Annotated in this window: 110 protein-coding genes (1 of these 110 only partly in view); 50 read left to right on the plus strand and 60 right to left on the minus strand. The window is 59.5% G+C overall.

Annotation, left to right across the window (positions count from 1 at the left end; all coding sequences use genetic code 11):
- Positions 1-418: 418 nt before the first annotated feature.
- Together ICA16_RS25520 and ICA16_RS25525 are read left to right on the plus strand one after the other, a co-directional pair.
- On the plus strand, positions 419-727 hold the full coding sequence (locus ICA16_RS25520; protein WP_150604572.1) for an RcnB family protein: 309 nt from the start codon (positions 419-421) through the stop codon (positions 725-727).
- A gap of 103 nt (positions 728-830) precedes the next feature.
- Positions 831-1,301 (plus strand): hypothetical protein, encoded by a 471-nt coding sequence (locus ICA16_RS25525; RefSeq protein WP_210555096.1) that lies wholly within the window; start codon positions 831-833, stop codon positions 1,299-1,301.
- Positions 1,302-1,376: 75 nt separating this feature from the next.
- Here the strand turns inward: ICA16_RS25525 and ICA16_RS25530 are convergent, their stop codons facing one another.
- Both ICA16_RS25530 and ICA16_RS25535 read right to left on the minus strand, forming a co-directional pair.
- Positions 1,377-1,688: a protealysin inhibitor emfourin gene (locus tag ICA16_RS25530; RefSeq protein ID WP_042559711.1), complete on the minus strand. Its 312-nt coding sequence runs from the start codon at positions 1,686-1,688 to the stop codon at positions 1,377-1,379.
- Positions 1,685-2,749 carry a M4 family metallopeptidase gene (locus ICA16_RS25535; RefSeq protein ID WP_150616454.1) on the minus strand — a complete coding sequence of 355 codons (1,065 nt, stop codon included), beginning with the start codon at positions 2,747-2,749 and terminating at the stop codon, positions 1,685-1,687. The genes ICA16_RS25530 and ICA16_RS25535 overlap by 4 nt, the downstream gene beginning before the upstream one ends.
- A gap of 143 nt (positions 2,750-2,892) precedes the next feature.
- On the opposite strand from ICA16_RS25535, the gene ICA16_RS25540 reads away from it, so the two are divergent.
- Entirely contained in the window at positions 2,893-3,231 is a 339-nt protein-coding gene (locus ICA16_RS25540) for an FKBP-type peptidyl-prolyl cis-trans isomerase (RefSeq protein ID WP_150604575.1), read from the plus strand.
- Positions 3,232-3,290: 59 nt separating this feature from the next.
- Here ICA16_RS25540 and ICA16_RS28310 read toward each other — a convergent pair whose 3' ends face one another.
- Both ICA16_RS28310 and ftrA read right to left on the minus strand, forming a co-directional pair.
- Positions 3,291-3,422 carry a hypothetical protein gene (locus tag ICA16_RS28310; RefSeq protein WP_263596710.1) on the minus strand — a complete coding sequence of 44 codons (132 nt, stop codon included), beginning with the start codon at positions 3,420-3,422 and terminating at the stop codon, positions 3,291-3,293.
- A gap of 139 nt (positions 3,423-3,561) precedes the next feature.
- Entirely contained in the window at positions 3,562-4,536 is a 975-nt protein-coding gene (gene ftrA / locus ICA16_RS25545) for a transcriptional regulator FtrA (protein ID WP_210701904.1), read from the minus strand.
- A gap of 102 nt (positions 4,537-4,638) precedes the next feature.
- Here ftrA and ICA16_RS25550 point away from each other — a divergent pair, with 102 nt between their 5' ends.
- Complete coding sequence (locus ICA16_RS25550; RefSeq protein WP_210555104.1) at positions 4,639-5,067, plus strand: rhodanese-like domain-containing protein; 429 nt, start codon at positions 4,639-4,641, stop codon at positions 5,065-5,067.
- Here ICA16_RS25550 and ICA16_RS25555 read toward each other — a convergent pair.
- Entirely contained in the window at positions 5,032-5,367 is a 336-nt protein-coding gene (locus ICA16_RS25555; protein WP_210701905.1) for a hypothetical protein, read from the minus strand. The genes ICA16_RS25550 and ICA16_RS25555 overlap by 36 nt on opposite strands.
- A gap of 28 nt (positions 5,368-5,395) precedes the next feature.
- On the opposite strand from ICA16_RS25555, the gene ICA16_RS25560 reads away from it, so the two are divergent.
- The 3 genes from ICA16_RS25560 (at position 5,396) to ICA16_RS25570 (ending at position 8,388) form a co-directional block, all read left to right on the plus strand.
- Positions 5,396-6,175, plus strand: coding sequence for an ABC transporter substrate-binding protein (locus ICA16_RS25560; RefSeq protein ID WP_115146805.1), 780 nt, complete (start codon positions 5,396-5,398; stop codon positions 6,173-6,175).
- A gap of 197 nt (positions 6,176-6,372) precedes the next feature.
- Positions 6,373-7,485 carry a succinylglutamate desuccinylase/aspartoacylase family protein gene (locus ICA16_RS25565; RefSeq protein ID WP_210701906.1) on the plus strand — a complete coding sequence of 371 codons (1,113 nt, stop codon included), beginning with the start codon at positions 6,373-6,375 and terminating at the stop codon, positions 7,483-7,485.
- A 186-nt stretch (positions 7,486-7,671) separates the two neighbouring features.
- Entirely contained in the window at positions 7,672-8,388 is a 717-nt protein-coding gene (locus tag ICA16_RS25570) for an alpha/beta hydrolase (RefSeq protein WP_210701907.1), read from the plus strand.
- Here ICA16_RS25570 and ICA16_RS25575 read toward each other — a convergent pair.
- Both ICA16_RS25575 and ICA16_RS25580 read right to left on the minus strand, forming a co-directional pair.
- Entirely contained in the window at positions 8,378-8,941 is a 564-nt protein-coding gene (locus tag ICA16_RS25575) for a DcrB/PsbP domain-containing protein (protein WP_150604581.1), read from the minus strand. The genes ICA16_RS25570 and ICA16_RS25575 overlap by 11 nt on opposite strands.
- 74 nt (positions 8,942-9,015) lie before the next feature.
- Positions 9,016-9,786 (minus strand): hypothetical protein, encoded by a 771-nt coding sequence (locus ICA16_RS25580; RefSeq protein WP_210701908.1) that lies wholly within the window; start codon positions 9,784-9,786, stop codon positions 9,016-9,018.
- Between the two features lie 148 nt (positions 9,787-9,934).
- On the opposite strand from ICA16_RS25580, the gene ICA16_RS25585 reads away from it, so the two are divergent.
- Positions 9,935-10,471 (plus strand): chalcone isomerase family protein, encoded by a 537-nt coding sequence (locus ICA16_RS25585; RefSeq protein ID WP_210555108.1) that lies wholly within the window; start codon positions 9,935-9,937, stop codon positions 10,469-10,471.
- Between the two features lie 137 nt (positions 10,472-10,608).
- Here ICA16_RS25585 and ICA16_RS25590 read toward each other — a convergent pair whose 3' ends face one another.
- Entirely contained in the window at positions 10,609-11,748 is a 1,140-nt protein-coding gene (locus ICA16_RS25590; protein ID WP_210555109.1) for a cytochrome P450, read from the minus strand.
- 79 nt (positions 11,749-11,827) lie between these two features.
- Here ICA16_RS25590 and ICA16_RS25595 point away from each other — a divergent pair, with 79 nt between their 5' ends.
- From ICA16_RS25595 to ICA16_RS25605, 3 genes are all read left to right on the plus strand, one after another.
- Positions 11,828-12,589 (plus strand): ArsR/SmtB family transcription factor, encoded by a 762-nt coding sequence (locus tag ICA16_RS25595; RefSeq protein WP_210555110.1) that lies wholly within the window; start codon positions 11,828-11,830, stop codon positions 12,587-12,589.
- A 96-nt stretch (positions 12,590-12,685) separates the two neighbouring features.
- Positions 12,686-13,906, plus strand: coding sequence for a putative DNA modification/repair radical SAM protein (locus ICA16_RS25600; RefSeq protein ID WP_150595510.1), 1,221 nt, complete (start codon positions 12,686-12,688; stop codon positions 13,904-13,906).
- Positions 13,903-14,724, plus strand: coding sequence for a TIGR03915 family putative DNA repair protein (locus ICA16_RS25605; RefSeq protein ID WP_210701909.1), 822 nt, complete (start codon positions 13,903-13,905; stop codon positions 14,722-14,724). The genes ICA16_RS25600 and ICA16_RS25605 overlap by 4 nt, the downstream gene beginning before the upstream one ends.
- Positions 14,725-14,915: 191 nt before the next feature.
- Here the strand turns inward: ICA16_RS25605 and ICA16_RS25610 are convergent, their stop codons facing one another.
- The 5 genes from ICA16_RS25610 to ICA16_RS25630 form a co-directional block, all read right to left on the minus strand.
- On the minus strand, positions 14,916-15,935 hold the full coding sequence (locus ICA16_RS25610; protein ID WP_150604587.1) for a branched-chain amino acid aminotransferase: 1,020 nt from the start codon (positions 15,933-15,935) through the stop codon (positions 14,916-14,918).
- A 239-nt stretch (positions 15,936-16,174) separates the two neighbouring features.
- Positions 16,175-17,548, minus strand: a complete 1,374-nt coding sequence (lpdA, locus tag ICA16_RS25615; protein ID WP_210701910.1) for a dihydrolipoyl dehydrogenase — start codon at positions 17,546-17,548, stop codon at positions 16,175-16,177.
- A 7-nt stretch (positions 17,549-17,555) separates the two neighbouring features.
- Positions 17,556-18,830, minus strand: coding sequence for a dihydrolipoamide acetyltransferase family protein (locus tag ICA16_RS25620; RefSeq protein ID WP_210555113.1), 1,275 nt, complete (start codon positions 18,828-18,830; stop codon positions 17,556-17,558).
- Positions 18,831-19,889, minus strand: coding sequence for an alpha-ketoacid dehydrogenase subunit beta (locus tag ICA16_RS25625; RefSeq protein WP_042559684.1), 1,059 nt, complete (start codon positions 19,887-19,889; stop codon positions 18,831-18,833). It abuts the gene before it with no gap.
- A gap of 1 nt (position 19,890) precedes the next feature.
- Positions 19,891-21,126 (minus strand): 3-methyl-2-oxobutanoate dehydrogenase (2-methylpropanoyl-transferring) subunit alpha, encoded by a 1,236-nt coding sequence (locus ICA16_RS25630; RefSeq protein WP_150604590.1) that lies wholly within the window; start codon positions 21,124-21,126, stop codon positions 19,891-19,893.
- A 185-nt stretch (positions 21,127-21,311) separates the two neighbouring features.
- Here ICA16_RS25630 and bkdR point away from each other — a divergent pair, with 185 nt between their 5' ends.
- Positions 21,312-21,800 carry a Bkd operon transcriptional regulator BkdR gene (bkdR, locus tag ICA16_RS25635; protein WP_103305884.1) on the plus strand — a complete coding sequence of 163 codons (489 nt, stop codon included), beginning with the start codon at positions 21,312-21,314 and terminating at the stop codon, positions 21,798-21,800.
- Here the strand turns inward: bkdR and ICA16_RS25640 are convergent.
- Complete coding sequence (locus ICA16_RS25640; protein WP_210701911.1) at positions 21,775-22,671, minus strand: tyrosinase family protein; 897 nt, start codon at positions 22,669-22,671, stop codon at positions 21,775-21,777. The genes bkdR and ICA16_RS25640 overlap by 26 nt on opposite strands.
- A 125-nt stretch (positions 22,672-22,796) precedes the next feature.
- Entirely contained in the window at positions 22,797-23,660 is an 864-nt protein-coding gene (locus tag ICA16_RS25645) for an MBL fold metallo-hydrolase (RefSeq protein WP_210701912.1), read from the minus strand.
- Between the two features lie 96 nt (positions 23,661-23,756).
- On the opposite strand from ICA16_RS25645, the gene ICA16_RS25650 reads away from it, so the two are divergent.
- The 3 genes from ICA16_RS25650 to ICA16_RS25660 all read left to right on the plus strand — a co-directional run bounded on the left by ICA16_RS25650 (position 23,757) and on the right by ICA16_RS25660 (position 26,320).
- Positions 23,757-24,098 carry an ArsR/SmtB family transcription factor gene (locus ICA16_RS25650; RefSeq protein ID WP_150595589.1) on the plus strand — a complete coding sequence of 114 codons (342 nt, stop codon included), beginning with the start codon at positions 23,757-23,759 and terminating at the stop codon, positions 24,096-24,098.
- 167 nt (positions 24,099-24,265) lie between these two features.
- Entirely contained in the window at positions 24,266-25,510 is a 1,245-nt protein-coding gene (locus tag ICA16_RS25655) for an NAD(P)/FAD-dependent oxidoreductase (protein ID WP_210701913.1), read from the plus strand.
- A gap of 9 nt (positions 25,511-25,519) precedes the next feature.
- Positions 25,520-26,320 carry a sulfite exporter TauE/SafE family protein gene (locus tag ICA16_RS25660; RefSeq protein WP_210701914.1) on the plus strand — a complete coding sequence of 267 codons (801 nt, stop codon included), beginning with the start codon at positions 25,520-25,522 and terminating at the stop codon, positions 26,318-26,320.
- Between the two features lie 88 nt (positions 26,321-26,408).
- Here the strand turns inward: ICA16_RS25660 and ICA16_RS25665 are convergent, their stop codons facing one another.
- From ICA16_RS25665 to ICA16_RS25690, 6 genes are all read right to left on the minus strand, one after another.
- Positions 26,409-27,689, minus strand: a complete 1,281-nt coding sequence (locus ICA16_RS25665; protein ID WP_150604594.1) for a TRAP transporter large permease — start codon at positions 27,687-27,689, stop codon at positions 26,409-26,411.
- A complete protein-coding gene (locus ICA16_RS25670; RefSeq protein ID WP_210701915.1) occupies positions 27,689-28,216 on the minus strand; it encodes a TRAP transporter small permease in 528 nt (175 codons plus the stop codon). Before ICA16_RS25670 ends, ICA16_RS25665 begins: the two co-directional genes overlap by 1 nt.
- Before the next feature lie 77 nt (positions 28,217-28,293).
- Positions 28,294-29,265, minus strand: coding sequence for a TRAP transporter substrate-binding protein (locus ICA16_RS25675; protein WP_150616433.1), 972 nt, complete (start codon positions 29,263-29,265; stop codon positions 28,294-28,296).
- Between the two features lie 60 nt (positions 29,266-29,325).
- Positions 29,326-30,219, minus strand: coding sequence for an SMP-30/gluconolactonase/LRE family protein (locus tag ICA16_RS25680; RefSeq protein WP_210702028.1), 894 nt, complete (start codon positions 30,217-30,219; stop codon positions 29,326-29,328).
- 44 nt (positions 30,220-30,263) lie between these two features.
- Positions 30,264-31,088, minus strand: a complete 825-nt coding sequence (locus tag ICA16_RS25685) for an NAD-dependent epimerase/dehydratase family protein (protein ID WP_210701916.1) — start codon at positions 31,086-31,088, stop codon at positions 30,264-30,266.
- Between the two features lie 398 nt (positions 31,089-31,486).
- The gene (locus ICA16_RS25690; protein ID WP_210701917.1) at positions 31,487-32,782 is read right to left on the minus strand and encodes an OprD family porin; all 1,296 of its coding nucleotides are present in this window, start codon (positions 32,780-32,782) and stop codon (positions 31,487-31,489) included.
- Positions 32,783-33,088: 306 nt separating this feature from the next.
- Between ICA16_RS25690 and ICA16_RS25695 the strand changes: the two genes are divergently transcribed.
- Genes ICA16_RS25695 through ICA16_RS25705 form a run of 3 tightly spaced genes read left to right on the plus strand, consistent with a single transcriptional unit; the run spans position 33,089 to position 36,551 of the window.
- Positions 33,089-34,753 carry an MFS transporter gene (locus ICA16_RS25695; RefSeq protein ID WP_210701918.1) on the plus strand — a complete coding sequence of 555 codons (1,665 nt, stop codon included), beginning with the start codon at positions 33,089-33,091 and terminating at the stop codon, positions 34,751-34,753.
- Positions 34,750-35,892 carry an HlyD family secretion protein gene (locus tag ICA16_RS25700; protein ID WP_150604600.1) on the plus strand — a complete coding sequence of 381 codons (1,143 nt, stop codon included), beginning with the start codon at positions 34,750-34,752 and terminating at the stop codon, positions 35,890-35,892. The genes ICA16_RS25695 and ICA16_RS25700 overlap by 4 nt, the downstream gene beginning before the upstream one ends.
- A 38-nt stretch (positions 35,893-35,930) precedes the next feature.
- Positions 35,931-36,551 (plus strand): TetR/AcrR family transcriptional regulator, encoded by a 621-nt coding sequence (locus tag ICA16_RS25705; protein ID WP_095190174.1) that lies wholly within the window; start codon positions 35,931-35,933, stop codon positions 36,549-36,551.
- A gap of 79 nt (positions 36,552-36,630) precedes the next feature.
- On the opposite strand, the gene preA is transcribed toward ICA16_RS25705, so the two are convergent.
- The 3 genes from preA to hydA form a co-directional block, all read right to left on the minus strand.
- Positions 36,631-37,905, minus strand: a complete 1,275-nt coding sequence (gene preA / locus ICA16_RS25710) for an NAD-dependent dihydropyrimidine dehydrogenase subunit PreA (RefSeq protein ID WP_210701919.1) — start codon at positions 37,903-37,905, stop codon at positions 36,631-36,633.
- Positions 37,906-39,273: an NAD(P)-dependent oxidoreductase gene (locus tag ICA16_RS25715; RefSeq protein WP_210701920.1), complete on the minus strand. Its 1,368-nt coding sequence runs from the start codon at positions 39,271-39,273 to the stop codon at positions 37,906-37,908.
- A 155-nt stretch (positions 39,274-39,428) separates the two neighbouring features.
- Entirely contained in the window at positions 39,429-40,868 is a 1,440-nt protein-coding gene (gene hydA / locus ICA16_RS25720) for a dihydropyrimidinase (RefSeq protein WP_210701921.1), read from the minus strand.
- Positions 40,869-41,492: 624 nt separating this feature from the next.
- On the opposite strand from hydA, the gene ICA16_RS25725 reads away from it, so the two are divergent.
- Positions 41,493-42,977: an NCS1 family nucleobase:cation symporter-1 gene (locus tag ICA16_RS25725; RefSeq protein ID WP_210701922.1), complete on the plus strand. Its 1,485-nt coding sequence runs from the start codon at positions 41,493-41,495 to the stop codon at positions 42,975-42,977.
- Positions 42,978-43,150: 173 nt separating this feature from the next.
- Positions 43,151-44,434 carry a Zn-dependent hydrolase gene (locus ICA16_RS25730; RefSeq protein WP_210701923.1) on the plus strand — a complete coding sequence of 428 codons (1,284 nt, stop codon included), beginning with the start codon at positions 43,151-43,153 and terminating at the stop codon, positions 44,432-44,434.
- 146 nt (positions 44,435-44,580) lie between these two features.
- On the opposite strand, the gene ICA16_RS25735 is transcribed toward ICA16_RS25730, so the two are convergent.
- Positions 44,581-45,447 (minus strand): CAP domain-containing protein, encoded by an 867-nt coding sequence (locus ICA16_RS25735; protein ID WP_210555127.1) that lies wholly within the window; start codon positions 45,445-45,447, stop codon positions 44,581-44,583.
- A gap of 231 nt (positions 45,448-45,678) precedes the next feature.
- On the minus strand, positions 45,679-46,449 hold the full coding sequence (locus tag ICA16_RS25740) for an alpha/beta hydrolase (RefSeq protein ID WP_210701924.1): 771 nt from the start codon (positions 46,447-46,449) through the stop codon (positions 45,679-45,681).
- 112 nt (positions 46,450-46,561) lie between these two features.
- Here ICA16_RS25740 and ICA16_RS25745 point away from each other — a divergent pair, with 112 nt between their 5' ends.
- Entirely contained in the window at positions 46,562-47,506 is a 945-nt protein-coding gene (locus ICA16_RS25745; protein ID WP_210701925.1) for an aldo/keto reductase, read from the plus strand.
- Here ICA16_RS25745 and ICA16_RS25750 read toward each other — a convergent pair.
- Positions 47,503-48,402, minus strand: coding sequence for a LysR family transcriptional regulator (locus tag ICA16_RS25750; RefSeq protein ID WP_150604608.1), 900 nt, complete (start codon positions 48,400-48,402; stop codon positions 47,503-47,505). The two genes, ICA16_RS25745 and ICA16_RS25750, sit on opposite strands and share 4 nt — an antisense overlap.
- Positions 48,403-48,616: 214 nt before the next feature.
- Between ICA16_RS25750 and ICA16_RS25755 the strand changes: the two genes are divergently transcribed.
- Positions 48,617-49,093, plus strand: coding sequence for a (R)-mandelonitrile lyase (locus ICA16_RS25755; RefSeq protein WP_150604609.1), 477 nt, complete (start codon positions 48,617-48,619; stop codon positions 49,091-49,093).
- 198 nt (positions 49,094-49,291) lie between these two features.
- Here ICA16_RS25755 and paoC read toward each other — a convergent pair whose 3' ends face one another.
- The 4 genes from paoC to ICA16_RS25775 form a co-directional block, all read right to left on the minus strand.
- Positions 49,292-51,490, minus strand: a complete 2,199-nt coding sequence (gene paoC, locus ICA16_RS25760) for an aldehyde oxidoreductase molybdenum-binding subunit PaoC (RefSeq protein ID WP_210701926.1) — start codon at positions 51,488-51,490, stop codon at positions 49,292-49,294.
- A complete protein-coding gene (locus ICA16_RS25765) occupies positions 51,487-52,440 on the minus strand; it encodes an FAD binding domain-containing protein (RefSeq protein WP_150618139.1) in 954 nt (317 codons plus the stop codon). Before ICA16_RS25765 ends, paoC begins: the two co-directional genes overlap by 4 nt.
- Positions 52,437-53,111, minus strand: coding sequence for an aldehyde dehydrogenase iron-sulfur subunit PaoA (paoA, locus tag ICA16_RS25770; protein ID WP_150605190.1), 675 nt, complete (start codon positions 53,109-53,111; stop codon positions 52,437-52,439). Before paoA ends, ICA16_RS25765 begins: the two co-directional genes overlap by 4 nt.
- Before the next feature lie 246 nt (positions 53,112-53,357).
- Positions 53,358-55,112 (minus strand): L-lactate permease, encoded by a 1,755-nt coding sequence (locus ICA16_RS25775; RefSeq protein WP_210555254.1) that lies wholly within the window; start codon positions 55,110-55,112, stop codon positions 53,358-53,360.
- A gap of 243 nt (positions 55,113-55,355) precedes the next feature.
- Between ICA16_RS25775 and ICA16_RS25780 the strand changes: the two genes are divergently transcribed.
- A complete protein-coding gene (locus ICA16_RS25780) occupies positions 55,356-55,562 on the plus strand; it encodes a hypothetical protein (RefSeq protein ID WP_210555132.1) in 207 nt (68 codons plus the stop codon).
- A 57-nt stretch (positions 55,563-55,619) separates the two neighbouring features.
- Here the strand turns inward: ICA16_RS25780 and ICA16_RS25785 are convergent, their stop codons facing one another.
- Positions 55,620-55,895 (minus strand): hypothetical protein, encoded by a 276-nt coding sequence (locus ICA16_RS25785; RefSeq protein WP_150618141.1) that lies wholly within the window; start codon positions 55,893-55,895, stop codon positions 55,620-55,622.
- A 300-nt stretch (positions 55,896-56,195) separates the two neighbouring features.
- Between ICA16_RS25785 and ICA16_RS25790 the strand changes: the two genes are divergently transcribed.
- Together ICA16_RS25790 and ICA16_RS25795 are read left to right on the plus strand one after the other, a co-directional pair.
- A complete protein-coding gene (locus ICA16_RS25790) occupies positions 56,196-57,278 on the plus strand; it encodes a hypothetical protein (RefSeq protein WP_210701927.1) in 1,083 nt (360 codons plus the stop codon).
- 2 nt (positions 57,279-57,280) lie between these two features.
- Positions 57,281-57,634, plus strand: coding sequence for a DUF1428 domain-containing protein (locus ICA16_RS25795; protein WP_042558747.1), 354 nt, complete (start codon positions 57,281-57,283; stop codon positions 57,632-57,634).
- Between the two features lie 166 nt (positions 57,635-57,800).
- Here the strand turns inward: ICA16_RS25795 and ICA16_RS25800 are convergent, their stop codons facing one another.
- Positions 57,801-57,995, minus strand: coding sequence for a hypothetical protein (locus tag ICA16_RS25800; protein WP_150605187.1), 195 nt, complete (start codon positions 57,993-57,995; stop codon positions 57,801-57,803).
- Positions 57,996-58,102: 107 nt separating this feature from the next.
- On the opposite strand from ICA16_RS25800, the gene thpR reads away from it, so the two are divergent.
- A complete protein-coding gene (gene thpR, locus ICA16_RS25805; protein WP_210701928.1) occupies positions 58,103-58,642 on the plus strand; it encodes an RNA 2',3'-cyclic phosphodiesterase in 540 nt (179 codons plus the stop codon).
- A 246-nt stretch (positions 58,643-58,888) separates the two neighbouring features.
- Here thpR and ICA16_RS25810 read toward each other — a convergent pair whose 3' ends face one another.
- The 5 genes from ICA16_RS25810 to ICA16_RS25830 all read right to left on the minus strand — a co-directional run bounded on the left by ICA16_RS25810 (position 58,889) and on the right by ICA16_RS25830 (position 64,181).
- Positions 58,889-59,986: a polyamine ABC transporter substrate-binding protein gene (locus ICA16_RS25810; RefSeq protein WP_210701929.1), complete on the minus strand. Its 1,098-nt coding sequence runs from the start codon at positions 59,984-59,986 to the stop codon at positions 58,889-58,891.
- A gap of 159 nt (positions 59,987-60,145) precedes the next feature.
- Positions 60,146-61,021: an ABC transporter permease subunit gene (locus ICA16_RS25815; protein ID WP_150618145.1), complete on the minus strand. Its 876-nt coding sequence runs from the start codon at positions 61,019-61,021 to the stop codon at positions 60,146-60,148.
- On the minus strand, positions 61,018-61,899 hold the full coding sequence (locus ICA16_RS25820; RefSeq protein WP_191626509.1) for an ABC transporter permease subunit: 882 nt from the start codon (positions 61,897-61,899) through the stop codon (positions 61,018-61,020). Before ICA16_RS25820 ends, ICA16_RS25815 begins: the two co-directional genes overlap by 4 nt.
- 29 nt (positions 61,900-61,928) lie before the next feature.
- Positions 61,929-63,071 (minus strand): ABC transporter ATP-binding protein, encoded by a 1,143-nt coding sequence (locus ICA16_RS25825; RefSeq protein ID WP_150605182.1) that lies wholly within the window; start codon positions 63,069-63,071, stop codon positions 61,929-61,931.
- Between the two features lie 348 nt (positions 63,072-63,419).
- Complete coding sequence (locus tag ICA16_RS25830) at positions 63,420-64,181, minus strand: gamma-glutamyl-gamma-aminobutyrate hydrolase family protein (protein ID WP_210701930.1); 762 nt, start codon at positions 64,179-64,181, stop codon at positions 63,420-63,422.
- 281 nt (positions 64,182-64,462) lie between these two features.
- Here ICA16_RS25830 and ICA16_RS25835 point away from each other — a divergent pair, with 281 nt between their 5' ends.
- The 5 genes from ICA16_RS25835 (at position 64,463) to ICA16_RS25855 (ending at position 70,575) form a co-directional block, all read left to right on the plus strand.
- On the plus strand, positions 64,463-65,839 hold the full coding sequence (locus ICA16_RS25835; RefSeq protein WP_150605179.1) for a glutamine synthetase family protein: 1,377 nt from the start codon (positions 64,463-64,465) through the stop codon (positions 65,837-65,839).
- Between the two features lie 174 nt (positions 65,840-66,013).
- A complete protein-coding gene (locus ICA16_RS25840) occupies positions 66,014-67,504 on the plus strand; it encodes an aldehyde dehydrogenase (protein ID WP_150618148.1) in 1,491 nt (496 codons plus the stop codon).
- Between the two features lie 52 nt (positions 67,505-67,556).
- Positions 67,557-68,840 carry an NAD(P)/FAD-dependent oxidoreductase gene (locus ICA16_RS25845; protein WP_150605177.1) on the plus strand — a complete coding sequence of 428 codons (1,284 nt, stop codon included), beginning with the start codon at positions 67,557-67,559 and terminating at the stop codon, positions 68,838-68,840.
- Between the two features lie 490 nt (positions 68,841-69,330).
- Positions 69,331-69,879 carry a cupin domain-containing protein gene (locus tag ICA16_RS25850; RefSeq protein WP_042558757.1) on the plus strand — a complete coding sequence of 183 codons (549 nt, stop codon included), beginning with the start codon at positions 69,331-69,333 and terminating at the stop codon, positions 69,877-69,879.
- A 264-nt stretch (positions 69,880-70,143) separates the two neighbouring features.
- On the plus strand, positions 70,144-70,575 hold the full coding sequence (locus ICA16_RS25855; RefSeq protein ID WP_210701931.1) for a hypothetical protein: 432 nt from the start codon (positions 70,144-70,146) through the stop codon (positions 70,573-70,575).
- A gap of 16 nt (positions 70,576-70,591) precedes the next feature.
- Here ICA16_RS25855 and ICA16_RS25860 read toward each other — a convergent pair whose 3' ends face one another.
- Together ICA16_RS25860 and ICA16_RS25865 are read right to left on the minus strand one after the other, a co-directional pair.
- Positions 70,592-71,275 (minus strand): DUF4225 domain-containing protein, encoded by a 684-nt coding sequence (locus ICA16_RS25860; RefSeq protein ID WP_210701932.1) that lies wholly within the window; start codon positions 71,273-71,275, stop codon positions 70,592-70,594.
- A complete protein-coding gene (locus tag ICA16_RS25865) occupies positions 71,268-71,768 on the minus strand; it encodes an Hcp family type VI secretion system effector (RefSeq protein WP_210555142.1) in 501 nt (166 codons plus the stop codon). The genes ICA16_RS25860 and ICA16_RS25865 overlap by 8 nt, the downstream gene beginning before the upstream one ends.
- A gap of 853 nt (positions 71,769-72,621) precedes the next feature.
- Here ICA16_RS25865 and ICA16_RS28260 point away from each other — a divergent pair.
- Positions 72,622-73,044 carry a hypothetical protein gene (locus ICA16_RS28260; RefSeq protein WP_228734222.1) on the plus strand — a complete coding sequence of 141 codons (423 nt, stop codon included), beginning with the start codon at positions 72,622-72,624 and terminating at the stop codon, positions 73,042-73,044.
- A 99-nt stretch (positions 73,045-73,143) separates the two neighbouring features.
- Here ICA16_RS28260 and ICA16_RS25880 read toward each other — a convergent pair whose 3' ends face one another.
- Complete coding sequence (locus tag ICA16_RS25880) at positions 73,144-73,575, minus strand: hypothetical protein (RefSeq protein ID WP_210555145.1); 432 nt, start codon at positions 73,573-73,575, stop codon at positions 73,144-73,146.
- A gap of 222 nt (positions 73,576-73,797) precedes the next feature.
- Here ICA16_RS25880 and ICA16_RS25885 point away from each other — a divergent pair, with 222 nt between their 5' ends.
- On the plus strand, positions 73,798-74,220 hold the full coding sequence (locus tag ICA16_RS25885) for an HD domain-containing protein (protein WP_150605172.1): 423 nt from the start codon (positions 73,798-73,800) through the stop codon (positions 74,218-74,220).
- 129 nt (positions 74,221-74,349) lie between these two features.
- On the plus strand, positions 74,350-75,369 hold the full coding sequence (locus ICA16_RS25890) for an AbrB family transcriptional regulator (protein WP_210555146.1): 1,020 nt from the start codon (positions 74,350-74,352) through the stop codon (positions 75,367-75,369).
- A 5-nt stretch (positions 75,370-75,374) separates the two neighbouring features.
- Here the strand turns inward: ICA16_RS25890 and ICA16_RS25895 are convergent, their stop codons facing one another.
- Positions 75,375-75,995, minus strand: coding sequence for a hypothetical protein (locus tag ICA16_RS25895; protein ID WP_210701934.1), 621 nt, complete (start codon positions 75,993-75,995; stop codon positions 75,375-75,377).
- A 164-nt stretch (positions 75,996-76,159) separates the two neighbouring features.
- On the opposite strand from ICA16_RS25895, the gene ICA16_RS25900 reads away from it, so the two are divergent.
- Entirely contained in the window at positions 76,160-76,606 is a 447-nt protein-coding gene (locus ICA16_RS25900; protein WP_210555148.1) for a YMGG-like glycine zipper-containing protein, read from the plus strand.
- Here the strand turns inward: ICA16_RS25900 and ICA16_RS25905 are convergent.
- From ICA16_RS25905 to ICA16_RS25915, 3 genes are read right to left on the minus strand one after another with little or no spacing between them, the layout of a single operon-like run.
- Positions 76,591-77,616, minus strand: coding sequence for a DUF2955 domain-containing protein (locus ICA16_RS25905; protein WP_210555149.1), 1,026 nt, complete (start codon positions 77,614-77,616; stop codon positions 76,591-76,593). The genes ICA16_RS25900 and ICA16_RS25905 overlap by 16 nt on opposite strands.
- Complete coding sequence (locus tag ICA16_RS25910; protein ID WP_150708753.1) at positions 77,606-78,736, minus strand: HlyD family secretion protein; 1,131 nt, start codon at positions 78,734-78,736, stop codon at positions 77,606-77,608. The genes ICA16_RS25905 and ICA16_RS25910 overlap by 11 nt, the downstream gene beginning before the upstream one ends.
- On the minus strand, positions 78,729-80,282 hold the full coding sequence (locus ICA16_RS25915; RefSeq protein WP_210701935.1) for a TolC family protein: 1,554 nt from the start codon (positions 80,280-80,282) through the stop codon (positions 78,729-78,731). The genes ICA16_RS25910 and ICA16_RS25915 overlap by 8 nt, the downstream gene beginning before the upstream one ends.
- A 119-nt stretch (positions 80,283-80,401) precedes the next feature.
- On the opposite strand from ICA16_RS25915, the gene ICA16_RS25920 reads away from it, so the two are divergent.
- Positions 80,402-80,920, plus strand: a complete 519-nt coding sequence (locus tag ICA16_RS25920) for a transporter suffix domain-containing protein (RefSeq protein ID WP_150605166.1) — start codon at positions 80,402-80,404, stop codon at positions 80,918-80,920.
- Positions 80,921-80,983: 63 nt separating this feature from the next.
- On the opposite strand, the gene ICA16_RS25925 is transcribed toward ICA16_RS25920, so the two are convergent.
- Entirely contained in the window at positions 80,984-81,760 is a 777-nt protein-coding gene (locus ICA16_RS25925; RefSeq protein ID WP_210701936.1) for an NAD(P)H-dependent oxidoreductase, read from the minus strand.
- 84 nt (positions 81,761-81,844) lie between these two features.
- Between ICA16_RS25925 and ICA16_RS25930 the strand changes: the two genes are divergently transcribed.
- Together ICA16_RS25930 and ICA16_RS25935 are read left to right on the plus strand one after the other, a co-directional pair.
- On the plus strand, positions 81,845-82,738 hold the full coding sequence (locus tag ICA16_RS25930) for a LysR family transcriptional regulator (protein WP_210701937.1): 894 nt from the start codon (positions 81,845-81,847) through the stop codon (positions 82,736-82,738).
- A gap of 250 nt (positions 82,739-82,988) precedes the next feature.
- Positions 82,989-83,774 carry a DeoR/GlpR family DNA-binding transcription regulator gene (locus ICA16_RS25935; protein WP_210701938.1) on the plus strand — a complete coding sequence of 262 codons (786 nt, stop codon included), beginning with the start codon at positions 82,989-82,991 and terminating at the stop codon, positions 83,772-83,774.
- 186 nt (positions 83,775-83,960) lie between these two features.
- Here the strand turns inward: ICA16_RS25935 and ICA16_RS25940 are convergent, their stop codons facing one another.
- From ICA16_RS25940 to ICA16_RS25955, 4 genes are all read right to left on the minus strand, one after another.
- Positions 83,961-85,244, minus strand: a complete 1,284-nt coding sequence (locus ICA16_RS25940; protein WP_210701939.1) for an NAD(P)/FAD-dependent oxidoreductase — start codon at positions 85,242-85,244, stop codon at positions 83,961-83,963.
- 147 nt (positions 85,245-85,391) lie between these two features.
- Positions 85,392-86,756 (minus strand): glutamine synthetase family protein, encoded by a 1,365-nt coding sequence (locus ICA16_RS25945; RefSeq protein ID WP_210701940.1) that lies wholly within the window; start codon positions 86,754-86,756, stop codon positions 85,392-85,394.
- Positions 86,757-87,318: 562 nt separating this feature from the next.
- On the minus strand, positions 87,319-88,317 hold the full coding sequence (gene moaA, locus ICA16_RS25950) for a GTP 3',8-cyclase MoaA (RefSeq protein ID WP_210701941.1): 999 nt from the start codon (positions 88,315-88,317) through the stop codon (positions 87,319-87,321).
- 677 nt (positions 88,318-88,994) lie between these two features.
- A complete protein-coding gene (locus ICA16_RS25955; protein ID WP_150605160.1) occupies positions 88,995-89,846 on the minus strand; it encodes a CAP domain-containing protein in 852 nt (283 codons plus the stop codon).
- 199 nt (positions 89,847-90,045) lie between these two features.
- Here ICA16_RS25955 and ICA16_RS25960 point away from each other — a divergent pair, with 199 nt between their 5' ends.
- The gene (locus ICA16_RS25960; RefSeq protein ID WP_210701942.1) at positions 90,046-90,666 is read left to right on the plus strand and encodes a cell wall hydrolase; all 621 of its coding nucleotides are present in this window, start codon (positions 90,046-90,048) and stop codon (positions 90,664-90,666) included.
- Here the strand turns inward: ICA16_RS25960 and ICA16_RS25965 are convergent.
- A complete protein-coding gene (locus ICA16_RS25965; RefSeq protein ID WP_210701943.1) occupies positions 90,663-91,550 on the minus strand; it encodes a LysR family transcriptional regulator in 888 nt (295 codons plus the stop codon). The two genes, ICA16_RS25960 and ICA16_RS25965, sit on opposite strands and share 4 nt — an antisense overlap.
- Positions 91,551-91,653: 103 nt before the next feature.
- Here ICA16_RS25965 and ICA16_RS25970 point away from each other — a divergent pair, with 103 nt between their 5' ends.
- On the plus strand, positions 91,654-93,066 hold the full coding sequence (locus ICA16_RS25970) for an MFS transporter (protein ID WP_210701944.1): 1,413 nt from the start codon (positions 91,654-91,656) through the stop codon (positions 93,064-93,066).
- Between the two features lie 151 nt (positions 93,067-93,217).
- On the opposite strand, the gene ICA16_RS25975 is transcribed toward ICA16_RS25970, so the two are convergent.
- Entirely contained in the window at positions 93,218-93,931 is a 714-nt protein-coding gene (locus ICA16_RS25975; protein ID WP_150618168.1) for a murein L,D-transpeptidase catalytic domain family protein, read from the minus strand.
- A 151-nt stretch (positions 93,932-94,082) separates the two neighbouring features.
- On the opposite strand from ICA16_RS25975, the gene ICA16_RS25980 reads away from it, so the two are divergent.
- Positions 94,083-95,699: a L,D-transpeptidase family protein gene (locus ICA16_RS25980; RefSeq protein WP_210701945.1), complete on the plus strand. Its 1,617-nt coding sequence runs from the start codon at positions 94,083-94,085 to the stop codon at positions 95,697-95,699.
- Between the two features lie 3 nt (positions 95,700-95,702).
- Here ICA16_RS25980 and ICA16_RS25985 read toward each other — a convergent pair whose 3' ends face one another.
- The 4 genes from ICA16_RS25985 to ICA16_RS26000 all read right to left on the minus strand — a co-directional run bounded on the left by ICA16_RS25985 (position 95,703) and on the right by ICA16_RS26000 (position 99,140).
- Positions 95,703-96,218 carry an HvfX family Cu-binding RiPP maturation protein gene (locus tag ICA16_RS25985; RefSeq protein ID WP_210701946.1) on the minus strand — a complete coding sequence of 172 codons (516 nt, stop codon included), beginning with the start codon at positions 96,216-96,218 and terminating at the stop codon, positions 95,703-95,705.
- A gap of 389 nt (positions 96,219-96,607) precedes the next feature.
- Positions 96,608-97,225, minus strand: a complete 618-nt coding sequence (locus tag ICA16_RS25990) for a DNA-3-methyladenine glycosylase family protein (protein WP_210701947.1) — start codon at positions 97,223-97,225, stop codon at positions 96,608-96,610.
- Between the two features lies 1 nt (position 97,226).
- Positions 97,227-98,024: an isocitrate lyase/PEP mutase family protein gene (locus ICA16_RS25995; RefSeq protein WP_210701948.1), complete on the minus strand. Its 798-nt coding sequence runs from the start codon at positions 98,022-98,024 to the stop codon at positions 97,227-97,229.
- Positions 98,025-98,057: 33 nt separating this feature from the next.
- The gene (locus tag ICA16_RS26000) at positions 98,058-99,140 is read right to left on the minus strand and encodes a bifunctional transcriptional activator/DNA repair enzyme AdaA (RefSeq protein ID WP_210701949.1); all 1,083 of its coding nucleotides are present in this window, start codon (positions 99,138-99,140) and stop codon (positions 98,058-98,060) included.
- Between the two features lie 179 nt (positions 99,141-99,319).
- Between ICA16_RS26000 and ICA16_RS26005 the strand changes: the two genes are divergently transcribed.
- The 4 genes from ICA16_RS26005 (at position 99,320) to ICA16_RS26020 (ending at position 103,610) form a co-directional block, all read left to right on the plus strand.
- On the plus strand, positions 99,320-99,733 hold the full coding sequence (locus ICA16_RS26005; protein WP_210555162.1) for a VOC family protein: 414 nt from the start codon (positions 99,320-99,322) through the stop codon (positions 99,731-99,733).
- Between the two features lie 232 nt (positions 99,734-99,965).
- Positions 99,966-100,580 (plus strand): biliverdin-producing heme oxygenase, encoded by a 615-nt coding sequence (locus ICA16_RS26010; RefSeq protein WP_210701950.1) that lies wholly within the window; start codon positions 99,966-99,968, stop codon positions 100,578-100,580.
- A complete protein-coding gene (locus tag ICA16_RS26015) occupies positions 100,577-102,814 on the plus strand; it encodes an ATP-binding protein (protein ID WP_210701951.1) in 2,238 nt (745 codons plus the stop codon). Before ICA16_RS26010 ends, ICA16_RS26015 begins: the two co-directional genes overlap by 4 nt.
- 208 nt (positions 102,815-103,022) lie before the next feature.
- Positions 103,023-103,610, plus strand: coding sequence for a LysE family translocator (locus ICA16_RS26020; protein ID WP_150618175.1), 588 nt, complete (start codon positions 103,023-103,025; stop codon positions 103,608-103,610).
- 99 nt (positions 103,611-103,709) lie between these two features.
- Here ICA16_RS26020 and ICA16_RS26025 read toward each other — a convergent pair whose 3' ends face one another.
- Together ICA16_RS26025 and ICA16_RS26030 are read right to left on the minus strand one after the other, a co-directional pair.
- On the minus strand, positions 103,710-104,543 hold the full coding sequence (locus ICA16_RS26025; protein WP_210702029.1) for an AraC family transcriptional regulator: 834 nt from the start codon (positions 104,541-104,543) through the stop codon (positions 103,710-103,712).
- A 35-nt stretch (positions 104,544-104,578) separates the two neighbouring features.
- Positions 104,579-105,082: a VOC family protein gene (locus ICA16_RS26030; protein ID WP_150618176.1), complete on the minus strand. Its 504-nt coding sequence runs from the start codon at positions 105,080-105,082 to the stop codon at positions 104,579-104,581.
- A 144-nt stretch (positions 105,083-105,226) separates the two neighbouring features.
- On the opposite strand from ICA16_RS26030, the gene ICA16_RS26035 reads away from it, so the two are divergent.
- Positions 105,227-105,619: a GFA family protein gene (locus ICA16_RS26035; protein WP_210701952.1), complete on the plus strand. Its 393-nt coding sequence runs from the start codon at positions 105,227-105,229 to the stop codon at positions 105,617-105,619.
- Between the two features lie 569 nt (positions 105,620-106,188).
- Here the strand turns inward: ICA16_RS26035 and ICA16_RS26040 are convergent.
- A complete protein-coding gene (locus tag ICA16_RS26040) occupies positions 106,189-107,019 on the minus strand; it encodes an alpha/beta fold hydrolase (protein ID WP_210701953.1) in 831 nt (276 codons plus the stop codon).
- A 262-nt stretch (positions 107,020-107,281) separates the two neighbouring features.
- Between ICA16_RS26040 and ICA16_RS26045 the strand changes: the two genes are divergently transcribed.
- The 4 genes from ICA16_RS26045 (at position 107,282) to ICA16_RS26060 (ending at position 111,528) form a co-directional block, all read left to right on the plus strand.
- Positions 107,282-107,737, plus strand: coding sequence for a (2Fe-2S)-binding protein (locus ICA16_RS26045; RefSeq protein WP_007965305.1), 456 nt, complete (start codon positions 107,282-107,284; stop codon positions 107,735-107,737).
- Positions 107,738-107,757: 20 nt separating this feature from the next.
- Positions 107,758-109,920, plus strand: coding sequence for a xanthine dehydrogenase family protein molybdopterin-binding subunit (locus ICA16_RS26050; RefSeq protein WP_210555167.1), 2,163 nt, complete (start codon positions 107,758-107,760; stop codon positions 109,918-109,920).
- 1 nt (position 109,921) lies between these two features.
- Complete coding sequence (locus ICA16_RS26055) at positions 109,922-110,500, plus strand: hypothetical protein (protein WP_210701954.1); 579 nt, start codon at positions 109,922-109,924, stop codon at positions 110,498-110,500.
- 62 nt (positions 110,501-110,562) lie between these two features.
- Positions 110,563-111,528 carry a GGDEF domain-containing protein gene (locus ICA16_RS26060; protein ID WP_210555169.1) on the plus strand — a complete coding sequence of 322 codons (966 nt, stop codon included), beginning with the start codon at positions 110,563-110,565 and terminating at the stop codon, positions 111,526-111,528.
- A 29-nt stretch (positions 111,529-111,557) separates the two neighbouring features.
- Here ICA16_RS26060 and ICA16_RS26065 read toward each other — a convergent pair whose 3' ends face one another.
- A protein-coding gene (locus ICA16_RS26065; protein ID WP_210701955.1) for a CgnE/CgnB domain-containing protein crosses the window boundary here: on the minus strand, positions 111,558-112,455 show its 3' portion. The gene runs 50 nt beyond the window's last position; 898 of the gene's 948 nt are visible here — the last part of the coding sequence; its start codon lies off the right edge, out of view; it ends in the stop codon at positions 111,558-111,560.

Raw genomic sequence — 112,455 nt, forward strand, 5'->3', positions numbered from 1 at the left:
CTCGCTAGAGCTCGGGGTTCCTTCGCTCCGGAATCCATCCGGGGCATCGATTCCGGTTTGCTTCGCTGCACCTCCTTTCGATGTTCTCCCCGGATGAATCCCTGCACTCAGCCTCCCGACGGGCCTTCCAGATCAAGAGCTGCACTCGAGCTAACGCTCATTGTGTTGAGTGGTGAGAAGCGAGGGCGGTGGGGGTTGTGTTTTTGTTTTTCTGTGGGAGCTAGCCTGCTGGCGATGGTGGCCTGTCAGCCGACCTGTGTCTGTCAGGTGTACTCAAATCCCTGTGGGAGCTGGCTTGCCAGCGATGACGACCTGTGTAACGAAAGAAATCCCCCAGCCAGTCCAAACAAAAAACAAGGAATGATTTCGCCGCCGCGCAGTCGGAGTTCAGGTAGTACATATCTCTGGAGGTTCACCGATGAACAGCAAAACCCTAATCGCCAGCCTGGCCCTGGTCGCCGGCATTGCCGGGATCAGCCCGATTGTTCAAGCGGCGCAAACCTCGAACGACCCCTCCGTCCAGTCCCCCGTCAGCGATCGTGAACTAAAGATCAACGACCGCGCGCCAGACGTTTATCAACGCAGCGACAAAGCCTTGAAAAACTGGAAAGCGAAAGGTTTGAAAGCACCGGTTGAGCAAGCGCAGTGGGTGCAGATCAATGATCAGTACGTGATGGTGATGATCACCAACGGGACGATTGTCGAGATGCAGCCGGTAGAGCGTTAAGCCATTCGGTAACAATTGGCCAAGGAAGGCAGATTGCAATCGAGCACCGTTCGGGTAAAAAACCTGGGGGTGTTTCGAGTGACTGGAAGTCAGGAGCAGTGAGTTGGACAAGAAACCTCTTTATCGGAAAGAAAACACCCGTACTTGGGGGGTGCGTCGCAATGCGTTAGTCGCTCAATACCGCGATCAGCGTAATACCAAGAGCGAAAATCGCAGCGACGCCGTACGTGGTTCGATGCATGCAGGCAAACGCTACGGCATGGATTACACACCCTTGTTTCGCTTTCTTTTGTCTCGTGTTGGCGGTAACTGGGACGAGATTTTCAGCGAAGCGGTGTCGCGTCTGGATCGACCGGAGCCCGTATTCTGGATGGTCGCCATCTATGAGGAGGATCGCGAGGAAGTCGTACGATTGGGCGAGTCGAGTTACTTCAATGGTTTGTACGTCGATCAGCAAAAGCGCCTTCAAATTGTCAATCCGGCATTGAAAGCTGAGGACATGGCGCCGCGCTGTCAGTGCTGTACGCACACCTTTAACGGTGTGGTTTTTGGCCGGCGATTTGGGACTGACTGATTTCGTCAGGTGTTGGAATCCGTTTGAAACCGCGATTGGACCCATATCCTTGCGCTGAACTTTGTAGAATCTTGCTTACAACAACTGCCCCTTGTCCCAAAGATGCACCAGATCCCCCGGTGCCTGATCCTCCGGCACTTTCAGCACCATTTCCCCTGACCGGTAGCGCACTTCTATCTGATAGAAGCGCTGGTCACCGCGTCCGGTTTCAACGCTATCGAACGGCAGACACCCCTCCAGCACCGAACAGATGCGGCTGCGTTCGCTTATGTCGCATTGCGCAAATTCGATTTCACGCGGGCGGCTCAGGCTATGAATGGCCGCCACGCCACCCTGGCGTGATACCCGCACCACGGAATCGTCACCCAACTCGGGCAGAATTTTCATACAACCTCCACGACCAATTCGATACCGACCTGAGCCCAGGCCTCACGCACCGCAGTCACCTCTCTGGCACCGAAACGCTTGCCAGCGTTTTCGACCGTCAACCCGGCGAACGCCTCAAACGTTGCGTCCTGACTCAAGCGTTTGTCGCACAACGTGTCGTACCAGATTCGTCCGGCCTTCTCCCAGGCGAAGCCGCCCAATGCCCGAGCCGCCAGATAGAACGCGCGGTTGGGAATCCCTGAGTTGATATGCACGCCACCATTGTCTTCAGTGGTAATGACGAACTTACGCATGTGATCCGGTTGCGGATCCTTGCCCAACAGCGGGTCGTCATACGCCGTGCCGGGATGCGACATCGAGCGCAGGCCCTGTCCGTGGATTTGCGGCATCAGCAGATCGGCGCCAATCAGCCAGTCAGCCTGCTCCGCTGTGTGGCTGAGCGAATATTGCTTGGTCAACACGCCGAACACATCCGACAGTGATTCGTTAAGTGCACCCGATTGGTTCGCGTAAATCAGACCGGCCTCGCTTTCCGTCACACCATGGGCCAGTTCGTGGGCGATGACGTCGAGCGAGCGGGTGAAACGCTGGAAAATTTCCCCATCACCGTCACCGAACACCATTTGAGCGCCATTCCAGAAGGCGTTTTCGTAGCCTTGGCCGTAATGCACGCTGCCGATCAGGGCAAACCCGTTGTTGTCGATCGAATCTCGACCTAACACCTTCCAGAAGAAATCATAGCTGGCGCCCAGCGCCTCATAAGCTTCATCGACCGCCGGATCGCCTGTCGCCGGCTGTCCTTCCACACGTACCTCAATCCCGGGCAGCAGCATTTTGTTTTGCGCATCATGCACACTGCGCTGAGCGATGCCGGGTTTGCTCGATGGAGCAAGAATGGCGCGAGTTTCCCGGCGCAAGGGCGCGCCGGGGTTGGGCAGCAGGCTGCGCACATGATTGAGGGTGAGCATCGCCGCGGTGCGCTGCGGCTGCGAACCATGAGCGATGATGCGGTTGAGGATGTACGGCGGAATAAAACTGCGCAGCAAGTGTGAGTCGGTCATCAGAGCTTCCCTGGCTGAATACGATGTCGATACTTATGTGAGCAGCGCCGCGTGTTTCGGTTCCATGCATTGCCATCGGCATCGAATTCTGCGAAAAACGCCGTCCGCGCCCCCAACGGGCCATCCTTTCTGAGTGAAGCGCCATGACCGACGAACTACAAATCATCGAGCTGCAACCGGGCGAGGGCAAAGCCGCCGTCAAAGGCGCGCTGATCACCACGCAATACACCGGCTGGCTGGAAGACGGCACCGAATTCGATTCTTCCTACAGCCGTGGCAAACCTTTCCAGTGCGTGATTGGCACTGGCCGCGTGATCAAGGGCTGGGATCAGGGCCTGATGGGCATGCAGGTGGGCGGTAAACGCAAACTGCAGGTGCCGGCGCATCTGGGGTATGGGGAACGGACCATGGGCAAAATTCCGCCGAATTCGAATCTGGTGTTCGAGATTGAGTTGTTGGAGGTTTTGACGCGGGAGGATTGAGGTTGTGGGCGCTGATTTGGGTGAGGTTCGTTACTTCATCCAAATACCATCTGTGTTGATCAGGTGAATACGTCTATATCGTCGAGCGTGTCTTCAATGATCCCTTGCAGTGAAGGATGCGTCCGCTTGACTGATTCGAGTGCAGCAAAAATTGTTTCAGTATTCAGGAAGCCGGGGTGATGTTCCTTCATGGTTTAAGTCTTCCTGAGGTATGGCTTTCGGATATCGTGAGCAGAAAGAACGCTATCGCGAGCAGGCTCACTCCCACATGGGGAATGCATTCCAAAATGTAGGAGCGAGCCTGCTCGCGATGGGGCCTTCAAGATTCACTCAAGAACTGACCTTCACCCCACCCCCAAACCGCTCCCGATACACCGACGGCGGCACGCCAACCACCCCGCGAAACGCCACCCGAAAACTCTCCACCGACCGATAACCGCAGCGCTCGGCAATCTGCTCGGTGTGTTGGTCTGTGCTCTCCAGCAACTCCCGCGCCCGCGCCAACCGCTCATGCTGCAACCACGCCTTGGGCGATTGCCCGCTGGCTTCGGTGAAACGCCGCAGGAATGTTCGCTCGCTCATCGCCGCTTCACTCGCCAGATCGCGCACCTCCAACGGCTCGTGCAAGCGCTCGCGCGCCCACTGCATCACGCGTGACAGATCGTTGCGCGGCGTCTGGCTGACGGGGGTTGGAATGAATTGCGCCTGGCCGCCGGTACGCTGCGGCGACATCACCAGTCGCCGTGCCACGGAATTGGCAACCTGAGTGCCAAAGTCGCGCGCCACCAGATGCAGGCAGGCATCGATGCCGGCCGCGCTGCCTGCCGAAGTGATCAACTGGCCGGCGTCGACGTAGAGCACATCCGGGTCGACTGCAATTGCTGGAAAGCGTTGCGCCAATTCCGCTGTGTAACGCCAATGGGTGGTGGCGCCGCGCCCATCGAGCAGGCCGCTGGCGGCCAGCACAAAAACGCCTGAGCAGATCGACAACAGCCGCGCACCCCGTGCGTGGGCCTGACGCAGCGCGTCAATCAATGCTGGAGGCACCGCAGCATTTCGGTCGCGCCAGCCGGGGATGATGATGGTTCGGGCCTCGGCCAGCAGCTCCAATCCGCCGTCAGCCAGCACCTGAATCCCGCCCATGGCGCGCATCGGGCCTTGATCGACCGCCGCAATCGCATGCTCGTACCACGGGAACTCAAACTCCGGCCGGGTCAGGCCGAAGATTTCTACGGCGATGCCGAACTCGAATGTGCAGAGGCCGTCGTAGGCCAGAATCGCGACCAAACCTGGTGAAGTAGGCATTTGGCGGAAAATTCCCGGTGAGTGTCTTATCCGCCACTGTAGCGATAAGCGTTGGCTGGATAAAGTCTGTTCACACCCACTCAGATGAAGGAGCAATACCTTATGCCCAGCCTGGTTTGCGAAATCCCTGCCGCCCCGTCGGCCATCGCCCTCATGCATTTCAGCAATCGTCTGACGTTTGAAACCGATTGTTCCGACGTGTTCAGCAGCCAGGAGGCCGGTGCGGTCGACTTTGTGCTGGTCGATGTTCGCGGGCCAGTGGCCTTCGAGCGCGGTCATGTACCAGGCGCGATCAATATCCCGAACCGGTTGCTGACGGCGGCGGAACTGGCCAGCTACCCGAAAACCACGTTGTTCGTGGTCTATTGCGCCGGCCCGCATTGCAACGGCGCGAACAAGGCTGCGGTGAAACTGGCGGCGCTGGGTTACCCGGTCAAAGAAATGATCGGTGGCGTGACCGGTTGGCTCGATGAAGGTTTTCAATTGAGCGTTAAGCTAGCCGCCAAAACCGCAATCGGCTGCGAATGCTGATCCCATTGTAGGAGCTGCCGCAGGCTGCGATCTTTTGATCTTGTTTCTAAAAAGCAAAGTCAAAAGATCGCAGCCTTCGGCAGCTCCTACACGAGATTTTTGGTATCGATTTAGGGCTTGTCCTACAGCCTTTGCACCACGACGGCGCACCTGTTGACCCCGGTCAATCAGTGCGCCGAACTTCTGTAAGTAATTGTCGCTTAAAAACAATTTGCCCTGTGCGCGCCGCCATAGACTGCCGACCACTTCGGTTTTTGCCGCTATATGGCCTTGACCGGACGCTGAATCGAAAGCTGCCAATAAAAGCCTCCGCACACAGGAGTAATAAATGAAGAAGCTAGTGATGTTCGGTGCCCTGGCACTGTCGATGTTGTCCCTGACCGCTGTGGCTGAAGACGCCAAGCCGATCCGCATCGGTATCGAAGCCGGTTACCCGCCATTCTCGATGAAAACCCCTGACGGCAAACTCACCGGTTTCGATGTGGACATCGGCGATGCGCTGTGTGAGCAGATGAAAGTCAAATGTACCTGGGTCGAGCAGGAATTTGATGGCCTGATCCCGGCGCTGAAAGTGAAGAAAATCGACGCGATCCTGTCCTCGATGACCATCACTGACGACCGCAAGAAAAACGTCGATTTCACCATCAAGTACTACCACACCCCGGCCCGTTTCGTGATGAAGGCCGGCTCCAATGTCACCGATCCGCTGACCCAGCTCAAAGGCAAGAAAGTCGGTGTACTGCGCGCCAGTACCCACGACCGTTTCGCCACCGAAGTGCTGGTACCGGCCGGGATCGATCTGGTGCGTTACGGTTCGCAGCAGGAAGCCAACCTCGACATGACGTCTGGCCGTCTGGACGCGATGCTGGCCGACTCGGTCAACCTCAGCGACGGTTTCCTGAAAACCGACGCGGGTAAAGGCTTCGAATTCGTCGGTCCGACCTACGAAGACGCCAAATACTTCGGCGGCGGCGCCGGGATTGCAGTGCGCAAGGGCGATGCGGCCCTGGCTGAGCAGTTCAACAAAGCCATCACCGAAATCCGCGCTAACGGCGAGTACAAGAAAGTGCAGGACAAGTACTTCGACTTTGACGTGTACGGCCATTAATACGCCGTAGAAAAAAGTGGCCCCGTTTACGCGGTGGCCACTTTTTTTGCACTCGAATAAAGATCAGAACCCTGTAGGAGTGAGCCTGCTCGCGATAGCGGTGTGTCAGCCAGAATATTCATTGAAGACAGACCGCTATCGCGAGCAGGCTCACTCCTACAGGGGATCTGTGTGATCCAGATATTGAGGAGTTACCCATGCAACGCATCGACCATCTTCTGCCCTGGAGCCACTTGGGCAGCGAACGTTCCCTCAGCGTGTTCCGTTACGGCGCGGGTGCCCGCAAGGTGTACATCCAGGCCAGCCTGCACGCCGATGAACTGCCGGGCATGCGCACTGCGTGGGAACTCAAGCAACGCCTGAACGCACTTGAAGCGCAGGGTCGTTTGCATGGCGTGATTGAACTGGTGCCGGTGGCCAACCCCATCGGGCTCGATCAGCATCTGCAAGGCAATCACATGGGCCGCTTCGAATTGGGCAGCGGCAAGAACTTCAACCGCGCGTTCGTCGAACTCAGTGCGCCGGTGGCAGCGTTGATTGGCGAGCGTCTGGGGGCTGACGCCGACGCCAACATTGCGTTGATTCGTCAGACCATGGGCCAGGTTTTCGATGATCTGCCGGCCCCGGCCTCGCAACTGGAAGCCCTGCATCGTTTGTTGCTGCGCCACGCCTGCGATGCCGATATCACCCTCGATCTGCACTGCGATTTCGACGCCGCGATTCACCTTTACGCGCTGCCCCAGCACTGGCCGCAGTGGCAATCGCTGGCGGCTCGCCTCAAGGCTGGCGTGGCGTTGTTGTGTGAAGATTCCGGTGGCAGTTCGTTCGATGAGTCCTGTTCGACGCCGTGGTTGCGCCTGGCAAAAGCCTTCCCGAACGCGGCGATTCCGCCCGCCAACCTTGCAACCACGCTGGAGCTGGGCAGCATGGGCGATACTCGGGTTGATCAGGCGCAGGCCAATTGCGAGGCGATCCTCGGGTTTCTCGCCGAGCAGGGTTTCATCAGCGGTGAATGGCCGGCGGCGCCGAGCGATTGCTGTGAAGGCATGCCGTTTGAAGGCACCGAATACCTCTTCGCGCCGCACCATGGTGTGGTGAGTTTTCTGCGCACGGCGGGCGAGTGGGTAGAGAAGGGGGATGCGTTGTTCGAGGTGGTGGATCCGTTGAAAGATCGAGTAACTACCGTGCGCGCCGGAACCAGCGGGGTGTTGTTTGCGATTGATCGCGGGCGTTACACCGAGCCGGGGATCTGGCAGGCGAAAGTGGCGGGGCGGGTGCCGTTTCGGACGGGGAAGCTGAATAACGACTGACGGATCTTCGGCGTGTTTGCGGGCCTCATCGCTGGCAAGCCAGCTCCCACATTGTTCTGGGGCGTTCACAAAACCTGTGGGAGCTGGCTTGCCAGCGATAGCGGTATCAGCGGCACCTCAATATTTGGATCCTTGCTTCAGGATGTTAGGCTCCCCCCGAACCCGACACCCTGTGAAGGAAGACTTATGTTGAAGGCGTTTGCTCTGTTGACCCTCCTGGCGTCCACCGCCGTTCATGCTCAAACCACGCTGCAATCCGATCTGCCGCTCAAGTACATCGAACAGGTTCACTCTGACGCCGATCCACGTCCGTTGGTGATTTTCCTGCACGGTTACGGCAGCAATGAAGCCGATCTGATCGGCATGAAATTTCAGCTGCCGGCGCAGTACAACTACCTCTCGGTGCAGGCACCGCTGGCGTTGGGCGAAGGGCGTTTCCAGTGGTTTCGCAAGAAGGGCGAAGGCGCCTACAACGGCGAGACCGATGATCTGAAGGTCAGCGGCCAGAAACTTCGGGATTTTGTCGCGCAAGCGGCGAAGAAATATCACGCTGCCCCGGACAAGGTTTACCTGATCGGTTTCAGCCAGGGCGCGATGATGACCTACGAGGTGGGCCTGCGATCACCCGTGGCGGTGGGCGGTATTGCGGCGTTGAGCGGGCGTTTATTGCCGGTGTTGAAAGCAGAGCTGAAGACCGGACAACAACCGCTGCCGCTGAACATCTTCATCGGTCACGGCACAGCCGATGATCCAGTGCCATATCACCACGGTACTGAGGCCAATGCATTACTCCAGAAACTGGATTACAAACCACAGTTTCACGCGTATCCCGGCGTCGGCCACAGCATCACTGCGGCCGAACTGCGCGACTTGAACGCCTGGTTGCAGCAGCTCAATCCTTGACGATGGTCTTCACCAGCGCATCATGACCTTTCTTGTCGCTGACCCGGGAGATCACCTGAACCAGCGCCATGCGTGTCCCGGAACCGGCCATCAACGTCGTGTTGAGGGTTTGGCCGCCGCCCTGGCTGGCGGTGCTGTCGACCTGACGCAGGCCCAGGCCAGTGCCTTTCTGGGTCAGGCTTTTTTCGCTGAGTTTGTTGAAGTCCGGTAGCGCTTTGCGCTGGGCTTCGATGAAATCGGACACGCTGCCGTCCAGAAACTCGCTGTCGTTGTCCTTGACGTTGTTGCCTTCGGGGATCTGGTTTTCTGCGGCGATCACCACGGTTTTGCTGGTCTGGTTGGTGTACATCGTGCCCTTGGCACCGGTCGGGCTGGCCGGCAACGGTTCAGCAACGAAGCCTTTGGGCAAGGTGAAAGTGAATTTGCCGCCCAACATCGAGACCTTCTCGGTGGCGGTTTTTTCCTTGGCCGTGGCCGCTTGAGCGTTGATGGCGCCGAGGCCGGCGACCGCCGCCAGCAACAGGACGACGGCTTTCTTGCTCAACAATGTCATTCGAATCTCCGGGAAGTGGTCATGCCAGGTGGGCGATCATCCCACGCAGCGCCGTGGCACTCCAGCCCGGCTCGTCAGGCTTGTGGTTGCGGTGCCGGTTTGGCCAGCAGTTTGCGCGTGACGCCAAGCATGGCCACCGACACAGCGACGCCCAAGGCGAATCCGCTGAAGCCCAGGCTTGGCAATGTCAGTGCTGACACCAGACAAAACGCCGAAAACGAGTACATCCCGGTCGCCGTGGCTCGCAACAACGCCGCCGTAAACTCGGGGCCGCGGGTCTGCTGGGAAAACACCGCCATGACACTGCCGAGCACCGGAAACACCGCGAGCAGTCCGCTCCAGCGCTCGCCGACGGTGCTGGCCAGCATCGTCACCAACAGCGTCAACGCCGCGCCGGCGATCATCCGCCAGATCAGTTTGTCCGACTTTGGCGCCGGGCGATTCAGCACCGGTTGTACCTTGGGAAACAGGTAGGGGGCTGCCAATAAAGCTACTGCGGCCGCCCCTATAGAAAACGGCAGCGACGCCGGGATCAGCGACAAGACCAACGCCAGCGCCGCCCAGACAGCCAGCGAAGCGCTCAGTGCCCACGGCCAGTGCGCCCGCTGCGCGACCTGCGCGTATGTGATGCAGAAGGCGATCATGGCAAACATCGCCGACAACGCGGCCACCGCTGACTGCGCGGCAAATTGTGGCCCCTGTTCGATGGCGAGGAAAAACAGAATCGGCCCGACCACTACCGGCAACCCCGACAGCCACCCGGCCACACTTGGCCCCCAACGCTTGCCGGCCAATGAGATCAGCAGCAGAAAACCGGGAATCAGTAGCAGTTTGAGGATCAGCACGCAGGTGTCTCCGTCTGTGAGAGACGGCCACGGTAGCATTGCCGGACGTACATTGCTGCAGATGTGTGCGGTTTTTGTATACAAGATTTTCGATGTGGTACTCGGCTATGCTTTGATTATCAGGGCCAATGCCGGAGTCGATGCTGCGATGAACAGAACACTGAGGTTATGGCGTGGATGCTGCGGCATTGGCCTTTGGGCATTGCTCGCCACGCCGGCCTGGGCCAATTGGCAGGATGCGGTGCCGGGCGCGCAAATCATTGGCCGCGGCGAATTCAGCGTGTTCGGCTTCGATGTGTACAACGCACGTTTATGGAGTGCCTCGCGTCCGTTGGCGGACGGCCAGCCGTTCGCTTTGGAGCTTATCTACCAGCGCAACATTTCCCGGGACGATCTGGTACAGGCCAGCGTCGATGAAATCAAACGTCTGGCCGGCAATACTATCAGTCCTGCACAACTTGCCGCGTGGCAGGTTCAGATGCGGCAATCGTTCGTCGATGTGCAGGCTGGCACGCGTATCACCGGGGTCTATCTGCCGGGGCAGGGCGCACGATTTTTTGTTGGCCAGCAGTTGCAGCACGAGATAAATGATCCCCGGTTTGCCCGGGCGTTTTTTGATATCTGGCTGGACCCGCGTACGCGCAACCCCGAGTTGCGCGAGCAGTTGCTGGGTGCGAGCCGGTAAAGATCAAAGGACGGCAGGCTTCGGCAGCTCCTGAATTGCAATGCGCCCCTGTAGGAGCTGCGGCACGCTGCGATCTTTTGATCCTGATTTTTGAAGACAAGATCAAAAGATCGCAGCCTCGTTTCACTCGACAGCTCCTACAGAGGATTTGTGCACGACGCAGACCCGGTGTGGTCTCTCAGGCTGAACAGTGGAATTCGCCCATTGAGCGAAGGCCGGTAGTGCCAGTTCAGGCGATTCAGTTCAATGCCGTGATTGAGAATCTCCCTCACGGTTGCACTGGCAATGCTCATCGCCAAGGCTTGTCCCGGACATTGATGCCGCCCGCTGCCAAAACTGAAACTGCGCCGATTCGGGCGATCCCAGAGAAACTGGTCCGGATCTTCATTGAACGCCGGATCACGATTGGCCGCAGCGAGCAGTACAAGAATCACCTCGCCAGCCTCCAGGCGCACACCGTCGATGTCGCAAGCGGCAGCGACAAAGCGCCGGGTGTTCTGCACCGACGGGTCGAAGCGCTGGACCTCCGCCAACAGCGCGTCCATTGGTGCTTCCCGTATTTCAGGTTGGCGCCGCAACGCCAGCAGCGCATTGCCGATCAGTCCGGCGCAGGCCTCGAATGTCTGCGAGCAGAGGCCGATCAGATTGGCGATGAGGATCTCCTTTTCGCCGTCAAAGCGCTGGCCGATCCCCGCGAGTAATGCGCTGTGCACATCAGGCTCTGCCAGCAACTCAGTGAAATGGCCGTGTAATTTTTGCGCCGCGACGTCGGCCGCCACCAGTTGCAATTCGTTGCTCAATGGCGACAGGCACGCCGCGAAATCGGCCGTCAGCGCACTGATTGTCCGTGCCTGTGCCGGGGTGAAACCAAGCAACGCCGCGACCACGCACACCGGGCCGCGGAACATGGCGCTGTATAGGCCATCGGCGTCTGTGGTTATCAACCGTGCGCTCACCCGGGCGCTGACGTCGTCCTGATCGATCAACCCCAGCGCCGGTTCAAACGCCGATCGTGGGCAGCGCTGGCGTTCGCCGTCGTTCATCCGCATCAGTTGGCCGAAGACCTTGCCGGCCATGCCTTGGGAGATCGCTTTGGGTATCGGCTCCAGCGCTGGGCGCACGTGGCAGTCCGGGTGAACCAAAACCGCGCAGACGGCGCGAGCGCTGCTGGCGACCCACAATTTCAGTTCGGGATCAAACGTCAGTCCACCCATGCCGCGTAGTGTTGCGTAGTAGGGATAGGGATCGGCATGAGTTGCAGCGATGATCGGGTCCATGGTTCGCAGCCTTGTCGATAGGGAAAGTGTTGCTACTATCTGCAGTCCGTAACGGCGATGATTCGTCCGGGAGCGAAATATGCACGCAGAACATCAAGACATCGGCGTCTCGCAGGTGGCCGCGGCCATCGCCGAGCCGGCGCGCACGAAAATCCTCTGCTCGCTGATGGACGGCCACGCCCGCACCAGCACCGAGCTGGCAGCCGTTGCTGAAGTCAGCGCCTCCACCGCCAGTGCGCACCTGGCCAAACTCAAGGATCTTGCGCTGGTGCGTCTGCATGTTCAGGGCCGCCATCGGTATTACAGCCTCGCCGACAAACGTGTCGCACAGGCGCTGGAAGCGTTGATGGTGATCGGCCAGAACGCCGCGCCAACCTTCAAGCCGCACACACCGGATCGCCTGCAATTTGCCCGCACTTGCTACGACCACATGGCCGGGACACTGGCGGTGATGCTGCACGACCGCTTGCTCGAAGCGGGGTGGTTGCTGGCGACCGACGAGCAGGCGTATCGCTTGAGCGACAGCGGTGAGGCGCTGTTTGCGGGGTTGGGCATTGAGGTCGAGGACTTGAATGCACTGCGGCGCAAATTTGCCTGCCCGTGCCTGGACTGGAGCATGCGCCGGCCGCATCTCGGTGGGGCACTGGGGGCGGCGTTGCTGCAAACGGCGTTGAAGCGCAAGTGGGTGACGCAGGATCTGGACAGTCGGGCGTTGGCGTTGACGGCGGTGGGGCGCAAGGAAATTCGTGCCAAGTTTGGTATCGAATTGACGATTGAGAACAGTCAGATCAACAGATCGCAGCCTTCGGCAGCTCCTACAAAGAGCGGTGATCACGTGTAGTGCGATCTTTTGATCTGCCGACGAAGGGCACGCTTACACCTTGAACCTGACAGGTCGACCCTATACTGTATATGCAACCAGTAAAGGGCCCGTGCCATGCAAATCATCGACAAGCTCAGTATTCTCGCCGACGCCGCCAAGTACGACGCCTCCTGCGCCAGCAGTGGCGCGCCCAAGCGCAGTTCCGAGGGCAAGAGTGGTCTGGGCTCGACCAATGGCATGGGCATTTGCCACAGTTATACGCCGGACGGGCGCTGCGTCTCGCTGCTGAAAATTCTGCTGACCAATTTCTGCCTCTACGATTGCCAATACTGCGTCAACCGCCGCTCCAGCGATGTACCTCGCGCGCGTTTCACGCCCGAGGAAGTCGTGGCGCTGACCATGGACTTCTACCGCCGTAACTGCGTCAGCGGGCTGTTTCTCAGTTCGGGGATTATCCGCTCGGCGGACTACACCATGGAGCAGCTGGTTCGAGTGGCCAAATTGCTCCGCGAAGAGCACGAGTTTCGCGGCTACATCCACCTCAAGACCATTCCCGAAGCCGATCCGGCATTGATCGCGGAGGCTGGACGTTATGCCGATCGCCTCAGCGTCAACATCGAGCTGCCGACCGATACCAGCCTGCAAATCCTCGCTCCGGAGAAAGACATCGGTTCGATCAAGCAGGCGATGCAAACCATCTACACCGGCGAGCAGACCGTACTCAACGAGCCACGAGCGCCAAAGTTCGCGCCGGCCGGACAAAGCACGCAGATGATTGTCGGCGCCGATGACACCGACGACAGCACCATCCTCCATGGCGCCCAGGCCTTGTACGGTAACTTCCGGCTGCGCCGGGTCTACTACTCGGCGTTCAGTCCGATCCCCGACAGCCCGAAAAGCGTGCCGCTGGCCGCGCCTCCGCTGATGCGCGAGCATCGCTTGTATCAGGCTGATTTTCTGTTGCGCAGCTACGGTTACAGCGCCGGCGAGTTGCTCAAGGGGCCGGGAAACCTGGCGTTGGATATCGACCCGAAACTGGCGTGGGCGCTGCAGAATCGCGAGGTATTCCCGCTGGACCTGAACAGCGCCGAACCCTCGTTGATCGCGCGCATTCCCGGGATTGGCCTGCGCACCACGGAACGCCTGGTGGAGTTGCGCCGGCAGCGGCGCATCCGTTACGAAGACGTGGCGCGCATGCGTTGTGTGCTGGCCAAGGCCAAGCCGTTCATCATCACCAGCGATTACCACCCGCAGCAGGCCGAGGTCACCAGCCAATTGCTGTATCAGCAATTGCGCGACCGGCCGATGCCGCAGCAGATGGGGTTGTGGGGATGATCAATCTCGATTGCGACGACCTGTTCGACACCTGGCGCCAGCAGGCACGCTGGCTGCTTAGCCATGAAGTCGACCCGAGTGTGGTGAGTTGGGCCAGCGAGGGCGTCAGTGATCTTTTCGCCAGTGATCATCAGGTACCCGAAGGGCAGGGGCCATTCCAGGCGCGGATCCCGCGAGCATTGCTCGATACGCTTGGGCAAGCTGCACAATATCGCGGCGACCAGCGCTGGAGTCTCTTGTACGAAGTTCTATGGCGGGTCAGCCACGGCGATCGCACGGCGATGATGGCTGGGGACAAGCTGGGCAGCGAATTACAGCGGCGGATCAAGCAAATACGCCGCGAAGCCCATCACCTGCATGCTTTTGTGCGCTTCATCGAGCGGCCGCAAGATTTGCCAGGTCCGCAATATGTGGCCTGGCATGAACCGGCCCACGACATCCTGCACAGCGCCAGCGAGCATTTCGTCGCGCGCATGGGCCGGCACCGTTGGCTGATCGCTACCCCGCGTGATGGCGTTTATTACGATGGTGAACAACTAATCCATGAGCGCCAATGCCCGGTGGAATGGCAGCAAATGGCACAGAATGTCGACGATCCGCACGGTGATCTGTGGCTGACCTACTACAGCCACATCTTCAACCCGGCACGGCTCAACCCGAAGGTGATGCAAGGTCATTTGCCGGTGCGGTTCTGGAAAAATCTGCCGGAGGGGGAGTTGATCCCCGGGTTGATCATGCAGGCGCGGATGGGCAAACAGCAGAATGGGCAGGCTAGCGGGATTGCCGGGCGTTCCGGGAAGCGGATTGCGCTTAAATAAAAGATCGCAGCCTTCGGCAGCTCCTACAGGGAAGCGTGAACACCCGATACACAAATGTCCCAAGCATACTGAGTCACTGTAGGAGCTGCCGAAGGCTCGGGCCGCGATCGGACGATCTTTTGATCTCGCTTTAAATAAAAAGCCCCCACCGGTTTCCCGGTGGGGGCTTTCGTACATCAGCAGCCGTCAGATCAAACCTTGACGATCCAGCCCGCTGGCGCTTCGATGTCGCCGGTTTGCACGCCAGTCAGCTCTTTGTAGAGCTTCTGGGTAACCGGGCCGACTTCGGTTTCGCTGTGGAACACATGCAGATGGTCGTTGTAGCTGATACCGCCGATCGGGGTGATCACCGCAGCAGTGCCGCAGGCGCCGGCTTCCTTGAAGTCAGCCAGTTTGTCGATCAGCACGTCGCCTTCAACCACTTCCAGACCCAGACGCGTTTTCGCCAGCTCGATCAGCGACAGACGGGTGATGCCCGGCAGTACCGATGGTGAGCTCGGGGTCACGAACTTGTTGTCGTGGGTGATCCCGAAGAAGTTGGCCGAGCCGACTTCTTCGATTTTGGTGTGGGTCATCGGGTCCAGGTAGATCGCGTCAGCGAAGTTGGCTTTCTTCGCTTTCGAGCCCGGCATCAGGCTGGCCGCGTAGTTGCCGCCGACCTTGGCTGCGCCGGTGCCTTGTGGGGCGGCGCGGTCGTAGCTGGAGATCTGGAAGTTGTGCGGGGTCAGGCCGCCCTTGAAGTAGGCGCCGACCGGGATGCAGAAGATCGAGAAGATGAACTCGGGCGCGGTGCGCACGCCGATGTTGTCACCCACGCCGATCACGAACGGACGCAGGTACAGCGCGCCGCCGGTGCCGTATGGCGGAATGAAACGCTCGTTGGCGCGAACCACTTCTTTGCAGGCTTCGATGAACTGCTCGGTTTCGACCATCGGCATCAGCAGACGCGCGCAGCTGCGTTGCATGCGCAGAGCGTTCTGGTCCGGGCGGAACAGGTTGATCGAACCGTCCTTGCAACGATAGGCCTTCATGCCTTCGAAGCACTGCTGACCATAGTGAAGGGCAGTCGAGCCTTCGCTGATGTGCAGCACGTTGTCAGAGGTTAAGGTGCCTTTGTCCCACTCGCCATCGCGAAAGTACGACAGATAGCGCTTGTCGGTCTTGATGTAGTCAAAACCCAGCTTGTCCCAATTGATGCTTTCGTTACCCATGACACCCTCTATCACTGAACAACCGCCGAAACGGTTCAAGGCTTCTGACGTTTTTTGGATGGGCACAACAATACTTCATTCTTGAGCGGTTTCGCAGCCCGGACTATCGGGAGATAGCAGATTTATAGCCTGCTTATGAAAATCCGCATCCACCATTAAAAGATCGCAGCCTGCGGCAGCTCCTACAAAAGCTCAGCGAACCCCTGTAGGAGCTGCCGAAGGCTGCGATCTTTTGATCTTTACAGATGCAACGCATGCCCCAACGCACGCAACGCCGCTTCCTGCACCGCTTCACCCAAGGTCGGATGCGCATGAATGGTGCCGCCGATGTCTTCCAGCCGCGCGCCCATTTCCAGGCTTTGCGCAAACGCCGTGGACAATTCCGAAACCCCGGCACCCACCGCTTGCCAGCCGACAATCAGATGATTGTCGCGACGCGCGACCACGCGCACGAAGCCGGTTTTCGATTCCAGCGTCATCGCCCGGCCATTGGCAGCGAACGGGAAACTGGAAACGATGCAGTCGAGCCCGGCAGTCTTGGCCTCGTCCGGCGTTTTGCCGACCACCACCAGTTCCGGGTCGGTGAAGCACACGGCAGCGATGGCGGTTGGATTGAATTCGCGGGTTTTGCCGCTGATCAGCTCGGCGACCATCTCGCCCTGGGCCATGGCGCGGTGGGCGAGCATCGGCTCGCCGCTCAGGTCGCCGATCGCGTAGACATTACGCATGCTGGTCTGGCAGCGGCCGTCGATCTTGATCGCCGAACCATTCATGTCCAGATTCAGCGCTTCAAGGTTCCAGCCTTGTGTATTCGGTTTGCGACCGACGGCCACCAGCACCTGATCGGTTTCCAGATTCAGGGTGTCGCCGTTTGGATCACGCACCTGCAACGTACCGTCGAAACCCTGCACGCTGTGGTTCAGATACAGTTTCACGCCCAGTTGCTTCAGCGCTTCATGCACCGGTTGCGTCAGCTCTGCGTCATAGGCCGGCAGAATGCGCTCCTGCGCCTCGACCACGCTGACTTCCGCGCCAAGCTTGCGATAGGCAATGCCCAACTCCAGACCGATATAACCACCGCCGACCACGACGAGGCGTTTCGGTACGTTTCTCGGCGCCAGCGCTTCGGTGGAGGAGATGATCGGCCCGCCAATCGGCAGGATCGGCAGATTGACGCTGGTCGAACCGGTGGCCAGCACCAGATGCTCGCACTGGATGCGCGTGTCGCCGACTTCCACGGTTTTGCCGTCGATGACTTTGGCCCAGCCGTTGATGACTTGAATCTTGTTCTTCTTCAGCAATGCGGCGACGCCAGTGGTCAGGCGATCAACAATGCCGTCCTTCCACTCGACGCTTTTGCTGATATCGAGGGTCGGCGCCGAAACGCTGATACCCAGTGCCGAATGCTGGTTGTGCTGCTGGGTCTGATGAAACTGCTCAGCCACATGGATAAGCGCTTTCGAGGGAATGCAGCCGATGTTCAAGCAAGTGCCGCCCAGCGATTGGCCTTCGACCAGAATGGTCTGAATGCCCAGTTGCCCGGCGCGAATCGCCGTCACATAACCGCCAGGACCGCCGCCGATGATCAGCAGCGTGGTGTTCAGAGATTGCATACGAGCCTTACTCCACAAACAAAGTGGCGGGTTGTTCGATCAAGCCACGAATGGCCTGGATGAAGAGCGCCGCGTCCATGCCATCGACCACGCGGTGATCGAAGGAGCTGGAGAGGTTCATCATCTTGCGGATCACTACCTGGCCTTTGACGACCATCGGGCGCTCGACGATTTTGTTGACGCCGACGATCGCCACTTCCGGCAGATTCAGCACCGGCGTACTGACGATGCCGCCCAACGCACCGAGGCTGGTCAGGGTGATGCTCGAGCCGGACAGTTCATCGCGGCTGGCCTTGCCATTGCGGGCGGCGTTGGCCAGGCGCGAGATTTCTGCAGCACTGTCCCACAGGCTGCGCGCTTCGGCGTGACGCACCACCGGCACCATCAAGCCGACATCGCTTTGCGTGGCGACCCCGACATGCACAGCGCCGAGGCGAGTGATTACCTGGGCTTCGTCGTCGTAACGGGCGTTCATCTGCGGGAAGTCGCGCAGGGCGACGACCAGTGCGCGGACGAGGAACGGCAGCAAGGTCAACTTGCCACGGCTGGCGCCGTGTTTTTCGTTCAAATGCGCGCGCAGTTCTTCAATCGCGGTGACGTCGATTTCTTCGACGTAACTGAAGTGCGCGGCACGCTGGGTGGCGTCCTGCATGCGCTGGGCGATCTTGCGGCGCATGCCGATCACTTGAATCTGTTCTTCGTCGTTGCGCTGGGCATAAGCCGCTGCCACTGGCGCTTGAGCGTTGGACTGACCTTGCGCCAGATAGGCGTCGAGGTCTTCGTGCAATACGCGACCGGCCGGGCCACTGCCACGCACGAGGCGCAATTGAATGCCCAGATCCAGCGCGTGTTTGCGCACGGCCGGAGAGGCCAGCGGACGTTCATCCGCCTCACGGGCAACCATCGGGCCCTGGCAAACGGCAGCCGAACGCGGTGCAGCGGCGGCGGGTTTGGTTTCTACGACAGCTTCGACTTTCGGTGCAGCAGGTTCCTTGGCAGCAACCGCAGCCGGCGCAGCCGATTCTTTCAGATTGCCCGCGCCTTCCACTTCAATGCTGATCAGCACGCTGCCAACCGCCATCACTTCACCCGGCTGACCGCCAAGCGCAATCACCTTGCCGTGCACCGGCGACGGAATATCGACCATCGCCTTGTCGGTCATGACATCCGCGAGTACCTGATCTTCAACCACCAGATCGCCAACCTTGACGTGCCACTGCGACAGTTCTACTTCTGCGATGCCTTCGCCAATGTCCGGCATCTTGATAACGTGCGTGCCCATTCAGACCTCCATAACCCGTTTCAAAGCCGCGCCCACACGGGACGGGCCAGGGAAATACGCCCACTCTTGCGCGTGCGGGTAGGGGGTGTCCCAACCGGTGACGCGTTCGATCGGCGCTTCCAGGTGATGGAAGCAATGCTCTTGCACCAGCGATACCAACTCGGCACCGAAACCGCAGGTGCGAGTGGCTTCGTGAACCACCACGCAGCGACCGGTTTTCTTCACCGATTTGACGATGGTTTCCAGGTCCAGCGGCCACAGGCTGCGCAGGTCGATGACTTCGGCATCGACGCCGCTTTCTTCAGCGGCCACTTGCGAGACATACACGGTGGTGCCGTAAGTCAGGACGGTGACGTCCTTGCCCGGACGGGTGATCGCGGCGACGTCCAGCGGCACGGTGTAGTAACCGTCCGGCACTTGCGCGGCAGGGTGTTTCGACCACGGGGTTACCGGGCGGTCGTGGTGGCCGTCGAACGGGCCGTTGTACAGGCGTTTTGGCTCGAGGAAGATCACCGGGTCATCGTTTTCAATGGAGGCGATCAGCAAACCTTTGGCGTCATACGGGTTGGACGGCATGACCGTGCGCAGGCCGCAGACTTGAGTGAACATCGCCTCGATGCTCTGGCTGTGGGTCTGGCCACCGTAGATGCCACCACCGCACGGCATGCGCAGGGTCATCGGTGCGGTGAACTCGCCAGCCGAGCGATAGCGCAGACGCGCCGCTTCGGAAATGATCTGGTCGGACGCCGGGTAGACGTAGTCGGCGAACTGGATCTCAGCCACCGGACGCAAACCGTAAGCGCCCATGCCGACGGCGACGCCGACGATGCCGCTTTCGGAGATCGGTGCGTCGAACACCCGCGATGAGCCGTATTTGGTCTGCAGGCCTTCGGTGCAGCGGAACACGCCGCCGAAGTAACCGACGTCCTGACCGAACACGACCACGTTATCGTCGCGCTCAAGCATCACATCCATGGCCGAGCGCAGGGCCTGGATCATGGTCATGGTGGTCGTGGTCATGGCGGTTTCCAGCTGAATATTGTTGTTGTGATCGTTCATCTCAGACCCCCAACTGCTGACGCTGGCGCTTCAAGTGCTCCGGCATCTCTTTGTAGACGTCTTCGAACATGGTCGCGGCGCTTGGAATCTGGCCACCGGCGAGGGTGCCGTACTGCTCGGCCTGTTTCTGCGCGGCAATCACTTCGGCTTCGAGTTCGGCGCTGACGGCGGCGTGCTCTTCATCGGACCAGTGGCCGATCTTGATCAGGTGCTGTTTGAGACGCGCGATCGGGTCGCCGAGCGGGAAGTGGCTCCAGTCATCGGCCGGACGATATTTGGACGGATCGTCGGAGGTCGAGTGCGGGCCGGCGCGGTAGGTGACCCATTCGATCATGGTCGGGCCGAGGTTGCGGCGGGCGCGCTCGGCAGCCCAGGCAGAAGCCGCGTAGACCGCGTAGAAGTCGTTACCATCAACACGCAGCGAGGCAATGCCGCAACCGACGCCGCGTCCGGCGAAGGTGGTGGCTTCACCGCCAGCGATGGCCTGGAAGGTCGAAATCGCCCACTGGTTGTTGACCACGTTGAGGATCACCGGCGCCCGATAGACGTGGGCGAAGGTGAGGGCGGTGTGGAAGTCCGATTCGGCGGTGGCGCCGTCGCCGATCCAGGCCGAGGCGATTTTGGTGTCGCCCTTGATCGCCGAGGCCATGCCCCAGCCCACGCCCTGAATGAACTGGGTGGCGAGGTTGCCGGAAATGGTGAAGAAGCCGAAGTCCTTCACCGAGTACATGATCGGCAGTTGACGGCCCTTGAGCGGATCGCGCTCGTTGGACAACAACTGGCAGATCAGGTCGACCAACGGCACGTCGCGCGCCATCAGAATGCTTTGCTGACGGTAGGTCGGAAAACACATGTCGTCGACGTTCAACGCCAGCGCCTGGGCGCTGCCAATGGCTTCTTCGCCAAGGCTCTGCATGTAGAACGACATTTTTTTCTGACGCTGGGCGACCACCATGCGGTTGTCGTAGATGCGCGTCTTGAGCATGGCGCGCATGCCTTTGCGCAGGATCTCGACCGGCACGTTTTCAGCCCATGGGCCGAGGGCGTTGCCCTGATCGTCGAGCACGCGAATCAGGCCTCGCGCCAAGTCGGCGGTGTCGGCAGGTTCTACGTCGATGGGAGGTTTGCGCACCGTACCGGCATCGGTCAGATGCAGGTAGGAAAAATCAGTTTTGCAGCCTGGACGGCCCGAGGGTTCAGGGACGTGCAGACGCAGCGGTTCGTACGCTTGGGTCATGGCTTCTACGCTCGATCTTGTGAATTTCTTGTAGTGAGCTGGCAGTCATTCTTCGGTAGAAGAAATCTTGTCCTACAACAATCATAGGCGCGGGCAAGAAGAATATTTCTCTCTGTTTCGTTGCGCTGGAGACGATTTGCAGATAAAAAATCTGCATAAACATAAAAAACAGGTGGTTTTGTCTCATGCGCAAACTGGACCGTACCGATATCGGCATTCTCAACAGCCTTCAGGAGAATGCGCGCATCACCAACGCCGACCTCGCACGCTCGGTAAATCTGTCGCCGACACCGTGCTTTAACCGGGTCAAGGCCATGGAAGAATTAGGCCTGATTCGCGAGCAAGTCACGCTGCTCGACGCCGATTTGCTGGGCCTGCATGTCAACGTGTTCATCCATGTCAGCCTGGAGAAGCAGGTCGAGGAGGCGCTGCAGCATTTCGAAGAGGCGATTTCTGATCGCCCTGAGGTAATGGAGTGCTACCTGATGGCCGGAGACCCGGATTACCTCATCCGGGTCCTGGTGCCGACGATTCAGTCGCTGGAACGCTTCATGATGGACTTCCTCACCAAGGTTCCCGGTGTGGCGAATATCCGATCGAGCTTTGCACTCAAACAGGTGCGCTACAAGACGGCGTTGCCGCTGCCGGTCAACGGTCTGATTCTGGGCGCCTGATTGCGGCGCCATCACTCAAGTCATACCGATAATCAAGTGCCTCCGTGTCGAGGACCTGTCCAACCTTCCAGGTTCTTTGCCAAGGTGCAGGCTCGATGTCCGGATGAAAGATCAGGGTGACATCGAGCATGTCCTGGGAGGCGTCATCGGCAAACGCGATGGCGGGTTCGGCAGGGTGCTGACGCTTCCACCGTTCCCACAGGTAATCGAGGTGGCAGTGGTGCAGAAAGAATATCGGGTCGTTCGGCGATGTGGCTGTACCCATGTTGCCGCCCACCCACGAATGCACATTGTTGTGCATCTGCTCAATAGTGTTTTCCCACCCTTCAGGTTCAGACCAGTAGGGTGTTCGCATCATGACCGACTCGATTTCTTGCGCGTCAGGCAGTGGCGAGCCGTCCGCGCCGAAGTCGCGCCTGAGTTCCGGAGCTCCTTCGTCACCATTCCAGACCCTGACGTCAAAGGCGCGACCTTTGAAAGCAAATGGCCCGAGGGTTACACGCTGGTTTGACTGGGGATCGCCATCCCTGCCCATGAAGTCATCATTGAAGGGATTGTCTGCGCCGCTCATGCTCCAGTTCCAGTAAGGCAGGGTAATGCCAGGGTCGTCAGCCACGACTTGCAGTTCCCACTCGAATTGGCGAATCAGGATCCGGTGCCAGGGAAAAAACAGCGGGTTGCGATGGGGGTTGGGGGTGATCGGATTGCCCAGCCCCATGGAGTTCTTGTGAATCTGTACAAAGTCATCGTAGCGACACTGCTCGCCGGGTCGCAGAATGCTGGGGGTATGATTCTTCAGAATCAGGATCGCCCTGATGAACGCGGCTTTCTGTGCCGCTGACATGTCACGGTGATTACGACGAATATCCATATTGCGAAAACTCCATTGAATGTTTGTTCAATGGAGTCTGCTCGCTGAGAGGATTTTCACCAGTTCATCACTATCGCCAGCGTTCGTAGGAAAAATAAGCTGGTGATGGTTCGAGTGACTGGTTCCTATAAAGAATTGAGCGGAATCTTCAGGTACACCACACCGTTGTCTTCCGCCGCCGGAAAATTCCCCGCGCGCACATTCACCTGAATCGCCGGCAGCAACAACGTCGGCATGCCGAGCCCGGCATCGCGCTGGGTGCGCATCTCGACGAACGCCGCTTCATCAATGCCGTCATGTACATGAATGTTGCTCTTACGCTGTTCACCGACGGTGGTCTGGCATTGGGCTTCGCGGCCTTCAGGCGGGTAGTCGTGGCAAACGTAGAGTTTCACGCTGGCAGGGAAGGCCAGCAGTTTGTGAATCGAGTTGAACAGTTGATGGGCATTGCCGCCGGGGAAGTCGCAGCGCGCCGTGCCGACATCCGGCATGAACAGCGTGTCACCGACCAGAATCTGCTCGCCGTCGATCAGGTAAGCCATGTCGGCCGGTGTATGCCCCGGCACATGCAGCGCCGTGGCTTTGAGGTTGCCGATGGTGAATGACTCGTTCGGCGCGAACAGGTGATCGAACTGCGAGCCATCGACACAGAATTCCGGCTCGAGATTGAACAGCGCCTTGAACACGTTCTGCACTTTGCTGATCGATTCGCCAATCGCGATTTTGCCGCCCAGTTCCCGGCGTAGATAGGGCGCGGCGGACAGGTGATCGGCGTGGGCGTGGGTTTCCAGTAGCCATTGCACTTGCAGGCTGTGTGCCCGCACAAAAGCGATGATCTTGTCGGCCTGAGCGGTGCAGGTGCGGCCGGCGGCGCCATCGTAGTCGAGCACCGGGTCGACGATTGCGCATTGTCCGCCATCGGCCTCGTAGACCACGTAGCTGTAGGTCGAGGAGGCGGGGTCAAGAAAGGCTTCAATCAACGCGGGCATGGACATGAACCTGTGCAAGGGTGGAAAAGTCAGTTGCAACACTTTATGTAAAAACATAATGTTCGCAGCTTAAGTGACGTTGAAGGCATCATGCAAATGCAATCCAGTCTGACCGAATGTGAAGTCGCCCAATTGCGCGCCTCGGCCTCCAAGGCCTGTTCGCTGCTCAAGGCCATGGCCAATGAAGATCGCCTGTTGATCCTCTGTCAACTGACGCAGGGCGAACGCAATGTCGGCGAACTGGAAAAGATGACCGGCGTGCGTCAACCGACGCTGTCCCAGCAATTGGGCATCCTGCGCGATGAGGGATTGGTCGGAACCCGTCGTGAAGGCAAGTACATCTTTTACGGCCTGGCCAGTCCTGAAGTGATTCAGGTGATGAAGACATTGTCCGGGCTCTACTGCGGCGCTGTGCTGAAAAGCCTGGGTCACCAATAAATATCCGCCCACACACAGAACCTGTAGGAGTGAGCCTGCTCGCGATAGCGGTGGGTCAGTCAATGAAGATTTCGGCTGAACTACCGCTATCGCGAGCAGGCTCACTCCTACAGTTTGTTTTGTGTGGTGGCTGAGAAATCCTTGCGTGCAGCTATAAGGAACAAGCAATGAACGATCAACACTGGGGCCCATCCATCAGTGCAGATATCGTGGTCATCGGCGGCGGCACTGCCGGTATCGCCTTCGTCGCCAGCCTGCTCAGGCGCGATCCGCACTTGAACATCACCGTCATCGAACCGAGTTCCCAGCATTACTACCAACCGGCGTGGACGCTGGTTGGTGGTGGCGCTTATGACGTGAAAGACACCGTTCGGCCGATGAGCAAAGTCATGCCGCGCCAGGCCACCTGGATTCAAGCGGCGGTTACCCAAATCGACGCGGACAACCGCCAACTCACCCTCAGCGATCAACGCAATATCAGCTATCAAAACCTGATCGTCTGCCCCGGCCTGCGTCTGGCCTGGGAGAAAATCGAAGGATTGCAGGACAGCCTCGGCCAGCACGGCGTCACCTCCAACTACAGCTATCAGCACGCGCAGTACACCTGGGATCAGGTGCAGAAACTACGCGGCGGCAAGGCACTGTTCACTCAGCCGGCAATGCCGATCAAATGCGCCGGTGCCCCGCAAAAAGCGCTGTACCTGTCCTGCGATCATTGGCTGAAAAGCGGCGTGCTGAACAATATCAATGTCGAATTCAATCTGGCGGGCGCCGCGCTGTTCGGCGTGGCCACGTTCGTGCCACCGTTGATGAAATACATCGAGAAGTACAACGCGCAACTGGCGTTCAACGCGAATCTGGTCAAGGTCGATGGTCCGGCGAAAACCGCGTGGTTTGAGGTCAAGGACGCCGACGGCAACGTCTCCCGCGAGGCGAAAACCTTCGATCTGCTGCACGTTGTGCCGCCGCAGGTCTCGCCGGACTTTATCGCGCAAAGTACATTGGCCGACGCCGCTGGCTGGTGCGAAGTCAATCCGCACAGCCTGCAGCATCCACGTTATCCCGAGGTGTTTGCACTGGGCGATATCTGTGGCACCAGCAATGCAAAAACCGCAGCGGCGGTGCGCAAGCAAGTTGTGGTGGTCGCACAGAACCTGCTGGCCCTGCGCAAGCAACAACCGTTGCCGCTTAAGTACGACGGCTACGGTTCCTGCCCGCTGACGGTGGAGAAGGGCAAAGTGATCCTCGCCGAGTTCGGTTATGCCGGTAAATTGCTGCCGACCTTTGCCCTGGACCCGACCGTGCCACGCCGTTCGGCATGGTGGTTGAAGGCAACGCTGCTGCCGTGGTTCTACTGGAACGGCATGCTCAAGGGTCGCGAATGGCTGACCAGCCTGTCCAAGGTTGATTGAGAAAACCCTATGTTGCTGGCAAGTCTGTTTGGCGTGGTGATGGGGTTGGTCCTCGGGTTGACCGGGGCCGGCGGCGGGATTCTCGCGGTGCCGGCGCTGGTGCTCGGGCTCGGCTGGACGATGACGCAAGCGGCGCCGGTGGCGTTGTTTGCCGTCGGCAGTGCGGCGGCGGTCGGCGCTATCGATGGCTTGCGTCATGGTCTGGTGCGTTACCGCGCGGCGCTGTTGATTGCCGCACTGGGCGCGGTGTTTTCGCCGCTGGGGATCTACTTCGCGCATCAGTTGCCGGAGAAGATCCTGATGATTCTGTTCAGTCTGCTGATGGTCATGGTTGCCTGGCGCATGCTGCGGCGCGAGCGTCAGCAAGCAGGGCCGAGTGATCATGGCCACGCCAGTTGGGGCCAAAAGAATTGCATGCTCGATGAAGAGACCGGACGCTTCGACTGGACGGCCAAATGCACTGCAACCCTGGCGGCATTGGGTGCGGTGACGGGCGTGGTTTCAGGATTGTTGGGCGTGGGTGGCGGCTTCTTGATCGTGCCGGCGTTCAAGCAACTGACCGACGTGCAGATGCGCGGCATCGTTGCCACGTCATTGATGGTGATCAGCCTGATTTCGGCGATAGGCGTGGTCGGCGCGTTTCATGCCGGGGTGCGGATCGACAGCCTTGGCGCGGCGTTCATTGTCGCCAGCGTTGTCGGCATGATCATCGGGCGCAAGCTTTGCGCGAGGGTGCCGGCCCGGGCGTTGCAGGTGGGGTTTGCGAGTGTATGTCTGGTGGTGGCGGGGTACATGTTGTTGCGGGCTTGAGCGCATGAAGGTCAAAAGATCGCAGCCTCGTTTCACTCGACAGCTCCTACAGGGGAATGTGCTTCCTGTAGGAGCTTCTTTTAGCGGTTTACAACACCAGATGCGGCAGCCACAGCGAAATAGCCGGTACGTACGTCACCAGCATCAACACCATGAACAGCACGGCATAGAACGGCAGCAGCGCTTTCACGGTGCTCTCGATGCTGACCTTGCCCACCGCCGAGCCGACAAACAGCACGGCGCCCACCGGCGGTGTTATCAATCCGATCCCGAGGTTGACCAGCATGATCATGCCGAACTGCACCGGGTCGACGCCAATGCCGAGAATCACCGGCATCAGGATTGGCGTGAGGATCAGGATCAGCGGCGCCATGTCCATCACCGTGCCGAGCAACAGCAGCATGACGTTGATGCACATCAGGATCACATAGCGGTTGTCCGACAGGGTCAGGAACAGCGTGGTGATCTTCGCCGGAATCTGCATCAGGGTCATGATGTAGCCGAAGCTCGCGGCAAAACCGATCAGGATCATCACGATCGAAATCGTCCGCACGGTGCGGTGCATCAGCTTGGGCAGTTCACTCCACTTGTAGTCGCGGTAGATGAACATGGTCACGAAGAACGACCACAGCACTGCGATGGCAGCCGATTCGGTGGCAGTGAAAATCCCTGACAGGATGCCGCCGAGGATGATCACCATCGCCATCAGACCCCACAGCGCTTCGCCGCAGATTTTCAGGGCCTGGCGCATCGGGATGACTTCGCCTTTGGGATAGTCGCGTTTACGCGCGAAAATCAGGCAGAGCACCATCAGGCACGCGCTCATCAACAGTCCGGGAACCACGCCGGCCATGAACAGCGATGCGATGGACACGGTACCGCCGGCGGCCAGCGAGTAGAGCACCGAGTTGTGGCTTGGCGGGGTCAACAGCGCTTGCACGGAACCGCTGACGGTCACCGCCGTGGAGAAATCACGCGGGTAGCCTTTGCGCTCCATTTCCGGGATCAGCACCGAGCCCACGGAAGCGGTGTCGGCTACCGACGAACCGGAAATGGCGCCGAAGAACGTCGAAGCCACGATGTTGACCAACGACAGGCCACCACGCACGAACCCGACGAGTACACCGGCAAATGCCACCAAGCGCCGGGACATGCCGCCCTCGGCCATGATCGCCCCGGCCAGCACAAAGAACGGAATCGCCAGCAGCGAGAATTTGTTCACCCCGCCCGCGACCTGAATCATCAAGGCCTGGAACGGAATGTCGATCCACCACGCGCCGATCAGTGCCGACAGCCCGAGGGCGTAGGCGACCGGCATGCCGATCAGGATCAGTGCGATAAAACTGCCCAGCAGAATCAATGCGTCCATCAGGCAGCCCCTTCGTTTTCTTCAACCAGATCGAACCGCACCACGCGGCGATTGCTCTGGTCACCCAGCAAGAGTTTTTCGATGACGAAAATCAGTGTCAGCGCGCCGCCAACCGGGATCGGCATGTAGGTAATGCCCACGCGCAACGTCGGCAGGGCGCTCATGAACTGGTTCCAGGTCGACATGCACAGCTTGGCGCCCCAGATGGTCATGAACAGGCAGATGATGCCCATCAACACCTGGGAAACAATGCTCATGGTTTTGCGCATGTTCGGGTTCAGGCGATCAGTGACCATGGCCACCGCCATGTGTGCACCCGCACGGTAACTGGCGGCGGCGCCGATGAAGGTGAACACCATCATCAGCAGAATGGCGGTGGGCTCCGGCCAGCTCGAACCGGTGCCAAGGATGTAACGGGCGAACACGCCCCAGGGGATGATCAGGGAAATGGTCAGCACCGACAGACCGGCGACCCAGATGCAGGCCATGTAGATCCGGTCATTGATGCTCAGCAGCAGATTCTTCATCGGGTTCCACCGTAACCGGGCAGGCGCTGACACCAAACGAGGTCAGCGCTGCCGGGCCTTTCATTGAGGACAGAGAGTTACTGAACGGCTTCGATGCGCTTGATCAGGTCGGCGTAAGGCGCGCCGTACTTCTCGCGGACCGAGGCGGTGGCCTCGTAGAACGGTTTTTTGTCGACGGTGATGAACTCGACGCCGGCAGCCTTGAGTTTCTCTTCACTGCTGGTGGACTTGGCGTCCCACAACGTGCGTTCCTCGGCCTGCGCGGCTTTGGCTGCTTTCTTGACCAGTACTTGTTGATCGGGAGTCAGTTTTTCCCAGGTGATTTTCGACATCACGATGGGCTCGGGCAGGATCAAGTGACCGGTCAGGCTGTAGAACTTGGCGTTCTGGAAATGGTTGTGTTCGAGCAGGGTAGGCGGGTTGTTTTCCGCCCCGTCGATCACGCCGGTTTGCAGGGCACTGAAAATCTCGCCAGTGTCCATCGCAATGCCGTTGCCGCCCATCGCATTGATGGTGTCGATGAACATCGGGTTGCCTTGCACGCGAATCTTCATACCCTTGAGGTCTTCGAGTTTGCGCACCGGTTTCTTGGTGTAGATGTTGCGCGTGCCGCCGTCCATCCAGGCCAGGGCTACCAGGCCGAATTCGGAATTGGTGATCTTGTCGAGAATCGCATCGCCGACTTCGCCGTCAATGACTGCGCGCATATGCGCCTGATCGCGGAAGATGAACGGCATGTTGAACACGTTCACATCCGGTACCACCGGACCGACGATGCCGAGACTGACGCGGGTCATCTGGATCGCGCCGACCTGCGCCTGTTCGATGACCTCTTTCTCCGAGCCGAGCACACCGCCCGGGAAATACTTGAAGGTCAGGTCGCCATTGGTTTCCTTGGTCAGGGCTTCGCCCATGCTTTTTTCAGCGACTACCGTTGGATAACCGGCGGGGTGGATGTCGGCGAATTTGATTTCCAGGGCCTGAGCGGCCCCGGCAAAGGTGAACATCAGCGGAAGTGCAGCGGCGAGCAAGGTGCGTTTGAAGTCCATGGGGGTGTCTCCAGTCTTGTTATTTTTGTGTTCAAGGCACAGCGGTGCAGCAGAGGCGGGTTAAAGCAAATCGTCGAAAAGTGGTTCCGGCAGGCCTTTGACGCCGGGGTTCAGGGCGAACATGCCGCCGGCCAGAGACTGCGGGTCGTGGTCATCGCCGGGGCGAATCGAAGCGACAAACAGGGTGTCCATTCGGGCGCCACCAAAGGCGCACATGGTCGGTTTTTTCACCGGCACCGGCAGCGAGTAATCAAGGCGACCATCGGGGGTGAAACGGTGGACGAGGCCGGCGTCGTTGGCGCAGATCCAGTAGCAACCGTCGGCATCGACCGCCGCGCCATCGGGGCGACCGCAGTGCTGATTCATGTCGACGAAGACTCGACGGTTCGACGGTGTGCCGCTGGCAGTGTCGTAATCGAACGCCCAGATCAGTTGCACGTTGGGGTGCGAATCGGACAAATACATGGTTTTGCCGTCGGGGCTGAAGCCGAGGCCGTTGGGCACGATGAAACCGTCGAGTTGCGCGTCGATCACACCAGACTCGGTGGCGCCGTAGCGATAGAGCCGACCTTCGGGCGCATTCAGCCCCATATTCAGCACCATGCTGCCCGCCCAGAAACGGCCCTGGCGGTCGCAACGACCATCGTTGAGGCGCATGTCTTCGCGGCTGTGTTCGACCGTGGCGAGCAATTCGCTGTCGAGGCTGCCGTCCGCGTTTGGGTGCAGGCGGAAAAAACCGGTTTCCATGCCCGCGACCCAGCCACCGCGGCTGTGAGGGGCGATGCAGGCGAGCATTTGCGGGGCTTTCCAGGCGTGAACATGCCCGGTGTCGGCGCTCCAGCGTTGCAGGCCGCCATTGGGAATATCCACCCAGTAGAGGGCATTCTCCTGCGGCACCCAGACCGGGCTTTCACCGACCGCGTTGCGGGCGTCGACGATCAATTCGGCTTGCATACTCATTCCCTTGGTTCTTATTGGAGGGGGATCAAGTGGACAGGTCAGTCACCAAACGGGCCGGCCGCAACGAAGGCGCCGCCCTGATAGATGCGCGCCGGGTCATCGGCGGCCGGCATCGGTTGCGCCTCGACTTTTTCGCGGAACACTTCAGAGCTGTCCTTGGCTTCGAAGCCGAGGTGACTGGCGAAGCGGTTGTCCCACCAGACGTCCTTGTTGTCGGACATGCCGTACACGATGGTGTGGCCGACGTTGGGGGTGTACAGCGAGCGTTCGAGCAGTTGCGTGAGGTCGTCGAAGCTCAGCCAGGTGTGCATCATCCGGCGATTCTGTGGTTCCGGGAACGAGGAGCCGATGCGAATGCTCACGGTCTCGATGCCGTAGCGATCGAAGTAGAAACTGGCCATGTCCTCGCCGTAGGACTTGGACAAGCCGTAGTAACCATCGGGACGGCGGGCGGAGCTGGCGTCGAGCTGCTCGTCCTGTTTGTAGAAGCCGATGACGTGGTTGGAACTGGCGAAGATCACCCGTTTCACGCCATGCAGGCGTGCGGCTTCATAGATGTGGAAGACACCGCAGATGTTGGCGCCGAGAATCTCTTCGAACGGTCGTTCGACGGACACGCCGCCGAAATGCAGGATCGCGTCCACGCCTTCGACCAGTTGATGCACGGCGTTTTTGTCGGCGAGATCGCACAGCAAGACTTCTTCGCGATCATCCACGGCCGGGGTGAGGGCGGCGATGTCGGACAAACGCAGCACATTGGCATAAGGCCGCAGACGTTCGCGCAAGACTCTGCCCAAGCCGCCGGCGGCACCGGTCAGCAGCAGGCGATTAAATGGAACGCGGGTGGTGGAGGTAGACGTCATGGCAAGCCCTTACACGTATTGTTTTTAGGGTTGTTGTAGGTTGTCGTATGACTGCGCTGAAGTATCGGTAGGGTTTCCGGATCTTGTCAACGCGACTTTTGGTGTAAATGACGGAAGGGCTGATTACCCGGTTCTCGTCTGACAATGCGATCCCTGTAGGAGTGAGCCTGCTCGCGATGGCGCAGTGTCTATCAACATTGATGTTGAATCTGCCGCCCTCATCGCTGGCAAGCCAGCTCCCACAGGTATCAAAGGCACGTACGATTCCTGTATTCACACCAACACTGTGGGAGCTGGCTTGCCAGCGATGGGGGCGGTGTAGGCAACATTTGCATTGACTGACATGACGCCATCGCGAGCAGGCTCACTCCTACAGGGGGTGGCGGTGACCCAGTGAGTTACAACAACGAAATCGGATAGCTGATAAAGAGCCGGTTCTCATCAAACTCGTTGGTGCTGAAGTCTCGGCGAATTGTCGCGTTGCGCCATTTCACATTGAGATTTTTCAGCGGCCCGCTCTGTACGGTGTAGGCCAGTTCCGACTCGCGGCCCCATTCCTTGCCGTCGCTGGTGGTAGCGGTGTGGACGTTATCGCCGCTGATGTAGCGGTTCATCATGGTCAGACCGGGAACGCCGAGAGCGACGAAATTGTAGTCATGGCGAACCTGCCAGGAGCGTTCCTTGGCGTTGTCATAACTGGCGTTGTAACTGTCGTTGGCCAGGGTGCCGCCGCTGGTGCCGTTGACGCGCATCCACGCATCGTCGCCGCCGAGTTTCTGCAGGCCGACGTAGAAGGTGTTGCCGCCGTATTTGGCCGAGAGCATGGCGAACGCGGTTTTGTTATCGAGATCGCCTGCCTGCGCGCTGCCGTCCTCCTTGCCGGTGAAGAAACCGAGGTTGGCGCCCAGCGTCCAGTCGCCGATTGGCTGGCTATGGCTGAGATTGAAGTATTGCTGCTGGTAGATGTCGGTGAGTTCGGCGTACCACACGCCGACCAGGGTGCGCTTGTCGTTGAAGGCGTATTCACCACCCCCGAAGTTGAAACGGTCGGACGTGAACGCGCCGCGGCCGTTCATCGACATGTCTTCCATGCTCGCGTCGTTGCGCGGGCTGTTGCCGCGAAACTGGCCGCCGTACAGGCTCAAGCCGTTGATCTCGGTGGACGTGATCTGGCCACCGCGGAAGGTTTGCGGCAGGGAGCGGCCATCGTCGGAACGCAGGATCGGTAGCACCGGCATCCACTCGCCGACCTTCAGTTCGGTCTTCGACACTTTGGCTTTCAATGCCACACCGAGGCGACCGAAGTTGTCTGCCGGACGCCCGTCATCGTGGATCGGCAGCAGCTGTGTACCGCCAGTGCCTTTACCGCCATCGAGCTTTTGCGAGTACAGCCCGAGCATGTCTATGCCGAAACCCACGGTGCCTTGGGTGAAGCCGGACTTGGCATCGAGAATGAAGCTCTGCGTCCACTCTTCAGCCTTGCCCTGCGCATTGTTCGGGTTGGTGAAGTTGCGGTTGAAGTAGGCATTGCGCAGGTTCAGCGTGGCTTTGCTGTCTTCGAGAAACCCTTCGGCGGCGGCGCTCATGGGTAAAGCAAAGGCGAGGCTGCTACAGCCGATCAGACTTAAGGTGAGGCGAGGGCGGGTGACGGAAAATCGGAAAGGGCGGACGGAATTGCAGACGAGTGTGCTCACTGGGTCGCTCCCTGTATCAGTTGTTGTTTTTATTATTTGTTATACGTCGTCGTACAACATGGGTGCGGATATTTCCTAGGTTTCACTGGAAAGTCAACAGGAAGTTATACGATGACTTCACGTCAGATGCCCCTGTAGGAGCTGCGGCACGCTGCGATCTTTTGATCTTGTCTATGAAATCCAAATCAAAAGATCGCAGCCTCGTTTCACTCGACAGCTCCTACAGGGCTTTCTGTTGTCCATGGAAATGTGTGTTGCGGCAACTTTTGCGGCAAACTTCATCCACCTCCCGCACAAGGCCTTTCAATGGATCAATACGCCCCGCGCAACTGGCAGCCTCACGAGAAGCCCAGTTTGCCCGGTTCCCCCTCGACGCCACTGCACTCCAATCCCAAGCGACTGGCCTATGCGCTGGTGGGTTTGCTGGTGGCGTTGACCGGCGGTTTGGGCAATTCGCTGGTGGTCGCCAATCTGATTTACCTGCAGGGCGCGCTCGGTGCGACCACGGCGGAAATGGCCTGGCTGCCGGCGGCGTATGTGATGACCAACGTGTCGATGAACCTGCTGCTGGTCAAGTTTCGTCAGCAGTTCGGTTTGCGTGCGTTCACCGAGGTGTTTTTGGTGCTGTATGCGCTGGTGACCTTCGGCCATTTATTCGTCAACGATTTGAACTCGGCAGTGGCGGTGCGTGCGGCGCACGGCATGGTCGGCGCGGCGTTGAGCTCCCTGGGCCTGTATTACATGGTTCAGGCATTTCCGGCGAAATGGCGGATGAAAGCGCTGGTGCTCGGCCTCGGCAGCTCGCAGTTGGCTTTGCCGCTGGCGCGATTGTTTTCCGAAGATTTGTTGCAGATTGCCGAATGGCGCGGGCTGTACCTGTTCGAACTGGGCATGGCACTGCTGTCGCTGGGTTGTGTCTTGCTGCTCAAGCTGCCGCCCGGAGACCGTTTCAAGACCTTTGAAAAACTCGACTTTCTCACCTTCGCGATTCTGGCCAGCGGTGTGGCGCTGCTCTGCGCGGTGCTGTCGCTGGGGCGGATCGACTGGTGGCTGGAGGCCGACTGGCTCGGCGTCGCCCTGGCCGGTTCGATCGCGTTGATCCTCACGGGCCTGGCCATCGAGCACAACCGCAGCAACCCGATGTTGATGACGCGTTGGCTCGGCAGCGGGGTGATGATTCGTCTGGCGCTGGCGGTGATCCTGATTCGCATGGTCACCTCCGAGCAATCCACCGGTGCCGTCGGCTTCATGCAATACCTCAACATGAGCAGTCAGCAGTTGTACAGCCTCTACGTGGTGATGATGATCGGCAGCGTCGCGGGATTGTTGACCAGTGCGCTGACCATCGACCCAAAACATTTGTTGATGCCGTTGATCATCTCGCTCGCATTGATGGCGACGGGCTCCGTGATGGACAGTTTTTCCAACAATCTGACCCGCCCCGAAAACCTGTATTTCAGCCAGTTTTTGCTGGCGTTCGGCAGTACGTTTTTCCTCGGCCCGACCATGGTTCTAGGCACGCGCAACGTGCTGACCAATCCGCGTAATCTGGTGAGCTTTTCCGTGTTGTTCGGGATCTGCAATAACCTTGGCGGCTTGATTGGTGCGGCGTTGCTCGGGACGTTTCAGATCGTTCGCGAGAAATTTCATTCCAGCCAGATCGTCGAGCACCTGACGCTGTCTGATCCGTTAGTGGCCGCGCGGGTGCAGAGCGGCGGCTCGGCCTACGGCTCGTTGCTGGCCGACCCGAACCTGCGCAATCTGGCCGGGATTCGCAGCCTGGCCAATGCCGCGACGAGGGAAGCCAATGTGCTGGCCTATAACGATGTGTTCATGCTCATCGCGGTGATCGCGGTGCTGACCATGATCTGGTTAACCATTCGTGCGCTGTGGCTGATGAGCACTACCAAAGCCGTCGCCGCTCCTCCCGATAAGCCTTCCGTACCTGACAGCGGTGCCATTTCTTCATGACCGAACCGACCACTACCACCACCAATGCCATTGCTGCCACGCCCGAGGGTGTGGCGCCGCCGTCATCGCCGAACACCGAACCGCGTTCGCTGCGGGTGCGGATTATCTCTTCGTTAGGCTTTGCCGCGATTGCCATCGTCGGCGTGTTGATCGTGCTGTATGCCTGGCAATTGCCACCCTTCAGCAGCGCCGTCGAAACCACCGAAAACGCCTTGGTGCGTGGGCAAGTGACGATCATCGGCCCACAGCTCGCCGGCTACGTTTATGAAGTGCCGGTGCAGGATTTCCAGTATGTGAAGGCCGGCGATTTGCTCGTGCGTCTGGATGACCGCATCTATCAGCAACGCCTCGATCAATCGCTGGCGCAACTGGCGGTGCAGAAAGCCGCGCTGGCCAACGTGGTGCAGCAACGCAACAGCGCCGAAGCGACGATCAAGTTGCGTCAGGCAGTGGTCGCCGACAGCGAGGCGCAGTTACGCAAAAGTGCGGCCGATCTGCGTCGTAACAAGGAACTGGTGAGAGACGGCTCGGTGTCAAAACGTGAGATGGACGTAGCACTGGCGGCCGACGCACAAAGTATCGCGGCCGTCGCCCAGGCCAAGGCCAATCTGGAAATCGCCCGTCAGGATCTGCAAACAGTGATCGTCAATCGCGGTTCGCTGGAGGCCGCGGTGGCCAGCGCCGACGCCGCCGTGCAACTGGCGCGGATCGATCTGTCGAACACGCGCATCGTCGCCCCGCGCGACGGCCAGCTCGGGCAGATCGGCGTGCGTCTCGGCGCGTACGTCAACTCCGGGGCGCAGTTGATGGCATTGGTGCCGAACCAGAAATGGGTGATCGCCAACATGAAGGAAACCCAGATGAACAACGTCCGGGTCGGGCAACCGGTGCACTTCACCGTCGACGGGTTGAACCACCGCAAATTTACCGGGCATGTGCAGCATATTTCCCCGGGCACCGGCTCTGAGTTTGCCTTGTTGCAGGCGGACAATGCGACAGGCAACTTCGTCAAAATCGCTCAGCGAGTGCCGGTGCGCATCACCATCGATCCCGATCAGCAGGAAGAAGAACGGTTGCGGCCGGGGATGTCGGTGGTGGTAAGTATTGATACGGCGGCGGGGGATACCCAGCCGCATTGACCAACACTCTTCGAAAACGTTGTTGTCAGGGAGCCCACATGGGCAATCACAAGATCGAGATTCGCCGCAGTAACGTCGAAAAAATCCTCCTCGCCGCGGAAAAAGTCTTCGCCGAAAAAGGCTTCGGCAGCACCGCCATGGCCGACATCGCCGCTGAGGTGCAACTGCCGCGTTCCAATCTGCATTACTACTTCAGCACCAAGAGTGAGCTGTACAGCGCGGTGCTGTTTGATCTGCTGGAAGTGTGGAAGCAGGACGCGTTGTGTTTCGAAATGTTCGATGACCCGCGGGTGGTGCTCAGCAGCTATATCCGCGCCAAGATGAACCACTCGCGCAGCCGGCCGTATGGTTCGAAAGTCTGGGCCAATGAGATTATTCATGGCGCGCCGACGTTGGGCGAGGCGCTGGATGTCAGCCTGTATGACTGGGCGAAGATGAAGGAAGCGAAGATCCGTCAGTGGGTCGAGGACAAGCGCATCTTGCCGGTAGAGCCGTCGAGCCTGCTGTACATGATCTGGGCGTCGACCCAGCATTACGCCGACTTTGATCATCAGGTGAATATCCTGAACGATCACCAGCCGCTGTCGGACATGCAGTTCGAGCGCGCGGTGCAGACGGTGACGAGTGTGATTTTGCGTGGGATCGGGTTGGAGCCCTAGCGCAAAAGATCGCAGCCTTCGGCAGCGCCTACAGAGATTGTGTAGGAGCTGCCGAAGGCTGCGATCTTTTGATCTTGAATCAGACCGCAACGTGATACGGATTCCTCGGATCATGATTCCAGTCCAGAAACGGCTTGCCCGTCTCCATCGGCACCATCTCGATGCAGTCCGCTACCGGGCAGGTTATCTGGCAAAGATTGCAGCCCACGCACTCATCATCGATCACTTCATATTTATGCGTGCCATCGGCCTCGCGAACACTGCTGATCGCCTGATGTGAAGTGTCCTCGCAAGCAATGTGGCAACGCCCGCAACCAATGCACGCCGCCTGGTCGATCTTCGCAATCACCTGATAGTTGATGTCCAGGTACTTCCAGTCCGTGGTGTTGCCCACCGCACGCCCGGAAAACTCGGCAATGCTGGCGTAACCCTGACTGTCCATCCATCGCGACAGCCCATCCTTCATCTCCTCGACAATCCGAAAGCCATGCAGCATCGCCGCCGTGCACACCTGCACCGCGCCGCTGCCCAGCGCCATGAACTCCGCGGCATCACGCCAACTGCCGATGCCGCCGATGCCGCAGATCGGCAAACCCTGGGTCAGTGGATCGCGGGCAATTTCCGCCACCATGTTCAGCGCAATCGGTTTCACCGCCGAGCCGCAGTAACCGCCGTGGGTGCTTTTGCTGCCGACGGTGGGCAGGGCGACCATGTGTTCCAGATCGACGCTGGTGATCGAGTTGATGGTGTTGATCAGCGACACCGCATCCGCGCCACCGCGATGCGCCGCGCGGGCGGCGACGCGGATGTCGGTGATGTTTGGCGTCAGCTTGACTATCACCGGTAGCGAGCAGTAAGTCTTGCACCAGCGCGTCACTTGTTCGACGTACTCGGGCACCTGACCGACCGCCGCACCCATGCCGCGCTCGGGCATGCCGTGGGGGCAGCCGAAGTTGAGTTCGATGCCGTCGGCCCCGGTGGCTTCCACCAGTGGCAGGATGTGTTTCCACGATTCCTCTTCGCACGGCACCATCAGCGATACGATCAGCGCGCGGTCCGGCCAGTCCTTTTTCACCTGGGTGATTTCGCGCAGGTTGATCTCCAGCGAGCGGTCGGTGATCAACTCGATGTTGTTGATGCCCAGCACTTCGCGGTTGTTGCCGTAGTGCGCCGAGTAACGCGACGACACGTTGACCGCCGCCGGGTCCTCACCCAAGGTTTTCCAGACCACGCCGCCCCAACCCGCCTCGAAGGCGCGGACCACGTTGTAGGCTTTGTCGGTCGGCGGCGCGGAGGCCAGCCAGAATGGGTTAGGGGCTTTGATGCCGGCGAAGACTATCGAGAGATCGGCCATTTACGCAGCCTCCACGTTAAGCATCAGTTGAGCATTGATCGCCTCGGCGGCGAGCTTGCCGTGTTGCACCGCTTGCACCGTCAGATCCTGATCGAGGCTGGTGCAGTCGCCACCGGCATACACGCCGGGAATGCTGGTGCGCAGGTTTTCATCGACCTCGATACGTTCGCCCCGACGCTTGAGTTCGCGGGCCATCGGGTCGGCGAGGGCGCTGCCGTCGAAGGACTGACCGATGGCTTTGAAGATCGCATCGGCCGCCAGTTCGAAGGTTTCCCCGGTGGTTTGCAGACGACCATCGACCAAATCCGTGCGGGCGAAACGCATGCCGCGCACGCGGCCCTGATCATCGAGCAGCACCTCTTCCGGTTGCGCCCAGGTCAGCAGGCGCACCTGATTGGCTTTGGCGATGTCTTGTTCGTGGCCGGTAGCGCCCATGTCCGCCGCACCACGGCGATACACCAGATTCACATCCCGAGCACCAAGACGCGCCATTTGCACCGCCATGTCGATTGCGGTATTGCCGGCGCCAAGGACGATGCAGCGCTCGGCCAGCGGCAGTTGCGTCAGGTCATCGGCCTGACGCAGTTCGCGGATGTAATCGGTGGCCGCGAGCACGCCGGGGGCTTCTTCGTGGGCCAGGCCAAGTTGTTTGCTGGCGTTGAGGCCGAGGCCAAGGAACACCGCGTCGAACTGTTGATGCAATTCACTGAGGGTCAGATTCTCACCGAGTTTTTGCCCATGGCGGATTTCGATGCCGCCGATTTGCAGGAGGAAATCCAGTTCCTTCTGCGCGTAATCGTCGACCAGTTTGTACTTGGCGATCCCGTATTCATTGAGCCCGCCGGCCTTTTCCCGCGCTTCGAAAATCACCACATCGTGACCGTGCATGGCGCTGCGATGGGCGCAGGACAAACCCGCCGGCCCGGCGCCAACCACCGCGATGCGCTTGCCGGTGGCCGTGGCGCGCTGGAACGGATGTTCGGTGAAGTGCGCGTTGTCCACGGCGTAGCGTTGCAACAAGCCGATCAACACTGGCGCGCATTCCTGAGCGTTGTTGCGCACGCAGGCTTGCTGGCAGAGGATTTCGGTCGGACAGACCCGTGCACAACTGCCGCCGAGGATGTTCGCCGAAAGGATTTTCTGCGCGGCACCGGGCACGTTGTCCTGATGGATGTTGCGGATGAACGAGGGAATATCGATCTCGCTCGGGCACGCATTGACGCACGGCGCGTCGTAGCAATACAGGCAACGCGATGCTTCCAGATGGGCTTGCCGAGCATTGAGCGGCGGCGCCAGATCGGTGAAATGACCGGCGAGGGCGGCCGCGCTTTCGTGCGGGTGGGGGAGATGGTTCAGGGTCTCGATCACGGTTTTTTGCCTCACGGTTTGCTGCCTCTGACGGGCATTGGTTTTTGTGGCGTTCGGGATGGCCTCATCGCTGGCAAGCCAGCTCCCACAGGGATCTATGGTGCTCACATAACCTTGTGGGAGCTGGCTTGCCAGCGATAGGCCGAAGGCCGCTTTCAGCGTTTCACAGCAACTGGCTTATGTTGCTCGGCCCGCTTGCTCAGCAAATCAAACACCGCCGGATACGCCGGCCGTTCGATGTACCGCCCGGCACCACGCTCGGCGCGCAAGTCGCCATCGGCCCAGACCACCCGGCCCTGGCTGACGGTATGGCTCGGCACACCGCGCACGGTCTTGCCTTCGAAGATGTTGAAGTCCACCTGCTGATGGTGGGTCTTGGCGGAAATGGTCCGCGTGCCTTGCGGATCCCACAGCACCAGATCGGCATCGGCGCCGACGCGAATCGCGCCTTTGCGTGGGTATAGATTGAAGATCTTCGCGGTGTTGGTGGAGGTCAGCGCGACAAAATCCTGCATCGAAAAACGCCCGGTATTCACCCCTTCATCCCACAACAGCGCCATGCGGTCTTCGATGCCTGCCGTGCCGTTGGGGATCTTGCTGAAATCGTCGCGCCCGGCGGCTTTTTGCTCGGCGCAGAAACAGCAGTGGTCAGTGGCGGTGGTGTGCAGATTGCCGTTTTGCAGACCCTGCCACAGCGCTTCCTGATGGCCGCGTGGACGAAACGGCGGACTCATCACGTAACCGGCGGCGGTCTGCCAATCCGGGTGCTGATAGACACTGTCATCCAGCAATAGATGGCCGGCCAGAACCTCGCCGTAAACCGGTTGGCCCTTGCTGCGCGCATAGGTGATTTCGTCGAGGGCTTCTTTGGTTGAGACATGCACCAGATACAGCGGCGTGCCGATTGTTTCGGCAATGCGAATGGCCCGGCTCGCGGCTTCGCCTTCAACCTGCGAAGGACGCGACAGCGGATGCGCTTCCGGCCCGGTGATGCCCTGGGCCATCAATTTGCGTTGCAGGTGATAAACCAGCTCGCCGTTTTCCGCGTGCACAGTCGGCACCGCGCCGAGTTCCAGACAGCGCTCGAAGCTCGCCACCAGCGTGTCGTCGGCGGCCATGATCGCGTTTTTGTAGGCCATGAAATGTTTGAAGCTGTTGATTCCGTGATGGCTGACGAGCTCGGCCATTTCCTCGCGTACCTGCTCGCTCCACCAGGTGATCGCGACATGGAAGCCGTAGTCCGAAGCCGATTTTTCCGCCCAGCCACGCCACTGATGAAACGCCTCCATCAACGACTGCTGCGGATTGGGAATCACGAAATCGATGATCGACGTGGTGCCGCCGGCCAGACCCGCAGCGGTGCCGCTGAAGAAGTCCTCGCTGGCCACGGTGCCCATGAACGGGAGTTGCATATGAGTGTGTGGATCGATGCCACCGGGCATCAGGTATTGACCGCTGCCGTCGAGCACTTCGGCGCTGGCGGGAACATCAAGGCTTTCACCGATGGCTTTAATCACGCCGTCAGCGCAATAGACGTCGGCGCGATAACTTTCATCATGGGTAACAACGGTGGCGCCACGGATCAACAGAGACATTCCGAGTTCCTCGCAGGCATGACCGACTTGTGCCGGTTCTAAATGTTTTATTGATGTACAGCGGTGAAGGGCGTATTCCTGTCAGCGCTGTCAGGAATAGAAACTAGTCTCAGTTTTGCAATAGATCAAGATTATTTTTTATAAGCTTATATCTGATTTAAGTAATTGAAAAATAACGATAAAAACTATAAATCACCAAAATGGTGAGCCCGCTCACCATTTTGACGCACTTGACAGGATGGAAATATGGTCAAGATTTCTTATGTGAAATCAGCCGCTTGAAGTTGAGCTGCGGTTGATCGCTCACAAACAAAAAAAGTGCAGTGCACCAGTTTGAGTCCTGTCTGTTCGGACAACTTGCCAGGCGTTTAGCCTGAGCGCCCAGACAAGCTTCCGAAGGCTCACCCAGTGAATAATTAAAATCGAGCAATATCAGAAAGTTGCAATGCGTTTAATGCACGGCCCGAGCGCTGAGCGGAACACCCGGCACGTTTATTGATGCCGCCGCTGACACCATGGCCGGTGCATGAAAGTTGTCAGTTCCTCCGGCCATCGTCCGGCTCGCGCCCCATGCGCCAGCCGCCTGATGAGCAAAAAAATAATCAGAAGAACAGTGGAGCGGCCATGCAACAGATCAGATCGCAAGTGACCGAGCGCGACGGCTTGTTTGAGCTTGAAGCCGGCAGCGACGTCCTCGACAGTCCCCGTTACAACCACGATATGGCACCGACCAAGGTGCGCGAACGAACCTGGAACAAATGGCACATCACCGCATTGTGGGTAGGCATGGCGATCTGCGTGCCGACCTACACCCTGGGCGGCGTGCTCACGGCGTATTTCGGCCTGAGCGTCGGTGAAGCGTTGTTGGCGATTCTGTTCGCCAACGTCATCGTGCTGATTCCGCTGACGCTGAATGCTTTTCCCGGCACCAAGTACGGCATTCCGTTTCCGGTATTGCTGCGCTCCTCGTTCGGCATTCTCGGTTCCAACGTACCGTGCCTGATCCGGGCGCTGGTGGCGTGCGGCTGGTTCGGCATTCAGACGATGTTTGGCGGATTGGCCATTCACCTGTTTCTCGGTTCGGTGTTCGAGGGCTGGAAATCCCTTGGCGGCACCGGCGAAGTGATTGGTTTCATGGTGTTCTGGGCACTCAACCTGTGGGTGGTGATCCGCGGTGCCGAGTCGATCAAGTGGCTGGAAACCTTGTCCGCGCCGCTGCTGGTCGCGGTCGGTATCGGCCTGCTGGTGTGGGCGATGCCCAATGTGTCGATGACCGAGCTGCTGGCGATCCCGCCGAAACGCCCTGAAGGTGCGAGCGTGGTCAGTTACTTCGCCGCCGGGCTCACCGCGATGGTCGGCTTCTGGGCCACGCTGTCGCTGAACATTCCCGACTTCAGCCGTTACGCCAAGAGCCAGAAGGATCAGATTGTCGGGCAGATCATTGGCCTGCCGCTGACCATGTTCCTGTTCGCCTCCCTCGGCGTGATCATGACGGCGGCGTCGGTGAAACTGGTCGGTGTGACCGTCTCCGATCCGGTCACCCTCATCGGCCACATCCAGAGCCCGGTATGGGTCGCGCTGGCGATGGCGTTGATCATCATCGCGACCTTGTCGACCAACACCGCTGCCAACATCGTCTCGCCAACCAACGACTTTCAGAACATCGCGCCGAAGGTCATCAACCGTACCAAAGCGGTGCTGCTGACCGGGCTGGTGGGGCTGGTGTTGATGGCCCATGAACTGTTGAAAAAACTCGGTCTGATCGTCTCCGACGTCAGCCTCGAAACCGTGTATTCGAACTGGCTGCTGGGCTACTCCAGCCTGCTCGGGCCCATCGCCGGGATCATGGTGGTGGACTATTTCCTGATCAAGAAACAACAACTGGACCTGGCCGGGTTGTACCGCGACGACGTCTATCCGGCGTGGAACTGGGCCGGGTTCGTCGCGTTTGGTGTGCCGGTGGTGCTGACCTTGCTGTCGCTGGGCAGCGATGCGTTCAGCTGGTTTTACAGCTACGGCTGGTTCACCGGATCGGCGTTGGGAGGAATCATTTATTACGGGTTGTGCGTGATGCGTGCGCAGCCTTCCGGCGTGAAATCGGCGGTGTGAGGGAGGGCCCCATCGCTGGCAAGTCGAATCGTCGCACCGCAGCTCCCACAGGTATTTGAGTGAACACCTATTTTGTGTACGACTTGATCTCTGTGGGAGCTGGCTTGCCAGCGATGGCGGTCTCACAAACACCACAGCAATATCCATAAGAAAAGCAGCCTGAGGAGATCCCCATGAACGCAGCTGTAGACGTTCTACAATCGACCCATCAGCACATCAACCGCGACCGCTTGTGGGCGTCGCTGATGGAACTGGCCAAGCTCGGCGCCACGGTCAAGGGCGGTGTCTGTCGCCTGGCCCTGACTGACCTCGACCGGCAGGCCCGCGACCTGTTTGTGCAGTGGTGCAAGGACGCCGGATGCAGCGTCACGGTCGATGAAGTCGGCAACATCTTCGCCCGTCGCCCGGGGCGCAATCCGAGCCTGCCGCCGGTGATGACCGGCAGCCATATCGACACGCAACCCACCGGCGGCAAGTTCGACGGCTGCTTCGGTGTACTCGCCGGGGTCGAAGTGTTGCGAACGCTCAACGACCTCGGCGTGGAAACCGAAGCGCCGCTGGAAGTGGTGGTCTGGACCAACGAAGAAGGCTCGCGTTTCGCGCCGTGCATGATGGGATCTGGCGTGTTCGCGGAAAAATTCACCCTCGAAGAAACCCTCGCCAAAGTCGATGCCGATGGCGTCACCGTTGGCCAAGCGCTGAATGCGATCGGCTATGCCGGACCGCGCAAAGTCAGCGGGCACAAGGTCGGCGCCTATTTCGAGGCGCACATCGAACAAGGTCCGATTCTGGAAGACGAACATAAAACCATCGGCGTGGTGCTTGGCGCGCTGGGGCAGAAGTGGTTCGACCTCAAGCTGCGCGGTGTCGAAGCCCACGCCGGCCCAACCCCGATGCACCTGCGCAAGGACGCATTGGTCGGCGCCTCGGTCATCGTCGGCGCCGTCAACCGCGCCGCCCTCGGCCATCAACCCCACGCCTGCGGCACGGTCGGTTGCCTGCAAGCCTATCCGGGGTCGCGCAACGTCATCCCCGGTGAGGTGCGCATGACGCTGGACTTCCGCCATCTGGAACCGGCGCGCCTGGACTCGATGATCGCCGAGGTGAAGCAAGTCATCGAGGCCACCTGCGAAGAACATGGCCTGACCTATGAACTGACCCCAACAGCGGATTTCCCGCCCCTGTACTTTGAAAAAGGCTGCGTCGACGCCGTGCGCAGTGCCGCCAATGGTCTGGGCTTGTCGAATATGGACATCGTCAGCGGCGCCGGCCACGACGCGATTTTCCTCGCCGAGCTGGGGCCTGCCGGGATGATCTTCGTGCCGTGCGAAGGGGGCATCAGCCACAACGAAATCGAGAATGCCGCACCGGACGATCTGGCAGCAGGGTGTGCGGTGTTGTTGCGGGCGATGCTGGCGGCTTCGGCAATGGTGGCGGGGGGACAACGCGCGGCTTGAAGATCAAAAGATCGCAGCCTGCGGCAGCTCCTACACGGGAGATACGAATCCTGTGTGGGCGCTGCCTTCGATTCTGCGCAAGGAGCTTTTGAAACTGGGTTTATCAGCATCCATAACTGATGTGCCGCCAATTTGCTCGGCGACGATCACGGCGCGCCAAACAGCATCGTCCAGTAAGTCCCCTCATCGCTGCGCGCCTCACTGGCAAACCCCGCGCCGACCTGAGTAAATATCGGGTTCATCAAGTTAGCGCAGTGCCCGGGGCTGGCCAGCCATCCCGCCATCGCCTTGCCCGGAGAACTCTGCCCGGCCGCGATATTTTCGCCGATCTGCCGACCCCGATAGCCCGCCGCCCGAGCGCGATCAGCTGGCTGGTCGCCGTCCGGATCGCGGTGGGCGAAATAGTTGCCGTAGGCCATGGCTTTACTGTGGCCTTGTGCGGCAGCGCCGAGCGCGGCATTCCAGCTCAACGGCCGCGCCGCAGCGAAACGCTGGCGCCCGCACAGTCGTGGCCGGGCGCGGGCGGCATTGACCTCGGCCAACAGGGCTTTACCGACGCTACGATTATCGCCGACACGGCTGTCGAGTACCGGTCGTGCCAAGACCACTTGCCATTCACTGAGCGCACGGCTGATGCCGATGTCGGCGTACTGAGCGTCCAGCAACGCACCGCAGTAGTCGCTTTGCAGCCTGTCGAAAGCTTCTTCGGCATCCTGCGCGCCGACAATGCGGATGCTGCGCACTGTCACCGCCGAGTAACCAGACGACTTCAACGCATCGCGCAAGCCACCGCCGTAACGATGACCGACCGGTAGTGCCAGGTTTGACTTCAAGGCCAACGGCGCCATGCGTTGCGCGGAGCGGCGATCGCAACGTTGCGGGTGGGCGCGGTAGTCATTGATGGCAGCCAGCAGTCGCTGCTCCGCACCGGCGTGGGCGGACTCGGCGAGCAGGGGGGAAAAGATCAGCAGGCACAGCGAAACGAAGCGAGACGAACGGACGGCGTGGCGCATGGGGCGAACAGCTCTGAAGAAGTACAGCGCTAGAGGTGGGTTGGCCGCAGAAAACGGCGCGACTAGGACTGGGTTTTTGCCACTTGGTTCAGCGGACCGCCCCCTTCGCGTGCAATTGCCCCGACAAACCCTGTAGGAGCTGTCGAGTGAAACGAGGCTGCGATCTTTTAAAGATCAAGATCAAAAGATCGCAGCGTGCCGCAGCTCCTACAGGATTACCGTGCGATGGAGTCAGCGATTCAACACATCCCCCATCCACTGCAAATACTCCCCCCGCTCGGAAATCGAGTTGTGCCCCGAAGCCGGCACAACCTTGAGCAGTGCAACACCTTTGGGGAAACTGTCCAGCAGTCGCTCGGTGCTGGCGCGGGGAATCACCTCGTCATCACTTGCCGCCAGCAACAACGTCGGCACGCGGATATGCGCGGCGTACTTGCCTGACTCGAAGCGATCCTTGAGCAGCCACTTCACCGGCACCCATGGATATTGCCGCGTGGCGATTTCTTCGAGGCTGTTGTAGGGCGTGACCAGAATCAACTGCTGCACCGGACGTTGACTGGCCAGGCGAACGGCGACACCCGAGCCCAGACTGCGTCCAACCACAGCAATCTGCGCATGGCTGGCATACACCTGATCGAACAGTGCCAAGGCATCTTCGGCAATCGCCTCTTCGGATGGCGAACCACCGCTGCCGGCGAAGCCTCGGTAATTGAGCAGGTACAACGCGTACTCGGGAAATGCTTCAGCGAACTCCGGCAAGTTGCGCGACACGTCCTCGGCATTGCCGCCGAAATAGATCAACGCACGCGGGCCGACGCGTTCGCGGGTGGTGACCCAGATATCCGCGTCCGGCATCGACAGTTTCAGCCGCGAATCCAGCGAATCGACGGCGCCGTGCTGCGGGAAATAGATCAGCGAGCGCTGAAAAACGAACAGCGCCGCGCACAGCACCAGGTACGCGGCGACAATCAATGCGACGAGTGACATCAGGGTTCGGGACATTCGGCTACTTTTAACGGGGTGGGCAGGTTCGCTGTCGCAGTGTAGTCCAGCGCTGGCAGGCGGCAGCCTGCGCACACAACGTGCAACAGATCCACGCAGCAGGGGAACCAGCATGAGCCACACTGAGGGTTACTCTCGTCGCCGATTGCTCACGCTGGCTGCCGGCGTTTCGGCGGTGTTCACCTTTGATCGGGCGTTGGCCAATGCCACGTCGTCCGCCGCTCCCGGAGGCCAAGCCATGCAGACCCGTGCCATCCCATCCAGCTCCGAGTCCCTGCCCATGGTGGGTCTGGGCACCTATCGCGGCTTCGACGTCGCGCCGGGCGATCCGGCCTATCGGCAACTGCCGGCGGTCCTCGACGAACTGTTCGCCAAGGGTGGCACGGTGGTCGACAGCTCGCCCATGTATGGCCGCGCCGAAGAAACGACCGGTGAACTGCTGTCGATCCACGAACCGCGCTCGCTGGCATTTTTGGCGACCAAGGTGTGGACGAGGGGACGTGAGGAAGGCATCGCGCAGATGGAGCAGTCGTTCAGTCTGTTGCGTACCGAGCGTATCGACCTGATGCAGATTCACAATCTGCTCGACTGGCAAACTCACCTGCCAACCCTGCGCGAATGGAAGGCGCAGGGACGCATTCGCTACATCGGCATCACTCACTACACGTCGTCCGCTTATGACGAAGTCGAAGCGGTGCTGAAAGCCGAGCAACTGGACTTCCTGCAAATCAACTACGCCCTCGATGACCGTGGCGTGGAAAAACGCATCCTGCCGCTGTGTCGCGAGCGTGGGGTGGCAGTGATCTGCAATCGGCCGTTTGGTGGCGGTGGCTTACTTGCCCGGCTCAAGGGCCAACCCCTGCCAGCCTGGGTGTCGGACGTGCAGGTCAACAGTTGGCCGCAACTGGCGCTGAAGTTTTTGCTGGCGCACCCCGCGGTCACTTGCGTGATTCCCGGTACCGGTAATCCGCGCTACATGGCGGATAACGTCAAGGCCGGGTTCGGGCCGATGCTCACCGATGCGCAGCGGCATCAGTTGATTGCGTTGGTGAGTTAGTTTTCACCGCGAAACCGCAACGCCTCCAGCAACAACGCAAACGCCGGTGCCGCCTGCCGCCGGCTCGGGTAGTAGAGGTGATAACCGGCAAACGTCGGGCACCAGTCTTCCAGGACTTGCACCAGACGACCCTCGGCCAGATGTTGCGCGACGAGATTTTCCGGGATGTAACTCAAGCCGAAGCCATCCAGTGCGGCATCGAGCAACGGGTAGACGCCGTTCAGTGTGATTTGCCCGGACACCCGCACGTTCAGGCTTTCGCCGTCCTTTTCGAATTCCCAGGTGTACAGCCCGCCGTTAGTAGGCAGGCGCAGGTTGTTGCAGGCGTGCTCGGTCAGATCGCGTGGGGTATTTGGCGCTGAACGAGTGGCAAAGTAGGCCGGCGAACCGACGACGGCCATGCGCATGTCCGGGCCGATGCGCGTGGCGATCATGCCTTGCGCCACGTCTTCACCCAAACGCACGCCGGCATCGAAACCCTGGCCTGCGATATCGACGAAACCGTAATCGCAGCAGATCTCAACGGAAATGTCCGGGTATTGCGGCAGGAATGTCTTGAGCACCGGGCGCAGCAGCCAGTCCAGCGAATGGTCGGTGGCGCTGATGCGAATCTTGCCGGCCGGGGTGTCGCGCAGGTTGCTCAGGGCGGCGAGTTCCTGCTCGATCTCTTCGAAGCGCGGGCCCACGGTTTGCAGCAGATGTTCGCCGGCCTCGGTGGGGGAGACGCTGCGGGTGGTGCGGGTCAGCAGGCGCAAGCCGAGGCGTGCTTCGAGTGCGCGAATGGTATGGCTGAGCGCCGACTGCGAGACGCCGAGCTTGGCCGCGGCTTTGGTGAAACTGCGCTCGCGCGCTACGGCGAGGAAGGCGAGCAGGTCGCTGGCGTTTTCACGAAGCATTGATCAGTTTCCTGCATAAGTTTTTTCAGATTCTAGTCGATTATCTAAACAGTACGGCCCGGTAAAGTGAACGCACGTCTCGTGTAGGCGCTGGCGCAGGCTGCGATCTTTTGATCTTGCTTTCCTGCGGGTCAAGATCAAAAGATCGTCCGATCGCGGCCCGAGCCTTCGGCAGCTCCTACAGGGGGATTGAATCATTTTTCTGGAGAATGTCATGAACCCGATTGCTGCCTCTGCGCTGACTCTTTCCTTGCTCGCTGGCGATGTTCAGGCCAATGAACCCGCGCGTGTGACCGTAACTCCCAACGGTTCGCAACCTTCGGCCAAGGGGCCGAGTGACTGGTTTGTCGGCACGGTGCGCGTCGATGCGCCGTTCAAGGGCACCGACGAGGCCCGAGTCAGTGGCGCCACGGTGACCTTTGAACCCGGCGCACGCACGGCGTGGCACACCCATCCGTTGGGTCAGACGCTGATTGTTACTGCCGGTTCAGGTTTTGTGCAGGAATGGGGCCAGCCGATTCGCGCGATTCGGCCCGGCGACACGGTGTGGATCGCACCGGGGGCCAAGCATTGGCATGGCGCAGCACCGACGACGGCGATGACGCATATCGCCATTGCTGAAGTGTTGGACGGCAGTGTGGTGGAGTGGATGGAGCAGGTGAGTGAGGCGCACTATCCGCGCACCGAGTGACCCGATGACCCTCACCCCAGCCCTCTCCCGGAGGGAGAGGGGGCCGACCGAGGTGTCTGGCACTATGCATCGACCTGAAACAACGATGTCGATTATGGATTCACAACTGAACGTTCAAGTCGGCGTACCTCTCGAACATCCCCGAATCGGTCCCCTCTCCCAGTGGGAGAGGGTTAGGGTGAGGGGCTCTTCAGGTCTTCAGATCATCGCCGGCAACGAATCGAGAATCTTGTCCAGCGTGATCGGATACTCGCGCACCCTTGCTCCGGTGGCGTTGTAGATCGCGTTGGCCACCGCCGCACTCACCCCGCAAATCCCCAACTCACCGACACCCTTGGCCTTCATGGGCGAGGAAATCGGGTCTGTTTCATCAAGGAAAATCACCTCCTGATGCGGGATGTCGGCATGCACCGGCACTTCGTATCCGGCCAGATCATGGTTGACGAAGAAACCGAGTTTTTTATCGACCGCCAATTCCTCCATCAACGCCGCGCCAACGCCCATGGTCATCGCGCCGATCACCTGACTGCGCGCCGCTTTCGGATTGAGAATCCGCCCGGCCGCGCACACCGCGAGCATACGCCGCACGCGGACCTCGCCCGTCGCCGCATCCACCGCTACTTCGACGAAGTGCGCGCCAAATGTCGATTGCTGATACTGCTTTTCGAGGTCGGCGAATTCGATGCTGTCTTCAGCCACCACCTCACCATTTTTCGCAGCATCACGCAGCGCCACACTTTTGCCGCCGACCCGCACCTGACCGTCAACAAACTCCGCCTGATCTGCCGCCATGCCCAATTTTCCGGCGATCGCCTCACGCAATTTCACGCACGCGGCATACACGCCGGCAGTCGAGCAATTGCCGCCAAACTGGCCGCCGGAACCCGCCGACACCGGGAAATTTGAATCGCCCAGCCGCACCACGACATCGTCAATGCCTACGCCCATCATTTCCGCAGCCGTCTGCGCAATGATCGTGTAGCTGCCGGTGCCGATATCGGTCATGTCGGTTTCTACAGTGATCTTGCCGTCACGCTCCAGCCGCACCCGCGCGCCGGACTTCATCAACAGGTTGTTGCGGATCGCTGCGCCGACGCCCATGCCGATCAGCCAGCGACCTTCGCGACGGCTGCCCGGTTTGGCGTTGCGCTTGTCCCAGCCGAATTTTTCGGCGCTGGTCTGCAGGCATTCGATCAAACGTCGTTGCGAGAACGGACGCTCGGTTTTCACCGGATCAACCTGAGTGTCGTTGAGAATGCGGAACTGCACGGGATCAAGTTTGAGCTGTTCGGCCATTTCGTCCATGGCGATTTCCAGTGCCATCAATCCCGGCGCTTCGCCGGGTGCACGCATGGCGTTGCCCTCAGGCAGATCCAGCGGTGCCAGACGCATGGTCACCAGACGATTTTGCGCCGCGTACAGCAACTGACTCGGCTGCGCTGCGACTTCAACCTTGCCCTCCGCGAGATTGCCCGACCAGCCTTCATGCGCGATGGCGGTGAGCTTGCCGGCCGCCGTGGCGCCCATGCGGATGCGCTGGATGGTGGCGGGGCGATGCGTGGTGTTGTTGGCGACCTGCGGGCGGGCGAGGGCGACTTTCACCGGTCTGCCGGCCATGCGCGCACCGAGGGCCGCGAGGATCGCGTCGGCGCGAATAAACAGTTTGCCGCCGAAACCGCCGCCGATGTAAGGCGAGATCAAGCGGACTTTTTCCTTGGGCAGACCGAGGGTTTCGGCGATGTCGCCGACGCTCCAGGCGATCATTTGATTCGACGTCCACAGCGTCAGTTGATCGTCTTTCCACGCGGCCAGCGTCGCGTGGGGTTCCATCATCGCGTGGGACTGGTCGGGGGTGGTGTAGGTCTGGTCGAATTGCACCGGGGCGCCGGCGAAAGCGGTCGCGAAATCGCCGTGGGTGACGTCGGGCATTTCTTCTTTCTGCTCGACGCCTTTGTCACGCACGCTGGCCAGATCGAACTCGCCTTTGCTCGCGACGTAATCGACCTTGACCAATTGTGCGGCGGCGCGGGCCTGCTCGAAGGTCTCGGCAACCACCAGTGCAACGGCCTGGTGATAGTGCTGAACCTCGGGCCCGGCCAACAAGTGCGCGGCGTTGTACTGGCCCTTGCCAAGCTTGCCGGCATTGTCGGCGGTGACGATGGCCAACACGCCGGGCGCAGCTTTTGCGTCGGCGAGATCAATGTGGCTGATGCGACCCTTGGCGATGGCCGAACCGACCATGAAACCGTAGGCCTGATTGGCCACGGCTTCATGCTGTTCGTAAGCGTAAGGCGCCTGGCCGCAGGTTTTCAGCTTGCCTTCGATGCGATCGGTCGGCTTGCCGATCACCTTCAATTGATCAATCGGATTGGTCGTGGCGGGCGTGTCGAATTTCATGCTTCTTCCCTCGCTTGCGCCAACACCGAACCGAGCGTGCGCTCGACCAGAGTCAGTTTGAATTGGTTGTCGTGGCTCGGCGTTGCGCCGTCGAGCAGGCGTTCGCTGACGGCTTTTGCACCCTTGGGCAGCAATGCGTCAGCCGCTTCCACTCGCCACGGTTTCGGCGCAATACCGCCGACTGCGACGCGACCGCTGCCGTCCTTTTGCAGGATCAAACCGACGGACACCAGAGCAAACGCGTACGACGAGCGATCACGCACCTTGTGATAGATGTGGGTGCCGCCCACCGGTGCAGGCAAGGTCACGGCCGTGATGAATTCGCCGGCGCCGAGGCTGGTTTCGATATTCGGCGTGTTGCCCGGCAACAGATGAAAATCCGCCATGGCGATGCTGCGGGTGCTGCCATCGGGTTTCACCGTTTCAATCTGCGCATCGAGCGCGCGCATGGCAATCGCCATGTCACTCGGGTGCGTGGCGATGCAGGCATCACTGACGCCGATGATCCCCAGTTGCCGGGTGACCCCGCCAATTGCCGAACAGCCACTGCCAGGATTGCGTTTGTTGCAGGCCTGATTTGTGTCGTAGAAGTACGGGCAGCGGGTGCGTTGCAACAGGTTGCCGGCGGTGGTCGCCATGTTGCGCAACTGGCCGGAAGCGCCGGCGAGCAAGGCGCGGGACAGCAGTGCATAGTCTTTCCTGACCCGGGCGTCGGCCGCCAGATCGGTGTTGCGCACCAGCGCGCCGATGCGCAAACCGCCCTCGGGTGTGGCTTCGATCGTGTCCAGGCCCAGGTGATTGACGTCGATCAGGTGCAGCGGGGTTTCGATGTCGAGTTTCATCAGGTCGAGCAGGTTGGTGCCGCCGGCGATGAACTTCGCGCCCTCGATCTGCGCCGCTTGTGCAGCGGCGGCGGGGGAGTCGGCGCGTGTGTAATTGAACGGTCTCATGCCGGCACCTCCGCGACTTCAGTGATGGCTTCGATGATGTTCGAGTAGGCGCCGCAGCGGCAGATATTGCCGCTCATGCGCTCCTGGAATTCGGAAGCAATCAGCTTTGGCGACTCGGTCAGGCTGGGGCTGACGTGGCTGGGAATGCCGTCGCGGATTTCCTTGATAACCGCGACTGCCGAGCAGATCTGCCCCGGCGTGCAGTAACCACATTGATAGCCATCGTGCTTGATGAACGCGGCTTGCATCGGGTGAAGGTTGTCCGGCATGCCGAGGCCTTCGATCGTGGTGATCTCACTGCCTTCGTGCATCACCGCCAATGTCAGGCATGAGTTGATCCGCCGACCATCGGCGATCACCGTGCACGCACCGCACTGGCCGTGGTCGCAGCCTTTTTTGCTGCCGGTCAGGTGCAGGTGTTCACGCAGCGCGTCGAGCAGGGTGGTGCGGTTGTCGACTTCAAGGGACTGGGGTTTGCCGTTGACTTGAAGGGTCACTTTGTTCATGGCCGGTTGCTCCAGGTTGGCGGCGTAGGCCTTGAGGCTGATGAATGGCGGCATCGCGAACGCCGTTGCGGTCACGGCGCCGAGAATCAAAAATTTACGTCGGGAAATCGGCATGGTTCGATTCCTTTTTCTCTCAATCAGGCGGCAGGGCTGTGAATGGCCCATAGGGGCTTGCCGGCATGTTTGCCAGTCTCGTTCTAGGAGTGACCGCTGGAGAGAGGAAAAGGTTTTTGCGGATTTTCGCTATAGAGTTATTTGCTCAGCTCATGAATCGCCAGATACGCAAAATCCCCTGTAGGAGCTGCCGAAGGCTGCGATCTTTTGATTTTGCGCTTTTAAGATCAAAAGCAAGATCAAAAGATCGTCCGATCGCGGCCCGAGCCTTCGGCAGCTCCTACACACGGGGGGCGTTTAGTTCCCGCCGACGACCATGTGGGTGAATGGTGAAACGTAGGCCTGCAACGTCACCAGCCCACCCACCAGAATCGCCAGCACAATCGAGTGGAAGAACACGTAACGCAGAATCTCGCCCTCATGCCCATACCAACGGGTCGCGGTCGAGGCGACCACAATCGACTGCGCATCGACCATTTTGCCCATGACCCCACCGGAGCTGTTGGCCGCCGCCATCAGTACCGGGCTGATGCCGAGCTGTTCCGCCGTCACCCGTTGCAGTCCGCCGAACAGCACGTTGGACGCGGTGTCGGAACCGGTCAACGCCACCCCTAGCCAGCCGAGCAGGGTGCCGAACATCGGGTAGAAAATCCCCGTCGCCGCGAACGCCAGGCCCATGGTTGCGTCCAGGCCCGAGTAGCGCGTGAGAAACCCCAGCGCCAGCATCGCCGCGATGGTGATCAGCGAAAAACGCACCACCCACAGCGTGCGCAGGTATTGCTTGATCAGCTGCGGGATCGAATAGCCCATCAGCAAACCGCCGACGATCGCCGCCAGCAAAATTCCGCTGCCGGTGCTGGTCAGCCAGGTGAACTTGTAGACTGCCTCTTCGGTTTTTGGCGTCGGCACCACGGGTGGCACTTTCTCGACTTGTTGATGCAGCGTCGTGAACACGATGGCCGGGGCGAAGATCGGGTTGGCCTCGCGCATCGGCTTGCCTTGCGGATCGAGCTTGGCCGATTGTGTGACCGGATCAATCGCCGGCCGGGTGTCAAACAGATTTTTGAAGCCCTGCGTGCCCCAGGCAAACACGAACACGGTGAGAATGAACCACGGCATCCACGCGCGCATCACGGCCGGGCGCGCCTGATCGCTGAACGCGGCGCTGGCGGTGACTTTTTCTTCATCGACTTTGGAGTTGTCGACCCTGCCCGATAGCGCCGCCGAGGTGTGAATGGTCGCCGGTTTCCAGACCTTCAGGAACAGCGTCAGGCTGGCCATGGAAATCAGCGCGGCGATCACGTCCACCAGCATCGGGCCGTGGTAGTTCGATACCAGAAACTGCGGCACGGCGAAGCTGACGCCCGCGACCAGAATCGCTGGCCAGACCTCGAGCATCTTGCGCCATCCGGCGAACGCCCAGATCAGCCAGAACGGCACCAGCACCGAGAAGAATGGCAGTTGCCGACCGACCATCATCGACAGCTCCATCTCATCCAGACCGGTGACTTTGGCGAGTGTGATGATCGGTGTACCGAGTGCGCCAAAAGCTACCGGTGCCGTGTTGGCGATCAGTGCCAGGCCAGACGCGGCCAATGGCGAAAAACCGAGGCCGATGAGGATCGCCCCGGTTACCGCCACCGGTGTACCGAAACCTGCCGCACCTTCGAAGAAAGCACCGAAGCAAAAAGCGATCAGCAACAGCTGCAAGCGGCGATCATCGGTGATCCGCGCCAGCGAATCCTGCAGCACTTTGAACGAACCGTTCTCGGTGGTCAGGCGATGCAGAAAGATGATGTTGAGCACGATCCAGCCGATTGGCAGCAAGCCATTGGCGGCGCCGAACAGTGCCGCCGACCCGGCCATGGAGGCGGGCATGCCGAACGCGAAGATCGAGATCAGCAGCGCCGATGCCAGCGCCAGCAGCGCCGCCAGATGCGCCTTGACGTGAAAGAACGCTAGCGCCGCCAGCATCACCACCACCGGGACGGCGGCCATGAGCGTGGAAATCACCGGATTGCCGAACGGGTCGTAGATTTGCTGCCAGACCATGGTCCACCTCTGCTTGTTGTTATTGAGGGTGCAGATCCATTGCATGGGGTTGGGCTGCAAGCAGTATAGGTGGCATTTCGCCGTCGTTCGGGATGGGCGGGCGAGGCGATAAACGGTCATTAGTGGCCACTGAATCATCGCTGTTTTACCCGGTCGTATTGACGGCTGCGCGCACCGCGTCCTGAAGGCGAGGGCAGCGTGGCCGATTCCGTCGTCAAGACCTTGGTTTTAGGGAAGTGTTGAATGAAGCGCGCTACAACGATGCTGCTGACCGTTACCGCCGCCGTATTGCTCGGCGGCTGTGTGGCGGATTTTGATAATGACCACCGCCACGGCCGGCATTACGACCGCGACCATGGGCGCCATTACGACAATGATCGGCGCTGGGATGACCGCGATGACGACCGCCGCGATGGCCGTCGCTATCACCGCGATCGGGATGATGATTGATTGAACACAAGAGGGCGTTCCCGCAAAGGAACGCCCTCGTTCATTAGCCCTCGGTCATCAAATAAAACGAGCGCTCGCCTGGACGCGGGAACGCGCAGGCACAGAGGCCTCGAGATCCAGCAAATGGGTGGCGAGGATGTCGCTCAGAAAGCGGAACTGATCGTTGATGCCGACCACTTCATTACTGAAATGATTGGTCGCGGCGGGCATCAGCAGATCTTCGAAATCTTCGTTGAATACCAGTGATTGTGCCTTGTGCGACACAACTTGCTGGTCGTAGTAGTTGCTGCCGAACACCGGAAAACTCACGGAGAGTGCGATGGTGTGAATCATGATGTGAACTCCTCGTTGCGGTTCGGATGTGGCAATCGTGCCCTTCGTGGGCGGCAGACGGAAGGTGATCGTGGCGATGGTGAATATCGACGGCATTGATGGTCGAGTTTTGCGGCGCTTTGGCTGGCCCCATCGCTGGCAAGCCAGCTCCCACAGTGATCTTCGGTGAACACAAATTCAGGAACGACGCGAAACCTGTGGGAGCTGGCTTGCCAGCGATGAGGCCGGAACATCCAGCAACACCGCTGACTGACCCACCTATACTCAAATGTGCTCCCTCCTCAAAAGGACACCCCCACCGTGAACCTGCGTGCGCTGGTCGTCGCCGCACTGTTTCTGCTGGCCGGTTGCACCACGTCGCCCCGGGCTCCGGTGACTGCTGCTCCAGCCGTCGTGGTGTCGCCCGCGACCTGGCGACAGATCGACCAAGAAATCGTCAGCGCCTCGCAACAAGCCACCGAGCAGGTCAAGTTGTTCGCCCGGGGTTCGATGGAACATTGGCGCACTCGCGTCTATCAGCAAACTGAAGAAAATTTCATCCCGTGGTTCAGCAGCTACTGGACCCAGGAATGGCTGTCGATGAAGGTCAGTTGGTACACGATCAGTGCCGGTGGCGAGCAGGATGCTTCGGCCAAGCGCTTGGCGACGTATCTGCTTGATCAGTATCAGAAAAGGGTGCTTGCGCCGGTCGCGGTGGAGGTTGATCCGGACGCGATCCTCGGCCAGGCCACGGCGTTCTATGCAGAGCTGATGGCTCGGCAGATGCCGCTCATCGCACAGCGCCACCGCGTGCCGGTTGCCCAGCTCAACGGTCGTTTGCAGAAGATCCCCGCCATTGCCCTCGGACCACCGCCGGCGCGGGATGCCTCGTTGTACAAAGTCATCAGCACCGAACCGTTGACCACACTGCCGGCTTACGCGGCACTGATCGACAAGATTCACACCGACGGCGGCGCCAAAGGCATTGGTTCGACGGATGCCGGCATGGCCCCGGTAGCCAAGCGTGCGAGCCAGCGAATGGAGGCGGAAATGGCCCCGCGCGGTGCCGCCAGTGCGGTGGCAGCAGCGGCGGGCAAACTGGCCGGGGCGATGATTTCCGTCGGCGTGATGGGCATCCGCGCGATCCTCCAGGCCAACGACCGGCCCGACAGTGAGGCGCTGATCCGCAGCAGCCTGGGCAACACCTTCGATAAGGCCTGGCTGAAACTGGTGCAGAACCCGACCACTGGCGTGATGGCCGGCACGCTGCACATGGCCGGGCAGGTGGAGCGCAATCTGGGCGCGAGTGAAGAGCCGTCGGTCGGGTTTGGGGCGAATCGTGTCGAATGGAATCCGCCGGAATCGACTACCCAGCAGATCGAACCCAACGTACCAGGAGAATGATCATGGCTTACATCGATATTTTTGTAGCGCCGGTCCCGACTGCCAATCGCGAGCAGTACAAAAAGCACGCTGAAATCGCAGCAGTGATCTTCAAGGAATACGGCGCCCTGAGCGTCGCTGAATGCTGGGGTGATGATGTCCCGGACGGCAAGCTCACGTCGTTCCCGATGGCGGTAAAACTCAAGGAAGGTGAAACCGTCGCGTCCGGCTGGCTGATCTGGCCGGACAAAGCCACTCGCGATACCGGCATGGCGAAAATGATGGAAGACCCGCGCATGCAACCGGACGTCAACCCGATGCCGTTTGATGGACAGCGGATGATCTTCGGCGGCTTCCAGTACCTGATCGAACCCTGAACCCCACACGATTCCCCTGTGTGATGGCATCTATGGTGAATACACCGCAGATCCCTGTAGGAGCTGCCGAAGGCTGCGATCTTTTGATCTTGCCCTAAAAAACAAGATCAAAAGATCGCCGCCTCGTTTCACTCGACAGCTCCTACATGGAGGGCGGGGCTTGGGGTCACTCTGCGGAGGGGGTGATCCGGCAGCCTTTGCGGTTGCGGATCTGTTCGTCCGTCGGGCGTTCGCGGACGAATTCAAAACGCGGCTCACCTTCGCTGTAATGCACCAGCCAGCCCCATTCCAGCTCGGTTTCATCTTGCCCGGGATTCGGTGGTCGGGCCCACCACGGTTCTTTGCTGAGGATCTCGCGCATGGCGGCCTCCGGTCGATGGCAATCCTTGAACTATAGCCCGGTGTCGCGAGTCGTCAGATCAGGCTGTGTAGAATCACGCCGATCACGAGGAGCGAAGGAGCCCGGCCATGACCGATGACGCGTACAGGGATGAACCCTCCAAACGATTGTTCTTCGCGCTCGACTGCCCGCCGGCGCAGCGCAAGGCAATAGCCCAGTGGCGCGCGGAGTTGGGCCTCAGAACCGGCAAGCCAGTGCCGGCAGACAACTTTCATCTGACGCTGCTGTTTCTCGGCGCCGTGCCGTTAGCGCAGATCGGCGAAGTCTGTGAAGCCGCTGGCAAAGTACGTACACCGGGGGAGAGGTTGCAGATTTCACTGGATCGCTTGCAGGTCTGGCATCGCGCCGGGGTCTTGTCGTTGGCGCCGGAGCAGGCACCGCAGTCGTTGCTGCGATTGGTCTATGCACTTGAACAGGCCATGTTGCCATTCGGTTTTGAAGAGACTGCCCACGAGTTTCGCCCGCACCTGACCCTGGCCCGTGACTACCGCGCGCCGGAGCCGGAATCGGCCGCGCCGCCAGAGTTTTTCCTGCGTGCCGAGCGCTTTGCGTTGTTCGAATCGCACAAGGGTCGCTATCGGATTTTGCAGGATTGGCCACTGACCTGAGCCACAAAAAAAGGCGCCCGAGGGCGCCTGAAATTCACCTGAGCCGAGGGAGCCAGGTGAGGCCGTTCATATGCAGGGTGCAGCGGTGGTAAGGCACTGCGTGAACGGGAAACCAATAATTCTCAAACCACACACAATTCCACTGTAGGAGCCGAAGGCTGCGATCTTTTGCCTTTGGGCTTTCAAGATCAAAAGATCGTCCGATCGCGGCCCGAACCTTCGGCAGCTCCTACATTCGGTAGTGGGTTACTTGCCGAGTTTCACTCGGGTCCAGCCGCGGGTCATGATCCGCTGGGTCGCGATCGGCTGATCCGGCACCGCATACAGCGTCGCCATCACCGCTTGCGAGGGGTACGAGCCCGGGTCGTTGCGGATCGCTTCGTCGACCAATGGCGTCGCCGCCGAGTTGGCGTTGCTGTAGCCGTTGCTGTTGGTGATCTCGGCGATGATGTCCGGACGCATCAAAAAGTCCATGAACAGATACGCGTTGTCGACGTTCGCCGCATCACGCGGGATGGCGACCATGTCGTAGAAACTGCCGGCGCCTTCCTTGGGAATGCTGTAGTCGATCTTCACCTTGTTGCCCGATTCCATCGCGCGGGCCTTGGCCTGCAGGACGTCCCCGGAGTAGCCGACCGCCACGCAGATGTTGCCGTTGGCCAGGTCCGAGATGTACTTCGAGGAATGGAAGTACGCCACGTACGGGCGGATCTTCATGAACAGCGCTTCGGCTTCCATGATGTGCGCCTTGTCCTTGTCGTTCACCGGGTAACCCAGGTAGTGCAGGGCGGCCGGGATCATTTCGGTCGGCGAGTCGAGGAAACTGATGCCACAGGCCTTCAGCTTTTCCGCATTTTCCGGTTTGAATAGCAAGTCCCAGGAGTTGGTCGGGGCATCAGCGCCGAGTACTTCCTTGACCTTGGCCGGGTTGAAACCGATGCCGATCGAGCCCCACATGTACGGGAACGCGTGAGCGTTATCCGGATCACTGGCGGCAGCATTTTTCAGCAGCACCGGGTTGAGATTCTTCCAGTTGGGCAGCTTCGATTTATCCAGCGGCTGATAGACGCCAGCCTTGATCTGCTTGGCCAGAAAACTGTTGGACGGCACGACGAGGTCATAGCCGGATTTGCCCGCCAGCAAACGCGCCTCGAGGGTTTCGTTGCTGTCGAAGACGTCGTAGGTCACGCGGATACCGGTCTCGTCTTCGAACTTCTTGACGGTGTCCGGCGCGATGTAATCGGACCAGTTGTAAACACGCAGCACTTTGTCGTTGGCCTGGGCGCCCATGACGATTGCGCCCATTAAGGACAGTGTCAGCAGAGTCCTGCCAAACATTTTCATCGGTACAACTCCATTTTTTTTATTCAAAAACACAACACAAAAACCGAACAACTAACTCGACTCTTGTAGGAGCTGCGGCACGCTGCGATCTTTTGATCTTGCTTTTGATCTTAAAAGCGCAAAGTCAAAAGATCGCAGCGTGCCGCAGCTCCTACAGGATTATGCGGTGGCGGCGCGTTGCGGCTGCTGCCACGACTCATTCGCTGTCTGATCCATCGCTTCCTGAATCGCACGCTTGCGGTTGGCCTCTGCCTTGCGGCCGAAGTACCAGACGAGGAAGGTCACCAGCGACACCGCCAGCAGAATAAGACTCGCCACCGCGTTGATCTCAGGCTTCACGCCCAGACGCACCGCCGAGAACACTTCCATCGGCAGGGTGGTGGAGCCTGGGCCGGAGACGAAGCTCGCCAACACCAGGTCATCCAGCGACAAGGCGAACGACATCATCCCGCCCGCCGCCAGTGACGGCGCGATCATCGGAATGGTGATCAGGAAAAACACCTTGAACGGTTTCGCGCCCAGATCCATCGCCGCTTCTTCAATTGACAAGTCCAGTTCACGCAGGCGGGCGGAGACTACTACCGCCACATAGGCTGCACAAAACGTGGTGTGGGCGATCCAGATCGTGACGATGCCACGCTCCTGTGGCCAGCCGATCAGTTGCGCCATCGCCACGAACAGCAGCAACAACGACAGGCCGGTGATCACTTCAGGCATCACCAACGGCGCGGTGACCAGGCCGCCAAACAGCGTGCGACCCTTGAAGCGTGTTACCCGAGTCAGCACGAACGCAGCCAGAGTACCGAGTGCCACAGCCGCAACGGCGGTGTAGCAGGCGATTTCCAGCGAGCGTCCCACCGAGCCCATCAGTTGCGTATTGTCGAGCAAACCGGTGTACCACTTGATCGACCAGCCGCCCCATACCGTCACCAGTTTCGAGGCGTTGAACGAGTAGATCACCAGGATCAGCATCGGCAGATAGATGAACGTCAGGCCGAAGATCAACATGAATTTTGCAAAACCGAAGCGTTTCATCCCCGTGCCTCCATCTCTTTGGCCTGGCTGCGGTTGAACAGCAGAATCGGCACAATCAGGATCAACAGCATCACCACCGCCAGAGCAGACGCCACCGGCCAGTCGCGGTTATTGAAGAACTCTTGCCACAGCACGCGACCGATCATCAGCGTCTCCGGGCCACCCAACAGTTCGGGAATCACGAACTCGCCGACCACCGGAATGAACACCAGCATGCAGCCTGCGATGATGCCGTTCTTGGCCAGCGGTACGGTGATTTTCCAGAAGTTGTTGAAGTTGCTCGACCCCAGGTCCGACGCGGCTTCCAGCAGACTGCCGTCGTGCTTCACCAGGTTGGCGTACAGCGGCAACACCATGAACGGCAGGTAGGCATAAACCACGCCGATATACACCGCCGTGTTGGTGTTGAGGATCTCGATCGAGTGATCGGTCAGGCCCGTCCACATCAGAAAACTGTTGAGCAAACCGTTGTTGCTGAGAATGCCCATCCACGCATAAACGCGGATCAGGATCGCGGTCCAGGTCGGCATCATGATCAACAGCAGCAGGACGTTTTGTGTTTCCTTGCCGGTCTTGGTGATCGCGTAAGCCATCGGGAAACCGATCACCAGGCACATCAGCGTGCTCAGTGCCGCGACCTTCAGCGAACCGAGGTAGGCCGACAGGTACAACTCGTCTTCGCCGAGCATGGCGTAGTTGCCGATGTTCAGCAGCAGCTGGAATTTCTGTTCGGCGTAGGTGTAGATCTCCGAGTACGGCGGGATCGACAGCGCAGCTTCCGAGAAGCTGATCTTCATCACCAGGAAAAACGGCAGCATGAAGAACAGGAACAGCCAGATGAACGGAATACCGATCACCAGTTTTCGGCCACTGGGCACCAGGCGCAGGAATTGCTGATTAAAGGTTCTCATGAGCGCAGTACCACGCCGCTGTCGTCTTCCCACCAGACGTAAACCTTGTCGTCCCAGGTCGGTCGCGCGCCACGGCGTTCAGCGTTGGCCATGAACGACTGGACGATTTTGCCGCCCGGCAATTCGACGTAGAACACCGAGTGGCCGCCGAGGTAGGCGATGTCATGCACTTTGCCTTCGGACCAGTTGTAGCGAAACTCGGGCTGGGTGGTGCTGACGAGCATTTTTTCCGGACGGATCGCGTAGGTGATCGATTTGTCCTGCACCGAGGTGCTGACGCCGTGACCGACGTAGATCTTCTGCTGCAAATCCGGGCTGTGGATGATCGCGTGACCTTCAAGGTCTTCCACCACGGTGCCGTCGAACGCATTCACGTTGCCGATGAACTCGCAGACCATGCGGCTGACCGGTGCCTCATAGATGTCGATCGGGCTGCCGATCTGCGCGATCCAGCCCAGGTGCATGATCGCAATGCGCTCGGCCATGGTCATGGCTTCTTCCTGGTCGTGAGTGACCATCACGCAGGTCACGCCGACGCGCTCGATGATCTCAACCAGTTCCAGCTGCATTTGCGAACGCAGCTTTTTATCCAGCGCGCCCATCGGTTCGTCGAGCAGCAACAGCTTCGGACGCTTGGCCAGCGAGCGGGCGAGGGCGACACGTTGGCGCTGACCACCGGACAACTGATGCGGTTTGCGTTTGGCGTATTGGGTCATGTGCACCAGACGCAGCATTTCTTCAACGCGGGCGTCGATTTCACTGGCTGGCAAACGGTCCTGCTTGAGGCCGAAGGCGATGTTCTGCGCGACGGTCATGTGCGGGAACAGCGCGTAGGACTGGAACATCATGTTGATCGGCCGCTCGTACGGCGGCATGTCGGTGATGTCCACGCCGTCGAGCAGAATCCGCCCTTCAGTCGGGCGCTCGAAACCGGCAAGCATGCGCAGCAGGGTCGATTTACCCGAGCCGGAGCCGCCGAGCAGGGCAAAGATTTCGCCCTGATGGATCTCCAGGGATACATCGTCCACTGCGGTGGTTTCGTCGAACTTCTTGGTGACACGATCGACTTTCACCAACACCTTTTTCGGTTGCTGATGACCTTCAAGTGCCTTCCTGTAAGTGCTGGAGGCGTTTGCCATGTGAAACTCCCAACAGGTTTCAGTGCCTGGCCAACGTGGCCTGGCTTAAGTGGATTGCAAGCCTGGAAAAACAATTCCCGTCATCACACGGTCCCTGTAGGAGCTGCCGAAGGCTGCGATCTTTGGATCTTGATCTTTAACAACAAAGTCAAAAGATCGCAGCCTTCGGCAGCTCCTACAGGGGACTGCGTCTGTGGCAGGTTGCTCCGGCTTGTTCGGCGCCGCCGTCCTGGCTGCCTGGGTCGTACTTGTTGTTATTACGGGTGTTGTTTTTCACGAATGACGGATGCGCGCAGGCACACCCGACTTGCGTGGGGGCAGTAAATCGTTACGTATTCTTTGGTTGTGTCAGCGCTGGTTACGCCGCGCCGCACGCTGGCGGCAAGCCTCACCGAAGGCCTGGAAGATCTTCAGGTAGTTCGGGTTGTCGAGCACTTGCCACTCCGGGTGCCATTGCACGCCGAGGGCAAAGATCGGGCTGTGCTCCACCGAGATCGCCTCGATCAGACCATCTGGCGCCACCGCTTCGGCACGCAGGCCGGGCGCGAGGCGGTCGATGCCCTGACTGTGAATCGAGTTGACCTGAAACTCGCCCGGCAACTCCAGCGCTTCGAACACACCACCGCCAAGCACAGTGACTGCATGAGCCGGTGCGTATTGCACGGCCACATCCGGGCTGTCTGCTTCACGGTGATCGAGCATGCCCGGCAGCTCATGCACCTTCTGATGCAGGCTGCCGCCGAATGCCACGTTCATCTCCTGGAAGCCGCGGCAAATGCCCAGCACCGGAACGCCCGCCGCAATGGCTGCACGCAATAAAGGAAGGGTGGTGGCATCCCGCGCCGGATCGTGATCCGTGCCGGGAGTGCTGGCCGGGCCTTGATAGTGGAAGGGTTCCACGTTGGAAGGCGAACCGGTCAGCAACAGACCGTCGAGTTGACCGAGCAGGTCCTCGATTTCAGTCAGGTTGCCAAGGGAAGGAATGACCACTGGCAGCCCCTGAGCGCCAACGCTGACAGCACGAACGTACTTGTCGCCGCTGATGTGATAGGGGTGCAGGCCAATCTGTTTGACGCACGCAGTAACGCCGATCAATGGCTTGAATGCCATTTTTATTCACCTCGAGTCTGACACTTGAACGAGCTTTTCCGGAGCTTAGCCTCGTTGATTTTAATTAACAACTGCCATGTAAAAAATTCTAAACGCCTTTCATCAAATCTTCATGATTGGCGGACATCTGGCGCCTGTTTTGGCACGTAGGTGTCAAGAAAAGCCCAAAAAATAAAGGCTGAGCGGCAGGGTGTTCGCTATTGACTTCACTTTGCCGTTCGGGTTGACTGGCTCGGCGAAACAGCAGTGAACATAATAATTAACAGCTAAATAGGTGCATCATGTCGGTCCCTCTGCGTACCGTTCAACTCAACGAAGCAAACGCATTCCTTAAGAAATATCCTGAGGTTTTGTACGTCGACCTTCTGATTGCGGATATGAACGGTGTGGTGCGCGGCAAGCGCATCGAACGCACCAGTCTTCATAAGGTTTACGAGAAAGGCATCAACCTGCCGGCTTCGCTTTTCGCCCTAGACATCAATGGCTCCACGGTGGAAAGCACCGGCCTGGGTCTGGACATCGGCGACGCTGACCGCATCTGCTACCCGATCCCCGGCACCCTCAGCATCGAGCCGTGGCAGAAGCGCCCAACCGCACAACTGTTAATGACCATGCACGAGATCGAAGGCCAGCCGTTCTTCGCTGACCCGCGTGAAGTGCTGGCCAACGTGGTGCGTAAATTCGACGACCTCGGCCTGACCATTTGCGCAGCGTTCGAACTCGAGTTCTACCTGATCGACCAGGACAACGTGAACGGCCGTCCGCAGTCGCCACGCTCGCCGGTTTCCGGCAAGCGCCCAGTGTCGACTCAGGTCTACCTGATCGACGACCTCGACGAATACGTCGACTGCCTGCAAGACATCCTCGAAGGCGCGAAAGAACAGGGCATTCCTGCTGACGCCATCGTCAAGGAAAGCGCCCCGGCGCAGTTCGAAGTCAACCTGCATCACGTCTCCGATCCGATCAAGGCATGCGACTACGCCGTCCTGCTCAAGCGTCTGGTGAAGAACATCGCCTACGACCACGAGATGGACACCACCTTCATGGCCAAGCCGTACCCGGGCCAGGCGGGTAACGGTCTGCACGTACATATTTCGATTCTGGACAAAGAAGGCAACAACATCTTCGCCAGCGAGGATCCCGAGCAGAACGCCGCGCTGCGACACGCGATCGGCGGTGTGCTGGAGACCCTGCCTGCGCAAATGGCCTTCCTCTGCCCGAACGTCAACTCGTACCGTCGTTTCGGCGCACAGTTCTACGTGCCGAACTCGCCGTGCTGGGGCATCGACAACCGCACCGTGGCGATCCGTGTGCCGACCGGTTCTGCGGATGCCGTGCGCATTGAGCATCGTGTAGCCGGTGCGGACGCCAACCCGTACCTGTTGATGGCGTCGGTGCTGGCCGGTGTTCACCACGGCCTGACCAACCAGATCGAGCCGGGAGCCCCGGTCGAAGGCAACAGCTACGAGCAGAACGAACAGAGCCTGCCGAACAACCTGCGTGACGCATTGCGTGAGCTGGACGACAGCGAAGTCATGGCCCGCTACATCGACCCGCTGTACATCGACGTGTTTGTCGCGTGCAAGGAAAGCGAGCTGGCCGAGTTCGAGAACTCGATCTCTGACCTTGAGTACAACTGGTATCTGCATACCGTTTAAAGCCCAGCACCATTCCCTGTAGGAGCTGCCGAAGGCTGCGATCTTTTGACTTTGTTTTTCAAGGTCAAGATCAAAAGATCGCAGCCTTCGGCAGCTCCTACAGGGGATCGGGTTACCAGATTTTGATCGGCGGCGTTCGTCCGCTGCTCACCACCCCCTCGTCGAGCCATAACAATGACAACGACCCGCAACGACTGGGAACAACGCTTCCAGTCCCTGACCATTGAATCCCGCGCATTCATCAACGGTGAATACCGCCCGGCGATCAGCGGCGACACCTTCGAATGCTTGAGCCCCGTTGACGGCCGTTTTCTGGCCTCCGTCGCCAGCACCGATGAAGCCGACGCCAACCTCGCCGTCGAAGCCGCGCGCCAATCGTTTGAATCCGGCGTGTGGGCCAACAAAGCCCCGGCCGAGCGCAAGCGCATCCTGATCCGCTTCGCCGATCTGATCCTGCAGAACCAGGAAGAACTGGCGCTGCTGGAAACCCTCGACATGGGCAAACCGATCAGCGACTCGATGAGCATCGACATCCCGGCGACCGCCAACGCGATCCGCTGGAGCGCTGAAGCCGTCGACAAGATTTACGACGAAGTGGCCGCTACTCCGCACGACCAACTTGGCCTGATCACTCGCGAACCTTGCGGCGTGGTGGCGGCCATCGTGCCCTGGAACTTCCCGCTGATCATGGCCAGCTGGAAATTCGCCCCAGCGCTGGCCGCTGGTAACTCGTTCATCCTCAAGCCTTCGGAAAAGTCGCCGCTGACCGCCATCCGCATCGCGCAGTTGGCACTGGATGCCGGCATTCCGAAAGGCGTGTTCAACGTTCTGCCAGGCTTCGGCCACACCGTCGGCAAGGCGTTGGCGTTGCACATGGACGTCGACGTGCTGGCCTTCACTGGCTCCACGGCGATTGCCAAGCAACTGATGATTTATGCCGGCCAGAGCAACATGAAACGCGTCTGGCTCGAAGCAGGGGGCAAAAGCCCGAACGTGGTGTTTGCCGACGCACCGGACTTGCGCGCCGCGGCACAAGCAGCGGCCGGCGCCATCGCCTTCAACCAGGGCGAAGTCTGCACCGCCGGTTCACGCTTGCTGGTCGAGCGTTCGATCCGTGAGCAGTTCATTCCGCTGCTGGTGGAAGCACTGCAAGCGTGGAAACCCGGGCACGCCCTTGACCCGGCGACCACCGTCGGCGCCGTGGTCGATCAGCGTCAACTCGACAACGTGCTGCGCTACATCAGCATCGGTCGCGAGCAGGGCGCCGAGCTGATTGCCGGTGGCCAGCGCACCCTTGAAGAAACCGGTGGCCTGTACGTGCAACCGGCGATTTTCGACGGCGTGACCAACGCCATGACCATCGCTCAGGAAGAAATTTTCGGCCCGGTACTGTCGCTGATCACCTTCGACACCGTTGAAGAAGCGCTGCAGATCGCCAACGACAGCATCTTCGGCCTCGCCGCCGGCGTCTGGACCAGCAACCTGAGCAAGGCGCACACCTTCGCTCGTGGCCTGCGTGCCGGCAGCGTCTGGGTCAACCAGTACGACGGCGGCGACATGACCGCGCCGTTCGGTGGCTTCAAACAGTCGGGCAACGGTCGCGATAAATCGCTGCACGCATTCGACAAGTACACCGAGCTGAAAGCGACCTGGATCAAGCTCTAACTCTTTTACAGCGGCGGTTGCTGGCGTGTGCCGGCGACCCGCGGAGAACCCTATGAAACAACAACACGTAAACAGCTACTACGCCGCCACTCGCAACGAAGTCATCGACTTTCCGACCCTCGAAGAAGCGGTGGATTGCGACGTCTGCATCATCGGCGCCGGCTACACCGGTCTTTCCTCGGCACTGTTCCTCGCCGAGGCTGGTTATAAAGTCACGGTGCTGGAAGCGGCGAAAGTCGGCTACGGCGCGAGCGGCCGTAACGGCGGGCAACTGGTTAACTCCTACAGCCGCGACGTCGACGTGATCGAAGAACGCTACGGCGACAAGACCGCGGAAATCCTCGGCAGCATGATCTTCGAAGGCGCCGACATCATTCGTTCGCGCATCAAGCAATACGACATCAAATGCGACTACCGTCCGGGCGGTATCTTCGCGGCGATGAACAAGAAACAACTGAATGGCCTGGCCGAGCAGAAGAAAAACTGGGAACGCTACGGCAACCGCAATCTGAAGATGCTCGACGCTGCGGACATTCGTCGCGAAGTCGGCTCGGATGCGTACGTTGGTGGCTTGCTCGACTTGCAGGGCGGCCACGTTCACCCACTGAACCTGGCCCTCGGTGAAGCCGCAGCCATCGTCAGTTTGGGCGGCAAGATCTACGAACAATCGGCCGCGGTGGAAATCACCTACGGCGAGCCCAATGTCGTGCGCACTGCCAAAGGTCTGGTGCGCGCCAAGTACCTGTTGATCGCTGGTAACGCCTACCTGCCGCAAGGCCTCGACAACCGCGTGACCGCGAAAAGCATGCCGTGCGGCTCGCAGATCGTCGTCACCGAACCGTTGACCGAGAAACAGGCTCGCAGCCTGATCACCAACAACTACTGCGTCGAAGACTGCAACTATCTGCTCGACTACTACCGCCTCACCGCCGACAACCGTTTGCTTTACGGCGGCGGGGTGGTCTATGGCGCGCGTGAGCCGGACGACATCGAACAACTGATCCGCCCGAAGATCCTCAAGACCTTCCCGCAGCTCAAAGACGTGAAAATCGACTACCGCTGGACCGGCAATTTCCTGCTGACCATGTCACGCATGCCGCAATTCGGCCGCATCGAGAAAAACGCCTACTACATGCAGGGCTACAGTGGCCACGGCGTCACTTGCTCGCACCTGGCCGGCAAACTGATTTCGGAGATGATCCGTGGCGATGCCGAACGCTTTGACGCGTTCGCGTCCTTGCCACACATGCCAATGCTCGGCGGCCGCACCTTCTCAGCCCCACTGACCGCACTCGGCGCCGTCTACTACTCACTGCGCGACCGCTTCGGCATCTAAGTTACCTCCCCGGCGGCGGCCCCAAGACCCCCGCCGGTTTTTCTTATCGCAACACCGCAGATATCCAAATGTGGGAGCTGGCTTGCCAGCGATGGCGCCTGTAAAGACGCCATAACCCCCACTGACACACCAATGATCAAAATGTAGGAGTGAGCCTGCTCGCGATGAGGCCAGCCCAGCCACCATCCCTCCCACAGAAACACCCCAATCCCTGTGGGAGCGAGCTTGCTCGCGAAGGCGGTCATCCAGTCAAAAATAATGGTGAATGTACCATCCAATCGCGAGCAGGCTCACTCCTACAGGTCCGTATTACCAAGGCAAGAAGGACTTTTGCCGCACCACCCATCGAACCTGCTGAGCAACACCACCAAACGTGATTTAATAGCCGCCTTTCACGGTTCCGGGACACGGGAGCAACGTGACCCGCGCCCCGGCGCGTCACCCGCCACCCACCCCCATCGCCCTTAAGTCGTTCTTACATAAGGCAGTCATGGATACGGGTTCTCGACTCAAACTAGTACGCGAAAGCTACAAACTCTCCCAGCGCGAGCTGGCCCGGCGTAGCGGCGTGACCAATGCCACCATCTCCCTGATCGAACAGAATCGCGTCAGCCCCTCCGTCAGCTCATTGAAAAAGCTGCTCGAAGGCATCCCGATGTCCCTGGCCGACTTCTTCACTTTCGACCAGCCGCCACGCGAACATCAATACGTCTTCCGTGCCAACGAACAGCCCGACCTCGGCCGCCACGGCCTGCGCCTGCTGCTGATCGGCGCCTCAGTCCCGAGCCGCCAGATGCGCCTGCTGCGCGAGCAATACGCACCGGGCGCGAGTTCCGGGGAAGAGCCGATTGTTCACTCGGAAGGTGAGGAGTGTGGGTTGGTGACGCGCGGGACGGTTGAGTTGACCGTGGATGGCTCGGTGAGCGTGTTGAATGCCGGAGATGGGTATTACTTTCCGACGACGTTGCCGCATAAGTTTCGCAATATCGGGGCGGATGAGGCTGAGATTATTAGTGCGAATACGCCTGCTAACTTCTGATCGCTGTTTAAATTAGGCACACGTTGTGAATAAATCCGACACCTTTTACTGGGTTTCGGATTTTTTTGCGTGGATGAAATGTTTGTAGGGGGCAGGGTTTTGGTTTGTAGGAAGGTTCTGAATGGGTGCGCGATGAGGCGAGGTTAAGGATGTAATGGCTCTTCTGGCATGTTTACATTGCGTGGTGGTTGATCTTAAGCCTTTTTTGATTTTCCGTAGAGCTTGGTTTTTTTTGGGTGTTATAGCTATGTGAGGGAGCGGGCTGTGCAATTAAATGATCTTCGGTGTTTATCTCGTGTTTATTGTCTAATTCTTGCTTCTTCACTTTTCTGGAGTGTAATGGTCTTAAACTGTATTGGTCAGTTTATAAATCTTGAGGGAGACCTGAGCTGGGTAGTGTTTTTTGTTGTTTTTGCTCTATTTGCTTTGCATGGTTTTATTTTTTCTGTTCCATCGCTTCGCAATATTTTCGATGGGAAAGTGATTGAAGAAAAGCACTATAACTTACGACGGGTGTTAATCGAAATAGTCTTTTTATCTGGAATATTGGCCATTGCTTTTGTTCCTTTTATGATGGGGTTTGATTTTTTTGATGGTGTTTCGTACTGGGTAGTAGCGTCTTTTCTGTTTGTTTCTTTTCTTGGGTCGTTTTGCTATTTAAGCTTTTTTCAGCGTTTGTTTCGCTCTCGCCGTTGACGGGCTGGTTTTGTGACTACTGTTCAAGGCCTGATTCTCTGATTGAGTTCAGCGTGAAGCTGTCGGTTAAAGCTTCGAATGCTAGGGTTAGTGTTCCCATTTGCTTGTGGGCCCGTTGGTGGTTTATAGGGTCTCTATTGAAGAGTTGCACCGAGTCTGGCTTTCGGACGAGATGTATCATGCCTCGAATAGATAGATAGAGATCCACGCTGTAATAGGTAAGATTACCGTGTTTGATGCCAAAAACGTTCTGATAACCCATCCTGATAGGCCCGACAACACTTGGTTTATCGGGGCCGTTGAAGATGTTCCCCACACCCTCAAAAATGTTGTTGACGCCGTGCCCGATTAAGGCGATGCCCGTAACGCCAGCTTTACCTCGGGTGGCTCCAATCGCTAAGGCGCCAGCCTGAAGTTGCATGCTTCCCGCAGCGATAGTCACTCCATTCTGAAAATAAAACATGGATGTGGTAGAAAGTTCTGAGTACTCCTCCCTAAGCTCCTGCAACCCTTGTTTGGCACTAATAATACCTTCATCAACAGCCCGAATAATTTCATTCGCATAGGACGAAACGATCTCGCTAAATCGCAGCTGATTGAAACTGTCATACAGTTGAGTCGCGCCGATCTGGCACCCGAATGCGACCAGATCGGAAGCAGCCCGGGTAACGTCGTTGATGTCACACGAATCCTCATTCATCGTCATTTCCCCAAGTGCTGAAACCGCACGTGCCTGCCTGGATATGTGTCCAGCTGATTTCGCGATAAGTAAACGACACCAATTCTTGCGGCTGGGCGTCGTTCAAATGGATGGCGTGGGGAACCTGGAGGTTGATGTGTGCGATTTTTGCGCCGGTTATGTGGATTTTGAAGTACTTGTCCTGTGTGCCAGCGGGGGAGGTTCGGTAGAAGAAGATTGTGCAGTCCAGCACTTCACGCTCATGAAGTGCGGCGGACAATAGTGGTGAGGATTTGTCGATGTTCTTGGTGATCATGATCGGCAGGTGTTTGCCACGGTCAGCGGTAACGCCGCTGTTATTGCCGGTGGTCATGTTATGCGAGTAGGCCAGTACCATTATTTCGTCAAGGTGACCCAGTTGGCACTTGTTGCCGATGGAATTAGTGTCGGAACAACCGGCGGAGATCAGTCCTTGTCGGTTTCCGGTAATGCTCATGTAACTGTGGTTGGCCATGGATGCTCTGCTTTATTGAATGGAAAACTCTTGTTTGAAGAGTAACCGTCAACTAAAGCCGGAACAGTGAGGCGTCGGTTCGCTGTTGATGATGTTCAGACGCGTCTTACAAGGGGCGCGGAAGTCAGGAGGTGATTATTCCGAAGTGTCAACGAGGTTGATGAGTAGGACGAGGTTGTCGGTGGCGGGGTGGGACATGTGGGCGTAGTGGTGGAGCGGTTTGTCTGTCGGTATAAGTAAAACTTCCTCGTATCTTTGAGAGAAGCTACTGCCATTCGCTGCGAATCGAAGGGTGGTAGCTATGTGCGGGTTCGCAGACCGAGGATACGAGGAACCCGGCAGATCCGAAGATCTCCCACACACAGCCACCATTGAACGGATTTCGGACGCGGGTGCGACCGCCACCGTTTTTGGGGGCGCTAGGTTACTACACGTATCGTCAGGGCTGCGAAACCCTGTTGCTGAAAATCTTGTCAGCGACAGCCCAACTCTAGGCAGCAATTGCAAAAGCCACAACCGACCTGTAGGACGCAACCAGCACCCTGTGGCGAGGGGATTTATCCCCGTTCGGCGACGCAGTCGTCGTAAACCGGCGCCCACGGTGTGTCAGAAGAATCTGGCTCACGAGTTTGGGGTCGCTTCGCTACCCGTCCGGGATGAATCCCCTCACCACAAGGGGTGTTTTCCTACGCGCTTTTCAGACTTCAAATTCGGTCAAATCTCAAATCATGGCTTTGCATCCCGTTCGGAACTTTCCTAAAAAACGATGTCAATTTGATGGCGTGTCGCGACGCTCATTTTGAACGGATCAAGCAGTGCCAGGCTGATTCCTGGCAATCCAAGGAAGTGTGAGATGAAACTGATTTTTGCGATGTTGTTGATGTTCAGCGGTTACGCTTTTGCCGGTTGCGGCAATATTGATGACCATGACCAACGTGCCTATTGCTATGCGCGCGAGAGCGGTGGGAGTTGCGGCAACATTGAGGATCATGATTTGCGTGAACGCTGCAATGCGGAAAATGGCAATGGCTCGTGTGGCAACATTGCTGATCACGACCAGCGAGCCTATTGCAATGCCAGAAAGAGCGGTGGCAGTTGCGGCAATATCGATAATCATGATTTGCGCGAGCGCTGCAACGCCGAAAACGGCAACGGCTCTTGCGGCAACATTGCTGATAGCGACCAGCGTGCTTTTTGCAACGCCATGAAAGGCAATGGCAGTTGCGGCAATATCAGCAACCACGACTTGCGGACACAGTGTGATGCGAAACGTTGATGGGGTCATTTTGACCACGAGTGGTGCTTTCTAAGAAATAGCCCGGCATTGCGCTGGGCTTTTTCGTATTGAGTACTGCGGTTGTTTCTTTCGAAGCAGTTACTTCGCCTTCCAATTCCCCCCACCACTTTCACAATCAATCTTCGCCTGCCCCAAATCCTCCGCGCCGTAGTAATACGTGGTCACCTGCGCACCATCCGGAATGTTCAACGCCTTGGCGTTTTTGTCCTTGCTGGTGGAGTGCGGGTTGGCGAGGGATTCCTGAGTGAGGGTGGCTATGCAAGTGGCCTGGTAGTGGTCGTCGCACTGCTGGACCTTTTTCTTGACCGCGTTGACCATGTCTTTGCTTTCATTGCTGCACGACCAGTCGATGGCGTTGACGGGCGTACCTTCGTATTCATAGCAACTGTGTCCGGATACTGCCGGCACGGCGGAGCTGGAAGAACGGGTCTGGACGTCGCAGCCTTCGGCCATGACGCAGGTGGGAATGACGCTAAAGGTGGCGACCAGAAGCAGGAATCGAATGTTCATCGGTGTTTCCTCTTCAATGGCGCCGGTTCTGAGCATTCAGTTGGCGCTATAGGGTTTCGAGAGGGCGTAGATGACGGAGGTTCAATCGGGTTTTTCATTTGCACGGTTCGCGTAGACTGCGAAACAATCGGAAACATTCGACGCGCCCAAGGAGTGGAAATTGCCCATGATTGAAATCAGCAGTCGCAACGACTCTCCCGCCCCGCACCAACGGAGATGCTCATGACTCAAACACTCGAACGCGCTATAGCCATCGCCGCAACGGCTCACGCCGGGCAGGTGGACAAGGGCGGGGCGCCGTACATTTTGCATCCGCTGAAGGTGATGCTGCGCATGACCACGCTGGAAGAACGCATCGTCGCGGTGCTGCACGATGTGGTCGAGGATTGCGAAATCAGTCTCGATGACCTTCGCAAGGAAGGTTTCAGCGAAGGCGTGCTTAGCGCGATCGAATCGGTGACCAAAGTGCCCGGCGAGTCCTACGAGGATTTCGTCGAACGCGCCGCGCAGAACCCGATCGGGCGGGTGGTGAAGCTGGCTGATCTGGAAGAGAACAGCGACCTCTCGCGGATAGCCTCGCCGAGTTGGGAGGATCTGGAGCGGATCGAAAAGTATAGGCGCGCGATTGGCCGGTTGCGCTCATAAAACCACGCAATCCCCATGTAGGAGCTGCCGAAGGCTGCGATCTTTTGATCTTTTTAAGAGCAAGATCAAAAGATCGCAGCCTTCGGCAGCTCCTACGGGGGATCGAGTTTAATTGCCAGGAAGGCATCTATGAAATCCATTCTCTGTTTGTTGATCGCCGCCGGGTTTGGCGCGGTGTTGCAGTCCCTCGGCGTGCCTCACGGTTTGCTGTTGGGCTCGATTCTTGTCACCGCATTGGTCGCCACTAAATCAGGTTTCGCACCCGTGACGCCTTATGGCTTGGGCTACATACAGGTGGCGCTGGGAATCGCCACAGGGCTGATGTTCGAGGCGTGGGACAGCGCGACGGCATCGGCCATGTTGCCGAGCCTTGGCGTGTTGCTGCTGTGTCTGATCGTGCAGATTACGTTGGCCGCGCTGTGGCTGACGCGCGGGGCAGGGTGGAATCGCACTGATGCATTGTTGGCGGTATACCCGGGCGCATTGGCAGCGGTTTTCGATTTGCTGGAGTCGGAAAAGGCCTCAAGCAAAGTCATCATCGTGCACCTGATGCGGCTGTTGCTGATCACCGTGCTGGTGAGTTTTTTGATTCCGGGACAGGCATCGGTGGTGGTGATTGAAAGCGCTCCGTTGACGACCGGGATGGCACTGACCGTGTTTGCGGTGATCGGCTTGAGTGTCGTGCTTGGACGCTTGCTGCTGGTGATCGGCGTGCCGGCGCCGTTTATGCTCACGGCGATCATCATCACGGCGGTTTTCGTCAAAGCAGGATGGCTACACGGTTTTCACATGCCGGACTGGAGCTTGAATCTGGCGGCACTGATTCTGGGTGTACGAATCGGCTCGCGATTTCAGGGATTGGGCGTCAAGGAGTTGGGCCGGCATGGCCGCACGGCGCTGGTTTCGGTCGGGTTGATGATCGTGGTCGCGGCGGCGTTTGCCGAAGTGGCGGCGCGATTGTTGGACAGTGATCCGCTGTCGCTGTGGCTTGCGTACATGCCGGGGGCGATCGAAACGATTGCGATTGTCGCGTTCGCGGGCGGACTGAATGTGGTGTTTATCCTCACCCACCATTTGGCGCGGATGGTGCTGCTGCATTTTGCGCCGGCGTTGTTGGTGCAGGTGCGGCGGGTGCGTGAGGGGGCCTGAACGAATCAATCATCGCTGTACATCAACTCCAGTTGTTCTATCCACTCGGCGCTGGCATTGAATCTTGCGTAATAGCGCTGTTTTTCAGCGTCGCTCAAACAAGTAAAAAACGGCAGGAAATAGCGCTCGTTGTAGAAACCTTGGGCACCTTGCATATTCCCTCCCCACCACGAAGGGTTATAACTCTCGAAGGCAACCCACGGTGGGGGGACAGCGATTTTTTCGCGGCTCAACAAGTCAAGAAACCTGACGCTGTTTGTTACCAGCTGAATAGAAACGGCGTTGAACTCTTGGTTTGAGGTGAAAAATATCAGACGCTCGTTGCTCAGGGGCTCTTCATATTCAAACTTCGTTAGACCGTTGAATGCGCTTTCCTTGACCTTTCGGAAGGACGAGTCGACCAATCGTTGGAAACTACTGGTGTCTTTGATTTCAGTCAAAAGTGAGATGTGGTAGGCAGATACTCCGGATTGCTCCAGCGATGTGGTCCCAGACAGGTTTGGCAGCTTGATGGACGATAACGGTGTCACAAAGTACGACTGAAGGGCTTTTAGGTTGTATCCGGCAAAAATTGGCCTGGCTTCAGGCTTGATGAGTGCGGTGATTCGGCTGAGTAAACGACGCATCGAGATCCGTGAATTGGGAAAATGAAGGTGTCTTGATGGTATCCATCACTGCGAGGGGTGTCAGTCAGATTCGTCGCCCCTCAAGAATTCTTCCTCGGCACCATGAACTACACTTCCTCATTACCCCGCATCACCGCCAACCCCAGGCCCCGCCGGAGGTAATCATGAATCGCCTAACGTCCATCGCGCTGATGATCGCTGCCCTGTACGCCACTCACGTCAGCGCCGAATCCATCGTCCCGCTCAAAGGTCAGACCTCCCAGCAAACCCAGATCGACATCAACGACTGCCACTCCATCGCATCGACTTCAACGACTTCAACACCCCAGGCGGGTGGGCGTCTGAAGGGGGCCGCTGTCGGTGCCGCCGCTGGAGCCGCAGGTTCTGAAGTCCGCGGTCGTCAACACGATGAGGTTTACGACCGCGTCGACGATGATCGCAAGCAGGATTACCGACAGAACCGTGCCCAGCAAACCGCTGCGGCCGGTGCGGTAGTCGGCGGCTCTCGACAGCGGCAAGAGCGTCGCGCGCAGAGCAAAACCGATGCCGCGGCCAGTTCCAGTGCCTACACCGGGTGTTTGCAAGGACGCGGCTATCAGGTCACGCCTTGACGGCGGGTTCTGTGCCCTTGGAGCAGGTGCATCATCAAAACGCCGTAAAGCGTTACCAGGATAAACAGGCCCATGCGCACGGCAAACGCTGTGTAGACGTCTTTGCCTGCCGCGCTGTCCTGCACGGATTGGCCGAGCAGGATGATCATCGTTATCAGGGTGTTGAGCCAGAACCCCGGGCTGAACTGCGTCGGGCTGAGGCGATAGAGTTTGCGCGCCAGCCATAGCCCGATCAGCAGCATCCACAGGAAGAACATCCACAGGTGCACGAAAAGGCTTAATCCGCACCACACCAGCACCGCCAAAACGCCGGCGAGCAGGGTCGAACCGACCAGTTCGCGTCCCGCTTGATGAGTGTTGGTCGTGGAGCTTTGTTGGCCGAGGCTGACGGCTTTGAGGATGATCGGCATGTAGCTGGCCGGGTCGCTCAGGGCCAGCAAAAAGGTTGGCAGCACGATCAGCGTGGCGCGCAGGGCCACGCGCGGTACCTCGTCGGCGGGCATGGCGGGCGGCTTGGGCGGGACGGGGCTGTTTGCCGGTTCCGGGAATAATGCGTGGCTGACGCCGACCACCGCGACTGCCAGCAACAGGCCTTTGACCAACGCACCAATCACCGCTATCGCCAGATCGAATTCAGCGAACCCGGCGGCGGAGATCATGGTCATGCCGATCACCAGAAAGGTCACGATCAGCGGGTTGCCGCCGCGCAAACCAAAGCGGAACACCAGAAACAAACCGAGGCCGATCAACAACACGCCACTCACCGGGTAGTAACGCAGCAGCGGCATCAGCAGCAGGCCGATGCTGGTGGTGAGCGCCGCGACCAACGCCAGCACCAGCGCACCTTTGAGCGGCAATGGTCGGGGCAGACTGGCCAGCAGCAGCACCGCCAACACTGGCGAGATAAACGCCAGCGGCAGCGCCAGCGCATAACTGACGGCGGTGCACAGCGCGGTGCCGAACGCCAGGCGCAACGCCCGTTGCGCCGGGACGCTGCGCTCAGTAGGCATACGACAGCCAGCTCATCAGCCCGACAAACAGCCGCCCCAGCGGATTGAGCGGGTTGCCTTCGGTGGGGAAGGCCATGACTTCAGCCTGACCACCGGCACGGATCGCGCGGTTGTCGACCAGGCGTTTTTTCGCCTCCTCAGTGAGCTCGATAATCACCGGAAAACGCTGCGCCGGACGCAGCCAGTCACGGCTGTTCTGGATGCTTGGCAAGGTGCCGGGCGCGGGTGTCTGGCCGACGCTGACGCCATAACCGACGCTGCGCACTCGGCCATCGAGGACTTCGCCGGGCAGCGCGTCGAGGACGATGGCCACCGGCGTTCCGGGCTGCACGCGGCCGAGGTTGTTTTCGGTGAGGTCGGCGCTGATCCACACATCATGAATGGCGATCAGGGTCATCACCGGGCTGCCGGCAGCGGTGAACTGGCCGACGTCGGTGCGCAGGTCCGTGATCAACCCGGCCGAACGTGCGCCGATGCGAGTGTTGGCCAGATCCAGTTCGGCTTTTGCCAATGCCGAGGCAGCGCTGCGCAGCTGCGCGTTGGTGTCGGTGTTGCCACCTTCCTGCTCCTGCGCGCGCTGCACTTCGGCGCGGGCGGCGGCGACTTGGGCGACCGCTTGTTCGCGGTTGGCTCGCGATACTTCAAGCAAGCGCACGGAGATGGTGCCCGGATCCTGTTTGTATAAACCTTCGAGGCGTTGATTGTCTTGCCGCGTCTTGAGTTCGTTGGCTTGCGCGGCGCGCAGCGAGGCTTGCGCCGAAGCGATGCCGGCGGTGCTGGCGCCGACCTGACGGCGGGTCGACTCCAGATCGGCTTTCGCCCGATCCACGGCGATTTGCAGCGGCTGCGGGTCGAGTTCAAAGAGCACGTCGCCAGCCTTGACGTCCTGATTGTTGCGCACGTTGACCCGGATGACCCGACCGGCGACTTCCGCCGCCACCGGAATCACGAATGCGCCGACCCGCGCCTGCTGGGTGTAGGGCGTGTAGCGGTCGGCGAGCAGATACCAGGCCAGGCTCAGCACAATCACCAGCAGCACCCAGCGGATGCCTTTTTTGGCCGGATCGGTCGGGGCTGGCGCGGGAGTCGGAGCCGGGGCGGGAGGTGCGGCGTCAGTCATGGCGGCTGTCCTGCGACGGGAGTGGATACAGCGGTTGGGCGGGCGGCGCGGTGAGCAAGTCGCCCCAATTTGTGCGTTGTTGCATCTGTTCGCGCGTCGGTTCGTCGACCTGCGGCGAAGTGCTTTGCCAACCGCCACCCAGGGATTTGTAGAGGGCGATCAGGTTGCTCACGGCGTTGCTGCGGCTGACCAGATAGTTGTCCTGCAATTCCAGCAGCGCGCGTTGCGCATCGAGCACGCGCTGGAAGTCCGAATAGCCTTCGCGGTATTGCGTGTTGGCCAGCACCAGTGAACGCCGCGCGGCGCCTTCGGCCTCACGCAGAATCCGCTCGCGTTCCAGTGCTTTGCTCAAGCCACTGGCGGCGTCGTCGGCCTCGCGTGCGGCTTGGCGAACCTTGTCGCGATAGGCTTCGATCAGTTGCTGCAAGCGCGCGTCCTGCACCCGTATGTTGTTGCGGATGCGCCCGTAATCGAAGATGTTCCAGCGCAGGCTCGGCCCACCGATCAGGTCGAGGCTGCGCGGTGTGGCGCTGAGGGAGTCGGTAGACCAGACGATGCTGCCAAGCAAGGTCAGCGACGGATACAGATCGGTTTCAGCGACACCGACCAGCGCCGATTGCGCAGCGACGTTCAGCTCCGCCGCGCGCACATCGGGACGGCGTAGCAGCAGGTTGGCCGGGACGTCTTGCAGCACCGCGCGATCAACCAGTGGAATCAATGCCGTTTGTTCGGCCAGCAATGCTGCGCCACCGGGCGGCTGGCCAACCAGCACCGCCAGCGCATTGCGCGTGCGCAGCAGTTGATCTTCGAACGCCGGGATGCTGCTCAGCGTGCCGAGGTATTGGGTTTTCGCCTGTTGCAGATCGAGTTCGGCGCTCTGGCCGCTGTTGAAGAGTTGTTCGGTGATCTCGAAATTGCGCTTTTGCTGCACAGCATTTTCCCGGGCGACGCGCAGCCGCGCTTCGGTGGTGCGCAGGGAGAAATAGGTGTCGGCAACTTGTGCGCGCAGCAATACAAGGGCGTCTTCATAGTTGGCTTGCGCGGCAAAATATTGCGCATCGGAAGACTCGATGGCGCGACTGAAGCGGCCCCAGAAATCCAGTTCCCAGCCAACATCAAATGCGGCGCTGTGCTGCCAGAAGTGCAGATCCTGCGGATTGTTGCCGCCGGACTGCTGACGGTCGACATACAGGCTGTCGACGCCGACCTGTTGCAATTGTGGGTAGCGACCGCTTTCGGCGATGCCCAGTTGTGCGCGGGCTTCGAGCACGCGCAGACCCGCGATTTTCAGGCTGCTGTTGCGCGCATCGGCTTCGCTGATCAGGCGATCCAGCACCGGGTCGGCGAAGACCTGCCACCACTGGCGCAGATCCGGTTGCGCGGCGCGCTCACTGGCCTGCTCCAGAGCCGTGCTGTTCCATTGTTTGCTCCACGCTTCGCCTGGCGGCTGAAAATCCGGCCCCAGGCGCACGCAGCCGCTTAAGCTCAAGGCGCCAAGTAATAGCAGGTGACCGGGCCGCGTGAACAGGGTTGTTGTTGCAGGCATTACGCGTTTCCCAGGCCGCAAATATCACTGGAGCATAGACCGAGGATTACAGGTTGCTCGGGCGAATCTGCTGCTACGCTTTGCAGGCAACGGAACTCCACCCAGACAGGTAAGAAACCATGGACACTGCCCAAGATCCGCTGACCCCGCCGGCTCCCGCAACCTGGCGCTTCAAGGTTGGCGTGGGGATCATTTGCCTGATGCTCGGTTCGTGGCTGATGGTGCCGCTGGCGGCTGCACTTGATGTGCCCGGCTCGAAAGTCGCAGCGCTGACCGGCGTGCTGTTTATCAGCAACAAGGTGTTGTTGCTGGTGGTGATCGCGGTGATGGGCAAGGCTGGATTTGCCGAGCTCAAGCGCACGATCGGGCGTTATGTCTCGGGGATCATTCCAGCCCCGGTGGACGAGGTCGGGCCGACGCGCCATCGCATTGGCGTGGTGATGTTTTGCCTGCCGTTGCTGTCGTCCTTTCTGGAACCGTATTTCGATAACTTCTGGCCAGGGTTGCGGCCCAATCTGTGGCAGATGCAGTTGCTTGGGGATTTGATGTTTGTTGGCAGTTTCTTCGTGCTGGGGGGGAATTTCTGGGACAAGGCTCATGCGCTGTTTGTGCGTACCGCCAAAGTGGTTTCGCCTTGATTTTGAATTGGAATTTATTGTGGCGAGGGGATAAGTCCCCTCGCCACGGGTTTGCATAACGCTCTACTTGATATGTGCAGCAAACCCGATCAGATCCGGTGCAACATCGTCTTTCAACGTCAGCGCCGGAATCTCGTAATCCCCCGCATTTTGCTGCCGAAACGCAATCGGCCGCGTGCTCCACAACTCATCCAGTCGCCGTCCCAGTTCATCAGTTGTCTGCGCATACCGCGTTTCATCCATGCGGCTGGTGCGATAGACAAGGAAGGGCGGTAGCACGTCAAAACCGGGGTAGTGGAGTACCCCGTGCTGGATCGGAAACAGCAGGTCATCAATCGGCCCGTTGATCCCTCGTGGGTTGTAGTGCGACTCCCAGCCTCCGGTCGTAACCATCAACATCGCCCGTTTGCCGCTCATTTTCCCTTCGCCATAACGCTCGCCCCAACGGCTGTCGGAGTGTTCGCCGACGCCGTAGGCAAACCCGTAGGCGTAGACACGTTCGACCCAGCCCTTGAGGATCGCCGGCATCGAGAACCACCACAGCGGGAATTGCAGAATCAGCGCGTCGGCCCACAGCAGTTTCTCCTGTTCGGCGGTGATGTCGGCGGCTTGGGTGCCTTGGGCGTAGGCGAGTTTGGAGTCCAGCGATGGATGAAACGGCTGGCTGTCGTCGCGGGCGGGGGCATCGTCGGCGTCGAGTGTGGTTTTCCAGTTCATTGCATAAAGGTCGGAAACCTGCACGGTATGCCCCGCAGCTTGCAGGCGCTGGACGGTGAAGTCCCTGAGTGAGCCATTGAGCGAGGTGGGTTCGGGGTGGGCGTAAACCAGTAGTACTTTCATGTTGAAGCTCCGTTGCTGAGTGAGGGCAGGATCGGCGTTCAACAGGTATATTGGAAATGAATGTCTGACATATCTGGTATAGAGATGAATAATTTACGGCGACTGGATATCAATCTGCTATTGACCCTGGACGTGTTGCTGGCAGAGCACAACGTCACCCGCGCCGCGCAACGGTTGAACCTGTCGCAGCCGTCGGTGAGTGTTCACCTGGCCAAGTTGCGCGACATCTTCGCCGATCCGCTGTTGTTGCCCGGCCCCCGAGGCATGCGCCCGACGGCGCGTGCCGATGAATTGCGTGAGCCGTTGCGCGAGGCGCTAGAGGCACTGGAACGCGCGGTGGCGCCGGCCAGTGCGTTCGACCCGGCGCAGGCGGCGCACACCTGGCGAATCGCCGCGACGGACTACGGCGAATCGACCATCGTCCTGCCGGCCCTGAGCGGGTTACGCGCAAAGGCGCCGGGCACGCGTTTGGCGGTGATCGACCTGACGCCGCCACAATTGGTCAAGCAAGCCGAGCAAGGGGTGTTTGATCTGGCGCTGCACATCACAGAAGAGGCGCCGCTGGAGTTGCATCAACGCGTGCTGTTCACCGAGCACTACGTGTTGGCCGGTCGAATCGGGCATCCGAAGCTGAAGCGTAAACCGAGCCGCGAAGAGTTCTGCGCGCTGGAACACGTGATGGTTTCGCGCGAAGGCGGGGGCTTTTTCGGGGTGACTGACAAGGCGCTGGCCGATGTCGGGTTGCAGCGCAAAGTGGTGTTGTCGGTGCCGCACTTTCTGATGGTGATGTCGGTACTGGCGAGCACCGATCTGGTGGCGATGCTGCCGTCACGCTTGGTGCGCGGCAACCCGGCACTGCAAGTGGTCGACGCGCCGCTGGAAGTGCCGGGCTACGAGATGGCGATGTTCTGGGGCGAACGGCTGCATCGCGATCCGGCGCACAAATGGTTTCGCGAGCATTTGGCCGCGACGGTGTGACCGTCAGGCATGGCCGAGGGCAACCGCGAACGACACAACGATCATGCAAGCGAAGGCGAAATTGAGATTCATGCGGGGTCCATCCTGGCCTGTTTAGAGTGGGTGCATTCTGAACAGGTTGAATGCAAAGGAAAAATTCGGCTTGTCGATTCCAATGATCGAAGCAATCGATAGCTGTGTGTTTGTGTTTGCCCGACGCTTTCGCTAATCTGCGCGAAACCTGCAATTACAAGCACAAACAGGCAGAATCATGCACGATCATTCCGTCACCGAGCTACCGTCCCTGCGCCGACAGAAAATCCTTTTGATCCTGGAACGCGACGGCAAGGTCATGGCCTCCGAGCTGAGCCAGCATTTTGCGGTGTCCGAAGATACGATCCGCCGCGATCTCGCCGAACTCGATAACGCCGGGCTGGTGCAGCGCGTACACGGCGGGGCGTTGCCGCGGCCCAAAGACACCGGCAAGGATTACTTCACCCGCATCAGCGAAACCGATGAAGTGAAGACCCGCCTGGCGCAGCTCGCTGCCGGACGGGTCAAGGACGGCCAGATCGTGCTGTTCGATTCCGGCACCACCACGTTGCAGATCGCGCGCTCATTGCCTGCGGACATCCGGATCACCGCTGTTACCACGTCGCCAATGACCGCGATCACACTCGCCGAATACCAAGGCATCAAGGTGATTCTTGCGGGCGGGCAACTCAATCTGGCGACGATGTCGGTCAGCGGCCACGAAACCGTGCGGCTGCTGCAAAGTATCAAGGCTGACGTGCTGTTTACCGGGGTCTGCGCGATTCATCCGGAGGTGGGGCTGAGCTCGCTGTATTTCGATGAGGTGCCGGTGAAGCAGGCATTGTTCGAGAGCGCTGCGCAGGTGATTGCTGTGACCACGGCGGACAAGCTGGGGGCGGTCGAGCCGTTTGTGGTGACGCCGTGCAATCGCGTGCATACGCTGATTACCGAGCAGCATCTGGCATCGGGCAGTGTTGAGGATTATCGGCGGTTGGGGATTGAGGTGGAGCAGTTGTCTGACTGAGTTTTGTAATCAGCGCTCAACCCTGTAGGAGCTGCGGCACGCTGCGATCTTTTGACTTTGATTGTAAAAAACAAGATCAAAAGATCGCAGCCTGCGGCAGCTCCTACAGGTTTATTGGTGTACATGGATTATGTGTACGACGCGGACACTGTGGGAGCTGGCTTGCCAGCGATGGGGCCAATACAGTCAACGCAATTTTTCAAGCATCTGGTAATACCACATCCCCGCCGCAAGCAACGGATTGCCGAGCAAATCCCCCATCGGCACGCGAATGTGCTGACACGCCGCGAACGTATCGTACTGCTCCATCTGCCCGGTAATCGCCCGGCTCATGATTTCGCCCATGATGTGCGTCGTGGCGATGCCATGGCCGGAATAACCCTGGCAGTACCAGACGTTGTCCGAGAGTTTCCCCAGTTGCGGGATGCGGTTGATGACGATGCCCATCGCGCAACTCCACTGATAATCGATCTGCACGCCTTTGAGCGCCGGGAAGGTCTGCTCGATGCACGGGCGCAGTTCGGCAGCGATGTCGCGTGAGTCCTTGCCGCTGTAGTTGGCGCCGCCGCCAAACAGCAGACGACCGTCGGCGGTGAGACGGTAGTAGTCGAGGACAAAGCGGCAGTCGTACACCGCGAGGTCTTCGGGGTTGATCTGCCTGGCAAGATCGCCCAGCGGCGCAGTGGTGACAATGCCGCCCATGGCCGGGAAAATCTTGCCTTTGAGCTGGCCGGGTTCGAGCTTGTGATAAACGTCGCCGGCCAGCATCACCTGGTTGGCGTCGATCTGGCCGTGGGCAGTTCTCACGCCTGGTGTGTCACCGTGAATGATCTCCAGCACTTCGCTGTTTTCGAAGATCAGCGCACCGAGACTTTCCGCCGCCCGCGCTTCACCGATGCACAGGTTGAGCGGGTGCAGGTGCATGTTGCGGGTGTTCTTGATCGCGCCGTGGTAGAGGTCGCTTTGCAGCAGATCGCGCACCTGGCTGCGGTCGAGCAGGCTGACCTCGTCACCCAGACCGCGACGCACGGCTTCTTCGTAGTCCTTGCGCAGATCGGTCATGTGGCTTGGCTTGTACGCGGCGTGCAGGTGGCCGTGTTTGAGGTCGCACTGGATGGCGTATTTTTCCACGCGATGTTTGATGATTTCATGTCCGCGCCAGCGCAGGTGCCAGATGAAATCGTCCACTTCGTCACCGAGTGTCGGGCGCATCTGTTTGCGCATCGCGCCGTCGCCGGAGAGGCTGCCGGTGACCTGCCCGCCATTGCGCCCGGTGGCGCCCCAGCCGATTTTGTTACTTTCGACGATGGCGACCTTCAAGCCTTTTTCGGCGAGTTCGACAGCGGTGGCGACGCCGGTGAAGCCGCCGCCGATGATCACCACATCAACCTTGTGCCGGCCCTGCAGGGTCGAGTAGTCGGTCTCGTGGTTGAGGGTGGCGGTGTAGTAGGAATTGCAGCGATTGGTCATTTTAATTTCCACACAAATTCGGGAGACAGGATGCAGTCCCCTGTGGGAGCTGGCTTGCCAGCGATAGCGGAGTGTCAGTCACCAGAGATGCTGAAGGTGCCGACCCCATCGCTGGCAAGCCAGCTCCCACAGGTTGCATTGGTGTAATCAGGCCTCGGTCAGATACCAACGCCAATCCTGCTCACCCACTTCTGCCATGAACTGCCGATACTCGGCACGCTTCACCGCCAGGTACACCCCGAGAAATTCCTGGCCCAGCGCATCCCGTGCCCACACCGAATTTTCCAGCGCTTGCAGCGAAGTCAGCCAATCGGTCGGCAGCAATTCCTTGGCTTGCGCATAGCCGTTGCCCGTAACCGGCGCGCCCGGATCAAGGTTTTCCCGAATGCCACGATGGATGCCGGCAAGAATTGCCGCCGCCGCCAGATACGGGTTGGCATCGGCGCCGCAGATGCGGTGCTCGATGTGGCGGGTGTTGGCCGGGCCGCCGGGTACGCGCAGGCTGACTGTGCGATTATCGACGCCCCAGGTCGGCGCCAATGGCGCGTAGCTGTTGGCCTGGAAGCGCCGGTAAGAGTTGGCGTTCGGGCAGAACAGCAGCAGCGAATCAAGCAACGAAGCGAGCATGCCGCCAATCGCTGTGCGCAGCAGCGGTGTGCCGGCCGGGTCTTGCGAGGCGAACAGATTACGCCCCTCGTCATCGGCGAGGCTGACATGCATGTGCATGCCGGTGCCGGCCAGATCATCGAACGGCTTGGCCATGAACGTCGCCTGCATGCCGTGCTTGTGCGCCACGGCTTTGACCAGTCGCTTGTAGCGCACCGCCTGGTCCATCGCCTCCAGCGCATCGCCGTGTTCGAGGGTGATTTCCACCTGACCCGGTGCGTATTCCGAGATTGCCGTACGCGCCGGAATGCCGTGCAGTTTACAGGCGCTGTAGAGGTCGGCGAGGAACGGTTCGATCTGTTCCAGCTCGCGCAATCCGTAGACCTGGGTATGTCGCGGTCGACCGCCGTCAGCATCCAGCGCCGGTTGCGGTCGCCCGTTGTGATCGCGTTTGGCATCGAGCAGATAAAACTCCAGCTCGCAGGCCATCACCGGGTTGTAGCCCTCGGCCTTAAGGCCGTCGATGACCTTGATCAGCAGGTGTCGCGGGTCGGCAATGCTGGCGGGCATGCCCTCGGTCGGGTGCATGCTGACCTGCACCGCAGCGGTCGGAATCTTGCGCCACGGCAGGCGCACCAGACTGCCTTCCAGCGGATAGGCGCGGCAGTCGATATCGCCGACGTCCCAGACCAGACCGGAGTTCTCGACGTCCTCACCTTGCACGGTCAGACCGAGGATGGTGCTGGGCAGCGGGCGACCGCTTTCATACACGGCGAGCAGTTCTTCGCGGTGCAACAGCTTGCCGCGCGGCACGCCGTTGGCGTCGAGGATGAACAGCTCGATCATGTCGATGTCGGGGTTTTGTTCAAGGAACAGACGTGCGTCTTCAATGGCTGCGAATTTCATGGCAAACACTCACGTTGGCGCCGCACAGGCGCGCAGATTCAGGCCGGACGCGGTGCGATAACAGGCGCGGGCGTCTTGGGCAGGGATATCAAAAAGTCTGGAGAATTCGCTGATGCCAATCAGTCAGGAAAAACACAGAACCTTGTGGTGAGGGGATTTATCCCCGATGGGGCGCGAAGCGGCCCCACTTAACCAAAGGCTGGGAACTGCTGCGCAGTCCAACGGGGATAAATCCCCTCGCCACAGGTTTAGCGTTGGCATCAGTGCTTAACGGATATCCGGCGGGCGTGCGGAGTGACGCAGCTTGGAACGGCGCAGGGCCATTGGGAGATTGACGATACGATTCATACGCCGCCCCTTTGAGAGAGGGCGCGCAGAGTAGAGACGTTCAACGATTCTGATTGTTGTAGTGACGTGCTCATAACGCATGTTTCCGTTGGCGGAAAACGTCGGCGGCGGGACTGACCCCTCAACCGGTGTGCCCGGATAGTAAGGGGGAATCTGCGGGCGTGTAAACGACTGTTTCGGGGACTGAGCAGTGTGCCCACAGGAAAGCGGCGAATCAGCCGCCGGTCATGTTCATGAAGCGTACGACCTGGACGTCGTCGTTGATTTCGAAATTATGCCGATACGGTTTGATTTTCATCGCCTCGATGATGGCGTTTTCCAGACGTTGCGGATGCCCCGGATGAGCGCGCAGCACCGCTTTCAAATCCACCGAATGTTCGTTACCCAGACACAGTAGCAGGCGACCTTCGACGGTGAGCCGCACGCGATTGCAGGTGCCGCAGAAGTTGTGGCTGTGCGGCGAGATAAACCCGAGGCGAATCTCTGGTGCCTCGGCCAGACGCCAATAGCGCGACGGGCCTTGAGTCGATTCCGTCGAGTCGATCAGGGTGTAGCGCTCGGCAATTTTTTCACGCACCTGCACGCTGGAAAAAAACGACTCCGCGCGGCTGTGGTCGCTGATGATCCCTAGCGGCATTTCCTCGATGAAAGAGATATCGAGCTGATGGTCGATGGCAAAACTCACCAGATCATTGATCTCGTGATCGTTGCGGCCCTGCATCACCACGCAGTTGAGCTTGGTACGAGTGAAACCGGCCTGGCGCGCGGCATCGATGCCGTCGATCACTTGTGCCAGATCGCCGGTGCGGGTCATCTGTTTGAAGCGCTCGGGATCGAGGCTGTCGAGGCTGATGTTCAGGCGCTTGACCCCGGCGTCGAACAGCGGCGCGGCGAGCTTGCCCAGTTGCGAGCCGTTGGTGGTCAGGCACAGTTCCCGCAGGCCGGGCAGCGCGGCGATCTGCTCACACAACTGCACCACGCCGCGACGGATCAGCGGCTCGCCGCCGGTGAGGCGAATCTTGCGGGTGCCCAACGCCACGAAGCTCTGCGCCAGTTGGAAGATTTCTTCCAGCGTCAGCACTTGCTGGCGTGGCAGAAACTGCATGTCTTCAGCCATGCAATAGACACAGCGGAAGTCGCAGCGGTCGGTCACCGACATGCGCAGATAGTCGACCCGGCGGTTGTGAGCATCGATCAGGACGCGCTCTGTCATGACTGCCTCGCAGTATTGAAACCGCTGATGAACGGGTTTGGACGGGCAGGGTAGGCGTAACTGCCACAGGCGTCCAATCAGTGAAAGTTAACGGCTGATTGATAGCGTCGATGACCAACATCGCCAGCAGGCTGTCCTCCACCACCGATCCATGTGGGAGCTGGCTTGCCAGCGATTAAGCCAGCACAGTCGATATTAATGTTGACTGACCCACCGCCACCGCCACCGCCACCGCCAGCAGGCTAGCTCCCACAGGAAAGCTGTGTTGGTCGAAAAATCCATGAACACCGCAACACCCTGTGGGAGCTGGCTTGCCAGCGATTAAGCCAGCACAGTCGACATTGATGTTGACTGACCCACCGCCATCGCCAGCAGGCTAGCTCCCACAGGAAAAGCTGTGTTGGTCGAAAATCCATGAACACCGCGACACCCTGTGGGAGCTTGCTTGCCAGCGATGAGGCCAGCACAGTCGACATTGATGTTGGCGGACCCACCGCCATCGCTGGCAAGCCAGCTCCCACAGGAAAGTTGTGTTGGTCGAAAATCTGTTAACACCGCAATCCCATGTGGGAGCTGGCTTGCCAGCGATTAAGCCAGCACAGTCGACATTGATGTTGACTGACCCACCGCCATCGCTGGCAAGCCAGCTCCCACAGGTTTTGTGGTGTGCTTAAGGGTTATTGCGCACCAAACATCGCGGTCCAGTAAATCCCCGCATCGCTTTTCGGATCGGTCGCATAAGCGGCGCCCAGTTCCTTGTATTGCGGGTTCATCAGGTTGGCGCAGTGGCCGGGGCTGGCGAGCCAGCCGTCGATGACTTTGCCCGCGGTGTCTTGGCCGGCGGCGATGTTTTCGCCAACCAGTTGACCGCTGTAGCCCGACAGCTCAGCGCGATCGCCGGGGGTGCGGCCGTCGCGGTCTTTGTGGTCGAGGTAGTTTTTGTTGGCCATGTCGCGGCTGTGATCCTGAGCGACAGTGCCCAAGGTCGCATTCCACGCAAGCGGTGCGGCGGCGGCAAAGGCCTGGCCGCCACACTGGCGGGGCTGGCTGCGCGCGGTGTTGAGTTGTTCGAGCAATTTTTGCCCTTCACTCTGCGCGTCGCCAAGTTTGGCTGACAGCAGCGGCCGCGCCAGCACGATGCGCCAGTCGCGATCGGCGCGGCTGACGCCGACATCGACAAACTGCGGATCCAGCACCACCTGACAGAAACTCTCCTGAATCGCCTTCATCGCCGACGCTGCATCGCGCGGGCCGTTAAGGGTGATCGCCTGTACGTTGACCATCGGGTAACTGGCGCTGGCCATGGCTTGCTGCAGATTGACGGCGCCGCTGGCCGGCAACCTCAGGCGTGGATCAGCCGACAGGGGCGGCAACTCACTGGACGCCTGCGTGCCACAACGTTGCGGCTGGCTGCGATAGCTGTTGATCGACTCGATCAGTTGCAACTCGTCGGTGGCCAAGGCCGAGGCGGCAAACATCAGGCCTGCGGACAGCGCGGCAAATCGCAAAACGGACGGCATGAAGCGCATGGAATTCTCCCTTGAGCTGAATGCGCACATGATGCGCGAAACGCCCCCGGTGGGTGCAATGTCTTTTTCTTCAGTCGACGGTTTTTTCTACGGAACGCTGTGCGCGATTTCGCCGTCTACACTCAGCCAAGACCCCGGGATCCGGGCGTCTCCCCGACGTAACACCTTGCCCGCATCGGGCCCTGCCGGAAGAATTCACATGGGATTGAAATGGTTGGCTGGCTGTTTCGCATTCACTCTGTTGGCCAGCGCTGCCTGGGCCACCGATCAAGCACCGATCAAAGCCAAGGCTGAAGAGAAAGCCCAGATGCTGGAAGAAAAAGCCGCCGATAAAGTCAGCGCGGCACCGGCGCCGAAATCCGAGGCGATCACCCCGAAGGAAGTGCAGGCGGTAGACCCTGCCGGCGCCGCGCCGCTGGATGATCCGATCACCTGTCTGGCGCGTAGCATCTACTGGGAAGCCAAAGGCAAGGACACCCCGGAAATGGAGGCCGTGGCCAGTGTGGTGATGAATCGCCTCGGCCACGAAGGTTTTCCAGACACGGTGTGCGCCGTGGTCAAGCAAGGTTCGGAAACCAGAAGCTGCCAGTTTTCCTGGTGGTGTGACGGGCGCCCGGATCAGGTCCAGGAAGACGCCGAGTACGCGCTCGCCAAGGAAGTTGCCGGCAAGGCGCTGAACCGTCAGCTCAAGGATCGCACCAACGGCGCGCTGTATTTCCACGACCGCAACGTCCACCCGAGTTGGGCCAGGGAATACCGGAAAACCGCCGAGACGAAAAAATTCCTCTTCTATAAACCCGCCGGCGGCGATGCGCGCTAGGCGCAGACTTCCCGCACACAATCGCGCAACCAACGATGCGCAGGGTCCGCATCCATGCGCGGGTGCCAGAGCATCGACACGCTGATCTGCGGCATCTTCAACGGCAGGTCGAAACTGTGCAGGCCCGTGCGCAGTTTGCTGGTGTGACGCTCCGGGACGGTGGCAATCAGGTCTGATTCACGCACCAGCGTCAGTGCCGCCGAAAACCCGCCGAACGACGTGACGATGTCCCGTGTCAGTCCGCACTCGAGTAGCGCTTCGTCTACCGGGCCGCTGCTGCGCCCGCGCCGCGACACCAGAATATGCTGGCCTGAGGCGAAGCGTTTGGCGCTGACTTTGCCTGCGCTCAAGGGATGGCCCTCACGTACCACACCGATCCAGTGATCGTGAAACAGGATGCGGCTGTGCAGCGTCGGGTCGGTGCTGTCGTCGACCACACCGGTCTCCAGATCCACCCGGCCTTCGCGCAGCAGCGTGCTGTCCTTGTCGGCTTTTTGCACAAAACGCAGACGCACGTTGGGCGCCTCGGCGGCAATGCGGGCGAGCAGGGCGGCAGCGAAGGTTTCAACAAACCCGTCGGTATTGCGCAAGGTGAATGTGCGTTGTAGCCGGGCGGGATCAAGCACTTGCGCGGGGCGCAAAACCGCCTCGGCTTCCTGCACCAGGTGACTGACCCGTTCGCGCAATGCCAGCGCGCGCGGCGTTGGCACCAGGCCTCGACCGGCGCGCACCAGCAAAGGATCTCCGGTGGTTTCGCGCAGACGGGCCAGGGCACGACTCATGGCCGAAGGGCTCAACCGCAGGCATTTGGCGGCGCGGGCGACGCTGCCTTCACGCAGCAGCACGTCGAGGGTGATCAACAGGTTCAGATCCGGCGTGGTCATGACATGGCGTTCGATGCAGGTATTGAATGCAAAGCATGCGTCTTGCGCCTTGTATTGTCCAGGCTCAGGCTATGGCGCAGGTCCTTTGTACAGTGAGCACACCATGCCCAGACAACCCCTCAATACCCAAGCCCGCTGGGCGCTGACCAGTCTGGCGCTGTCGATGTTGATGCCGTCGCTGGACACCAGCATCGCCAATGCCGGGTTGCCGACACTGGCGGCGGCGTTTGATGCGACGTTTCAACAGGTGCAGTGGATTGTTCTGGCGTACCTGCTGGCAATCACCACGTTGATTGTCAGCGTCGGACGTCTGGGCGATGGCTTTGGTCGGCGGCGCTTGCTGTTGATCGGGATAGGCATTTTCACCAGTGCTTCATTGTTTTGCGCGCTGGCCCCGGGACTTGGCTGGCTGATCGGCGCGCGGGCGGTGCAAGGCGTTGGCGCAGCGATCATGTTTGCGTTGACAGTCGCACTGGTCGCCGATGCGGTGCCCAAAACGCGGGCGGGCAGTGCGATGGGGTTGCTGGCGACGATGTCGGCCACCGGCACCACCCTCGGTCCGTCGCTGGGTGGGTTATTGATGGCGCATGTTGGCTGGCAATCGATATTTTTACTCAACGTGCCATTGGGATTGCTCAACGCGTGGCTGGTGTACCGCTATCTGCCCGCAGATCGGGCCGCAGGGCCGCGAGTTGCGTTTGATTACCTCGGCAGCGGGGTGCTGGTGTTGACGCTGGCAACCTATGCGCTAGCGATGACGCTTGAGGGTTTCACGCTGGCGTTGCTGTTGATCAGCCTGTGCGGTGCGGGATTGTTCATCGCGGTCGAGATGAAAGCCAGGGCGCCGCTGATTCGCCTGTCATTGTTCGCCGATCTGCGCCTGAGCGGCAGTCTGGCGCTGACGTTGCTGGTGACGACCGTGATGATGACCACGCTGGTGGTCGGGCCGTTTTACCTGAGTCGCGGTTTGGATCTCAGCCACACGGTGGTCGGGCTGGTGTTGTCGGTTGGGCCGTTGCTGGCTGCGCTCGGTGGCGTGCCGGCCGGACGGCTGGTCGATCGTTTCGGCGCACAGCGGGTGGTGCCGGGCGCCTTGCTCGGGATGGTTTGCGGTTGCGGGTTATTGGCGCTGCTGCCGATGAGTTTCGGATTGCCTGCTTACGTGTTGCCGATGACGGTGATCGCCGGCAGTTACGCGCTGTTCCAGGCGGCCAACAATACCGGGCTGATGGCAGCGGTCAGTCAGGACCAGCGCGGCGTGGTATCGGCGCTGCTCGGGCTGGCCCGCAATCTGGGATTGATCACCGGCGCGGCGGCGATGGGCGCAGTGTTTGCCGTGGCCACCGGCAACCCGACCCAGGCGCCCGCCGCCGTCATCGGCAGTGGCATGCACATCACTTTCGGCGTTGGCACGGCGTTGATGGTCATGGCCCTGATCATCAGCCGAATGCAGATTAACGGCAGGAGTGAACCTGCTGGCGATAGCATCGGTACAGCCAAAGCATCCGGTGACTGAGACTGCCTGGGCCGAAAAATTATGGACACCACAAATCCCTGTAGGAGCTGCGGCACGCTGCGATCTTTTGATCTTGATCTTTGAAAAAGCTGAATCAAAAGATCGCAGCCTCGTTTCACTCGACAGCTCCTACAGGGGATTGAGTAGGGTTTTAGCTGGCGTGGGTACTGATGATGCTCGCCACTTGCTGCGGCTGGCAGTTGAGATACGGCGACTTCCTCAGCCAGCGCTGATCCGGGTACCACGAGAACATGAACTGGCCGTTTTTCAGTTTGTCGATCACCTGTTTCGCAATCTGCGGGCGGACGGCCGGGCAGCCCTGGCTGCGACCGATGCGGCCCTGACGCTTGCTCCACAACGGATTCACGTAATCGGCGGCGTGAATGACGATAGCGCGATCACGCGCCAGATCATTGAAGCCGGGCTCCAGACCATCCATGCGCAGCGAGTAACCATGAGTGCCGCTGTAGCTTTCCTGGGTGCGGAACAAGCCGAGGCTGGACTGATAGCTGCCTTCGACATTGGAAAACTGCGTGGCGAAGTTTTCCCCGGAGTTGGAGCCGTGGGCGACCAGATCACGCAGCACCAGTTTTTTCCGGTTGAGGTCAAAGATCCACAGTCGGCGTTCGGTGGACGGCTGCGAATAGTCGATGATTGCCAGGTGGCGGGACGGCTTCGCACCGTTATTGACCGCACATTGCATGGCGCTCAAGGCACCTTTCAGCGCTTGGGGATTGAGTTCTGGCGCGGCGTGCGCGAGGCTGGTGAAGAGAACCGGCGATGGTTTGCCGGCGGCAAAAGCTGGACTGGTCACGGCGACAAGGGTCGCGGTGGTCAGCAGAAGTCGGCGCAAATACGTCAACATTTATAAAGTGTCCTCAACTTGCTACTTATTTGGCACTTTGGCTCCTGACGTCCAGTCGTAACCTGCAAGCCCGAAGTTCGAGCCTGACTGTTCAGCGCACCTGATGTAAGGTTGGCCATCATCAAGGTGGCCATGGATTGGAGTAAAGCAGTTGTTCAAAAAGTACGCATGCTACTTGAGCATTTGTTTGCTCGCAGCGCCGTTTGTCGCTTGTGCCGATGAATCACTGCCGCCGTTGCAGACGCTGCCGACGCCTCCTGCCGAAATGCCGGTCGAGTTGCAAAGTCCATTGCATGCCGTATTGATCGGTCTGCCACAGACCTGCCCGGCGCTCGCAAAACAGCTCAGCGGCCCGTCGTTGCAACAGTTGCAAGCCTTCTATCAGCAGCAGGACTGGATGCCGGTGTGGGCCAGCGAATCCGGGCGATTGCAGGCCTTGCAGGCGCAATTGCCTTTGTTGGCCGACGATGGCCTCAGTCCGCAACGCTATCCGGTCGCGATCACCGCGCCGCAGGATGGCGAGTTGTGCGCCGATATCGATATCAGCCGCTATTACCTGCAAGCCCTGCAGGATCTGCACTATGGCCGTCTGCTGCAATCGCACTTCGAGCCGTTGTGGCATGCCGATGATTCCCAGCGTGACCGTCAGGCCGAACTGTTGGCGATTGCCGTGCCGGGTATGCATGACATTCCTGCAGCGTTCGACCTGGCCCGTCCGCGTCTGGCGCAATATCAGAAACTGCGCCAGCTCTACGCCGCACAACGCCTCACAGCCTTGCCGAAATGGCAGTCAGTGGGCAGCGGGCCGCTGTTGCGCCCGTCCATGGAAGACAAACGCGTGCCGGAACTGGCCCAGCGCTTATACAGCGAAGGCTATCTGAGCCACGCCATCGGCACGACCGACAATGCTTACGAAGGCGCGTTGGTGGACGCGGTGAAAAGCTTCCAGGCCAATCATTCGTTGCAGGCTGACGGTGTGGTCGGGCCGGGGACGATTGCCGAACTCAACATCAGTCCGATGGCCCGCCGCGAACAGCTGCGGGTCAACCTGGAACGCTTCCGTTGGCTGGCCCAGGACATGGAACCCGATGGTTTGCTGGTCAATGTCGCGGCGGCGGAACTGACTTTGTATCAGGGCGGCGAACCGGTGTGGCAGACGCGCACCCAGGTCGGCCGTGCCGAGCGCCAGACGCCGCTACTCAAATCCCGCGTCACGCGGCTGACGCTGAACCCGACCTGGACCGTGCCGCCAACCATCTGGAAGGAAGACAAACTGCCGGAAATCCGCAAGGACCAGACCTTCCTCAGTCGGCATAATCTGCAAGTGCTGGATGCCAACGGTCAGCCGTTGGCAGCCGCAGACATCGACTGGGACCACCCCGGCAACATCCTTTTGCGCCAGGACGCGGGGCCACGTAACCCGTTGGGGCAGATGGTCATTCGCTTCCCCAATCCGTTCTCGGTGTATCTGCATGACACGCCGAGCAAGGCGTTGTTCGAAAAAGGCCCACGGGCGTTCAGCTCAGGCTGCGTAAGGGTCGAGCATCCGATGCAATTGCGCGATCTGCTGCTCAGCCCGGCGGAAAAGGCGCGTACCGACACCTTGCTCGCCACCGGCGCCACCCATGAGTTTCGCTTGTCGGCGCCGGTGCCGATCCTGATGACCTACTGGACGGCGCAGGTCGACAGCGCCGGTCACGTGCGTTATTCGCCAGACATCTACAGTCGTGACAATGCCTTGTTGGTGGGCCTGGATCGCGCGCATTGAGGTTCAGCGGTCGCGGCGACTCCAGAACACCCGCGCCAGCCACGCATCGATGCTCAACTTGCCGGCGCCGGCGAATACCAGGGGCACCAAAGCTGCCAGGTAAATCGCCGGCAGCTTGAAGTTGCCGAAGCCTTTGTTGGTGATCGCGTAACCCTGCGCCAGTTCGCTCAACGACGACCAGTCGGCGGGCCAGTGCACGGCGGCGGCGGCGACGACGGTCACCACGATCAGCGAAATGGCCGAGATTCGCGTGCCGAAACCGATAAGAATCGCCAACGCGCAGATCAGCTCGGCCCACATCGACAGTTCCCAGTTCAGCGTCGCCGGCAGGTGATCGAATGGGAATGGGAATTTGTCCTGAATGTCTTCGAACCAGTTCTGCCCGTTGAACTTCTCGAGCCCCGACTCGAAAAATTCCCAGGCGATAAACACGCGCAGGGTCAGCGGCGCCAGCCAGGCACCGGCGTGGTCAAGGTTCAGGTGCAAGCCTTTGACGGCGCTCGAAAGGGTGGTGGTCATGGGGAATCTCCGGTGGATCGGGTGAATGGGATCGACCGGGTGATTTGAGCGTTGGGGTGTATCGTTGGTGTGTCGCCACTGTGCGGATTTGTGCATTGGATGTGTCTGCCGCCTGGCGGTACACAGTGCGATACAGTCCATCGCAGTCCCTTGTAGGAGCTGCCGAAGGCTGCGATCTTTTGATTTGGTTTTTTTAAAGACAAAATCAAAAGATCGCAGCCTTCGGCAGCTCCTACATTGGGATAGTGTCTGGTCTTGGAACATGTGCGGAACGTGTAGACGCCATCGCTGGCAAGCCAGCTCCCACAGTGTCTGGCGGCGAACACAAGTTTTCCATCCGACACAAAACCTGTGGGAGCTGGCTTGCCAGCGATGAACGATGATGCGGTCTACAGCTTGGGCACCCGCCACAAATACCAGGCCGCCACCGTCCGATACGGACTCCAGCCCAAACCAATCTCAACCATCTGCTTACGGGTCGGCTGCACCTCTAACCCCTTCAACCGTCGAAACCCCTCGCGCACGCCAAAATCATCCGCCGGCAGGATATCCATCCGCTCAAGGCTGTAAATCAACAGCATCTCCACCGTCCAGCGCCCGACCCCGCGCAGGCTGACCAGTCGCTCGATCAACGCTTCATCATCCGTCGCCAACGCCGTGGCGTAATCCGGCACCACGCCATCCAGCGTCGCTTGGGCGATCCCCTGAATCGTCGCAATCTTGCCCGCCGAAAACCCACAGCTGCGCAGGTGATCAAACCCGGCGGCGACGATTTGCTCCGGTCGCGGAAACGTTTGTCCGGGAAACAACCCGACCAACCGACCGACAATCGCATCTCCAGCCTTGGCATGCAGTTGCTGATAGGCAATCGCCCGCACCAGCGATTCGTACGGATCGCGCGTCGGATGCGGTTGATGCAGGCAAGGGCCGACAGCGGCGATGTGTCGTTGCCAGTCGACATCGAGCGCGGCCAGAAATGAGCTGGCCGCCTGATAAACATCGGTCATGTTATTTCAGCAAACCGTTGACTTCGCCGTAGGTGAACCCCTTCAGGTCGTGGGTATCGAGTTTGCCGCTGGTGAGGAAACTCTTCATCAGCCCACCCATTGCGCCGTACAGGAATTCAGCGATGCCGGAGCCCGCGCTCAATCGGCGCACGCCCAGCGCTTGCAGCTCGCACGGCGAGGGCAGACCGGCGACCCCCAGCACATTGACTGGCAATGAAGTGCCCTTGCAGATCGCTTCGATCTCGTAGGCTGCCGTGACGCCGGCGGCGAACAAACCATCGGTGCCAGCCGCTTGATACAGCGCGGCACGGCGCAGCGTTTCGGCGACGCGATCTTCGGCCGGCACCAGAGCGCGCAGGTAGACGTCGGTGCGCGCGTTGATGAACAACTTTACATCGCGTTTGTTGGCGACCGTTCGGGCCAGTTCGATCTTGCGCGCCAACAGGTCTGGATCAGCCGAGCCGTCTTCGATGTTGATCCCGACAGCGCCGGCCGCGATCACTGCATCGAGTACTTCGGCAACGCGCCCGAGGTCATCGGAATAACCCGCCTCGACGTCTACGGTCAACGGTACGTTGATCACCCGGACGATCGATTCCACGGTCGAAATCAGCCGTTCGAGAGGCAGGGCGTTGCCGTCCGGATAACCATGCGCCCAAGCGACTGCAGCGCTGCTGGTGGCGACGGCGTTGCCGCCCAGCTGTTCGACCAGTCGTGCACCGGTGGCGTCGGCGACGTTGGTCAGGATCAGCAAGTCCTGTTGGTGCAACTGGTGAAACCGAGTGTCGAGCGCGTCCATCGAAATTCCTTTTTTGCAGGTTGATTCAAGTCGTCAGAAAGCCAGTTGTTGCGTGAGCTGTACGGCGGCGTTTTCCAGCCTCAACAGGAATGCTTTGCGTGGCTGACCACCACCATAACCGGTGAGCGAGCCGTCCGCGCCGATCACCCGATGACAAGGCACCACAATCGAGAGGCGATTTTGACCGTTGGCCAGTCCCACCGCTCGACTGGCGCCGGGTTTGCCCAAGCCTGCGGCAACGGCGCCGTAGGTGCTGGTGTGACCGTAAGGGATTTGCTGCAGGGCCGACCAGACTTGCCGGGCGAACTCACTGCCGGGCAGGTGCAAGGCGACGGTAAACGCGGTCAAGCGGCCGGCGAAATACTGCGCCAGTTCACGCTCGATCTGCTGCAAATGCGCGTTATGCCCCGGTGCGACCACGTAGCCATAGCGGTTTTGCAATTCCTCGACTTCCCGGGTCAATGCCGGCCGGTCGAGGAACTCCAGCAGCACCAGACCGCGTTGTTCAGCCATGGCAATCATCGGCCCCAGCGGCGTGGTCAGTCGGGTAAACAAAAGCGGTTCACTTTGGGCGGTGCGGCCCGGGGTGATGTGGAATGACTTCTGAAAGGCATCGCGAAACCCGCTGAGCGATTCATACCCGGAATCGAACGCCGCGTGGTCGATCGAAGTGCCTTGCTTGATCCCACCCAGTGCCATGCCCAGGCGCCGGGTGCGCAGCCAGGCATGGAACGTCATGCCGAAATGCTGCTTGAACCAGCGCCGCAGCTTCAGCGGTTCGATGCCTTCGGCGAGCAATTGCGCATCGCTCCAGCGCAGCTCGGGGTCCGCGTCGACGGCCGCGAGCAAACGCTGTACCCAGTCCGGCGCGATGGCCGCAGCGTCCAGCGGTTTGCAGCGCAGACAGGCGCGGTAACCGGCGCTCATGCATTCGTCGGCATGGGCGAAGAACTCGACGTTCTCCGGTTTCGGTTTGCGCGCCGTGCAACTGGGGCGGCAGAAGATGCCGGTGGTTTTCACGGCCGTGAAGAACACGCCTTCATAGGCAGTGTCGCGTTCGAGCATGGCGCGAACCATCTCGGCGTGGGGCGGCAGGGCAGCGGTTTGTATGTTCATGGGGTGAGAGTAAAACCAGATTCTCGATGGCTCCACCGAAAAATCGACAATGAATTCCGGCTGACGCTGAACTATTGTAGGAGCTGCCGCAGGCTGCGATCTTTTGATGTTGATCCTGAAAAAACAAGATCAAAAGATCGCAGCCTGCGGCAGCTCCTACAGTTTGTTGAGGTCTGCCCATGCATCCGTTTGTAATTCAGCACATTGATCACATCGTCCTGCGCGTCGCCGACTTGCAACGCAGCATCGATTTCTACGGCCAGGTGTTCGGTGCCGAAGTGGTCAAGCGCAATGAACCGCTGGGGCTGGTGCATTTGCGCGCCGGTACGTCGATGATCGATCTCGTTGACCTTGCGGGCGACATCGGCCGCCAGGGTGGTGGGGCGGCGGGTGCGGAGGGGCGCAACGTCGATCACTTCTGCCTGCGCATCGAGCCATTCGATGAAGCGGCTCTGATCGAGCATTTGCGGGCGCACGGCCTTAGCGTGGAAAAAGCCGCCACCCGCTTCGGTGCCGAGGGCAACGGCTTGTCGCTGTACTGTTTCGACCCGGATGGCAATCAGGTCGAACTCAAAGGTCCGTCGCAGGCTTAAGCCCGTTTCGCAGGCCCATCCAGTCAGGCGGTGCTGTCGCGGTACAGCAACCGCAGGCGCGTCAAGTCGGGTCGAACTTTTTGCGTCAGAAGGAACTCTGAAATGTCCGAGGGCTGTGGTTTCGTTAGAAAAAACGATCTGCGCGGTCAGAAATGTCGTTTGACGTGTAAAATTTCACGCGACGTTTTTACACCCCGAATGGCCCCAGGCGGCCTCACCAAGAGCGACATACATGCAAGCAAAGGCCCGTGAGGTTTATGTGCCACCGGTGCTGCAAGATTTGCGGGCCGGTACTGCCGAACTGCACATCGCACTGGAAAAACGCCTTCCTTTTTTTTCCGATACGCTCGATATACCTGCTTTTGAGCGGTTGATGGCGGCCTATCACGGCTTCTATTTTCCGCTGGAAAATGCATTGCAGCGCAGTGGTTCAGTCCCCGACGATTTCGACCTGACGCCACGCCTCAAAACCTCGACATTGCGCGGCGATCTGCAAGCGTTGGGGTTAGCGCCCGCTTCGCTGGAAAACCTGCCGATCTGCGACCAGTTGCCCGTGATTGATTCGAGCGCCGCGTGCCTGGGTGTGCTGTACGTGCTCGAAGGCGCAACCCTCGGCGGACAGATCCTGCGTCGAGAAATCTCCGCACGGTTGGGCCTTGAAGCAGACAACGGCGCTGCCTTCCTCGATGTCTATGGCGCTGCCACCGGCCGTCGCTGGCGCGAATTTATCGAATACCTGGGCAATCGCCCGATGGACGCCGATGAGCGCGAAGCCGTTGTGATCGCGGCGCAAACCACATTCAGTTGCTTCGAGCGCTGGCTCGATTGCCAGGAGGTATTGGCATGAACCCGCAAGACAAGAAAGATTTTGAAGAGCTGCTGGCCAACTGTGCTGACGAGCCGATCCGCTTCCCCGGCGCAATCCAGCCTCACGGGTTGCTGCTGACGTTGAGCGAACCGGCGCTTGAGATCATTCAGGTCAGCGCCAACGTCGAAACCCTGCTGGGCCGTGCGCCAGAGGCGTTAATTGGCCAGCCATTGCTGGATTTGCTGGGTGAAGTGCACACAGCACAGGTGCGTGAGGCCTTGCAGCAAGCGGCATTCTTCGACGCGCCGCGGTTGTACCTTCACCTCAATGGCACCGCGTTCGAGGGGTTGCTGCATCGACATCAGGGCGTATTGATTCTTGAGCTGGAGATTCACGTCGAAAACTTCCAGCCGCGCAACGTCGCTGGCAATCAGACAAACCTGGGGCGCATGCTCCAGCGTCTGCAAGCGGCCACGACTTTGCAGGCGCTGTACGACATCAGCGTCAAGGAAATCCAGGCGATGACCGGTTACGACCGGGTGCTGATCTATCGTTTCGAAGAGGAGGGCCACGGTCAGGTCATCGCCGAAGCGTCCGATCCGTCGATGGAAGTCTTCAACGGCCTGTTCTTCCCGGCCTCGGATATTCCCGAGCAGGCGCGCGAGTTGTATCGCACAAACTGGCTGCGCATCATCCCCAACGCCGACTATCAACCGGTGCCGCTGGTGCCGAAGTTGCGTCCGGGTACGCAGACGCCGCTGGATCTGAGTTTCGCGACACTGCGCAGCGTGTCGCCGATTCACTGCCAATACATGAAGAACATGGGCGTGCTGTCGTCGATGAGCATTTCCCTGCTCAAGGGCGACAAACTCTGGGGCCTGATCAGTTGCGGCAACCGTCAGCCGCTGCATGTACCGCATGAATTGCGTATCGCGTGCCAGACCATCGGCCAGGTGCTGTCGCTGCAGATCAGCGCGATGGAGGCGCTGGAGGTCAGTCGCCAACGTGAAGAGAAGGTCGAAGCGTTGGCGCTGCTCAATCAGGCAATGATCGATTCGCCGCAAAATGTCTTCGACGGCCTGGCCAATCAGCCACAGGTTCTGATGGCGCTGGCCAATGCCGGCGGTGTCGCAATCATTGAAGACAAGCAGTTGCATCGTTATGGCAACTGCCCGGAACCGGAAGAAATCCGCGCCCTGCACAAATGGTTGCAGGACAGCGCTGAGCCGGTGTTCGCCAGTCACCATCTGGCCAGCGTTTATCCACCCGCCGCGCAGTTTCCCCAAGTGGCCAGCGGCGTACTTGCCATGAGCCTGCCGAAACCGGTGGACAACGGCGTGCTGTGGTTCCGGCCGGAAGTGAAAGAAAACATCAACTGGAGTGGCGATCCGCGCAAGCCGCTGGATCTGGAAAATTCTGATGCGGGCATGCGCCTGCGTCCGCGCACCTCGTTTGAAATCTGGAAGGTCGAGATGGCCGGGATTTCCGCCAAGTGGAGCCATGGCGACTTGTTTGCGGCCAATGACTTGCGCCGTTCGGCGCTGGAAAACGATCTGGCCCGTCAGGTACGGCGTGAGCAGGAGGCCGTGCGTGCCCGCGATGAACTGGTGGCGGTGGTTTCCCACGACCTGCGCAATCCAATGACCGTCATTTCGATGCTCTGCGGCATGATGCAGAAAGCGTTCAGCTCCGACGGCCCGCACACCTCGCGGCGAATTTCCACGGCCATCGACACCATGCAACAGGCGGCCGGGCGGATGAATACGCTGCTGGAAGACTTGCTCGACACCTCCAAGATCGACGCCGGGCGCTACAGCATCACACCGCAGAAACTCGACGTCAGTCAGATGTTTGAAGAGGCGCAAGCCTTGCTCGCGCCGCTGGCACTGGACAAGGACATCAGCATTTCCTTCGCGGCTGATCCGGATCTGCGCATCCATGCCGACCCGGAGCGGCTGTTCCAGGTGTTGTCGAACCTGGTGGGCAACGCCATCAAGTTCACCCCGCGTCTCGGCACGGTGGGCGTGCACGCGAAATCAGTTGGCAATCAAATCGTCTTCACCGTGCGCGACAGTGGCGAAGGTATTCCCAAGGAACACCTGCCTCACGTGTTCGACCGTTACTGGACGGTGAAAGAAGGTAATCCGACTGGCACCGGCCTGGGTTTATATATCAGCCAGGGCATCGTCGAGGCTCATGGCGGCCGGATCTTCGCCGAGAGTGAACCGGGGCAGGGCAGCGAGTTCCGCTTCACCGTGCCCCGCCTCGACTGATCCAATTGCCTGCACTTCGCCCCTGTAGGAGCTGCTGCAGGCTGCGATCTTTTGATCTTGTTTTTAAAAAACAAAGTCAAAAGATCGCAGCCTGCGGCAGCTCCTACACGGGTTAGTCGTTTCAGTTTCAGGGTGATTTTCTTCAATACCGCAAATAAGACGCTGGTTACCTTGAGCACCTTGTTCCTCGATTTGAAGCAGGTGTGCGATGAGTCTTGTTCTTTCGATGGCGGCGTTTGCCCTGGCGGCGTCCATTACCCCCGGCCCGGTCAACATCGTGGCGCTGAGCTCCGGTGCGCAGTTCGGCTTTCGCGCCAGCCAGCGACATGTCGCCGGGGCGACGTTGGGGTTTGTGCTGTTGCTGGTACTGATGGGATTGGGCCTGCACGAAGTCCTCAAGCTTTGGCCGTTCATGACTCGCGTGGTGCAACTGGCCGGGGTGGCGTTTTTACTGTTCATGGCCTGGAAACTCGCAACCGATGACGGGCAACTGAATGCCGGCGACTCGGGGCGTGCGCCATCCATGCTCTATGGCGCGGTCATGCAATGGCTCAATCCAAAGGCCTGGCTGGCCTGCGTCGCCGGCATGGGTGCGTTTGTCGCTGATGGCGAAGCACGATTGGTCTGGCAGTTTGCGGCGGTGTATCTGGTGATCTGCTATGTGTCGGTGGGCTGCTGGGCGTATGCCGGGACGTTTTTGCGTGGGTATCTGGGCAATCCGGCGGGGATGCGCCTGTTCAATCGGCTGATGGCGGGGTTGTTGGTGGTGAGCGCGGTTTATCTGTTGCTGCCGTAGTTTGCTTGAGGATCAAAAGATCGCAGCCTTCGGCAGCTCCTACACCGATCCCTGCAGGAGCTGCCGAAGGCTGCGATCTTTTGATTTTGAACGATGCGGTCAGCCGCGATACTGGCCGGGCGTCGCCGCCAGATGCTGCTTGAACGCCCGTTGGAAATGCGCCTGATCGGCAAACCCCGCCTCTAGTGCCACATCGGCAATCAACTGTCCGTTGCGTAACCGCTCGCGAGCGAACTGGATGCGTTGGTTGACCAGAAAGGCATGGGGCGTCATGCCGAAATGTTGCTTGAAGGCGCGGATCAAATAGGACGGTGACAGCTGCGCCGCGCGGCAAATGTCATCCAGGCTCAGCAGATCGGTGCAGTGTTCACGGATGTAGTCGGCGGCACGTTCCAGCTTGAAGTTCGGTTCGCGCAATGGCTGTTCTGCCGGATTCAGGCGCAATTGCAGATCGGTGAAAAACTCCACCGCTGCGCTCTGTTTGCGCAGCACATCCTGCTGGTGGTCTACGAGAGTTTCATACAAGTCGTTGAGATCGCTGAACAGGCTGGCATCGTTGACATGGGTGGTCGCAAACCGGCGAAACTCAAGCTCCACACTGAAACCCAGCTGATGTTGCAGATCGGTCAGCCAAGGTGTCTCGACGTAAAGCATCACGTACGACCACGGCTGATCATCGATCGGATTGCACGCATGCACATCCCCCGGATTCATCAATACCACGGTGCCCGCCGCCACCTCGAACTGCGCCTGTTCATGCACATACGTGCTGCGCCCGGCAGTGATCGCACCAATGGAAAAATGCGCGTGGGAATGCCGCGCGTAGCACACCTCGCGACCATCGGCGATGGCCCGCGCCTCGATGAACGGCAGGGCCTCATCACGCCAGAAGCGCGGGGCCTTTTCAGGGTTTTTGGCGGCAGCGTGTTTCATCATCGTCCTTCCCGGCGGGCCAGCGTCCGAGTGTATTAGCTCCGGCCGGCAAAGGCTCGTTCCAGTTCGGCGATGTCGAGTTTTTTCATCGTGAACATTGCCTGCATTGCCCGTTGCGACTTGCTGGTGTCCGCATCCAGCATCATCTGCATGAAGGCCACCGGCACTATCTGCCACGACACGCCAAACTTGTCCTTGAGCCACCCGCATTGCTGGGCTTCTACGGGGCCTCCGGCAGAAAGGTTGCCCCAGAAATGGTCGACTTCTTCCTGATTCTGGCAGTTGACCTGGAACGATATGGCTTCACTGAACTTGAACAGCGGCCCGCCATTGAGCCCGGTAAAGGTATGCCCATCGAGTTCAAAACTGACGGTCATCACGGCACCTTCCGGCTGCCCGTGAAACTCCTGGCCGACCTTGCTGTAGTGGGTCAGACCGGTGATTTTCGCGTGATCGAAGATCGAGCAGTAGAACTTCGCGGCGGCTTCAGCCTGATTGTCGAACCACAGGCACGGAGTGATTTTTTGAAAGCGTTGCATGGCAGTCGTCCTCGGCAGGTAAGACATGCTGGATTAACAGCGTAGTCAGTCCTTGGTCGATTAGTGGTGCCGTAGATCGGTTTAAACTGGCTTGCGGGAATGTGTTTACGCACGGTACACACAGGTGAACAGAGGAGACCCACCATGGACCGATTCACTGGCGGCTGCCTTTGCGGCGACATCCGTTTCGAAGCTTCAGGCCAGCCCTATCGCGTGGGGCTTTGTCACTGTCTTGACTGCCGCAAACGCCATGGAGCGTTGTTTCACGCGTCGGCGATTTTTCCTGAAAGCGCGGTGACGGTTACCGGCGAAACGCGTGACTACAAAGGGCGGTTTTTTTGCCCGCGCTGTGGGTCTCCGGTGTTTACGCGTTCGGCTGATGAAGTTGAGGTGAACGTGGGATCGCTTGATCAGCCTGATCAATTCAAACCCACTTATGAGCTCTGGACGATTCGGCGTGAGTCCTGGTTGCCGGCGCTGCCCGTTGCTCACCATTACGAGCGGGATCGAGAGAGTAGCGGGCGTTCTGAGGATTAGTCGGTGACAGGTCAATTGCAGGCTTTTAGCTGAGCTTTTTTGGGTTTATTTGGGTGTATATCCGTTTTTTTGGTGATGGCTTCTTAGGGTTCCGCCCTTACGGCGGGTCACCTTTTCCAAACGCCGAAAAGGTAACCCAAAAGGCTTTGCCCTGACGTTCGGCCCGCTCGCTGGAGCTCGGGGTTCCTTCGCTCCGTGATCCATCCGGGGCATCGCCTCCGGTTTGCTTCGCTGCACCTCCTCTCGATGTTTCCCCCCGGATGAATCCCGGAACGAAGCCTGCCGACGGGCCATTTAGATCAATAGCTGCAGCCGAGCTAACGCTCATCCTGTGGAGTGGTGGAGGAGCAGAGCGGGGCGGTGTGTTACTTGTTTTGCTTTTTTGTGGGAGCCAGCCTGCTGGCGATGACGGCCTGATAGTTGGCCAATCTCGACAAAATGTACTCAAACCTTGTGGGAGCTGGCTTGCCAGCGATGAGGCCGGCAGCCTCGACATCGATAGTGCCTGACCTGATGCCATCGCAGGCAAGCCAGCTCCCACTGGGTCGGGTGTGTGGCTCGCGCAATGATCACTCGCGAATAAACGCCAACAAATCAGCATTAATCGTCGCCGCCTCAGTCGTCGGCATCCCGTGCGGGAATCCCGGATACGACTTCAACGTGCCATTTGGCAGCAATTTCGCCGACAAAGGCCCCGAGTTCTCATAGGGCACAATCTGGTCATCTTCGCCATGCATCACCAGCACCGGCACGGTCACGCGCTTCAAGTCCTCAGTGAAATCGGTCTGCGAGAACGCCACGATGCCGTCGTAATGCGCCTTCGCGCCGCCAATCATGCCCTGACGCCACCAGTTGGCGATAACACCTTCCTGCGCCTTGGCCCCCGCTCGGTTGTAGCCGTAGAACGGGCCGCTCGGTACATCCCGATAGAACTGCGCGCGATTGGCCGCGAGTTGCGCCTGCAAGTCGTCGAACACCGATTTCGGCAAACCACCCGGGTTGCTTTCGGTCTTGACCATCAGCGGTGGTACTGCGCTGATGATCGCGGCCTTGAGGACTTTGTCCTGGCCATGGCGAGCGATGTAGTGGATGACTTCACCGCCGCCGGTGGAGTGGCCGACGTGCACGGCTTTTTTCACGCCCAGATGGTTGACCACCGCCAGCACATCATCGGCGTAGTGATCCATGTCGTGACCGTCCCAGACCTGGCTCGAACGTCCGTGGCCACGGCGATCATGGGCAATCACCCGAAAGCCTTGATCCAGAAAGAACAGCATTTGCGCATCCCAGTCATCGGAGCTGAGCGGCCAGCCATGGTGAAAGTGAATGACCGGGGCGTCCTTCGGTCCCCAGTCCTTGTAGAAAATTTCGACGCCGTCTTGGGTGGTGACAAATCCCATGTTCGCTACTCCTGACCAATGTGGAGGGGCGACCCGCGAGGTGTTCGCGAATCGGTTCGCTGGTACGCGTGTTGCGGTGGCGGCGCAGTGCGAGCCGTTATCAACTGTAGGATTAAAGACGACATGTGCATGACCGGCGGTCGCACCGTCTGGCTTGAGGCGCAATTTAGGCTTTGCTGAAAGGGATAAGCCGAGGCGCGCGCAGGCTTTTATGGCCGCAGTGACGCCCCTTCAGAACACCGTGAGTCTGAGGAAAACCCCGATGCTGACTTTGAATATCAATGGCAAGGATCAAGAGCTCGATGTCCCCGCGGACATGCCGTTGCTCTGGGTCCTGCGCGATGTCGCGCACCTGACCGGGACCAAATTCGGTTGCGGCATGGCGCAGTGCGGCGCGTGCACCGTGCATGTCGATGGCGCGCCGCTGCGTGCCTGTATCACCCCGGCCACGGCCGTCGCCCACGGGCAGAAAATCCTCACCATCGAAGGCTTGTCCACGGATGGCTCGCACCCTGTGCAGCAGGCCTGGGCCGAACTCGATGTGGTGCAGTGCGGTTACTGCCAGTCCGGGCAGATCATGTCGGCCGCTGCATTGCTGGCGAAAATCCCCAAACCTACCGACAGCGATATCGATCAGGCGCTCTCCGGCAACATTTGCCGCTGCGGCACCTACCCAAGAATTCGTGCAGCGGTTAAACGTGCGGCCGAGATCGGTTGAACCCGACGGGGAGAGAGACGATGAACAGTCCCGTATCGCGTCGGGGTTTTCTCAAAGGCAGTGCCATGTTGGGCGGCGGTCTGGTGGTGGCGTTTGCCGTGCCCGGCGGTCACCGGTTTGCCATGGCGGCAGAGAATGAGGGCAAAGTCTTTGCGCCGAATGCCTTTCTGCGCATCGGCGCCGACAACAGCGTCACCGTGCTGCTCGGGCATTCGGAAATGGGCCAGGGCATCTGGACCGGCCTGACCATGCTGATCGCCGAAGAACTGGACGCTGACTGGTCGACCATCCGCGTCGAACATTCGCCCGCGTCGGCGGCGGATTACGGCATGCCCGCTTTTGGCGGCATGCAGATTACCGGCGGCTCGACGTCGACCTGGATGGAGTTCGACCGTTATCGGTTGGCCGGCGCAACGGCCCGGCAGATGCTGGTCGAAGCGGCGGCCAAGCGTTTTGACGTCGCGCCTTCGACGATTCGCACCGAATCGGGCGTGGTGATTGCCGGCGATAAACGCGCGACCTACGGCGAGCTGGCGGACGCTGCCGGGCAACTGCCGGTACCGGATCCGAAATCCATCACGTTCAAGGAGGCCAAGGACTGGAAAGTCATCGGCAAACCGACAAAACGCCTGGATACGCCGGAGAAAATCACCGGCCGCGCCAAGTTCGGCATGGACGTGCAATTCGAGGGTTTGATGACCGCCATGGTCGCCCGAGCGCCGGTTTTTGGGGCGACGGTCAAATCCTTCGAAGGCGCCCAAGCATTGGCGATCCCGGGCGTACATAAAGTGCTGCAGGTGCCGACTGGCGTGGCGGTGATTGCGCAGCATTACTGGGCGGCGAAGCTGGGCCGCGATGCGCTGAAAGTCGATTGGGATCTGGGGCCTCACGCGGATCTGAGCAGCGAAAAACTACTGGAAAGCTTTCGCAAACTGGCCACCACACCGGGCACTTCCGCCAGTCAGGCCGGGGATGCGAAGGGCAACTTTACCAACGCGGCGAAGAAGATTGATGTCGAGTACAGCGTGCCGTATCTGGCGCACGCGCCGATGGAGCCTTTGAACTGCACGGTGAAAATCAGCGCGCAGAAATGCGAAATCTGGACGGGCACGCAGTTTCAGACGCTCGACCAAATGGTCGCCGGCAAGATCACCGGATTGAAACCCGAGCAGGTGGAAATCCACACTGAATTTCTCGGCGGTGGGTTTGGCCGCCGGGCCAATCCGACGTCGGATTTTGTCGCTGAAGCCGTGCAAGTGGCGAAAGCGGCGGGTCTGCCGGTGAAAACCGTGTGGTCGCGGGAGGACGATATCCGCGGCGGTTATTACCGCTCGATGTTTCTGCATCAGGCGCGAATCGGCCTTGGCGCGGATGGGCTGCCACTGAGCTGGCAGCATGTGCTGGTCGGGCAGTCGATCATGACCGGCACGCTGATGGAAGCGACCATGGTCAAGAACGGCATCGACCCGACGTCCGTCGAAGGTGTCAGCGACAGTCCGTACGTCAAAGGTCTGGCCCACCATCAGGTCGATCTGCATTCGCCACAGACCGGGATCAATGTGCTGTGGCTGCGTTCGGTGGGGCATAGCCACACGGCGTTTGTCATGGAATCGCTGATCGACGAAATGGCCACGGCGGCGGGCAAGGACCCGGTCGAATACCGGCGAACATTGCTCAAGGAGCATCCGCGGCATCTCGGTGTGCTCAATCTGGCGGTGGAAAAGGCCAACTGGACAGCGCCGCTGCCGGACGGCCATGCCCTCGGTGTCGCGGTGCACGAATCGTTTGGCAGTTATGTGGCGCAGGTCGCGCAGGTCTCCCAGGACAATCTGGCGATTCGCGTGCATCGGGTGGTGTGTGCGGTGGACTGTGGCATTGCGGTCAACCCGCAGAGCATCGCGGCGCAGATGGAATCGTGCATCACCTTCGGTCTGGGCATGGCGCTGCACAGCAAGCTCACGCTCAAGGACGGTGCGGTCGTGCAGTCCAACTATCACGATTATCAGGTGCTGCGGCTCAACGAGATGCCGGTGGTCGAGGTGCACATCGTGCCCAGCAGCGACAAACCCGGCGGCATCGGTGAGGCCGGTGTGCCGCCGACCGCGCCGGCGGTGGCCAACGCGGTGTACGCCCTGACCGGGCAACGCTTGCGCGAACTGCCGCTGCAACTGTCGGGGGTGTGAGATGAAACGACATCTAGTCTTGGGAACGCTGGTGTTGGTCGGTCTGGGCGGCTATGCCTCGGATTTGTTCGCCGATGATCAGGAGGCCCTGAAAGCCTTCGGCACGGTGCAGAAGGTATTCCAGAGCCCGCGCTGCCAGAACTGCCACATTCCCGGCGATTCGCCGCTGCAATTCGACGCCGGTATCCCTCATGCGATGAACGTGGTGCGTGGTATGGACGGCAAGGGCGCCGCCGGTCTGCCCTGTGCCACTTGTCATGCCGAAAACAATCCACCGGCCAGTTACGGCCCCCATGCACCTCCGGGAGCGCCGCACTGGAGCCTGCCGCCAGCGGCGCACAAAATGGCCTGGATCGGCCTGCCGCCAGACAAACTCTGCGCGATGATCAAGGATCGTTCGAGCAACGGCGACCGCGACTTCGCCGCACTGCTCAAACACGTCAGCGAGGACAAACTGGTGCTCTGGGGCTGGAACCCCGGCGCAGGGCGCGCGCCAGTGCCGGTGCCGCACGACATATTCGTCAACCAGTTCAAGCTCTGGGCCGATGCTGGAGGGCCATGTCCGGTGGTGGGTGGTTGATTGAGTGAGTCCGGGTAGATTTAGCGCTACTCTTAGGAACATTGATGCCAATGGAGTGTGTGATGCTGGTTCCCGGAAAACCTGCCAACGAAGAGGCGCGCATCCAGGCGCTGCGTGGCCTCAATCTTCTCGATTCGGCTCCCGAAGAGCGTTTCGACCGACTCACGCGGTTGGCCAAACGCCTGTTCAATGTGCCGATCGCGCTGGTGACACTGGTGGACAAAGACCGTCAGTGGTTCAAATCCTGCGTCGGGCTCGATGCCACGCAAACATCGCGGGATGTCTCGTTCTGTGGTCACGCGATCCTCAGTGACGACCTGCTGCTGGTGCGTGATGCCCGCGAGGATGAGCGCTTTCATGACAATCCATTGGTGATCGGCGAGCCGAACATTCGTTTTTACGCCGGCTATCCGCTGACCGTGCCCACGGGCAACAAACTTGGCACATTGTGCCTGATCGACACCAGACCCCGTGATCTCGACGAAGAGGAGCGTGCACTGCTGCGTGACCTGGCCGAAATGGCCGAGCAAGAGCTGACGGCGGTGCAGATGGCGAGCATGGACGAGCTGACGCTGCTGTCCAACCGTCGCGGCTTCAAGCAGCTGGCCCAGCATGCACTGGACGCCTGCGCACGGCTGAAACGGCCGGCAACGCTGCTGTTTTTTGACCTCAATGACTTCAAGCAGATCAACGATCTGTACGGCCATGCCGAGGGCGACAGTGCACTCAAGACCTTCGCCGATGTGCTACGCATCGCCTTTCGCGAGAGCGACGTGGTCGGGCGCTTGGGCGGCGATGAATTTGTCGCGCTGCTGACCGGCTCCAGCCATATCGAAACCACAGCGGTCATGGCACGCCTGAAGGAAATACTCGAAGAGCGTAACGCCACGCTGCACCGCGGCTACGCCATCCGCTTCAGCGTCGGCCAGATCGAATACGACCCGAAGCGCCATGAAACCGTGGATCGGTTACTGGCTGATGCGGATGGGGCGATGTATGCGCATAAGCAGGCGTTGAAGGGTAGTTGAATCGGAAACAGCCACGAGCAGGCTTGCATTCACGTAATTGCCTGCTCGGATATTGCGTGCAAAGGGGTTACGCATACCGATGGACTAAGAAAGTCGATGTGAAAGCCTGATGAACCGTCACCGATCGCTAGATGAACGCCGTTGATACCTTCATTCATTTGGGAATTTATTTTGTAGTCAATGTCTGGCGCAATAGCTTCATTCACTCCGATGGCAAACTCCGTCAATTTCAGGCCACGAATGCCGGCAGCAAGATCAAGGAGTTTTATTTGTTCCTCGTCGTTTGTCTTGAATGAAATTATCGTGTTGTCTTGTATCGATAGAAGTGCACCCTCTTGAGCGATGCGATCACTCAGCCATCTAAGTGAGGATTTCAAGCCCGCTGGTAATGTTGGGTTTGGCTTTCTGAGTACCGTCAATATTCCTGCGACTCTTAATGTGCCGGTAAAAGAAAATGGGCTGGGTTCTTCAGGGTGCATATGTGCGTAGTGGACTTCAAAGAACTCCGCAACGGACTGAACAAAATTGCCAGATATATCTTCCGGCAGCAGCGCGTAAGGTTTTGCGTGAGAGTGAATCGAAACTGAGGCTGTGGCGTTATTACCAGACAGGGAGAATTCCTGGTTGGAGTTCAACATGCTCAGCACCGATCGTTGCATCAAGAGGGAATGTTCAAAATTGCTGCGGAGCAGAAGTTTGAGACTGTAGATTACCGCAGTCACGGTGGGCTCGAACACTTGAGTCGCGCAGAAAATACTCTTTTTGCTATCTGTGACTTTTGCGATTTCAAACATCGCTCTTGCAGCTCGGTTGCTAAATGAAAAAACGATTGTGTTTTTGGGTAGTTTCGTCAGCTCAAAAATGTTAGCCGTTTTGAAACCCAGGAGTGCACATTCTGTAAGAAAAACATCCGAGTCGGCGATGATT

Origin of the sequence: Pseudomonas anatoliensis, from assembly GCF_017976235.1 — a bacterium.
GTDB classification, from domain to species: domain Bacteria; phylum Pseudomonadota; class Gammaproteobacteria; order Pseudomonadales; family Pseudomonadaceae; genus Aquipseudomonas; species Aquipseudomonas anatoliensis.

Excerpts from the sequence above, each read along its gene's own strand:
- ICA16_RS25610 (WP_150604587.1), bottom strand. The coding sequence starts at position 15,935 with ATGGGTAACGAAAGCATCAATTGGGACAAGCTGGGTTTTGACTACATC.
- ICA16_RS25835 (WP_150605179.1), top strand. The coding sequence starts at position 64,463 with ATGTCGGTCCCTCTGCGTACCGTTCAACTCAACGAAGCAAACGCATTC.
- ICA16_RS26060 (WP_210555169.1), top strand. The coding sequence starts at position 110,563 with ATGCTGGTTCCCGGAAAACCTGCCAACGAAGAGGCGCGCATCCAGGCG.
- ICA16_RS25530 (WP_042559711.1), bottom strand. The coding sequence starts at position 1,688 with ATGAAAATTCTGCCCGAGTTGGGTGACGATTCCGTGGTGCGGGTATCA.
- ICA16_RS25665 (WP_150604594.1), bottom strand. The coding sequence starts at position 27,689 with ATGGACGCATTGATTCTGCTGGGCAGTTTTATCGCACTGATCCTGATC.
- ICA16_RS25700 (WP_150604600.1), top strand. The coding sequence starts at position 34,750 with ATGACCGAACCGACCACTACCACCACCAATGCCATTGCTGCCACGCCC.
- ICA16_RS25955 (WP_150605160.1), bottom strand. The coding sequence starts at position 89,846 with ATGCGCTTCATGCCGTCCGTTTTGCGATTTGCCGCGCTGTCCGCAGGC.
- ICA16_RS25570 (WP_210701907.1), top strand. The coding sequence starts at position 7,672 with ATGTTGAAGGCGTTTGCTCTGTTGACCCTCCTGGCGTCCACCGCCGTT.
- paoA (WP_150605190.1), bottom strand. The coding sequence starts at position 53,111 with ATGGGCCATTCACAGCCCTGCCGCCTGATTGAGAGAAAAAGGAATCGA.
- ICA16_RS25975 (WP_150618168.1), bottom strand. The coding sequence starts at position 93,931 with ATGTTGACGTATTTGCGCCGACTTCTGCTGACCACCGCGACCCTTGTC.
- ICA16_RS26050 (WP_210555167.1), top strand. The coding sequence starts at position 107,758 with ATGAACAGTCCCGTATCGCGTCGGGGTTTTCTCAAAGGCAGTGCCATG.
- ICA16_RS25595 (WP_210555110.1), top strand. The coding sequence starts at position 11,828 with ATGCACGCAGAACATCAAGACATCGGCGTCTCGCAGGTGGCCGCGGCC.
- ICA16_RS25625 (WP_042559684.1), bottom strand. The coding sequence starts at position 19,889 with ATGAACGATCACAACAACAATATTCAGCTGGAAACCGCCATGACCACG.
- ICA16_RS25785 (WP_150618141.1), bottom strand. The coding sequence starts at position 55,895 with ATGATTCACACCATCGCACTCTCCGTGAGTTTTCCGGTGTTCGGCAGC.
- ICA16_RS25915 (WP_210701935.1), bottom strand. The coding sequence starts at position 80,282 with ATGCCTGCAACAACAACCCTGTTCACGCGGCCCGGTCACCTGCTATTA.
- ICA16_RS25850 (WP_042558757.1), top strand. The coding sequence starts at position 69,331 with ATGGATACGGGTTCTCGACTCAAACTAGTACGCGAAAGCTACAAACTC.
- ICA16_RS25755 (WP_150604609.1), top strand. The coding sequence starts at position 48,617 with ATGAACCCGATTGCTGCCTCTGCGCTGACTCTTTCCTTGCTCGCTGGC.
- ICA16_RS25775 (WP_210555254.1), bottom strand. The coding sequence starts at position 55,112 with ATGGTCTGGCAGCAAATCTACGACCCGTTCGGCAATCCGGTGATTTCC.
- ICA16_RS25960 (WP_210701942.1), top strand. The coding sequence starts at position 90,046 with ATGGGATTGAAATGGTTGGCTGGCTGTTTCGCATTCACTCTGTTGGCC.
- ICA16_RS25645 (WP_210701912.1), bottom strand. The coding sequence starts at position 23,660 with ATGCCCGCGTTGATTGAAGCCTTTCTTGACCCCGCCTCCTCGACCTAC.
- ICA16_RS25745 (WP_210701925.1), top strand. The coding sequence starts at position 46,562 with ATGAGCCACACTGAGGGTTACTCTCGTCGCCGATTGCTCACGCTGGCT.
- bkdR (WP_103305884.1), top strand. The coding sequence starts at position 21,312 with ATGCGCAAACTGGACCGTACCGATATCGGCATTCTCAACAGCCTTCAG.
- ICA16_RS25940 (WP_210701939.1), bottom strand. The coding sequence starts at position 85,244 with ATGACCAATCGCTGCAATTCCTACTACACCGCCACCCTCAACCACGAG.
- ICA16_RS25660 (WP_210701914.1), top strand. The coding sequence starts at position 25,520 with ATGTTGCTGGCAAGTCTGTTTGGCGTGGTGATGGGGTTGGTCCTCGGG.
- ICA16_RS25630 (WP_150604590.1), bottom strand. The coding sequence starts at position 21,126 with ATGACCCAAGCGTACGAACCGCTGCGTCTGCACGTCCCTGAACCCTCG.
- ICA16_RS25945 (WP_210701940.1), bottom strand. The coding sequence starts at position 86,756 with ATGAAATTCGCAGCCATTGAAGACGCACGTCTGTTCCTTGAACAAAAC.
- ICA16_RS26055 (WP_210701954.1), top strand. The coding sequence starts at position 109,922 with ATGAAACGACATCTAGTCTTGGGAACGCTGGTGTTGGTCGGTCTGGGC.
- ICA16_RS25685 (WP_210701916.1), bottom strand. The coding sequence starts at position 31,088 with ATGACGTCTACCTCCACCACCCGCGTTCCATTTAATCGCCTGCTGCTG.
- ICA16_RS25605 (WP_210701909.1), top strand. The coding sequence starts at position 13,903 with ATGATCAATCTCGATTGCGACGACCTGTTCGACACCTGGCGCCAGCAG.
- ICA16_RS25575 (WP_150604581.1), bottom strand. The coding sequence starts at position 8,941 with ATGACATTGTTGAGCAAGAAAGCCGTCGTCCTGTTGCTGGCGGCGGTC.
- ICA16_RS25795 (WP_042558747.1), top strand. The coding sequence starts at position 57,281 with ATGGCTTACATCGATATTTTTGTAGCGCCGGTCCCGACTGCCAATCGC.
- ICA16_RS25620 (WP_210555113.1), bottom strand. The coding sequence starts at position 18,830 with ATGGGCACGCACGTTATCAAGATGCCGGACATTGGCGAAGGCATCGCA.
- ICA16_RS25740 (WP_210701924.1), bottom strand. The coding sequence starts at position 46,449 with ATGTCCCGAACCCTGATGTCACTCGTCGCATTGATTGTCGCCGCGTAC.
- ICA16_RS26040 (WP_210701953.1), bottom strand. The coding sequence starts at position 107,019 with ATGGGATTTGTCACCACCCAAGACGGCGTCGAAATTTTCTACAAGGAC.
- ICA16_RS26005 (WP_210555162.1), top strand. The coding sequence starts at position 99,320 with ATGCATCCGTTTGTAATTCAGCACATTGATCACATCGTCCTGCGCGTC.
- ICA16_RS25935 (WP_210701938.1), top strand. The coding sequence starts at position 82,989 with ATGCACGATCATTCCGTCACCGAGCTACCGTCCCTGCGCCGACAGAAA.
- moaA (WP_210701941.1), bottom strand. The coding sequence starts at position 88,317 with ATGACAGAGCGCGTCCTGATCGATGCTCACAACCGCCGGGTCGACTAT.
- ICA16_RS25765 (WP_150618139.1), bottom strand. The coding sequence starts at position 52,440 with ATGAGACCGTTCAATTACACACGCGCCGACTCCCCCGCCGCCGCTGCA.
- ICA16_RS26015 (WP_210701951.1), top strand. The coding sequence starts at position 100,577 with ATGAACCCGCAAGACAAGAAAGATTTTGAAGAGCTGCTGGCCAACTGT.
- ICA16_RS26045 (WP_007965305.1), top strand. The coding sequence starts at position 107,282 with ATGCTGACTTTGAATATCAATGGCAAGGATCAAGAGCTCGATGTCCCC.
- ICA16_RS25520 (WP_150604572.1), top strand. The coding sequence starts at position 419 with ATGAACAGCAAAACCCTAATCGCCAGCCTGGCCCTGGTCGCCGGCATT.
- ICA16_RS25965 (WP_210701943.1), bottom strand. The coding sequence starts at position 91,550 with ATGACCACGCCGGATCTGAACCTGTTGATCACCCTCGACGTGCTGCTG.
- ICA16_RS25815 (WP_150618145.1), bottom strand. The coding sequence starts at position 61,021 with ATGAAACGCTTCGGTTTTGCAAAATTCATGTTGATCTTCGGCCTGACG.
- ICA16_RS25730 (WP_210701923.1), top strand. The coding sequence starts at position 43,151 with ATGAACGCAGCTGTAGACGTTCTACAATCGACCCATCAGCACATCAAC.
- hydA (WP_210701921.1), bottom strand. The coding sequence starts at position 40,868 with ATGTCTCTGTTGATCCGTGGCGCCACCGTTGTTACCCATGATGAAAGT.
- ICA16_RS25925 (WP_210701936.1), bottom strand. The coding sequence starts at position 81,760 with ATGAAAGTACTACTGGTTTACGCCCACCCCGAACCCACCTCGCTCAAT.
- ICA16_RS25640 (WP_210701911.1), bottom strand. The coding sequence starts at position 22,671 with ATGGATATTCGTCGTAATCACCGTGACATGTCAGCGGCACAGAAAGCC.
- ICA16_RS25675 (WP_150616433.1), bottom strand. The coding sequence starts at position 29,265 with ATGGACTTCAAACGCACCTTGCTCGCCGCTGCACTTCCGCTGATGTTC.
- ICA16_RS25905 (WP_210555149.1), bottom strand. The coding sequence starts at position 77,616 with ATGCCTACTGAGCGCAGCGTCCCGGCGCAACGGGCGTTGCGCCTGGCG.
- ICA16_RS25670 (WP_210701915.1), bottom strand. The coding sequence starts at position 28,216 with ATGAAGAATCTGCTGCTGAGCATCAATGACCGGATCTACATGGCCTGC.
- ICA16_RS25680 (WP_210702028.1), bottom strand. The coding sequence starts at position 30,219 with ATGCAAGCCGAATTGATCGTCGACGCCCGCAACGCGGTCGGTGAAAGC.
- ICA16_RS25840 (WP_150618148.1), top strand. The coding sequence starts at position 66,014 with ATGACAACGACCCGCAACGACTGGGAACAACGCTTCCAGTCCCTGACC.
- ICA16_RS25920 (WP_150605166.1), top strand. The coding sequence starts at position 80,402 with ATGGACACTGCCCAAGATCCGCTGACCCCGCCGGCTCCCGCAACCTGG.
- ICA16_RS26030 (WP_150618176.1), bottom strand. The coding sequence starts at position 105,082 with ATGCAACGCTTTCAAAAAATCACTCCGTGCCTGTGGTTCGACAATCAG.
- ICA16_RS25900 (WP_210555148.1), top strand. The coding sequence starts at position 76,160 with ATGAATCGCCTAACGTCCATCGCGCTGATGATCGCTGCCCTGTACGCC.
- ICA16_RS28260 (WP_228734222.1), top strand. The coding sequence starts at position 72,622 with ATGAAACTGATTTTTGCGATGTTGTTGATGTTCAGCGGTTACGCTTTT.
- ICA16_RS25845 (WP_150605177.1), top strand. The coding sequence starts at position 67,557 with ATGAAACAACAACACGTAAACAGCTACTACGCCGCCACTCGCAACGAA.
- ICA16_RS25970 (WP_210701944.1), top strand. The coding sequence starts at position 91,654 with ATGCCCAGACAACCCCTCAATACCCAAGCCCGCTGGGCGCTGACCAGT.
- ICA16_RS25705 (WP_095190174.1), top strand. The coding sequence starts at position 35,931 with ATGGGCAATCACAAGATCGAGATTCGCCGCAGTAACGTCGAAAAAATC.
- ICA16_RS25565 (WP_210701906.1), top strand. The coding sequence starts at position 6,373 with ATGCAACGCATCGACCATCTTCTGCCCTGGAGCCACTTGGGCAGCGAA.
- ICA16_RS25810 (WP_210701929.1), bottom strand. The coding sequence starts at position 59,986 with ATGAAAATGTTTGGCAGGACTCTGCTGACACTGTCCTTAATGGGCGCA.
- ICA16_RS25585 (WP_210555108.1), top strand. The coding sequence starts at position 9,935 with ATGAACAGAACACTGAGGTTATGGCGTGGATGCTGCGGCATTGGCCTT.
- ICA16_RS25655 (WP_210701913.1), top strand. The coding sequence starts at position 24,266 with ATGAACGATCAACACTGGGGCCCATCCATCAGTGCAGATATCGTGGTC.
- ICA16_RS25995 (WP_210701948.1), bottom strand. The coding sequence starts at position 98,024 with ATGGACGCGCTCGACACTCGGTTTCACCAGTTGCACCAACAGGACTTG.
- ICA16_RS25590 (WP_210555109.1), bottom strand. The coding sequence starts at position 11,748 with ATGGACCCGATCATCGCTGCAACTCATGCCGATCCCTATCCCTACTAC.
- ICA16_RS25650 (WP_150595589.1), top strand. The coding sequence starts at position 23,757 with ATGCAATCCAGTCTGACCGAATGTGAAGTCGCCCAATTGCGCGCCTCG.
- ICA16_RS25800 (WP_150605187.1), bottom strand. The coding sequence starts at position 57,995 with ATGCGCGAGATCCTCAGCAAAGAACCGTGGTGGGCCCGACCACCGAAT.
- ICA16_RS25885 (WP_150605172.1), top strand. The coding sequence starts at position 73,798 with ATGACTCAAACACTCGAACGCGCTATAGCCATCGCCGCAACGGCTCAC.
- ICA16_RS25860 (WP_210701932.1), bottom strand. The coding sequence starts at position 71,275 with ATGAATGAGGATTCGTGTGACATCAACGACGTTACCCGGGCTGCTTCC.
- ICA16_RS25865 (WP_210555142.1), bottom strand. The coding sequence starts at position 71,768 with ATGGCCAACCACAGTTACATGAGCATTACCGGAAACCGACAAGGACTG.
- ICA16_RS25535 (WP_150616454.1), bottom strand. The coding sequence starts at position 2,749 with ATGACCGACTCACACTTGCTGCGCAGTTTTATTCCGCCGTACATCCTC.
- ICA16_RS25895 (WP_210701934.1), bottom strand. The coding sequence starts at position 75,995 with ATGCGTCGTTTACTCAGCCGAATCACCGCACTCATCAAGCCTGAAGCC.
- ICA16_RS25880 (WP_210555145.1), bottom strand. The coding sequence starts at position 73,575 with ATGAACATTCGATTCCTGCTTCTGGTCGCCACCTTTAGCGTCATTCCC.
- ICA16_RS25540 (WP_150604575.1), top strand. The coding sequence starts at position 2,893 with ATGACCGACGAACTACAAATCATCGAGCTGCAACCGGGCGAGGGCAAA.
- ICA16_RS25780 (WP_210555132.1), top strand. The coding sequence starts at position 55,356 with ATGAAGCGCGCTACAACGATGCTGCTGACCGTTACCGCCGCCGTATTG.
- ICA16_RS25910 (WP_150708753.1), bottom strand. The coding sequence starts at position 78,736 with ATGACTGACGCCGCACCTCCCGCCCCGGCTCCGACTCCCGCGCCAGCC.
- ICA16_RS26025 (WP_210702029.1), bottom strand. The coding sequence starts at position 104,543 with ATGAAACACGCTGCCGCCAAAAACCCTGAAAAGGCCCCGCGCTTCTGG.
- preA (WP_210701919.1), bottom strand. The coding sequence starts at position 37,905 with ATGGCCGATCTCTCGATAGTCTTCGCCGGCATCAAAGCCCCTAACCCA.
- ICA16_RS26020 (WP_150618175.1), top strand. The coding sequence starts at position 103,023 with ATGAGTCTTGTTCTTTCGATGGCGGCGTTTGCCCTGGCGGCGTCCATT.
- ICA16_RS25990 (WP_210701947.1), bottom strand. The coding sequence starts at position 97,225 with ATGACCGATGTTTATCAGGCGGCCAGCTCATTTCTGGCCGCGCTCGAT.
- lpdA (WP_210701910.1), bottom strand. The coding sequence starts at position 17,548 with ATGCAATCTCTGAACACCACGCTGCTGATCATCGGCGGCGGTCCTGGC.
- thpR (WP_210701928.1), top strand. The coding sequence starts at position 58,103 with ATGACCGATGACGCGTACAGGGATGAACCCTCCAAACGATTGTTCTTC.
- ICA16_RS25985 (WP_210701946.1), bottom strand. The coding sequence starts at position 96,218 with ATGACCACCACCCTTTCGAGCGCCGTCAAAGGCTTGCACCTGAACCTT.
- ICA16_RS25550 (WP_210555104.1), top strand. The coding sequence starts at position 4,639 with ATGCCCAGCCTGGTTTGCGAAATCCCTGCCGCCCCGTCGGCCATCGCC.
- ICA16_RS26010 (WP_210701950.1), top strand. The coding sequence starts at position 99,966 with ATGCAAGCAAAGGCCCGTGAGGTTTATGTGCCACCGGTGCTGCAAGAT.
- paoC (WP_210701926.1), bottom strand. The coding sequence starts at position 51,490 with ATGAAATTCGACACGCCCGCCACGACCAATCCGATTGATCAATTGAAG.
- ICA16_RS28310 (WP_263596710.1), bottom strand. The coding sequence starts at position 3,422 with ATGAAGGAACATCACCCCGGCTTCCTGAATACTGAAACAATTTTTGCT.
- ICA16_RS25725 (WP_210701922.1), top strand. The coding sequence starts at position 41,493 with ATGCAACAGATCAGATCGCAAGTGACCGAGCGCGACGGCTTGTTTGAG.
- ICA16_RS25825 (WP_150605182.1), bottom strand. The coding sequence starts at position 63,071 with ATGGCAAACGCCTCCAGCACTTACAGGAAGGCACTTGAAGGTCATCAG.
- ICA16_RS25890 (WP_210555146.1), top strand. The coding sequence starts at position 74,350 with ATGAAATCCATTCTCTGTTTGTTGATCGCCGCCGGGTTTGGCGCGGTG.
- ICA16_RS25695 (WP_210701918.1), top strand. The coding sequence starts at position 33,089 with ATGGATCAATACGCCCCGCGCAACTGGCAGCCTCACGAGAAGCCCAGT.
- ICA16_RS25735 (WP_210555127.1), bottom strand. The coding sequence starts at position 45,447 with ATGCGCCACGCCGTCCGTTCGTCTCGCTTCGTTTCGCTGTGCCTGCTG.
- ICA16_RS26035 (WP_210701952.1), top strand. The coding sequence starts at position 105,227 with ATGGACCGATTCACTGGCGGCTGCCTTTGCGGCGACATCCGTTTCGAA.
- ICA16_RS26000 (WP_210701949.1), bottom strand. The coding sequence starts at position 99,140 with ATGAACATACAAACCGCTGCCCTGCCGCCCCACGCCGAGATGGTTCGC.
- ICA16_RS25930 (WP_210701937.1), top strand. The coding sequence starts at position 81,845 with ATGAATAATTTACGGCGACTGGATATCAATCTGCTATTGACCCTGGAC.
- ftrA (WP_210701904.1), bottom strand. The coding sequence starts at position 4,536 with ATGCCTACTTCACCAGGTTTGGTCGCGATTCTGGCCTACGACGGCCTC.
- ICA16_RS25750 (WP_150604608.1), bottom strand. The coding sequence starts at position 48,402 with ATGCTTCGTGAAAACGCCAGCGACCTGCTCGCCTTCCTCGCCGTAGCG.
- ICA16_RS25830 (WP_210701930.1), bottom strand. The coding sequence starts at position 64,181 with ATGGCATTCAAGCCATTGATCGGCGTTACTGCGTGCGTCAAACAGATT.
- ICA16_RS25600 (WP_150595510.1), top strand. The coding sequence starts at position 12,686 with ATGCAAATCATCGACAAGCTCAGTATTCTCGCCGACGCCGCCAAGTAC.
- ICA16_RS25560 (WP_115146805.1), top strand. The coding sequence starts at position 5,396 with ATGAAGAAGCTAGTGATGTTCGGTGCCCTGGCACTGTCGATGTTGTCC.